This window comes from Maribacter sp. IgM3_T14_3, assembly GCF_049603095.1.
Lineage (GTDB): Bacteria > Bacteroidota > Bacteroidia > Flavobacteriales > Flavobacteriaceae > Maribacter.
Window position 1 is genome coordinate 4,662,745 of sequence record NZ_CP187138.1, and the last position, 115,343, is coordinate 4,778,087.

Annotated in this window: 111 protein-coding genes, 1 pseudogene and 2 riboswitches (2 of these 114 only partly in view); of the genes and pseudogenes, 58 read left to right on the forward strand and 54 right to left on the reverse strand. The window is 33.8% G+C overall.

Translation table 11 applies throughout. The features are described from left to right. The 11 genes from ACPF9A_RS20580 to ACPF9A_RS20630 form a co-directional block, all read left to right on the forward strand. Window positions 1–1,385: the 3' portion of a BCCT family transporter gene (locus ACPF9A_RS20580; protein ID WP_424000009.1), read on the forward strand. The gene continues 118 nt to the left of window position 1, outside the view; the window shows 1,385 of its 1,503 coding nt (coding positions 119–1,503); its start codon lies off the left edge, out of view; its stop codon occupies window positions 1,383–1,385. Window positions 1,386–1,398: 13 nt separating this feature from the next. Beyond that, the gene (locus ACPF9A_RS20585; protein WP_424000011.1) at window positions 1,399–2,028 is read left to right on the forward strand and encodes an alpha-ketoglutarate-dependent dioxygenase AlkB family protein; all 630 of its coding nucleotides are present in this window, start codon (window positions 1,399–1,401) and stop codon (window positions 2,026–2,028) included. A gap of 61 nt (window positions 2,029–2,089) precedes the next feature. Next, on the forward strand, window positions 2,090–2,389 hold the full coding sequence (locus tag ACPF9A_RS20590; RefSeq protein WP_424000013.1) for a putative quinol monooxygenase: 300 nt from the start codon (window positions 2,090–2,092) through the stop codon (window positions 2,387–2,389). A gap of 210 nt (window positions 2,390–2,599) precedes the next feature. Further along, window positions 2,600–3,259, forward strand: coding sequence for an oxygen-insensitive NAD(P)H nitroreductase (gene nfsB, locus ACPF9A_RS20595; protein WP_424000015.1), 660 nt, complete (start codon window positions 2,600–2,602; stop codon window positions 3,257–3,259). A 548-nt stretch (window positions 3,260–3,807) separates the two neighbouring features. After that, window positions 3,808–4,923 (forward strand): esterase-like activity of phytase family protein, encoded by a 1,116-nt coding sequence (locus ACPF9A_RS20600; RefSeq protein ID WP_424000017.1) that lies wholly within the window; start codon window positions 3,808–3,810, stop codon window positions 4,921–4,923. Window positions 4,924–5,127: 204 nt separating this feature from the next. Then, window positions 5,128–5,751 carry a MarC family protein gene (locus ACPF9A_RS20605; RefSeq protein ID WP_424000019.1) on the forward strand — a complete coding sequence of 208 codons (624 nt, stop codon included), beginning with the start codon at window positions 5,128–5,130 and terminating at the stop codon, window positions 5,749–5,751. 203 nt (window positions 5,752–5,954) lie between these two features. Continuing rightward, window positions 5,955–6,305 (forward strand): NAD(P)H-dependent oxidoreductase, encoded by a 351-nt coding sequence (locus ACPF9A_RS20610; RefSeq protein ID WP_424004545.1) that lies wholly within the window; start codon window positions 5,955–5,957, stop codon window positions 6,303–6,305. Window positions 6,306–6,368: 63 nt separating this feature from the next. Next, complete coding sequence (locus ACPF9A_RS20615; protein ID WP_424000021.1) at window positions 6,369–8,273, forward strand: monovalent cation:proton antiporter-2 (CPA2) family protein; 1,905 nt, start codon at window positions 6,369–6,371, stop codon at window positions 8,271–8,273. A gap of 178 nt (window positions 8,274–8,451) precedes the next feature. Continuing rightward, complete coding sequence (locus ACPF9A_RS20620; RefSeq protein WP_424000023.1) at window positions 8,452–9,042, forward strand: DUF6515 family protein; 591 nt, start codon at window positions 8,452–8,454, stop codon at window positions 9,040–9,042. Window positions 9,043–9,290: 248 nt separating this feature from the next. Next, window positions 9,291–9,824, forward strand: coding sequence for a DUF6134 family protein (locus tag ACPF9A_RS20625; RefSeq protein ID WP_424000025.1), 534 nt, complete (start codon window positions 9,291–9,293; stop codon window positions 9,822–9,824). A gap of 30 nt (window positions 9,825–9,854) precedes the next feature. Beyond that, window positions 9,855–10,622, forward strand: coding sequence for a patatin-like phospholipase family protein (locus tag ACPF9A_RS20630; protein WP_424000027.1), 768 nt, complete (start codon window positions 9,855–9,857; stop codon window positions 10,620–10,622). A gap of 11 nt (window positions 10,623–10,633) precedes the next feature. Here ACPF9A_RS20630 and ACPF9A_RS20635 read toward each other — a convergent pair whose 3' ends face one another. The 6 genes from ACPF9A_RS20635 to ACPF9A_RS20660 form a co-directional block, all read right to left on the reverse strand. Then, the gene (locus ACPF9A_RS20635) at window positions 10,634–11,245 is read right to left on the reverse strand and encodes a DEAD/DEAH box helicase (protein ID WP_424000029.1); all 612 of its coding nucleotides are present in this window, start codon (window positions 11,243–11,245) and stop codon (window positions 10,634–10,636) included. A gap of 129 nt (window positions 11,246–11,374) precedes the next feature. Continuing rightward, a complete protein-coding gene (locus tag ACPF9A_RS20640; RefSeq protein WP_424000031.1) occupies window positions 11,375–12,274 on the reverse strand; it encodes an EamA family transporter in 900 nt (299 codons plus the stop codon). A 140-nt stretch (window positions 12,275–12,414) separates the two neighbouring features. After that, entirely contained in the window at window positions 12,415–13,572 is a 1,158-nt protein-coding gene (locus ACPF9A_RS20645) for an iron-containing alcohol dehydrogenase (protein WP_424000033.1), read from the reverse strand. A gap of 47 nt (window positions 13,573–13,619) precedes the next feature. Continuing rightward, on the reverse strand, window positions 13,620–14,252 hold the full coding sequence (locus tag ACPF9A_RS20650) for an NAD(P)H-dependent oxidoreductase (RefSeq protein ID WP_424000035.1): 633 nt from the start codon (window positions 14,250–14,252) through the stop codon (window positions 13,620–13,622). Window positions 14,253–14,268: 16 nt separating this feature from the next. Further along, a complete protein-coding gene (locus ACPF9A_RS20655; protein WP_424000037.1) occupies window positions 14,269–14,934 on the reverse strand; it encodes an NAD(P)H-binding protein in 666 nt (221 codons plus the stop codon). 1 nt (window position 14,935) lies between these two features. After that, window positions 14,936–15,520: a TetR/AcrR family transcriptional regulator gene (locus ACPF9A_RS20660; protein WP_424000039.1), complete on the reverse strand. Its 585-nt coding sequence runs from the start codon at window positions 15,518–15,520 to the stop codon at window positions 14,936–14,938. A gap of 245 nt (window positions 15,521–15,765) precedes the next feature. Between ACPF9A_RS20660 and ACPF9A_RS20665 the strand changes: the two genes are divergently transcribed. From ACPF9A_RS20665 to ACPF9A_RS20685, 5 genes are all read left to right on the forward strand, one after another. Continuing rightward, window positions 15,766–16,980 (forward strand): patatin-like phospholipase family protein, encoded by a 1,215-nt coding sequence (locus ACPF9A_RS20665; protein WP_424000041.1) that lies wholly within the window; start codon window positions 15,766–15,768, stop codon window positions 16,978–16,980. Between the two features lie 121 nt (window positions 16,981–17,101). Then, the gene (locus ACPF9A_RS20670; RefSeq protein WP_424000043.1) at window positions 17,102–17,668 is read left to right on the forward strand and encodes a hypothetical protein; all 567 of its coding nucleotides are present in this window, start codon (window positions 17,102–17,104) and stop codon (window positions 17,666–17,668) included. A 24-nt stretch (window positions 17,669–17,692) separates the two neighbouring features. After that, window positions 17,693–17,896 (forward strand): hypothetical protein, encoded by a 204-nt coding sequence (locus ACPF9A_RS20675; RefSeq protein WP_424000045.1) that lies wholly within the window; start codon window positions 17,693–17,695, stop codon window positions 17,894–17,896. Between the two features lie 519 nt (window positions 17,897–18,415). Next, window positions 18,416–19,360, forward strand: a complete 945-nt coding sequence (locus ACPF9A_RS20680; RefSeq protein WP_424000047.1) for a fatty acid desaturase family protein — start codon at window positions 18,416–18,418, stop codon at window positions 19,358–19,360. Window positions 19,361–19,509: 149 nt separating this feature from the next. Further along, complete coding sequence (locus ACPF9A_RS20685; RefSeq protein ID WP_424000049.1) at window positions 19,510–20,838, forward strand: DEAD/DEAH box helicase; 1,329 nt, start codon at window positions 19,510–19,512, stop codon at window positions 20,836–20,838. A gap of 289 nt (window positions 20,839–21,127) precedes the next feature. Here the strand turns inward: ACPF9A_RS20685 and ACPF9A_RS20690 are convergent, their stop codons facing one another. From ACPF9A_RS20690 to ACPF9A_RS20710, 5 genes are all read right to left on the reverse strand, one after another. Next, window positions 21,128–21,526: a response regulator gene (locus ACPF9A_RS20690; protein ID WP_424000051.1), complete on the reverse strand. Its 399-nt coding sequence runs from the start codon at window positions 21,524–21,526 to the stop codon at window positions 21,128–21,130. A gap of 13 nt (window positions 21,527–21,539) precedes the next feature. Then, a complete protein-coding gene (locus ACPF9A_RS20695) occupies window positions 21,540–24,173 on the reverse strand; it encodes a PAS domain-containing sensor histidine kinase (RefSeq protein ID WP_424000053.1) in 2,634 nt (877 codons plus the stop codon). Window positions 24,174–24,671: 498 nt separating this feature from the next. Then, window positions 24,672–25,868 (reverse strand): IS256 family transposase, encoded by a 1,197-nt coding sequence (locus ACPF9A_RS20700; protein ID WP_423997793.1) that lies wholly within the window; start codon window positions 25,866–25,868, stop codon window positions 24,672–24,674. Between the two features lie 69 nt (window positions 25,869–25,937). After that, window positions 25,938–26,795 (reverse strand): sigma-70 family RNA polymerase sigma factor, encoded by an 858-nt coding sequence (locus tag ACPF9A_RS20705; protein WP_424000055.1) that lies wholly within the window; start codon window positions 26,793–26,795, stop codon window positions 25,938–25,940. A gap of 566 nt (window positions 26,796–27,361) precedes the next feature. Beyond that, window positions 27,362–28,054: a nitroreductase family protein gene (locus tag ACPF9A_RS20710; protein ID WP_424000057.1), complete on the reverse strand. Its 693-nt coding sequence runs from the start codon at window positions 28,052–28,054 to the stop codon at window positions 27,362–27,364. Window positions 28,055–28,332: 278 nt separating this feature from the next. Between ACPF9A_RS20710 and ACPF9A_RS20715 the strand changes: the two genes are divergently transcribed. The 7 genes from ACPF9A_RS20715 to ACPF9A_RS20745 all read left to right on the forward strand — a co-directional run bounded on the left by ACPF9A_RS20715 (window position 28,333) and on the right by ACPF9A_RS20745 (window position 34,612). Continuing rightward, the gene (locus tag ACPF9A_RS20715) at window positions 28,333–29,610 is read left to right on the forward strand and encodes an arylsulfotransferase family protein (protein ID WP_424000059.1); all 1,278 of its coding nucleotides are present in this window, start codon (window positions 28,333–28,335) and stop codon (window positions 29,608–29,610) included. Between the two features lie 249 nt (window positions 29,611–29,859). Next, window positions 29,860–30,603 carry a hypothetical protein gene (locus ACPF9A_RS20720; protein ID WP_424000061.1) on the forward strand — a complete coding sequence of 248 codons (744 nt, stop codon included), beginning with the start codon at window positions 29,860–29,862 and terminating at the stop codon, window positions 30,601–30,603. A gap of 153 nt (window positions 30,604–30,756) precedes the next feature. Next, window positions 30,757–32,061, forward strand: a complete 1,305-nt coding sequence (locus ACPF9A_RS20725; protein WP_424000063.1) for an NCS2 family permease — start codon at window positions 30,757–30,759, stop codon at window positions 32,059–32,061. 20 nt (window positions 32,062–32,081) lie between these two features. Further along, window positions 32,082–32,846, forward strand: a complete 765-nt coding sequence (locus tag ACPF9A_RS20730; protein WP_424000065.1) for a 5'-methylthioadenosine/adenosylhomocysteine nucleosidase — start codon at window positions 32,082–32,084, stop codon at window positions 32,844–32,846. 124 nt (window positions 32,847–32,970) lie between these two features. Beyond that, complete coding sequence (locus tag ACPF9A_RS20735) at window positions 32,971–33,270, forward strand: hypothetical protein (RefSeq protein WP_424000067.1); 300 nt, start codon at window positions 32,971–32,973, stop codon at window positions 33,268–33,270. Between the two features lie 49 nt (window positions 33,271–33,319). Next, entirely contained in the window at window positions 33,320–33,616 is a 297-nt protein-coding gene (locus ACPF9A_RS20740) for a putative glycoside hydrolase (RefSeq protein WP_424000069.1), read from the forward strand. Between the two features lie 201 nt (window positions 33,617–33,817). Beyond that, complete coding sequence (locus ACPF9A_RS20745) at window positions 33,818–34,612, forward strand: hypothetical protein (protein ID WP_424000071.1); 795 nt, start codon at window positions 33,818–33,820, stop codon at window positions 34,610–34,612. A 38-nt stretch (window positions 34,613–34,650) separates the two neighbouring features. Here ACPF9A_RS20745 and ACPF9A_RS20750 read toward each other — a convergent pair whose 3' ends face one another. From ACPF9A_RS20750 to ACPF9A_RS20795, 10 genes are all read right to left on the reverse strand, one after another. Next, entirely contained in the window at window positions 34,651–36,678 is a 2,028-nt protein-coding gene (locus tag ACPF9A_RS20750) for an FAD-dependent oxidoreductase (protein WP_424000073.1), read from the reverse strand. Window positions 36,679–36,931: 253 nt separating this feature from the next. Continuing rightward, window positions 36,932–37,498, reverse strand: a complete 567-nt coding sequence (locus ACPF9A_RS20755) for a hypothetical protein (protein WP_424000075.1) — start codon at window positions 37,496–37,498, stop codon at window positions 36,932–36,934. Continuing rightward, window positions 37,446–37,793 carry a hypothetical protein gene (locus ACPF9A_RS20760; protein WP_424000078.1) on the reverse strand — a complete coding sequence of 116 codons (348 nt, stop codon included), beginning with the start codon at window positions 37,791–37,793 and terminating at the stop codon, window positions 37,446–37,448. Before ACPF9A_RS20760 ends, ACPF9A_RS20755 begins: the two co-directional genes overlap by 53 nt. A gap of 401 nt (window positions 37,794–38,194) precedes the next feature. Continuing rightward, window positions 38,195–39,397: a cytochrome-c peroxidase gene (locus tag ACPF9A_RS20765; protein ID WP_424000080.1), complete on the reverse strand. Its 1,203-nt coding sequence runs from the start codon at window positions 39,395–39,397 to the stop codon at window positions 38,195–38,197. 150 nt (window positions 39,398–39,547) lie between these two features. Then, window positions 39,548–41,002: a vanadium-dependent haloperoxidase gene (locus ACPF9A_RS20770; RefSeq protein ID WP_424000082.1), complete on the reverse strand. Its 1,455-nt coding sequence runs from the start codon at window positions 41,000–41,002 to the stop codon at window positions 39,548–39,550. 172 nt (window positions 41,003–41,174) lie between these two features. After that, window positions 41,175–43,670, reverse strand: a complete 2,496-nt coding sequence (locus ACPF9A_RS20775; protein ID WP_424000084.1) for a TonB-dependent receptor plug domain-containing protein — start codon at window positions 43,668–43,670, stop codon at window positions 41,175–41,177. A gap of 23 nt (window positions 43,671–43,693) precedes the next feature. After that, window positions 43,694–44,605, reverse strand: coding sequence for a FecR family protein (locus tag ACPF9A_RS20780; protein ID WP_424000086.1), 912 nt, complete (start codon window positions 44,603–44,605; stop codon window positions 43,694–43,696). 37 nt (window positions 44,606–44,642) lie between these two features. Next, window positions 44,643–45,164, reverse strand: coding sequence for an RNA polymerase sigma factor (locus ACPF9A_RS20785; RefSeq protein ID WP_424000088.1), 522 nt, complete (start codon window positions 45,162–45,164; stop codon window positions 44,643–44,645). Window positions 45,165–45,315: 151 nt separating this feature from the next. Then, window positions 45,316–45,978 carry a hypothetical protein gene (locus tag ACPF9A_RS20790; RefSeq protein WP_424000090.1) on the reverse strand — a complete coding sequence of 221 codons (663 nt, stop codon included), beginning with the start codon at window positions 45,976–45,978 and terminating at the stop codon, window positions 45,316–45,318. A gap of 154 nt (window positions 45,979–46,132) precedes the next feature. Beyond that, window positions 46,133–47,434 carry a Na+/H+ antiporter NhaC family protein gene (locus tag ACPF9A_RS20795; protein WP_424000092.1) on the reverse strand — a complete coding sequence of 434 codons (1,302 nt, stop codon included), beginning with the start codon at window positions 47,432–47,434 and terminating at the stop codon, window positions 46,133–46,135. A gap of 52 nt (window positions 47,435–47,486) precedes the next feature. Then, a riboswitch (SAM-I-IV-variant riboswitch) is annotated at window positions 47,487–47,583 on the reverse strand. Between the two features lie 196 nt (window positions 47,584–47,779). Between ACPF9A_RS20795 and ACPF9A_RS20800 the strand changes: the two genes are divergently transcribed. Further along, the gene (locus ACPF9A_RS20800) at window positions 47,780–48,862 is read left to right on the forward strand and encodes a serine hydrolase domain-containing protein (protein WP_424000094.1); all 1,083 of its coding nucleotides are present in this window, start codon (window positions 47,780–47,782) and stop codon (window positions 48,860–48,862) included. A 50-nt stretch (window positions 48,863–48,912) separates the two neighbouring features. Here ACPF9A_RS20800 and ACPF9A_RS20805 read toward each other — a convergent pair whose 3' ends face one another. Continuing rightward, a complete protein-coding gene (locus tag ACPF9A_RS20805; RefSeq protein WP_424000096.1) occupies window positions 48,913–49,290 on the reverse strand; it encodes a response regulator in 378 nt (125 codons plus the stop codon). 165 nt (window positions 49,291–49,455) lie between these two features. After that, on the reverse strand, window positions 49,456–50,682 hold the full coding sequence (locus tag ACPF9A_RS20810) for a hypothetical protein (protein ID WP_424000098.1): 1,227 nt from the start codon (window positions 50,680–50,682) through the stop codon (window positions 49,456–49,458). 110 nt (window positions 50,683–50,792) lie between these two features. Between ACPF9A_RS20810 and ACPF9A_RS20815 the strand changes: the two genes are divergently transcribed. The 7 genes from ACPF9A_RS20815 to ACPF9A_RS20845 all read left to right on the forward strand — a co-directional run bounded on the left by ACPF9A_RS20815 (window position 50,793) and on the right by ACPF9A_RS20845 (window position 61,243). Then, complete coding sequence (locus tag ACPF9A_RS20815; protein ID WP_424000100.1) at window positions 50,793–53,147, forward strand: TonB-dependent receptor; 2,355 nt, start codon at window positions 50,793–50,795, stop codon at window positions 53,145–53,147. A 90-nt stretch (window positions 53,148–53,237) separates the two neighbouring features. Further along, entirely contained in the window at window positions 53,238–54,272 is a 1,035-nt protein-coding gene (locus tag ACPF9A_RS20820; RefSeq protein WP_424000102.1) for a hypothetical protein, read from the forward strand. Next, window positions 54,265–55,533, forward strand: a complete 1,269-nt coding sequence (locus ACPF9A_RS20825; protein ID WP_424000104.1) for a purine-cytosine permease family protein — start codon at window positions 54,265–54,267, stop codon at window positions 55,531–55,533. The genes ACPF9A_RS20820 and ACPF9A_RS20825 overlap by 8 nt, the downstream gene beginning before the upstream one ends. A 185-nt stretch (window positions 55,534–55,718) precedes the next feature. Continuing rightward, a complete protein-coding gene (locus ACPF9A_RS20830) occupies window positions 55,719–56,456 on the forward strand; it encodes a DUF5995 family protein (RefSeq protein ID WP_424004547.1) in 738 nt (245 codons plus the stop codon). 327 nt (window positions 56,457–56,783) lie between these two features. Next, complete coding sequence (locus ACPF9A_RS20835) at window positions 56,784–60,281, forward strand: prolyl oligopeptidase family serine peptidase (RefSeq protein WP_424000106.1); 3,498 nt, start codon at window positions 56,784–56,786, stop codon at window positions 60,279–60,281. Between the two features lie 397 nt (window positions 60,282–60,678). Next, window positions 60,679–60,843 carry a Lacal_2735 family protein gene (locus ACPF9A_RS20840; RefSeq protein WP_424000108.1) on the forward strand — a complete coding sequence of 55 codons (165 nt, stop codon included), beginning with the start codon at window positions 60,679–60,681 and terminating at the stop codon, window positions 60,841–60,843. 43 nt (window positions 60,844–60,886) lie between these two features. Continuing rightward, complete coding sequence (locus tag ACPF9A_RS20845; protein WP_424000110.1) at window positions 60,887–61,243, forward strand: DoxX family protein; 357 nt, start codon at window positions 60,887–60,889, stop codon at window positions 61,241–61,243. A gap of 3 nt (window positions 61,244–61,246) precedes the next feature. On the opposite strand, the gene ACPF9A_RS20850 is transcribed toward ACPF9A_RS20845, so the two are convergent. After that, window positions 61,247–61,609: a DoxX family protein gene (locus ACPF9A_RS20850; RefSeq protein WP_424000112.1), complete on the reverse strand. Its 363-nt coding sequence runs from the start codon at window positions 61,607–61,609 to the stop codon at window positions 61,247–61,249. Window positions 61,610–61,708: 99 nt separating this feature from the next. Between ACPF9A_RS20850 and ACPF9A_RS20855 the strand changes: the two genes are divergently transcribed. Both ACPF9A_RS20855 and ACPF9A_RS20860 read left to right on the forward strand, forming a co-directional pair. Beyond that, window positions 61,709–62,962: an NAD(P)/FAD-dependent oxidoreductase gene (locus ACPF9A_RS20855; RefSeq protein WP_424000114.1), complete on the forward strand. Its 1,254-nt coding sequence runs from the start codon at window positions 61,709–61,711 to the stop codon at window positions 62,960–62,962. 239 nt (window positions 62,963–63,201) lie between these two features. Then, window positions 63,202–63,813, forward strand: coding sequence for a hypothetical protein (locus tag ACPF9A_RS20860; RefSeq protein WP_424000116.1), 612 nt, complete (start codon window positions 63,202–63,204; stop codon window positions 63,811–63,813). Window positions 63,814–63,999: 186 nt separating this feature from the next. On the opposite strand, the gene ACPF9A_RS20865 is transcribed toward ACPF9A_RS20860, so the two are convergent. From ACPF9A_RS20865 to ACPF9A_RS20880, 4 genes are all read right to left on the reverse strand, one after another. Beyond that, complete coding sequence (locus tag ACPF9A_RS20865; RefSeq protein ID WP_424000118.1) at window positions 64,000–65,031, reverse strand: AI-2E family transporter; 1,032 nt, start codon at window positions 65,029–65,031, stop codon at window positions 64,000–64,002. 759 nt (window positions 65,032–65,790) lie between these two features. After that, the gene (locus ACPF9A_RS20870; RefSeq protein ID WP_424000120.1) at window positions 65,791–66,642 is read right to left on the reverse strand and encodes a formate/nitrite transporter family protein; all 852 of its coding nucleotides are present in this window, start codon (window positions 66,640–66,642) and stop codon (window positions 65,791–65,793) included. Between the two features lie 459 nt (window positions 66,643–67,101). Next, entirely contained in the window at window positions 67,102–67,746 is a 645-nt protein-coding gene (locus tag ACPF9A_RS20875) for a thiamine phosphate synthase (protein WP_424004549.1), read from the reverse strand. A gap of 113 nt (window positions 67,747–67,859) precedes the next feature. Further along, the gene (locus ACPF9A_RS20880; RefSeq protein ID WP_424000122.1) at window positions 67,860–68,477 is read right to left on the reverse strand and encodes a hypothetical protein; all 618 of its coding nucleotides are present in this window, start codon (window positions 68,475–68,477) and stop codon (window positions 67,860–67,862) included. 254 nt (window positions 68,478–68,731) lie between these two features. Between ACPF9A_RS20880 and ACPF9A_RS20885 the strand changes: the two genes are divergently transcribed. The 4 genes from ACPF9A_RS20885 to ACPF9A_RS20900 all read left to right on the forward strand — a co-directional run bounded on the left by ACPF9A_RS20885 (window position 68,732) and on the right by ACPF9A_RS20900 (window position 72,216). Further along, window positions 68,732–68,872, forward strand: coding sequence for a hypothetical protein (locus ACPF9A_RS20885; protein ID WP_424000123.1), 141 nt, complete (start codon window positions 68,732–68,734; stop codon window positions 68,870–68,872). A 144-nt stretch (window positions 68,873–69,016) separates the two neighbouring features. After that, window positions 69,017–70,234: a DNA cytosine methyltransferase gene (locus ACPF9A_RS20890; RefSeq protein ID WP_424000125.1), complete on the forward strand. Its 1,218-nt coding sequence runs from the start codon at window positions 69,017–69,019 to the stop codon at window positions 70,232–70,234. After that, window positions 70,234–70,497 (forward strand): ATP-binding protein, encoded by a 264-nt coding sequence (locus ACPF9A_RS20895; protein ID WP_424000127.1) that lies wholly within the window; start codon window positions 70,234–70,236, stop codon window positions 70,495–70,497. The genes ACPF9A_RS20890 and ACPF9A_RS20895 overlap by 1 nt, the downstream gene beginning before the upstream one ends. 696 nt (window positions 70,498–71,193) lie before the next feature. Then, window positions 71,194–72,216: a hypothetical protein gene (locus ACPF9A_RS20900; protein WP_424000129.1), complete on the forward strand. Its 1,023-nt coding sequence runs from the start codon at window positions 71,194–71,196 to the stop codon at window positions 72,214–72,216. Here the strand turns inward: ACPF9A_RS20900 and ACPF9A_RS20905 are convergent. Continuing rightward, window positions 72,126–73,049 carry an IS1595 family transposase gene (locus tag ACPF9A_RS20905; protein ID WP_424000131.1) on the reverse strand — a complete coding sequence of 308 codons (924 nt, stop codon included), beginning with the start codon at window positions 73,047–73,049 and terminating at the stop codon, window positions 72,126–72,128. The genes ACPF9A_RS20900 and ACPF9A_RS20905 overlap by 91 nt on opposite strands. A 54-nt stretch (window positions 73,050–73,103) precedes the next feature. On the opposite strand from ACPF9A_RS20905, the gene ACPF9A_RS20910 reads away from it, so the two are divergent. Together ACPF9A_RS20910 and ACPF9A_RS20915 are read left to right on the forward strand one after the other, a co-directional pair. Then, window positions 73,104–73,403, forward strand: coding sequence for an ATP-binding protein (locus ACPF9A_RS20910; RefSeq protein WP_424000133.1), 300 nt, complete (start codon window positions 73,104–73,106; stop codon window positions 73,401–73,403). Window position 73,404: 1 nt separating this feature from the next. Next, window positions 73,405–74,511, forward strand: coding sequence for a hypothetical protein (locus tag ACPF9A_RS20915; RefSeq protein WP_424000135.1), 1,107 nt, complete (start codon window positions 73,405–73,407; stop codon window positions 74,509–74,511). A gap of 367 nt (window positions 74,512–74,878) precedes the next feature. Here the strand turns inward: ACPF9A_RS20915 and thiH are convergent, their stop codons facing one another. The 5 genes from thiH to thiS all read right to left on the reverse strand — a co-directional run bounded on the left by thiH (window position 74,879) and on the right by thiS (window position 78,341). Next, window positions 74,879–75,994, reverse strand: a complete 1,116-nt coding sequence (thiH, locus tag ACPF9A_RS20920; protein WP_424000137.1) for a 2-iminoacetate synthase ThiH — start codon at window positions 75,992–75,994, stop codon at window positions 74,879–74,881. A 6-nt stretch (window positions 75,995–76,000) separates the two neighbouring features. After that, window positions 76,001–76,765 (reverse strand): thiazole synthase, encoded by a 765-nt coding sequence (locus tag ACPF9A_RS20925; protein ID WP_424000139.1) that lies wholly within the window; start codon window positions 76,763–76,765, stop codon window positions 76,001–76,003. A 1-nt stretch (window position 76,766) separates the two neighbouring features. After that, a complete protein-coding gene (thiE, locus tag ACPF9A_RS20930) occupies window positions 76,767–77,420 on the reverse strand; it encodes a thiamine phosphate synthase (RefSeq protein ID WP_424000141.1) in 654 nt (217 codons plus the stop codon). Between the two features lie 8 nt (window positions 77,421–77,428). Beyond that, window positions 77,429–78,064, reverse strand: coding sequence for a thiamine phosphate synthase (locus ACPF9A_RS20935; protein WP_424000143.1), 636 nt, complete (start codon window positions 78,062–78,064; stop codon window positions 77,429–77,431). 73 nt (window positions 78,065–78,137) lie between these two features. Beyond that, window positions 78,138–78,341: a sulfur carrier protein ThiS gene (gene thiS / locus ACPF9A_RS20940; protein WP_424000145.1), complete on the reverse strand. Its 204-nt coding sequence runs from the start codon at window positions 78,339–78,341 to the stop codon at window positions 78,138–78,140. Between the two features lie 102 nt (window positions 78,342–78,443). Continuing rightward, window positions 78,444–78,537: riboswitch (TPP riboswitch) on the reverse strand. A 220-nt stretch (window positions 78,538–78,757) separates the two neighbouring features. Between thiS and ACPF9A_RS20945 the strand changes: the two genes are divergently transcribed. Further along, window positions 78,758–79,357 carry a DUF6642 family protein gene (locus tag ACPF9A_RS20945; protein WP_424000147.1) on the forward strand — a complete coding sequence of 200 codons (600 nt, stop codon included), beginning with the start codon at window positions 78,758–78,760 and terminating at the stop codon, window positions 79,355–79,357. An 18-nt stretch (window positions 79,358–79,375) separates the two neighbouring features. Here ACPF9A_RS20945 and ACPF9A_RS20950 read toward each other — a convergent pair whose 3' ends face one another. Further along, complete coding sequence (locus ACPF9A_RS20950; protein WP_424000149.1) at window positions 79,376–80,674, reverse strand: Kelch repeat-containing protein; 1,299 nt, start codon at window positions 80,672–80,674, stop codon at window positions 79,376–79,378. Between the two features lie 203 nt (window positions 80,675–80,877). Here ACPF9A_RS20950 and ACPF9A_RS20955 point away from each other — a divergent pair, with 203 nt between their 5' ends. The 9 genes from ACPF9A_RS20955 to ACPF9A_RS20995 all read left to right on the forward strand — a co-directional run bounded on the left by ACPF9A_RS20955 (window position 80,878) and on the right by ACPF9A_RS20995 (window position 87,915). Further along, window positions 80,878–81,105, forward strand: a complete 228-nt coding sequence (locus tag ACPF9A_RS20955) for a CDGSH iron-sulfur domain-containing protein (protein ID WP_424000151.1) — start codon at window positions 80,878–80,880, stop codon at window positions 81,103–81,105. A gap of 688 nt (window positions 81,106–81,793) precedes the next feature. Beyond that, window positions 81,794–82,375 (forward strand): RNA polymerase sigma factor, encoded by a 582-nt coding sequence (locus ACPF9A_RS20960; protein WP_424000153.1) that lies wholly within the window; start codon window positions 81,794–81,796, stop codon window positions 82,373–82,375. 53 nt (window positions 82,376–82,428) lie between these two features. Continuing rightward, entirely contained in the window at window positions 82,429–82,758 is a 330-nt protein-coding gene (locus tag ACPF9A_RS20965; protein WP_424000155.1) for a hypothetical protein, read from the forward strand. 5 nt (window positions 82,759–82,763) lie between these two features. After that, window positions 82,764–83,255, forward strand: coding sequence for a Spy/CpxP family protein refolding chaperone (locus ACPF9A_RS20970; RefSeq protein ID WP_424000157.1), 492 nt, complete (start codon window positions 82,764–82,766; stop codon window positions 83,253–83,255). 202 nt (window positions 83,256–83,457) lie between these two features. After that, window positions 83,458–84,126, forward strand: coding sequence for a CotH kinase family protein (locus tag ACPF9A_RS20975; protein WP_424000159.1), 669 nt, complete (start codon window positions 83,458–83,460; stop codon window positions 84,124–84,126). After that, window positions 84,047–85,384 (forward strand): integrin alpha, encoded by a 1,338-nt coding sequence (locus ACPF9A_RS20980; RefSeq protein WP_424000161.1) that lies wholly within the window; start codon window positions 84,047–84,049, stop codon window positions 85,382–85,384. Before ACPF9A_RS20975 ends, ACPF9A_RS20980 begins: the two co-directional genes overlap by 80 nt. Window positions 85,385–85,727: 343 nt before the next feature. Next, window positions 85,728–86,084: a hypothetical protein gene (locus tag ACPF9A_RS20985; protein ID WP_424000163.1), complete on the forward strand. Its 357-nt coding sequence runs from the start codon at window positions 85,728–85,730 to the stop codon at window positions 86,082–86,084. A gap of 254 nt (window positions 86,085–86,338) precedes the next feature. Continuing rightward, window positions 86,339–87,148 carry a YHYH protein gene (locus ACPF9A_RS20990; protein WP_424000165.1) on the forward strand — a complete coding sequence of 270 codons (810 nt, stop codon included), beginning with the start codon at window positions 86,339–86,341 and terminating at the stop codon, window positions 87,146–87,148. Window positions 87,149–87,279: 131 nt separating this feature from the next. Beyond that, window positions 87,280–87,915, forward strand: a complete 636-nt coding sequence (locus ACPF9A_RS20995) for a toxin-antitoxin system YwqK family antitoxin (RefSeq protein ID WP_424000167.1) — start codon at window positions 87,280–87,282, stop codon at window positions 87,913–87,915. Between the two features lie 1,086 nt (window positions 87,916–89,001). Here ACPF9A_RS20995 and ACPF9A_RS21000 read toward each other — a convergent pair. The 6 genes and pseudogenes from ACPF9A_RS21000 to ACPF9A_RS21025 form a co-directional block, all read right to left on the reverse strand. Next, a complete protein-coding gene (locus tag ACPF9A_RS21000; protein ID WP_424000169.1) occupies window positions 89,002–89,427 on the reverse strand; it encodes a hypothetical protein in 426 nt (141 codons plus the stop codon). Window positions 89,428–89,487: 60 nt separating this feature from the next. Further along, window positions 89,488–90,873, reverse strand: a complete 1,386-nt coding sequence (locus ACPF9A_RS21005; protein WP_424000171.1) for a hypothetical protein — start codon at window positions 90,871–90,873, stop codon at window positions 89,488–89,490. Window positions 90,874–91,181: 308 nt separating this feature from the next. Further along, entirely contained in the window at window positions 91,182–91,808 is a 627-nt protein-coding gene (locus ACPF9A_RS21010; protein ID WP_424000173.1) for a hypothetical protein, read from the reverse strand. 8 nt (window positions 91,809–91,816) lie between these two features. Beyond that, the gene (locus ACPF9A_RS21015; RefSeq protein WP_424000175.1) at window positions 91,817–92,002 is read right to left on the reverse strand and encodes a YHYH protein; all 186 of its coding nucleotides are present in this window, start codon (window positions 92,000–92,002) and stop codon (window positions 91,817–91,819) included. Further along, a pseudogene (locus tag ACPF9A_RS21020) lies at window positions 91,980–92,102 on the reverse strand (YHYH protein); the annotation flags it as partial. The pseudogene ACPF9A_RS21020 and the gene ACPF9A_RS21015, both read right to left, overlap by 23 nt. Window positions 92,103–92,139: 37 nt before the next feature. Beyond that, window positions 92,140–92,835, reverse strand: a complete 696-nt coding sequence (locus ACPF9A_RS21025; protein WP_424000177.1) for a hypothetical protein — start codon at window positions 92,833–92,835, stop codon at window positions 92,140–92,142. A gap of 152 nt (window positions 92,836–92,987) precedes the next feature. Between ACPF9A_RS21025 and ACPF9A_RS21030 the strand changes: the two genes are divergently transcribed. Further along, on the forward strand, window positions 92,988–93,737 hold the full coding sequence (locus ACPF9A_RS21030) for a LytR/AlgR family response regulator transcription factor (protein ID WP_424000179.1): 750 nt from the start codon (window positions 92,988–92,990) through the stop codon (window positions 93,735–93,737). Between the two features lie 202 nt (window positions 93,738–93,939). Here the strand turns inward: ACPF9A_RS21030 and ACPF9A_RS21035 are convergent, their stop codons facing one another. Next, a complete protein-coding gene (locus ACPF9A_RS21035; protein ID WP_424000181.1) occupies window positions 93,940–97,989 on the reverse strand; it encodes an immunoglobulin-like domain-containing protein in 4,050 nt (1,349 codons plus the stop codon). 1,164 nt (window positions 97,990–99,153) lie between these two features. Between ACPF9A_RS21035 and ACPF9A_RS21040 the strand changes: the two genes are divergently transcribed. From ACPF9A_RS21040 to ACPF9A_RS21055, 4 genes are all read left to right on the forward strand, one after another. Then, window positions 99,154–100,812 (forward strand): hypothetical protein, encoded by a 1,659-nt coding sequence (locus ACPF9A_RS21040; protein ID WP_424000183.1) that lies wholly within the window; start codon window positions 99,154–99,156, stop codon window positions 100,810–100,812. Between the two features lie 91 nt (window positions 100,813–100,903). Beyond that, window positions 100,904–101,173, forward strand: coding sequence for a hypothetical protein (locus ACPF9A_RS21045; RefSeq protein ID WP_424000185.1), 270 nt, complete (start codon window positions 100,904–100,906; stop codon window positions 101,171–101,173). 225 nt (window positions 101,174–101,398) lie between these two features. Further along, on the forward strand, window positions 101,399–102,649 hold the full coding sequence (locus ACPF9A_RS21050) for a putative phage abortive infection protein (protein ID WP_424000187.1): 1,251 nt from the start codon (window positions 101,399–101,401) through the stop codon (window positions 102,647–102,649). 6 nt (window positions 102,650–102,655) lie between these two features. Continuing rightward, on the forward strand, window positions 102,656–105,013 hold the full coding sequence (locus ACPF9A_RS21055; protein WP_424000189.1) for a DUF262 domain-containing protein: 2,358 nt from the start codon (window positions 102,656–102,658) through the stop codon (window positions 105,011–105,013). A gap of 1,106 nt (window positions 105,014–106,119) precedes the next feature. Here ACPF9A_RS21055 and ACPF9A_RS21060 read toward each other — a convergent pair. The 3 genes from ACPF9A_RS21060 to ACPF9A_RS21070 all read right to left on the reverse strand — a co-directional run bounded on the left by ACPF9A_RS21060 (window position 106,120) and on the right by ACPF9A_RS21070 (window position 107,382). Then, window positions 106,120–106,428 (reverse strand): hypothetical protein, encoded by a 309-nt coding sequence (locus tag ACPF9A_RS21060; protein ID WP_424000191.1) that lies wholly within the window; start codon window positions 106,426–106,428, stop codon window positions 106,120–106,122. A gap of 139 nt (window positions 106,429–106,567) precedes the next feature. Then, complete coding sequence (locus ACPF9A_RS21065) at window positions 106,568–107,005, reverse strand: hypothetical protein (protein ID WP_424000193.1); 438 nt, start codon at window positions 107,003–107,005, stop codon at window positions 106,568–106,570. Window positions 107,006–107,187: 182 nt separating this feature from the next. After that, on the reverse strand, window positions 107,188–107,382 hold the full coding sequence (locus ACPF9A_RS21070; RefSeq protein WP_424000195.1) for a cold-shock protein: 195 nt from the start codon (window positions 107,380–107,382) through the stop codon (window positions 107,188–107,190). A gap of 269 nt (window positions 107,383–107,651) precedes the next feature. On the opposite strand from ACPF9A_RS21070, the gene ACPF9A_RS21075 reads away from it, so the two are divergent. Beyond that, the gene (locus ACPF9A_RS21075; RefSeq protein ID WP_282117950.1) at window positions 107,652–107,849 is read left to right on the forward strand and encodes a hypothetical protein; all 198 of its coding nucleotides are present in this window, start codon (window positions 107,652–107,654) and stop codon (window positions 107,847–107,849) included. 93 nt (window positions 107,850–107,942) lie between these two features. Beyond that, on the forward strand, window positions 107,943–108,410 hold the full coding sequence (locus ACPF9A_RS21080) for an FKBP-type peptidyl-prolyl cis-trans isomerase (protein WP_424000197.1): 468 nt from the start codon (window positions 107,943–107,945) through the stop codon (window positions 108,408–108,410). On the opposite strand, the gene ACPF9A_RS21085 is transcribed toward ACPF9A_RS21080, so the two are convergent. The 6 genes from ACPF9A_RS21085 to ACPF9A_RS21110 all read right to left on the reverse strand — a co-directional run bounded on the left by ACPF9A_RS21085 (window position 108,403) and on the right by ACPF9A_RS21110 (window position 112,190). Next, on the reverse strand, window positions 108,403–109,644 hold the full coding sequence (locus tag ACPF9A_RS21085) for a hypothetical protein (RefSeq protein WP_424000199.1): 1,242 nt from the start codon (window positions 109,642–109,644) through the stop codon (window positions 108,403–108,405). The two genes, ACPF9A_RS21080 and ACPF9A_RS21085, sit on opposite strands and share 8 nt — an antisense overlap. Further along, a complete protein-coding gene (locus ACPF9A_RS21090) occupies window positions 109,644–110,177 on the reverse strand; it encodes a TlpA family protein disulfide reductase (protein ID WP_424000201.1) in 534 nt (177 codons plus the stop codon). The genes ACPF9A_RS21085 and ACPF9A_RS21090 overlap by 1 nt, the downstream gene beginning before the upstream one ends. 79 nt (window positions 110,178–110,256) lie before the next feature. Then, complete coding sequence (locus ACPF9A_RS21095; RefSeq protein ID WP_133687698.1) at window positions 110,257–110,685, reverse strand: FKBP-type peptidyl-prolyl cis-trans isomerase; 429 nt, start codon at window positions 110,683–110,685, stop codon at window positions 110,257–110,259. Between the two features lie 149 nt (window positions 110,686–110,834). After that, window positions 110,835–111,377, reverse strand: coding sequence for a DUF4251 domain-containing protein (locus ACPF9A_RS21100; RefSeq protein ID WP_424000203.1), 543 nt, complete (start codon window positions 111,375–111,377; stop codon window positions 110,835–110,837). 55 nt (window positions 111,378–111,432) lie between these two features. Then, on the reverse strand, window positions 111,433–111,759 hold the full coding sequence (locus tag ACPF9A_RS21105; RefSeq protein ID WP_424000205.1) for a hypothetical protein: 327 nt from the start codon (window positions 111,757–111,759) through the stop codon (window positions 111,433–111,435). Between the two features lie 116 nt (window positions 111,760–111,875). Then, window positions 111,876–112,190, reverse strand: a complete 315-nt coding sequence (locus tag ACPF9A_RS21110; RefSeq protein WP_424000207.1) for a hypothetical protein — start codon at window positions 112,188–112,190, stop codon at window positions 111,876–111,878. A gap of 234 nt (window positions 112,191–112,424) precedes the next feature. Between ACPF9A_RS21110 and hpf the strand changes: the two genes are divergently transcribed. Beyond that, window positions 112,425–112,727: a ribosome hibernation-promoting factor, HPF/YfiA family gene (gene hpf, locus ACPF9A_RS21115; protein WP_133687702.1), complete on the forward strand. Its 303-nt coding sequence runs from the start codon at window positions 112,425–112,427 to the stop codon at window positions 112,725–112,727. Window positions 112,728–112,739: 12 nt separating this feature from the next. On the opposite strand, the gene ACPF9A_RS21120 is transcribed toward hpf, so the two are convergent. Then, window positions 112,740–113,081, reverse strand: coding sequence for a hypothetical protein (locus ACPF9A_RS21120; protein ID WP_424000209.1), 342 nt, complete (start codon window positions 113,079–113,081; stop codon window positions 112,740–112,742). 423 nt (window positions 113,082–113,504) lie between these two features. Between ACPF9A_RS21120 and ACPF9A_RS21125 the strand changes: the two genes are divergently transcribed. Continuing rightward, complete coding sequence (locus ACPF9A_RS21125) at window positions 113,505–114,443, forward strand: TerC family protein (RefSeq protein WP_424000211.1); 939 nt, start codon at window positions 113,505–113,507, stop codon at window positions 114,441–114,443. Between the two features lie 24 nt (window positions 114,444–114,467). Here ACPF9A_RS21125 and ACPF9A_RS21130 read toward each other — a convergent pair whose 3' ends face one another. Then, window positions 114,468–114,722 (reverse strand): acyl carrier protein, encoded by a 255-nt coding sequence (locus tag ACPF9A_RS21130; RefSeq protein WP_424000213.1) that lies wholly within the window; start codon window positions 114,720–114,722, stop codon window positions 114,468–114,470. Between the two features lie 33 nt (window positions 114,723–114,755). Beyond that, a protein-coding gene (locus ACPF9A_RS21135) for a beta-ketoacyl-[acyl-carrier-protein] synthase family protein (protein ID WP_424000215.1) crosses the window boundary here: on the reverse strand, window positions 114,756–115,343 show its final stretch. Its footprint extends 693 nt past the window's final position; the window shows 588 of its 1,281 coding nt (coding positions 694–1,281); its start codon lies off the right edge, out of view — the gene reads right to left on this strand; the stop codon is at window positions 114,756–114,758.

A 115,343-nucleotide genomic window follows, 5' to 3' on the forward strand; every position in this document is an offset into this window, starting at 1 on the left:
CCTCATTATGGGTTCGAAATTATTTTGGATACTTCTATTTATATTTAGGTTTTGGTTGCGTTGTAGCATTATTGCTGATCGCTTTTTCTACCTATGGAAACATAAAATTAGGCAAGGCATCTTCTAAACCAGAATACACCCTTTGGTCTTGGATAGCCATGTTATACAGTGCCGGTATGGGTTCTGGCATTTTATTACGGGCAGTACAAGAACCGATTTACATGCAGCAAAATCCGCCATTTGCATCTGGCTTATCAAATGAAACCGTTGCTTTAGAATTTACGTTTTACCAATGGGGGATTACTGCTTGGGCATTTTACGGACTATTTGCTGTTATCGTTGGCTATGCCTTGCACGTTAAAAAAAAGAAAGTCAGAATTAGCGCTACAATTGAAGATCGTATTAAAAGTAAACCTATTAGAGGCAGTGTAGATATTATCACCATTATCACAACTATTTTCGGATTAATTGCTGCTATTGGCTTGGGTACCACACAAATTAATGGGGGACTAAATCATGTTTTTAATGCAGATTTCGGAATAACGACAACTATTATTCTGTGTGTTTTTATCTCAACAATAGCGTGTTATTCTGCTTGGCAAGGCGTTAATAAAGGAATCAAAATTTTCTCCAAATTAAATATTATTGTTACGCTGGTCATTCTTTTATTCGTCTTTTTTACAAGCGATGTACAAGGCATTATAATTTCGTTTTTTATTGCGTTGTATCAATATATCATAGACTTTATACCGATGAGTTTGGCTATTGGTGATTACAATCCTGGGTTGGAATTCTTGACAGATTGGACTTTTTATTATTGGGCATTTTGGTTAGCTTGGGCTCCTTTTACAGGTATTTTTATTGCTCGTATTTCTAAAGGTCGTACGATTAGGCAATTACTTTTGGGTGTGTTAATTATTCCTAGTTTAGGAACCTTCTTCTGGTTTTCTGTTTTTGGGTCTTCAGCTTTTAATTTAATCGAAACTTGGGGAGCTTACGATAATCAATTCGGTAATGTTTTCTCTTCCATATTTGTGTTTTTTGAGCATTATCCGTTCGCTACACTACTAAATATTACATCGATATTTTTACTAATCAGTTTTTTGATTACATCAGTCGATTCTGCGGTATTCGTATTAAGCATGTTTACCGATAAGGGTTCTAAAAATCCGAATAAGATCCATCGTGTTATATGGTCTATTTTCATCTTATTGGCAACCATTGCTTTGATACTTTTAGGTAATATTAAGGCAAATGTCAATGTTTTAGAAGCGGTACAACGTTTACTAATTATCACCTCGTTACCGTTTTCATTTTTCATCATTATTATGTTTGGCTTTTTTGTAAAAGATCTTAGAAAAAACCGACTGAAAGCCAATAATTAAAAAGAAGACTACAATGGATGTATTCAATCAAACAGATTTGTTTTCTACAGATGAAGTCCGAAAAACGGAATTTGATTTACCTGGTGCTGATGTTACTTTATTTGAAAATTTCTTTTCAAAAGAGGAAAGTGATAGACTATACACCAGTCTTTTAAATAACACTAATTGGGAGCAAGATCAACTTCTTATTTACGGTAAAGAAATAGACTTACCTAGAATAACGGCTTGGTACGGAGATAGCAATGCAGATGAGTCTTATGCAACTACTAAAAGTAAAGCTCTCCCTTGGACCGAAGATTTACTTTTTATAAAAAAACGTATAGAGAAAGAGGTAGATGTCAAATTTACACGTTGTTTGCTCAACTACTATAGAAATGGGGAAGACAGCGTTAATTGGCATCGCGACTATAATGGAGAAGAACGGAAAAATACGGTTATAAGTTCGGTCACTTTTGGCGCAACTAGACCATTTCAACTCAAACATGCGACTAGAAAAGATTTAAAACGAATAGATATCCCTATGGTACATGGTAGCTTACTGATTATGCAAGGAGCAACACAAGAAAACTGGCTACACAAAATACCGAAAACTACAAAGAAAATTCTGCCTAGAATTAATCTCACTTTTAGGTGGGTTAGTTAATTTTTCGTTCATCAATCTTTACCTTTGAGCAATTTATTTTATCAATCATTTAAAACATCTTATGAAAAAATCATATTTAACCTTAGTGGTACATATTCTAGTAAAAGAAGCGTATAGAGAAGAAATAAAAACTGAATTATTGAAACTGGTCGGTCCCACTAGAGGAGAGGAAGGATGTATAGCTTACGACTTACATCAAGACAATGATAACCCAAACTTATTCTTATTTCACGAAAAATGGGTAAATCAAGAATTTCTAGCAAAGCACTCTGAAAGTGATCATATTGCAGCATATAGGCTTGTTTCTAAAGATAAATTAGAAAATGTTGCAGCTTATAAAATGACAGAACTTACCAATTAAGCTTGTATTATTGAAGGTTTTATAATTAGGTTAAGTATCTAGTATCGGTATTTTCACGAACAAATTAAGTTTTTTGAATAGTATTTTAAGATTTTATCACTAAAAAAACCTCTTATTATACATTCTTCACCTTGTTTTGTACTATGTTATAACTTACTGCCGCAATTATCTTTGCCCTTGATTATTTAACCAATTTTAAAATATATAATAATGAATTTACACGAAACATTAGACTGGAGATATACAACGAAAGAATATGACACAACCAAGAAAATTTCTGAATCAGATATGGCTGAAGTCAAAAATTTATTGAGAATGTGTCCGTCTAGTGTAAATCTTCAACCTTGGCATTTTATAGTTGCAGAAACCCCAGAAGGAAAAGCACGTATTGCAAAGGCAACAGAAGGCTTTTTTCATTTTAATGAACCAAAAATAACAAATGCTTCAGCCGTAGTTTTGTTTTGTTCACGAACTAGTGCCGACGACGAATATTTTAAACACCTTTTAGAGATTCAAGATAAAGACGGAAGATTCCCTAATGAGGATATGAAAAACAGATTATACGGAGCTATGAATGCTTTCGCAGACATTCATAAATACGATGTAAAAGATTTTCAACATTGGATGGAAAAACAGGTATACTTAAATATCGGTAGCTTTTTATTAGGTGTGGCAAGTTTACAAATTGACGCAACACCAATTGAAGGTCTACACATGAAAGTTTTAGACGAAGAATTCGGATTAAGAGAGAAAGGTTTTACGGCGATAACTGCTGTCTCAATAGGTTATAGAGCTGAATCTGATTTCAACTCGACCGAGAAAACACCGAAATCTAGATTGCCACAAAGTGAAATTATTACAGTATTGTAATTCATTGCTAATAATAAGCTAAAAACAATGCTATAGTATATAAAGCCAATTTGCCAATAGAACATTTCAATTATTTGCAACACCTAGAAATTACAATTCAGATAAACTATAAATACTAAAATCTTGTCGAGGTGTACACATTCTAATAAACGAGAAAAGAAAAAAGCTCAAATTACCTTTAAAGTTTTCTAGGAGCAACTTGAATATAGGTTACTTCGATTATTTTTATTGGACTAAAATTAAAATATATCAAGAAGCTTCCCTATTTATCATTAACGTCAATATAAATAGAATATGAGCCATAAACTACCCTTTAGTTAATCGCTATTTTATTGTTTTTTGAGTAGATATCATGTCTTTAAGCATTATTTTTATTTTTTTCCAAGTTTTTAGTTTTAAACTCCAAAAATTTTAATTAGTACTAGAACGCCCAGCTTTTGGGGCGTTCCTATTTACCGTAAATTCATTTTTTACATTCGTTTATACCTGCAAAAATGAATTAAGAGTAATTTTGCAATTGTTGATATTGGCTTCTAAAAACTAATCAAATGAGTGATGTAGTAAAGACCTTATTTCTATGTACTGTTCTATTGGTAATTTCATGCGGTACTAATAATGATACCAATAAGATGGATACCAATCTAAAATTACGTTTTGTTGATGAATATATTTTACCAGATGAGACCACATTTGAAAATACTATAGTAGGTGGATTATCTGGTATCGATTATGCTAATGGCACCTGGTATGCCATTAGCGATGATAGTGACGCACCACGTTTTTATAGCGCGAAAATTTCTTATGACTCTAGCGGATTTAATTCGATTACCATAAAATCTGTTACTCATTTTAAAGATTCAATTGGCGAGTTGATTCCAAAAGGAATAGTCGACCCTGAATCGATTCGATTTGATGATGGTTCATTTATTTGGACAAGTGAAGGGAATATCAAGGTTGGGTTGAAACCATTCGTACAAATTGCAGATTCTAGCGGAGTGTTTATAAATGAGTTTAGGCTAGCAAAACGATATCTACCAAATACGGACTCAAATTTTGGTCCACACCACAACGGAGTCTTCGAAGGCATTACATTGAGTTTCGATAAAAAAGGATACTGGATTGCGATGGAATTACCTTTGAAAGAAGATGGAGTTGAACCAACTTTAGAAGAAACAGATTCCCCCGTAAGAATCGCTTTTTTAAATAGAGAAACAGGGCATTTTGAAAAGGAAATAGTGTATGAGTTAGATAAAGTATCAAAGCAAGCTATTAACGGCTATACGTTTAGATTAAATGGTATCGTAGAGATTTTAGAATATGATACAAATAAATTTCTTGTTTTAGAACGTTCGTTTGCTATGGGCTATGTTGACGGTGGTAATACCGTTAAAATTTATGCCGTAGATGCAAGCAAAGCAACCAATGTAAGTAGTATCAATAGTTTAAAAGGTGCTAGCTACACCAAAGTAACAAAGAAGCTTTTGTTTAATTTTGAGGATATTAGAAAAGAACTTACGAACGGTATCGTCGATAACATTGAAGGGGTAACCTTTGGTCCACATTTTAAAAATGGTAATCGCTCTTTACTAGTTGTTTCCGATAATAATTTTAGCCTTTATGGTCCTCAGCTGAATCAATTTATCTTATTTGAAGTAGAGAAATAAAATTTCAAAACATATTTAAAAAAACATTGAAAGCTTCCAATAGCAATTGAACTATAATATGTTGTAAAATTCATTAAAAAGCTGAGATTAATTCAAATTATTCTCAGCTTTTCCTATATTCTAATAAATCCCAAAAGATTTAAATTATTCTTGGAATTTCAGTAAGAAATCAGGTTCTTGCGCGATTAAATTTTGCTTAGAATAATGAATGATTTAACTACCTTTTCTATTGCTGTTTTTACGGGCTTTTTTGCCATTACAAACCCAATATCTAACATGACCGTTTTTCTGTCTTTGACTCAAGGGGCAGATGAAAAAACAAAGGCTGATATCAATAAAAGGGCCAATATTATTGCCTTTATTATTGTAGTGGTATTTGTTCTTTTAGGAAAATATATATTCGAACTATTTAATATTAGTATTCCTGCATTTAAGATTACAGGCGGTATTTTGATATTCTATATCGGTTTTGACATGCTACAATCAAAACAGTCTAATGTTAAGAATATAAAGCACGTAAATATTGATGAGAATATTGCGGTGTCGCCACTTGCGATTCCAATTTTAGCCGGTCCGGGTACGATTGTTACAGCAATGAACTTTGTTTCAAATGCACAACCTATTCATATTACTATAGTAATTGCCATTTTTGCTTTTATGAGTTTACTAACTTATTTTACTTTTAGATTGAGTAATTTAATCGTAAAATTAGTTGGCTATAATGTAATTTCTGTAATTGGTAAAATTATGGGTCTGATCATCGCCATTATCGGCACAGGTATGATAATAGAAGGTATTAAAATATCTTTTAATCTAATTACAAAATAGGTATCATAGCCTATCTGTACGTGTTTTTGCTAATTTGCCTGAATATGAAAAAGTTTTTAGTATTGTTTGCTCATCCGAAGTATAAAAAATCAAGATGAGTACAATGACAAATAAGTGTTACTTTTTATCACTAATACGATTTGTATCCTAATTTTTATATAGACGCACCTTTACAGAAAAGGCTATTTTAAGAACATGATGTTATTATCTGGCATCACCCAAGGTATTGGTATAGTTGTCCGCCGTTATTAAAGCAGTGGATAGATATGGTATTGGAGTTTAATTGGGCGTACGGACCTAATGGAAAAGCATTGACTTCAAAGATTTGTTTAAATGCTATTACCACTGGTGGCAGTAAAGAATTGTATTGCACACAGGGTATAAATAGCTACACCATAACAGAGTTTTTAAGACCATTCGAGCAAACGGCAAACCTTTGCTTAATGAACTATCGCAAGCCATTTACCGTAATGGGAACCTACAAATTATCTGATGCCGAATTAGAAGTTTATGGCTCAAAGTACAGTGATTTAATCGACGAACTTCAGCTGTAATTATTTACCTTCAATTTAATATGAGGTGTCCATGAATATAGTATCGAATTTAAACCAACCCTTATGACCGGCAGTATACTTTTTGATGCAATTGTTTTTTTACTGGGAGCAATCATCTGTGTTTCTATAGCTAAGCGCTTAGGTCTTAGTTCAGTATTAGGGTACCTAATGGCCGGGGTTTTAATTGGACCATACGTATTAGGGTTTATTGGGGAAGAAGGAGAAGATATTCTTCATTTTGCTGAATTCGGAGTTGTGGTAATGCTATTCCTAATCGGACTTGAAATTGAGCCAAAGAATTTCTGGAATATGCGAAAGACTATTGCAGGTTTAGGCGGGCTGCAGGTTGGTGGAACCATGGTACTAACATATCTCTTTTTTATATTATTAGATTTTGATTGGAAAGTAGCTTTGGTTATTTCTATGGCGGTAGCGCTGTCATCTACTGCAATTGCCATGCAGACCATAAAAGAAAAAGGATTAATGGATACTACCTTTGGTAATTCCGCTTTTTCTATACTATTATTCCAAGATATCATCGTCATCTTCATGTTGGGTGCTATTCCGTTACTTTCAAATACAGATGTGGCGGCAACTACCGTTACACATGAGGCAAGTAGCAATCTTTTAGATGGTTTACCAATGGGCTACCAAACACTCGCAATTATATTATCGGTGGCATTGATTATAGGTGCAGGGCAGTATTTAATAGTACCGATGTTAAGAAAGGTAGCACAGACTGGGGTACGAGAACTATTAATTGCTTCTGCGTTATTAATAGTATTCAGTATTTCTTTTTTAATGGAATACGTAGGACTGTCACCTGCTTTAGGAGCATTCTTAGGTGGAGTAGTTCTATCTAATAGCGAATATAAACATGAGCTAGAAAGTACCTTAGAACCTTTTAAAAACTTGCTATTAGGATTGTTTTTTATTGCCGTTGGTGCATCGATAAACTTTGTTGTTATTGCCAAAATGCCATTGACCATCGGCGGAATATTAATTGCCGTCATTTTAATTAAAGCTTTTGTTTTATTTGTTATTGGTACGGTGTTTAAAATGAAACTAGATCAGAAATTATTATTGACCTTCGGCTTGGCGCAAATTGGTGAATTTGCCTTTGTACTGCTTTCATTTGCATTTCAATTGAATATTCTAGAACAAGAGCAAATGGATATCCTATTGGTAATTACTGCATTAACAATGTCCATAACCCCCATTATTAGTATTATTAACGAACGTTTGATCCTCCCAAAAATTGGCACAAAAGAATCTATAAAACGACCTATGGATCATATAGCAAAATCTCAGAATGTTATTCTTGTAGGCTTTGGCCACTTTGGTAGTACAGTAGGTCGTTTTCTAAGATCTCACTGTATTGAGGCCACAATTTTAGATCAAGACTCTGACCGTGTCGACTTTCTTCGTAAAATGGGGTTTGAAGTGTATTACGGTGATGCCACACGTATGGATCTATTAGAATCTGCAGGTATTGCACAAGCTAAAATATTAATATGTGCTCTAGACAACCCCAGCATAACCAAAGAGATTACAAAAATGGTCAAAGAGAAATACCCACATGTTGAACTCATGATTAGAGCGCAAAATAGATATGATGCGTACGAATTATTGAATATGGGTATGGAGAATATTTATAGAGAATCTTTAGATACGTCACTTTCATTAGCTAAAGATGTGTTGAGTAAACTTGGTTTTAGAAAATATACCTTGAACCAACAAGTACAGAATTTCATTAAATATGATGAAACAAGTTTAAGAAGATTAGCAGCTGAACCAAAGGGAGAAGAAAACTATATTTTTAAAGCTCGTAAAGAATTAGAAGAGCAGCAAAGATTATTAGAAGAAGATTTTAAAAGAGGTATCGTCGAATATGATAACCACTGGGATAGCGAATCTATACGAAAAGTATTAGAGAATCAACAAGACAATAATTCGCCTAGAACCTAATTCTCGTTTTAATAGCCAAGGAAAATATTTTTTCTATACAATTTAAAGCTTCGTAGATAAAATTTACCTACTCGTCTATTTGTAATTTTATTATGGGGGTATAGATTAAACTATTATTCCCTTTATAGGTCAAAGTATTGAACATAAAATAAAAGTTTAACCTTTTAAATTTAATACGATGATAACAAATACTAAAACATACGTAGTACTAGGTTTATTTCTGGTGGCATTTGCTTTACCAAGTACTGCGCAAACAAAAAAAAGAACGGCAACAAAAACCACAACTACCAGAACTACTACCGTTACAAAAACGCCAGGAAGAGTTTCTAGTAAAAAAGTTGTGTACCGAACACCAACTAAAAAAGTAGTATCTGTTCGAAATGTACCAAACAGAAGTGTGGTGAAGCATAACGGTCAAAATTACTACTACGCCAATAATAGATACTATACACAATCTCGTGGTCGATATATTGCTATTGCACCTAAAGTTGGATTTAGAATACAAAGCTTACCTCCAAATTATAAAAGGGTACGTTTCAATAACCAATTGTATTTTAATACTGGTGGCACATTTTATATAGAATCAAATTCTGGATATGAAGTGGTAGATCCTGAAATCGGAACTATAGTGTACGAATTACCAGAAGGGTATGAGAAAGTGACCATTGATGGTTTAACTTACTACGAGTATGCTAACATACTTTATGAGAAAGTTCAAGTAGATGGTTCTAGGGCTTACGAAGTTGTAGGTATCATTGATATGGAATAACGTATAATATAATTTTTATAACAAATGGCTTCCGAAGAAATTCGTAAGCCATTGTTTTTTGTAACCTATGAAACATGATATTGGTTAGGTTCCGAAAAAATGGAATACCCTACTTTTGACTCCATAACGAGCATACGAATCTTAATCGTTTTATATAATTAAGGATGTCATCAATAAATCAATTCATTATAATAATTATACTTTTTTCTCTAGGTTCCGCTGGGTCTATATCCGAAGAAATAAGTCCTGTGAAAAACACGCTTTTTTTTGATGTTTTAAATAATGATAAAGTAATTGGCAGTTTAAAAGCAACAAAAACAATTAAAGATTCTAAGGTTCAATACCAAAGCGTAACTACTATAAACACAAGGGTTATCAAAGAAATAGATGTGAATTATTTGTACAACGTTACCTTTGAAAATAATAAGTTAAAAAGGGCAAACGTACGTATAGATGTTAATGATAAACCCTACGCAGACATTCTCAGGAATTGGGAAATGGACTGTTACCAAATATCAAAGAATAATATAAACGAATTGGTGGTAGAAGAGGATATTAACTACGCCACCATATTGCTCTATTTTGATGAGCCTATACATATTGAACGATGCTATTCTGAACAAGATGGAAGTTTCAATACCATTATTCCTTTAGAAAATCACTCCTACAAAAAAATAAATGCCAAAAATCATGAGAACAAATACTACTATAAAAACGGTTTTTTACTGAAAGCTGAAATTGATGGGGGATTAGTAAAATTCGACATTGTTGCCCAAAAATGATTATTTTAAGAAATATAACATAAAACAGTTATGACAAATACCGGATTAGTACTTTCAGGTGGAGGCATTAGGGGAGTAGCTCATATCGGAGTGATAAAGGCCTTAGAAGAACATGCTATTTATCCTACTCATATATCTGGCACGAGTGCTGGTGCTATTGTTGGGGCATTATATGCCGGTGGTATAAATTGGGCAGATATACTTGAATTTTTTAAAGTAATCCCTATTTTCCATGCCAATAGATTTGCCCGAAATAAACCAGGATTTTTAGATACTGAGAAGTTTTATGATGAGTTTAAAAAGTTCTTTCCAAAAGACACATTTGAATCATTACCTAAAGAACTTTTTATTACTGCTACCGATATTATTAAAGGAGAACTAAAGATTTTTGATACAGGAGAATTAATTAAACCAGTGCTTGCATCTGCAACTTTTCCTGGTGTTTTTTCGCCTATTAATATTAATGGATCTTTTTATGTGGATGGTGGTGTATTAAACAATTTTCCTATCGAGCCCCTAAAACCTTCCTGCGACAAAATTATCGGCAGTTACGTAAACGCACTAAAGGCTATTAAAATAAAGGACTTAAAGCATTCCTATAATGTATTGGACAGAGCCTACAAAATAAAATCTGCTTCTGATTCTATTGCGAAATTTGCAGATTGTGAATTCGTAATTTCACCCGAAGAACTTAGCGAATATGCGACATTTGATATGCGATCTATAGATGCCATTTTTGATATTGGCTATAATAGTACTATTGATGCCTTACAAAAACAGGGGTATTCAAAGCAATGAGAAAGCTTATGTTATAACTTCACATGACTAGCACGTTCCATGAAATAATCTTCAAATCGTTCTAATTTAGGATGCATTTTTTCTGAATATATCACGTACTGACATTTCATAATACTCTGGGCAACAGTAATCATCGCCGTGTAGTCAGATTTCTGAATCAAGAAATCACCATCATCAATACTACAAATCTTTAATTGTGAGGTACTTACTCCATTTAATAAAAACAATTTATGCAGGGTAGTAGGTGTTGTAATCAATATATCTATACCTTCAAATATTTCTGATTTTTGAATGTCTATATGCAGCTCTTTATAACTTGCATAAACTCTCAATGAACAGTATTTGGTATACCTTAAAAATTCATCAAAGAGTTCAAGTACTTTTTCTTTGTTCTCAACCACTACGACCGCTCTAGGCGCATTGCCCTCTGCCTTACATTTTAATTTCTGTAAGGTTGTCAATATCAAGGTCGTCGTTTTACCACTGTCTTTTGGTGCCGTACAATATACATTTGTACCACTTTTTATAATAGGAATACTTTTCTTCTGAAATGCTGTTGGCTCTTCGATAGAAAATTCTTCTAAAGTTTCAAGTATGTATGGATTCAGTTTTTTAAAAGACATAAGATGGTTTATAAAATTCTACGTTATTAAGAATATATAATTCTGCAAAGATACAGCCTACTAGCGGGCGAACCTTATTATCGTACTCGAATTTCTTATGAATATAGTATAAGTAAGTAACCTGATGTTTTATGAATAAAGTATAAGAAAGACACCAAGCATTATGCCGGCTAGTGGTACAAGCTTTTTACGCTTGTTCTGTTCTTTAAAGATAAAACCGCCAACGACCACTGCTATCAATATTTGGCTTCGTTTTATTGCCGATAGTAACATAATCAATGCATCTGGGTCTTGTAGTGCTTTAAAGTAGAAATAGTCTGCCGTTTGCAATAATAAACCCACCATTGGTATCGTCCATCGCCATTTGAAAGTGCCTTTTAAATTGGGGTTAGTTGCGCGAGTTATAAGAACCACAACGCCTATAATCAACATGGTATAGGTACAAAACCAAAATTGTAGGGTAGGGGGATTCAACGCTAAACTTTGTATTAAGAACTTATCGTACAAGCCACTTGAAGCACCCAAAAAGGTGGCACCTATAATGGCGTATATCCATTTATTGTTCTTAAAGTTTATACCCTCTTTTTTTCCAATTTTAGAATATAGAAAAACAGAAAATATGATTAGAAAGAAGCCAATCCACTGCAAAAAATTGGGGCGTTCTTGATAAATTAAAATCGCACCAATAAAAGTGAAAAACGGACCAGCAGAACGTATTGGTGTTACAATAGTAATTGGCAAGTGTTTCAAAGCTTGATATGCCAATACCCACGACGAAGCCATAATCATAGATTTGATGAAAATGAAGCCGTGTGTCTTCAATGAAATATCTGACACAAATAAACCAATTGCTTCTAATTCTTCAGGATAATATTTTGAACCCAAAAACAAAGGTAAAAACAGTAAAAAACCTGTTATCAAAGTACCCAGTAATACAGAAAAAGCATCATTGCCTTGTACGGCGTGTTTCTTACATAAGTTGTGTAATCCTAAAAAGAGTGCTGCTAAAAGTCCGAGGTACATCCACATAATGCGCGCGAAGATATTGGTTTTTGACTATTCTGCCTTCGAGATAAGACATTCATATGTGATTTTTAATTGGCACAACCAGAAATAAAAAAAGGACTGTCTAAATTAGACAGCCCTTTTTAAAAAATACTTTGCTTAACCTAATAAGCCATTTTCACAATCTTCTGTGCATCTTCTGGCATTAAAGCTTGACGTTCACCTAATTTCCAACCGCGATCTGTAAATCGCTCAGAAATTTCTTCAGCAGTGCCTTCATAGTCTTTAGTGTAATCAGACAACTTGGTATCTATACCTAAATGATGAAAAAATTCTTCGGTTTTCTCTATTGCAGCATATGCCTTGTCATCAATACTACCTTCGGTAATATTCCAAACACGTTCGCCGTACTGTGCTAATTTCTCTTTTTTAGCTTCGAAATTATACTTGTAGTGACTTGGTGCGATTACCGCTAATGTACGTGCATGATCAATACCGTATAATGCCGTTAGCTCATGCCCCATCATATGAACTGCCCAATCACCAGGAACTCCCTTTTGAATTAATCCGTTCAATGCCATTGTACAGCTCCACATAAAATCTGCGCCGGGTGTATAATCGGTCGGGTCTTTCAAAACTTTTGGTGCTACTTCAACTAATGTCTGCAATATACTTTCTGCAAATCTATCTTGTAACGATGCACCTATCGGGTAGGTCATGTATTGTTCAAGAACATGCGTAAAAGCATCTGTAATTCCGTTCGCCAATTGACGCTCTGGTATAGATGAAATCACTTGTGGGTCTAGAATTGAAAACTCAGGAAACAATCCTGGTCCGCCCATGGCTAGTTTCTCTTTGGTTTCCGCTCTTGTAATTACCGCACCTGAATTCATTTCTGAACCCGTTGCAGGTAAAGTTAAAACGGTACCAAAAGGCATCCCTTTTTGTGTTCTAATGGTTTTGGTTAAAATATCCCAAGGAGTATCTCCCTCATAAACCGCTGCGGCTGACAAGAATTTTGTTCCGTCTATTACAGATCCACCACCAACAGCTAGTAAATACGTAATATTCTCATCTTTAATAATCTGCAATGCATTCATTAAAACAGCATATTCAGGGTTCGCCGGTATACCACCGAACTCAATAACATCAACATTTGCCAAGGCCATTGTTACCTGCTCATAAATACCGTTCTTTTTAATACTACCGCCACCGTATAATAATAATACTTTAGCATCTGCGGGGATTTCACTTTCTAATTTCGCTATAGTATCTTTTCCAAAAATAATTTTAGTCGGATTCTTAAATTCAAAATTGTTCATTTTCTTTCTTCTTTTTTATTTCTTATTGCAATTTTTTGACTGAGTACTTACTCAATTACAGTCACCATATCTTTCATTGGTTTTCTAACCTTTACCAAGTTTACCAACCAGTCTTCACTTTCATTCCTATACCCTAATGGTAAAAGAACCGCACTACGTAATCCTTTTTCACGTAAACCTAATATCTTGTCTACGGCATCTGGATCAAAACCTTCTATAGGTGTAGCATCTACTTCTTCAAATGCCGCCGCAGCAATCGATTGAGAAAATGCGATATAAGCTTGCTTTGCAGCATGATTAAAGTTTTCTTCAGCATCTTTCTTCGGGTAGGTATCTAACAACATTTTGCGATAATTTTCCCATCCTTCGTTTTTAAAACCACGTATCTCATTGGTTAAATCGAACATGTAGTTGATTCTATCTTCAGTATAATTATCCCAAGCAGCGAAAACTAATAAATGAGAACAATCTGTAATCATAGACTGGTTCCAAGCTACTGGTCTAATCTTTTCTTTAATATCTTGATTCTTGACCACAATAATTTCAAAAGGCTGTAAACCACTAGAAGTAGGTGCCAAACGTGCAGCTTCTAAAATACGTTCTACTTTATCTTCTGCTACTTTTTTACCATTCATCGCCTTAGCGGCATATCTCCAATTTAATCTATCTAATAATTCCATTTTAATCTATCTATATTTAGTTACGTTTTGTTAATTGTTCTATATCGTTTGATTTTATGATAACATCGGTATTACTCGTTGTATTTGCTAAATTCAACATTGCCTGAGCAATGCTTTCTGCATTAATAATTTTATACTTTTTAAGCGGACCAATAAATAGCGGTTGTATGGCTTTAAAAACTGACAATCCTATTTTTTCTAACACCCTTTGTTCTTCCCTATCACCTCCAATTAATGAGGGTCTTAGTATTGAAGTATTCGGTATGGCTTGGTCGACTACTGCCTGCTCCATTTCGCCTTTAGTTCTATTATAGAATACACTACTTTTTTTATTAGCTCCCACTGCAGAAACTACCAAATATGTTGCGATACCATTTTCCTTGGCTAATTTTGCTGCTGCTACAGGTATGCCATAATCAATCTTCTTATACATTGCTTTATCTGGAGTCTTTTTGGCTGTGGTGCCTAAACAACAATACACTTCGTCTGCCGTAAATTCATTCTTGAATTGTTCTAACTCCAAAAGATTACCAATGTACTGTTGCGCTTTGCTTGGTAGCCCTTCTATTCTCGATCTAGAGAATAATTTAATCGTTTCGTACCTGTCATCGATAAGTAGTTTTTCTAATAATAACCCACCTGTTAAACCCGATGCCCCTAATATAATTGCCGTCTTTTTCATCTTATTCACATACCTTAATACTGCTCCAAGCTGCTTGATATGCTTGTTCTAATTCATCTTTATCCATTTTTACCGAACCACGAATTTGAGTAATCATTAGAAAAGAAAGCGGGTTAATTGAATACGCATACAGCATATAATCTGATAAAGGTTTTATAATACCTTCTTTTTTACCACGCGCCCACAAATCGAGTAGGGGCTGTAGATGCTTAATGCCCTCTTGTCTGCTCTTTTCATCTATCATTGGGGTATTATCGCATTGGGCAAGAAACATGGCATTAGCACTTTCTTTAAGTTTAAAATCCGCAATACGTTTCCAAATCACTTCAAAACCTTCTTCAACAGACATAGTCTCATTATAAGTAGCAAAAGCATAAGCCGTGTAGCTAGTCTTAACTTCTATATAGGTTTTGTTCACTAGATCTTGCTTATTTTCAAAATAGAGATATATAGTCGCCGGAGAGACACACGCCATTTTTGCAATCTTGCTCATGGGTGTGGCATGAAAACCATCATTGTTTACCAATTCTATAGTGGCATTTATCAATGCGTTTCGTTTGTCTATACTTTTTTGAAGTGCTGCCATTTTTATAATTTCAGAGTACAAAGATATAGAAAATGAACGTTCATTCTTTTTTATTAACAGAACTTTAATTTGAAAGGAAGAAATGGTAGTTAAAAAAGAATACTATCCTTATAAAATCTAAGAACATTCTGCAAACATGGTATTTCTTATTTCTATAACTTTAAGAGCTAGTATATAGGTAGTTCCCCGTCCTTTTCAATTTTATATTGAATCTCTTAACTTGTTGTTCAAAATAACTATACTCAATGTATAAAATTCTATCATTAGATGGCGGCGGAAGCTGGGCTATTATTCAACTACTTACCCTAAAAGATAGATATGGTAATATTGAAGGTCGCGAAATATTAAAAAAGTTTGACCTTGTTATTGCTAATTCTGGCGGAAGTATAGTGTTAGCTGCACTTGCCGAAAATTATACTTTAGATAAGGCAATCTCCCTTTTTAAAGAAAAGCAAAATAGAGAGCAAATTTTTCATAAGAACTCTTTCAAAGATCGTTATTTTCCTGTGGATTATTTGGGACTTTTTAATGCAGGATTTGGACCAAAATATAGTGCTACCAAAAAAAAGGAAGCTTTTGAAAATCTGTTTCCAGAGATTGATAAAATTCAGATGGATGAACTGCCAACTCTTATTGGCAAAGAATCACTGAAAATTGTGGTTGCTACGTATGATGCATTAAATAACAGAGCTAAATTCTTTAAATCGTTTTCAACAAATCCTGAAGGATATGATTCTGTTAGATTAACTCAAGCTATAAACGGCTCATCTAACGCTCCTGTTCAATATTTCGATTTTCCGACGCGTTTTAAAGCGAAGCAAAGTGAAATATATTATGAGTTATGGGATGGTGCCCTAGGCGGATTCAATAACCCTATTTTAGCCGGAATCATAGAAGCCTATAAACTAGGTGTAGACTTACAAACGGTTCAGATTATATCTCTAGGCACCAGTAATTCATTAATGTCGTCTGAAGCGAAACAAAATTTTTGGGATTGGAAACAGATTGCACAAATCTTTAGAAGAAAGAAATTTGCTTTTTCTAAATGGAAACCGCAATTCAATTTCTTTAAAGAAACCGTATTGCACCAAGCTAAAACTATTTTATACCAACCACCAGATACGGCCAACTATATTGCTATGATGCTTTTACAGGTAGCTACAGATAAATTACTTAACGAGCAAATTATACGCTTATCGCCCTTAATTCATTATGATGAACAAACTGAAACATCAATAATTCCTTTAGTTCAAGATTTATATAAATTAGATATGGACCTAACCAAAGATGAAGAAATTGAAACGTTGATTAATTGTTTTAATGCCTGGAAAGGTGGAAAATTATATAATCAACCCATAGAATTTAAAGTAGAGCGCAATAACGATTTATCTTTTATTAAAGGCGATAAATGGTATCAAGAGGGGATGGATAGGTGGAGGAGTTGGGAAGCTACTGAATAAACTTCCAACTTAGAATTTCCTAGTTTTAACTGAAATTCTTTATAAAAAAGTCAGCTTTGCTATCGTAGTATGGTTTATAAATGCTTTTACCTATTTTTGAGAAATTAGATAACCCTGCACCATGACACTAAAACAACAACTTTACATCATTACTTTTTTATTTGCAGTACCACTTATAGCTCAAGAAATTAGCCCTTCTGAAGTATTTTGGAACAACTTAAAATCTCATTGCGGTAAGGCATATGAAGGTAGTTTAGCATTACCTGAAGAAGATGAAAGTTTTGGTGGCAAAAAACTTGTTATGCATGTTAGAGCATGTAGCGATAACGAAATTAAGATTCCGTTTTATGTTGGTGACGATAAATCTAGAACATGGGTTTTAACAAAGAACCAAGATATCATCAGTTTAAAACATGATCATCGCCACGAGGATGGTACAGAAGATGATGTTAATTTTTATGGTGGTACCGCAAGCAATGCTGGTAAAGAAGATATTCAGTTTTTCCCTGCGGATGTTGACACTCAAAAAATGATACCGGGTGCCGCTACAAATGTCTGGTGGATTACCGTTAACGATTCTACTTTTACCTATAATTTAAGAAGATTAGGAACCGATCGTGTCTTTAAAGTTGTAATGGACCTAACTAAACCAATTGCAGAACCTTCTGCACCTTTGGGGCTGGGTTGATTAATTTCCTTTGGACAGGTTTTTATGGCATATCTAGCAATGTTCTTTGATGTTGCAGATTTAGATTTCCTTGAAGAAACTATTTTATTAGAAAAAGTAATTAGTCATGTTTTTGGAATAGGTACATTATGGAATATTGTTCCATTTGGCTTTGATAGAACCCTTAGAACTGGTCCAGATAGTAATCCATATTTTACAGAAAAAAACAAATATATTTTGGAATATTGAAGGTGTAGACATTAATAATCTTGGTGATTTTGGCACTGCTAAAAATCAAGGTTTAAATATTGCTAAAATGGAGGTTCTTCTTGGAGTTAGAGGTTTTGTAAATGCTAAAAAATAGTTTAGAAAAACTAATTAAATATTATAAAAAATTAAAGCTTGTATTGGAAAATATCCCAATACAAGCTTTTTTATATTCTCAACGATTTTCATATTTAAAATTGAGTGTCATCTTCCTTTTAATTAATATTTTAACTCCCTATTTTAATTTAGCTTATCTTCCCACCAATTGATTAATAGAATTATAAACACATATAAAGTAAACCAGCGTTTCTTTAGTTTAAAAACTATGCTGTTTTTAAGTTTTAAATTCCCCCTAAAAAAAATAGCATCGCAAATCCGAAATTCTCAAGAGACATCAACCCAGATTTTTCAAAGACATTAAGAAAAAGGGTCAACACCTATTTTAAAGCAGCTAAAAAAAGTAGAAATGCCAATGCAACTATGGTCATTAAAACCATAATTATGCTTGCGCTCTTTTTTGTACCGTTAATAATTCTTTCGTGCGGTATAGTAACCCAAGTACCCGTTCTATTTTTACTGTATATCTTAAGTGGTTTAGGAATGGCAGGTATTGGCATGGGCGTTATGCACGATGCCATTCATGGATCATATTCCAAAAACAAAAAAATAAATACACTTTTAGGATATTCATTTAATCTAATAGGAGCTAATGCAACTATATGGAAAATACAGCACAATGTTCTGCACCATACTTTTACCAATATAGATCATGCAGACGATGATCTAAATGCTCCATTTTTCTTAAGATTCTCACCGCATGCAAAACATTATTGGGTACACCAATATCAACATATTTATATCTGGTTCTTTTATGGTATTTCAACACTTTCTTGGATTACAACAAAAGATTTTGTTCGCCTAAAACGCTTTCGAGATATGGGCTTTTTTGATAAGAAACATGAATATGAAAAAACATTGGTGAGTATGGCTGCTTGGAAGCTTTTATACTATTCCTATGCGCTTATACTTCCTATGATAATGCTGCCGTTTGCATGGTGGGTAATTTTATTGGCATTTCTATCTATGCATTTTGTTACTGGTATGTTGGTAAGTATCGTTTTTCAGATTGCACATATTATGCCCGTAAATGAGTTTCCGTTGCCCAATGAAAAAGGAATGATGAAAGATGATTGGTATGGACATCAATTTGCAACAACTAGTAATTTTTCTCCTAACAGTAACATTTTATTCTGGTTAATAGGCGGGCTAAATTATCAGGTAGAGCATCATGTATTGCCTGATGTTTGCCATGTGCATTATAAAGATCTTACCAAAATTGTATCGGAAACCGCACTAGAATTTGGTATGCCGTATAATGTGAAAAAATCTATTGGACATGCCATTTGGGACCATACCAAAATGCTACGCATGTTAGGCGAAAAATAAATACCGCTTAAATTTAAATAACAAGCATTAATTCCAGTCTTTTAGTAATTCTTTATAATTGGAGACATTGAACATTTTAAATACCTCTTATAATAAGAATAGATGGTATTACCGATAAAAGTGTCATTATCTTTGCACAAAATTATTTTATGTCAAGCCAATTTTCGGATTTAGGAATTAATATTGAATTTCAACAGAGTTTAAAAGAATTACAAATTTCTGTACCTACAGATATTCAAAAAAAATGTATTCCTGTTGTCCTAAATAAAAAAGATGACCTTGTTGCATTGGCAAAAACAGGAACTGGTAAAACTGCTTCTTTCGGCTTACCATTACTGCAATTAATCAATACAGAAAATACAGCAGTACAAGCTGTTATTTTAGCGCCAACAAGAGAATTGGCACAACAAATACACGCCAACCTAATTTCATATGCCAAACATAGTCCTGCGATATCAATTGCTTCAGTATGCGGTGGTATACCTATAAAACCTCAAATAGAACGCTTAAAAGAAGATACTCATATTGTAGTAGCTACGCCAGGTCGTTTAGTTGATTTGGTAAAGCGGAAGGCTATTGATATAAAAAATTTAAAGTACTTGGTTTTAGATGAAGCCGATGAAATGGTAACTGCTTTGAAAGAAGATTTGGATACTATAATTGAAGGCATTCCAAAATCTCGCCGTACACTTTTGTTTACGGCTACCATGTCTGGCGCAATTAAACAGCTGGTTCAAAATTACATGTCTAAACATGTAGTTCATGTTGAGGCAGATATGTCTACACTTGGCCACCAAGGTATTGATCACAAATATGTGGTGGTAGAGCCTATTGAAAAGTTAGATGTGCTTATGCACTTCTTAAACACAAAAGAAGGGCAGCGTGGCATCATTTTCTGTAAAACGAAAGCGGCAGTAAATAAGCTAGCGAAAAATTTAGCTATCAATAAATTTTCATCAGGTGCCTTGCACGGTAGTTTATCTCAAGGTATTCGTGATCGTATAATGGGTCAGTTTAGAGATGGGCATATCGATATATTGGTAGCAACCGATTTAGCTGCGCGTGGTATTGATGTAAAAGAACTGGGTTACGTAGTTAATTATCATTTACCTGATACTTTTGATGCATATGTTCACAGAAGTGGACGTACTGCAAGAGCAGGGGCGAAGGGACTTTCTTTGACGATACTTCAAAAAGAAGAAGTATCTGAAATAGCAGATTTTGAAAAGGAATTAAGTATTTCTTTCTCGAAATACCAAAAGGCAGATACACAGAGTATAGAAGAAAATAATACGCTACTTTGGGCCAAAAAAATCTTTAAGACCAAACCTAATCGCGAAGTAGCTGAAGAATTCAAAACTAAGGTAAGAACCATTTTTCATCACTTGACCAAAGAAGAATTAGTGGAGAAAATATTAGCGAATTACCTAGCTCAAAATGCGACCACGAATTCAAAATCTGAAGATTCTAAACAATAACGATTTATTGGTTATGGAGATCCTGATAGTGCTGCAATCTATTTAACCTGGTATGTTTATTTTGGTGGTCAACCTTTAGATGCTTAGTTAATTATTAGGTTTTGACGATGAATAGGATTATTTAAATAGCTTAGATAGCGGCTAGATTACCTGTAAATATTCCTTTATAGATTTTTTTTAGCGGTATGAATTTGGTGTTTTTTTACCTGATTTTCTTACTAGAAGTCTGTGAAAATTATACTGCGGATAGCTTTTCGAAAAGCGGAAAATATCAAAAAATTTTTTAATATTATTTCTTTTGAATTAGTATATCCAACACTTTAGCTAACTTATCTTTATTGAGAGGTTTTGACAAATAATCTATAACATGTTGGTCATTACTAGCTGCTTCCATATCTGCATTACTTATAGAGGAACTTAGCATTACAATAGCTGAATTTGCTTTTTTATCGACTGTAAATTTTGAAAATTCAAGCAAAAATTCAAACCCATCCATAATGGGCATTTTAATGTCTAAAAATATAAGTTCAGGAAAATTATCGGCTTTAGTTTTCAAATAATCTAAAGCCTCTATTGCTGAAGACTTTACAGTGATAGTCTCTGCAATATTTTCTTTTTCAGTCACAATTTTTGAAACGTAATTATCTATAGAATTATCATCGACTAGCATTATCTCCTTTAACTTCATAGCAATTTTTATATTATAAGGAATTGGGTAATTTGATACTGAATTTAGTTCCTATTTCCAATTCAGATGTTACATGTATAGAGCCTTTTAGTTTCTCTATTGTTTCTTTTACGATATATAGTCCCATTCCTGAGCCTGTAGATAACGTAGTAGCTCTATGAAACATATCAAATATTTTATCAATATACTCTTCTTTGATTCCTATACCGTTGTCTTCAATATCAATTTTAACATTTTTATCATCGACTGCAATGAAGATATTTAGAAAATGATTTTTTTTATTCTTGTCATGATATTTAAAAGCATTTGATATTAAGTTATTTAATATTATTGATATGCGTTTTGGGTCAGAAAGAAAATCTACAGTTTGGTTTATATCCAAAGTAAGTTTTGGTTTATAATTAAGGTCCATGTATTTTAAATCTTCCCAACTAGAATTTATGAGCGATTCAAAATTAATTCTCTCATGCGCTAACCCCGTTCTAGTATTTAATGAATAATCTAAAATATCAGCTATGAACTTATCCATTTTATCTATGGTTTGGGTCATTAACTTAATAGGTTCTTTATCAACTTTACCAGAAGTGTCGATTTGCATTTCAAGAACTTGAATTAAGCCTTGTAATGAAGTTAATGGAGATCTTAAATCATGAGACGCACTATACACAAAACGATCTAGTTCAGTATTAATTTTAAGTAATTCTTCGTTGCTTTGAGTTAATTCATCACTTATCAATTTATCTTTAGTAATATCTTGTATAGTGCCTTTTAATATCACATTACTATTTTCATCTTTTACTATTTCACCAACCTCCTGAATATATTTTTGGCTAATTTCATCTGAATTTATAAAGTACCCAATAGTATATCCGGTTTCATTTTTAATTGCATTCGATACCAATTCATCAATAGCATTTTGATTTTCGAGAATACATTTTGATTTATACCTTTCATATAAATCTTGAGATGAATTTTTGTCCAATTCAAAAATTTGATAAATTTCATCTGAGAAAAAGATTTCCTTGGTTACAGGGTTAAATTCCCAATTACCAAGTTTGGCCATTCTTTGGGCTTCCTTTAATTTCAAATTTGTACGTTCTAACTTTTCTTCAGTAATTTTAAGTTGGGTTATGTTGTTATGTGATATAACCAGTTTATCCAATTCAGTACCAAAGGGCTCTACATGCATTGTAAACCAACGCTTTTCATCGTTATAATGAGATGGATATTCTATTTCAAAATGTCGTGTCTTTTGGTTGAGAACAGACATTAATCCATCCAATATATTTTGCGACAATTCATCTCCTTCAGATATCCCATGTTTACATACTTCTATATAATTGCTTCCTACAGAGGTACTTTCATAATTGTATCCACCGTTGTTTATAGAATAATCATTCCAAGCTTTATTCACTGCCAAAACCTCGCCAGTTTTATCAATTACAGCAATATGAGCCGTTAACGATGATAGAATACCTTTATTAAATGCTTCACTTTCAACCAAGGCTTTTTCTATTACTTTTTTCTCTGTAATATCTGTAAAATAAATAGTCAACCCATCTTGGGTAGGGTAAATTCTATTTTCAAACCATTTGCCATAAAAAGAAAAGGATTCTACTGAAATATGCGCTTTTTGAGATTTAAAAGCATTTAAACAGGCATTATAAAAAGGAAGGCGAACTACCTCAGGAAATTCGGTCCATATATGTTTGCCCATCAAACTTTCAGGGGTTCTACCCACAAATTTCCCTGCTTGTTTATTGACGTACGTATAACACCAATTAGTATCTAAAGTTGTAATACCATCAGAGATACTGGTTAAGGTTTTCTCATACTGAGCACTGATTTTTTTCTCACTGATTTTCTTTTCAGCTTTAAGGTCGAGGTATTTCCTTTTATAATTTAAAATAGAAAGAACTTCTCGGTTTTGATTGGCTATAAATGAAGTGGTTTCGAATACTTTGTCTATGTACTTTAAATACATAAACAGTATTAAGGAAAAGATTACTGCAGATAATGTTTTTGCAATAAAATTACCTATTAAAGAAGCCGTGTATTTCGAAGTACCATAGAAAAGTACTGTATGAAATGTAAACGCATCAAAAATGAGAACTGACCAAAGTGATAAAAGAAGTATTAAAAAGTAATGTTTTTTATGAATCTTAGAAATCAAAAATTGATAAATACTAGTAAGTAAGATAAAGTCAAAAAATAACAGAAATGTTCCAATGAAAAATATTTTAAAATTTAAATTGGGAAATAAAGTGAAATTTACATCGCCAGTTCTATTAGTAATTCTTATAAAATAATCTTGAATAGCTGCGATTTCAAATAAACCAATAATGAAAGCACTTGAAATAAGAACTGCAATAATTAATATTCTAGCACTTTCGACACCCTCTTTTACATAAATTAATAATACCGCAAATAACATAGCGCTAAACAATACAATAGATTGTGGAAATACTGGAAATTCTCCTAAAATCTTATATGGTTCTATGTAATCAATATTAATTTGAAAATATTGTATGCCTCCTAGTAAAATATATAGTGGAGCTAAACCTAATCTATTTCTTAAATTGAATAAAAGAAGAATACAAGTAGACACTATCAACAATAGTATTAGAGTAGAGAGAACAACATACATAATAACTATTTTAACATGAATTTAAGAAATATTTTAACCAATTGAAAATTTTTGTTAGGTGAAAAAAAGCTAAATAATGTTACTTAAACGCTAAATATTGCCCAAATAGTATTATAAGAAAAATATTACTATTTTCAAGATTGAATTACCATAGATACAGCAGATGTTGTTTCTTAGATTTAAAGCACGTTTAATTTTTTAATACATAATAGCAAAAAAGAAAAAAACGCGATAAGAGAATATCCCAAAGATCTTTATTCTGTTCAAGAATAATTTCAGAAACAACAAGAAATACTATCTAGGTGTATTTTGAAATTATTTAGTAGCCGCCAAACAATCTAGAAGAAAAATTTCGCTCATATTATATTAGAGAATAGTAATAAATTGAATCACTATTTGATATAAATAATGTTACGAGTCTACAAATATGCTTTCAACATTTCGTGACACTATCCCATTAACTGTGTAAGTTAAAAATAACAGGGGTTGGACTTTTATCTAAAGTCTGACCCTTTTTTCATAGATCGTCAGGAACTGATTTAGGATTATGCCCCAGTTCCTTACAGGCATCGACCACTTTTTGGTGGCCTCCCTTACCGCCAAATATACGGATTTCATCACGGCATCGTCCGTCGGGAAGGACAGCTTGTTCTTGGTGTACTTCCTGATCTTGCCGTTCAGGTTCTCGATAAGGTTGGTGGTATAGATTATTTTCCTGATCTCGATGGGGAACTCGAAGAACACGGTAAGCTCGTCCCAGTTGTCCCTCCAGCTTTTGACGGCATAGGAGTACTTCCCTTCCCATTTGTCCGCAAAGTCCTTTAGGGCGGCCTTCGCCGCAGCTTGTGTAGGTGCGTTGTAGATAAGTTTCATATCTGTTGTAAAGGCTTTTTTGTCCTTCCAGACAACGTACCTACAGGCATTCCTTATTTGATGCACCACACATATCTGGGTCTTGGATTCGGGGAACACGTTCTTGATGGTCTGGGTGAACCCGTTCAGATTATCGGTTGCGGTTATCAGGATGTCCTCGGTGCCACGGGCGCGTATATCGGTCAGTACGCTCATCCAAAAAGCGGCGGACTCGTTCTTGCCCAACCAAAGCCCAAGGACCTCTTTCTTACCGTCCCTGCGCAATCCTACCGCGATATAGACCGTTTTGTTGATGACCTTCGAGTTCTCGCGTACCTTGAACACGATCCCGTCCATCCAGACGATAAGGTATATCGGTTCCAATGGCCTGTTCTGCCAAGCGACGATGTCCCCGGAGATCTTGTCGGTTATCCTCGATATGGTGGATGTGGAGATATCGAAGTTGTAGACCTCCCGTATCTGCTCTTCGATATCGCTGTTGCTCATTCCCTTGGCATAGAGCGATACGATCACGTTCTCGATACCGTCGACCATATTACCGCGCTTGGGCACGATCATGGGGTTGAAACTGGCATCCCTGTCCCTTGGCACCGCGATCCTTGATTCCCCGAAGGAGGTACGGACTTTTTTGGTCGAATGGCCGTTACGTGTGTTCCCGTTCCTGGCCTTTCCATGTTTGTCATAATCGAGGTGGCCGTCAAGCTCGCCTTCCAGCATCTTCTCGATACCACGTTTTTGGAGTTCTTTCAGAAAACCGTTCAGCTCGTCACCGGTCTTGAACTGTTTTAAGAACTCATCGTTGAATAATTCCTCTTTCTTCATAATGGTGTGAAAATTTAAAGTTAAAAAAATAGCGGGGGCATGCCCCCGCTATTTTTTTATTTACACACTTTATGAGATAGTCCTCATTTCGTTTTGAGACTTGTTACGCAATTTACGTACAGCCTTTTCTCTAAGTTGTCTAACGCGTTCTCTGGTTAAGTCAAAAAGTTCTCCAATTTCGCTTAAACTTTTAGGGTGACTTTCACCAATGCCATAATACAGCTTAATTATTTCACTTTCTCTACTAGGCAATGTATTTAATGCTTGATTAAGATCAGTTTTAAGTGAATCCATCATCATACCTGCATCTGGTCTGTTTGCATCTTTAGAACTTACTACATCATACAAATTCGATGATTCTCCTTCTTGAAAAGGTGCATCCATTGATAAATGTTTGCCCGAGTTTTTTAATGCAAGCTTTACTTGCGTACTACTCATATCCAACTCTCTAGCTATTTCAGTAGTACTTGGTGGTCTTTGTAAAGATTGTTCTAAAGTAGAGTATACCTTTTTGATTTTACTGATTTCGCCGATTTTATTCAATGGAATACGTACCATTCTTGATTGCTCAGAAATCGATGATAATATAGATTGTCTAATCCACCAAACAGCATATGATATAAACTTGAAACCTCTGGTTTCGTCAAAACGTTTTGCCGCTTTTACCAAACCAATATTTCCTTCGTTAATTAAATCTGAAAGTCGTAATCCGCTACCTTGATATTGTTTTGCTGTAGAAACTACAAAACGTAGGTTGGCGTTTACTAAGGTATTTAGGGCATTTTGATCTCCTTCACGTATTTTTCTAGTCAGCTCTACTTCTTCATCTGCGGTAATCAAATCAATTTTTGATATTTCTTGAAAGTACTTTTCTAATGATTTAGTGTCTCTGTTTGTAATTTGCTTAGTGATCTTCAGTTGCCTCATATATTTTCTTTGTTTTTATCGTTGCTATAATGTAAGCTATTTTTTGATGAAATCCTAATGAAATCAAGTATTTGCTGTAATTATTTTAATGATTTTTTAAAATCGTTTAATTAAATCTAATATTATACAGTTATTTGATGTTATTTTATTAAATCTCTAATACTTAGACAATAGTTATCCCAATTACTGCAATCGTACCGGCGTGCAGACCTCTTTAACGACTTAACGCCTGATATTTGTGCCGAACATTTAGAATCTAGTTCTAAATTTCCGAGCATTTTATCAAAAATGCACTTGTACGGAATTAATATGTGTAGTTGATGGAGTAGGAGTCAAAGAAACACCCTAGGCATATACATATGCGAAATATAGCGGTGTTAAATCGGGGTCTTTCCTGACCAAAAAAGAGCTACAGTATTCACAGGAAGGTGTATCGAAGAATTTATTCCGAGTAAATCAGAATGTAAAACCGACTACTTAATTCAACAATCTGATTTATAATGTGAATAAAAAAATCCTATCTAAAATATTATTAGATAGGATTTAAAGTATCATTACTTAAAGTATTACTCATAGAACTCTGAAATAGCTTCTATTGGTTTTCTTTCAATATCTGGCACATATGTTGGTGTCATTGGGTAGCCTACCGGTAGTAATAAAAAGGCCCTTTCATTACTTGGTCGCTCCAGTAGCTTTGCTAGAAAGTTCATAGGACTCGGAGTATGTGTTAATGTAACCAAACCCGCATTGTGTATAGCAGTTATTAACACACCTGCGGCAATACCTACAGATTCATTAACGTAGTAATTATTTACTTTTTTACCATCACTATCTAAATCATGTACTTTCTTAAAAACGATAATAAGCCAAGGTGCATCTTCTAAAAAGGGCTTATACATATTTGTACCCATAGGCTCAAGATCCTTTAACCAACGGTCGCTCATTCTACTTTCATAACTTTCCTTTTCTTCTGCTTCGGCAGCCTCTCTGATCTTTGCCTTTAATGTAGCATTAGAAACAGCACAGAAGGTCCAAGGTTGTTTATGTGCACCTGACGGGGCCGTAGAAGCCGTTTTTATTAAAGTTTCAATTACTTCTTTAGGTACAGGTGTATCTGCATACTCTCTAACGGATCTTCTTTCATCTAAATGTTTATAAAAGGCCTCACTTTTGACAATGAGTTCTTCTTTAGATAATGCATTTTCTTTATAAAGCACATGCGTGTGTCCGTTTACTACTATATGAGATTTAGATGTCATTGCTTTTAACGAGTTTTAATTGCTGATTTCACTTTCAAAGATATTGTTTTTTTTACTGTATTAATTAAGGCAAATTACTGATGAAATAGGTGTTCAGATGATTTTTTTAAACAAATCGTAATTCGTTTACCGAGTAAAACCATCCTTTTACTTAACGATACTCCTTTTACACTGAATGGGGAAATACTGTATGAATGGTAATTCTATATTTATCATGTTGCTTAACTAGGGACAAAAGTAAAATACCCAAAAATTACCTAATCTTAAATATAAGAAGTATGAGAAAATCAGTTTTAAAAGTAGGTTTTACTTCTGTTTGCGTATCAATGCTATTATTAACCTCTTGTAGCGATGATAACGACGATTTAACCCTTTCGGAAGATACTACAACAACAGCCGACAGCGATGAAATAGAAGAAGCTAGTAGTACCGTAGATTCCAATTCCTATATACTAGCAGTTGCGCCAGATGATGGTGTATTTTTAATTGACCACGATGGTAATACATTGTACGACTGGGACTTTAATGGAGATCAACTGGGTAATGATGCCGAGTTACTTAGCGATGGTAGTTTATTAGCTACAATTAAGGTAGATAATCCACAAATAACCTATGGTGGTTATGGTGGTAGTTTTAGAAAAATCAACGCAGATCAAACCATTGCTTGGAATGTTGATTATTCTAGCGACACCTATATATCGCACCATGATGTAAATTACCTTTCTAACGGAAATATCATTTTCCCTATTTGGGAACAGGTTAGTCAAGATGATGCTGCCGAAATGGGATTTTCTGGAAATTTTGATATATATCCGGATGCTATTATAGAAATGAACCCTTTAACTCAAGAAGTGGTTTGGGAATGGCATGTTACAGATCATATTGTACAAGATTTTGATGAAAGTAAAGAGAACTTTGGGGTAGTGGCAGATGTTCCAAACCTGATTGATATCAACTACAATAATGACCAATCTGATGGTGATATCACCCATGTAAACGGTATTACATTAGACGAAGAAAATGATTTGCTTTATATGACCGTTAACTTTTACAGTGAGGTATGGGTAATTGATCATAGTACCTCAACAGAAGAAGCTGCGTCTAGTGCTGGTGGTAATTATAACCTTGGTGGAGATTTAGTATACCGTTTTGGAAATCCGTTAACGTACGATAATATTGGTGAGGTCACCTTAAATAGAGTACACTATCCAAACTTATTCGATGACAATAAAATGTTGCTATTCGTAAACAACAAATATGATAATCAGTCTGCAGTAGCTGAATATCAATTGAGCCCCCCTTATGAATTAATAGCTGGTCAAGATAATGAGCCTGAACTTATTTGGGAGTTCACAGATTCGGATCTATATAGTAACGGACTAGGTAGTGGTGTGCGAATGAGTAATGGAAATACCTTAATTGCAGAAGGTACAGGCGCCATATGGGAAGTGAACAGTGATGGTGACTTATTATGGAGATTTACAAATTACAGTAGACCTTGGCGAGCATATGCATTTACTAAAGATGATGAAGCAATAACTGCTCTAGGTCTATAAAAATATAGTTTTTTTGGTTTGATTGATTGGTAAGAAAGAGCTCCTTTAGAAATATAGGGGCTCTTTTTGTTGTACTCATGATTGTGTTCATTCATTTTTTAAACTGTTACAAAATTGGGTCCACGTTTAGGTATTATTGAATACAAGAGTACTTTCGCTAAAAAATAGCAGCCATTCGCTTAAATTAAAATTATGGTTTCTTTATAAGCCTTAGGTTTGAGAACTATAACAGCAAATAGCACTTAAATTATGAGATTATATATTCAACTAGTATTGCTCTTAGTATTAGCAACAAGCCAGGCGCAAAATACAGAAGACAACATCACTTACAGCAGTTTTATTGCTGACGAAAATGTTCACGTACAATTAAGCACTGTAGACCAAGCAACAATGCTTACTATGCTACATAAAGGGTTTTATGTGTATTTTGATGTTAAGGGCAAGCGAAAAAAGAATGTCTCGATACAATATCCAATTAACATTGCACCTCCTGAACGCCCAAATAGAAACGATAGAGAAAATGTTAATAGAGAGGAGCTAGACCAAGATGAAAGAAGAGGACCTGATTTAGTTAAGTTGGTCTCCGAAATGCCAAAAAAGGCTGAATTCACTAACCTAGATTTGGTACAAGAGTTTCATTTAGACTTAAACAAACTAGGGGTTTCCATTACTTATAATTATAATGAAGATAGCAAAGAACTTCAGTACGAACTAATCATTCCTAAAAAGGAAATTAGCGACGCTAACTTCTCTAAACTATCCATTGGTATCGTAACACCTAAAAGGGAAAAAGAATCTAAAGATAAAGATTCAAACATCAGTTTTGGCGGTGGTGGTCAAGGCGGTGGAGGTGGTGGTAGAGGAGGCCAGGGCGGTCCCGGTGGAGGTCAAGGCGGCGGTGGTCGCGGCGGATCTCAAGGTGGACCATCACAGCAAAATGATAGACCAGCAGAAACATCTCTTGATATTTGGTTTAAGGCTGACATAGGTTAAATAGACTGTTGTACGTTTTAAAATCAATAATTATTGACTCCCTAATAGCTTTAATCCCTAAAATATATAGTTATAAATGATGATTCGAAAAATGTTCTAAGATTCCGTCAACGATACGTGTAAAATGCTTCTTTTCTTACTATTTTAATTTTCATGGAAGATAGAAGTACGTTTATACGAACTGAAATACTGGCAGGTATTAGTTCATTTTTAGCAACATTTTATATCATTATTGTAAATCCATCAATTCTTTCTGCTTCCGGTATGCCCTTTTCTGCAGCGGTAACATCAACGGTTCTTGTTTGTGCCTTTGGGAGTATTATGATGGGGTTATATGCAAAGAATCCCTTTATTATCGCACCAGGTATGGGTTTAAATGCTTTTTTTACCTATACCGCCGTATTAGGCTTAGGTTTAAGTTATCAAGCTGCCTTAGGTGCCGTTTTCTGGGCAGGTATTTTATTTCTAATATTAAGTGTTCTTAAAGTCAGGGATAAAATTGTACTTGCCATACCACACTCCCTAAGATTTGCTATTGCCGCCGGTATTGGACTTTTTATTTCTTTTATAGGTTTCCAAAATGCAGGTTTTATTATTGATGACAAAGCTACCTTAGTTGGTCTGGGTTCACTTAAAGATCCTATGTGTCTTACTTTTTTAGTGGGACTACTCATTACTGCCATACTAATAGCTAAAAGGGTTACGGGAGCTATGATTATAGGTATACTATTAACTACTATTCTTTCCTGGCCAATTGGTAGATGGTGGGGAGACGCCTCTCTTGTAAATTATGGTATTCCTACTATTGTTAATTACTCAGGAGTTTTCTCAATGCCAGACTTCAGCTTATTATTTAAAGCTGACTTATTAGGATCTATCAAATATGCATTTTTACCAGTAATCTTTGTATTTGCCTTTACAGATTTATTCGATAGTCTTTCTACATTCGTAGGTTTATCAGAAGCATCTGGCTATAAAGATGAAGACGGAAACCCAAAAAATCTAAAAAAATCTTTAATGGTAGACGCGGTTACCACCATATTTTCAGGTTTGGTAGGCACGAGCTCAGGTACTGCATATATAGAATCTGCTGTTGGTATTCGAGAAGGTGGTAAAACGGGACTTACAGCAATTACTGCTGGCATTCTTTTCTTACCGTTTCTATTCTTCTCTCCATTGTTATCCATAGTTCCAAGTATAGCCAGTTCTATTGCATTGGTTTTAGTAGGTTCTTTTATGATGAAACCGTTAACTAAAATTGATTGGAATACGGCAGATGAAGCTATTCCGGTTTTCTTTACCATGATACTAATGCCATTAACGTACAGCATAACCACAGGAATCATTTTTGGTTTTCTAACATATACCTTACTCAAGCTCTTTGTTGGCAAGAAATCGGAAATAAACCCAGTGTTATTAATTATAAATGCATTATCAATTCTTTACCTATGGCTATAAGACACTATTTAATTTTTCTAATGCTATTTACTTTATGCGGAGTAAAAGCCCAACGTATTGCAATTATGGGTGCAATGGACGAGGAAATAGAACTTCTAAAGGAGCAATTAGAAAACAAAGAAGAAATAGAGAAAAACGGAATTATATTCTATACCGGTAAACTTAAAAATAAGGAAGTTGTTCTATTAAAGGCTGGTATTGGAAAGGTAAATGCAGCATACAGTACTGCAATACTTACTACACACTTTAAACTTAATGCGCTAATTTTTACTGGTGTCGCAGGCGGATTGCACCCAGATATACAACCAGGTGATATTGTTATTGCCGATAGTTTGGTTCAATATGATTTTGGTCAATTACAGGATGATAAATTTATAACGTGGCCAACACGAAATCTTATTAAGAATACTAAAAATCCTTTATTTCTCTCTGTAAATAGCACATTGCTTCATAAAAGTAAAATAGTCTCTAATACCATTCAACTAAAAGCATTTAAAGGCAGAATGCCTAAATTCTTTGTAGGGACTATTGCTACTGGTGATACTTTTGTAAGCGATGCTATGAAGGCTAAAGCTTTATATTCAAATTTTAATGCACTTGCCACTGAAATGGAAGGAGCCGCAGTAGCTCAGATTTGCACAATGTTGGATCTACCCTATATCGTATTACGTAGTTGTAGCGATAATGCAAATACCGACGCTCATACAGATTATTTTAAATTTGTTGAAATCGCTGCCGTTAATTCAGCCCAAATGGTTTTGGCTTTACTTGAAAATACGCTCTAAATTTATCTCATGCTTTCATCTATAGATAAAGGCGGTTAATAGGTTTATATAGCTTATTTGTATATAATCTTTTTAATAACACATCGTTAAGATTACTTTTGCTCTTAAATTAAAACACATAACCATGAAAAAAGTAATTGCAACATTCATTCTAGTAGCTACGTTAACTAGCTGTAATAGCGTAAAAAATATGGATACCTCTAAGGTTTCTGATGCAGCATCATTATTAGGTTCTTTAAGCTCAAACTCTACTGTTCAACAAGTAGCAAGTCTATTTAGTCTTTTAGATACTAACAATGACAAAGCTATTAGCTCAACTGAAGCTATTGGTGAAGTTTCTGAAAATTTTGATGTTTTAGATACTGATAACAGTTCTAATCTAAACCTTACTGAATTGCAAGGCATCTTAGCGTTGTTGAAGTAATAAATTAAATGATATTAAAAAAGGCGTATTCATTAGAATACGCCTTTTTTTGTTTCTATTCTATAATAAACAGGCACCTTACCGTGTATCTAATATCTACGGATTAAAAGAAGGCAGCTCTACCACATATGACATTACCTTAGTGCAACCACATACCTCCATAACCGATAATCAGGGTTTTTATTATGCCTTTGCTAGCTATTGGTTAGTAAACAACGGTAATACTTATTTTTCTGAACAAGAAATTACCGATGACTATAATGACCCATCACCTTGGCGAGAAGAATACTCATGGAATTTTGGTAAAGCCACTGGCAACTATACGCAACTAGAAAACGGACTCTAACAAAGAGAATTTTCTCGTGCCTTGGTTTTCGTCAACGTTAGTGAATCTGGCAGCATACAAGTAGATTTAGACACACCTTATTTAAATGAAGTAGGGGAAGAGGTAAGTTCTATTGTAGTGAATGCCTTAAGCGGAACAGTATTGAGAAAGTTAAGTGAAAAATAATTGATAGATATCGCAGCACACAAAGCAAATTCTAAAATGAATAAGAAAATTTTCTTTCTATCATTTATAATATTCATAGGATATAATAATGTACTCATATCTCAGAATTCCATTGATTCAATTACTATAGATAATCATCTGACTTCCATCTATAAAAAGTTTAAGGATAATAAGCATGATTACGGCGGTACTTATGGGGAAGCTAGAGATAGCATTTTAATACGGTTTCAAAACACATTGGCTAAAACACTTAGAAAGGAATCTTTTTTGAATGTTAAATACGATTCGTTAGCTGAATACATGAGAATCATATCTTCAAAAGATGATAAACTAAAAATCTTTTCTTGGGATGAATTCAATGGTGGTATCTGGCACATCTATAACTCTATGTATCAGTACAAAGTAAATAACAAATTGGCTGTTGGGTTTTTAACAACTAAAACCGAGAATCATTATATCACAGATAACACAGAAGTTTACCACTATCAAGTACAGTTAATCGATAACGACAAATACCTAGCGAAGGCGTACGGCACACACGGTAGCGGCAAAGAGTTTTACATGTTTAGACTCTTAAGCTTTAATGATGGTGTTTTAAAAGACAGCGATGGCTGCTTTAATGGGGATGATAAATTCATGTACGAAATAAGTAGAGGTCATGATGAATTGATACCACAATACAACCCCGTAACAAAAGAGATTTCGTACTATGAGTTGGTAGAGAATTATATCGATGGAGACTTAAATTCCCCATCGGGCTTTATGGATTCTACCGGTAAAATTCTAAAACTGAGGTATAAAAACGGAGTGTTTATACCTCTAGAAAATTAGATCATTTTAAAATAGCGCCTTAACCTGTTTTAGCTGTATTAAATTTCAGCGGCTAATCTACAAGCCTGATTTATGGCTCGTTTAGCATCTAATTCAGCGGCAACATCTGCACCACCAATGACATGTACTTTTATGCCTTTTGCTTGCAATGGTTCTAACAGTTCTTTAAATGGTACTTGACCTGCACAAATTATAACAGTATCTACTTCTAGTATTTTTTGCTCATCATTTTGGGTATAATGCAAACCTTCATCATCTATCTTAGTATACTGCACTTCATTAATAAATTGAACATTTTTCTTTTTCAACGTAGAACGATGAATCCAACCAGTGGTTTTACCAAGGTTTGCACCGAACTTACCTTTGCTACGTTTAAACATAAAAATTTCTCTTGGCGACGGGTGTATTTCTGACTGAATGTTCTCAATACCACTACGAGCTTCTAAAGTCTTATCAATTCCCCATTCTTTAAGCCAAGCATCAATATTTAACGCTGTACTTTCTCCTTCATGGGCTAAATATTCAGAGACGTCAAAACCGATTCCGCCAGCGCCGATAACCGCAACGCGTTTGCCCACAGGTTTTTTCAATTTTAAGACATCTATATAATTTAGGACTTTTGGGTGGTCAACACCCTCAATTTTCGGAGTTCTTGGTTTAATACCGGTCGCTACAATAACTTCATCAAAATTGCCATTTTGTAAGTCTTCTGCAGTTACTCTTGTATTCAACTTTACCGTTACATTATGCAGCTCTAATTGTTTATTAAAATAGCGAATGGTTTCGTAGAATTCTTCTTTACCAGGTATTTGCTTTGCTAGGTTAAATTGTCCGCCTGTTTCTTTCTCTCCATCAAAAAGTGTAACATCGTGACCACGCTGTGCTGCTATTGTTGATGCAGCCATACCTGCTGGACCAGCACCCACAACGGCTATTCTTTTCTTAGTCTTTGTTGGGTTATAATTTAGTTCCGTTTCATGACATGCCCTCGGATTCACCAAGCAACTAGCAACTTTACGTTCAAAAACATGGTCTAAACAAGCTTGATTGCAACCAATACAAGTGTTTATCTCATCTGCCTTATTTGCCTTAGCCTTATTTACCCACTCTGGATCTGCTAAAAATGGTCGTGCCATTGAAATCATATCTGCATGACCTTCTGCTAAAACTTGCTCAGCAGTTTCGGGCATATTTATTCTGTTAGAGGTAACTAACGGAATCGTTAGTTCTTCTTTCATCTTTTTGGTCACCCAAGTAAATGCCGCTCTAGGTACCGATGTTGCAATTGTTGGTATACGTGCTTCATGCCAACCAATTCCTGTATTTATAATAGTGGCACCAGCTTTTTCTATTTCTTTACCTAAGGCAACCACTTCTTGCCATGAGCTTCCTTTTTCTACCAAATCTAACATTGATAAGCGATAGATAATAATAAACTCCTCACCAACGGCTTCACGTGTTTGCCTTACTAATTCAATCGGTAAACGCATTCGATTTTCATAGCTACCACCATAGATATCGGTACGTTTATTTGTTCTTTCTGCAATGAATTGATTAATTAAATAACCTTCAGAACCCATGATTTCTACGCCATCATAACCAGCTAGTTTTGAAAGATTAGCAGAGTTTACAAAATCACGAATGGTACGATTAATACCAGATTTATTGAGCTTAAATGGCTTGAAAGGGGAGATGGGAGATTTTATAGCAGATGGTGCCACTGCAAAAGGATGATATCCATACCTGCCAGCATGTAATATTTGCATACAAATTTTACCACCTTCTTTATGTACGGCATCAGTAATGACCTTATGATGTTCTGCATGTTTTTTAGTACTCATACGTGCTGAAAAAGGACCTGTCCAACCTTGTACGTTGGGCGCTATTCCGCCAGTTACTATTAATCCGACTCCACCTTTTGCGCGTTCGGCATAATAGGCGGCTATTTTATCTATGCCATTTTTTTCTTCTTCTAATCCGGTATGCATCGAACCCATTAAAATTCGATTCTTAAGGGTGGTAAATCCTAAATCTAAAGGCTCAAAAATATGGGTGTACTTGGTCATTACATGTTACTTTTTAGTTGATTTTTTATTATGCATGCATAATAGTTAACAAGATACGTTTTTAATATTTGAAAACTAACTAAACCTTTTTTGAGTATAAACTGCTTATTTTCAATTATACAGTTAGATTTTGACTATCCGAAGTTCTTCAATCGATAGTTTAAAACCTTTGTAACCAGAATAAAATAATCCCTATAAAACCAAAAGTTTCATAGGGATTTTCTTTATTAGTAAACGGACTAAACCTTTAAAATTATTCTTTTATAACACGTGCAAATTTGTACGTAATACCAAAATTAATACCGAAAGATGAATAAGGCACTTTTTGAGATAACTCTTTAGAAGTATCTGTATTTGTATTCGATAATTCATCTACATACGTGGTTTTCTTATTTATGCCCTCTGGTAAATTATCGATAGTATACAATCCGCTAACCGCAACCGTACCATCAGGTAGTTTTACATCGGTATTAAACTCTGCTATTTCAGAATCTTTACGCTTTAAACTGATACCGTAATACTCTACTTCTGCAAAAAGACTAAAATTAGAATCTAGGTCATATTTATAACCAAGTGCACCTACAAAACCTAAAGGAAAATGTCCGTGAAAATCTTCTTTATAATTTGTCTCGGAATACGACCCTTCTGGTACTCCAAAAGCTTCTGCCTCAGCTTCAGAGAAAACAGATTTTTGATAAATTACTCCCTCGGTTTTTCCACCTAATTTTAATAAGGCTCCAAAACGACCATAAATATTATTAGTAAACTTATATACTACAGATGCAGAAAGCTCCAAAAGCACGTGCTCTTGCAACCGCATTTACCTCTGTACTTGGTAAGTCGACAATAGATACATCTTGATCTGTTCCATGTAAATAACCTACACTTAAATCGACCCCAAAAGAGTCATCAAAGAAATATGTACCTCTTAATTGAACATTGGTACCTTCTCCATAGCTACCATAAGAATTTTCAGTTTCAGAGGTGCTAATACGTTCTCCTAATTTCATGGTTGCACTACCTATTGCGTAACCAGAACTAGCAGACACTTGCCATTGCCCATAAGATACCGAGCTAATTAAAACAGCTGCACAAACAGCTACTAAGTGTTTCATAATAAATGATTTATACATTGAAAATTGAGTTTAACTACTTTTTAAAGTAAAAATTTAATCCGCTTTAAAGATTGATTAACAGCGTTATGAACAATAATCTTAAGAGTATCGTTAAGATTTGAATTGCATCTTTCAAATTAGTTAATCAAAGTTACTTTTTTAGGGAAAGTTCTTACATCTAAAGGCATGGTTTAACACTCTATTTAAAATTAATACTCGATTTTCTCCTCTGTATTATTAATTAAGCAATACAAGACCGGTATAGCACACTTTATTGCAATTTATTGGGAATCGATGATTCGGTTTTTGTTTAACCTCAAGCATTTTTTTGGGACCTTAACCCAATAAACAGTAACGTATAAATGAACAAAAGCAGTGATAAACCATTCGATACGACTAAATTATTCTAAAAACGGACTGGAATATTTTTCGTCAGTTATAAACTCATTATCTGTTAAGGTGTTTAAAAAATCTACCAAAGCTTGTTTATCTGCTTCTGACAAATTAAGGCGGCGTACATTATTGCCTTGGGTTAATCTATTATCTAGATTCGGGTTGTTTTGTACCCCACTATTATAATGTTCTATAACTTCTTCTAAGGTTTCAAATCTGCCATCATGCATATACGGAAAGGTTAAGGCAATATTTCTTAATGATGGCACTTTAAATTCACCTAACTCATTGTTGTTTCCGGTTATACCACCTACACCCGAATCTGTTATGGTAGCATCTAAACCATTGTTTCTTGCATCATCTCCTACAAATACATTAGTAGCATGACAATCAAAACATCTTGTTTGATTACTCATGAACAATTGCTTACCTCTATTTTCAGATGTCGTAAAATTGGGAAAATTGTCATCTATATCTTGGGTCTGACTTAGCCCTTCATCAAATTTAGATTCGTAAGAAACCATAGACCTAATAAATTGAGATAATGCTAAGGCAACTCGATTACTTGTTACCGTTTCATCACCAAAAGCATTTGTAAATAAAGTTGCATAATAGGTATGCTGCGATAACTTGGCTTCTAATTCAGGTAATGTTAACCCCATTTCTACAAGGTCTTGTATGGGAAATAATGTTTGGGCTTCTAAGGTAGCCGCTCTTTCGTCCCAAAAAAATCTACCATTCGCATAAAATCTAGCATTTGCCAGCCCCATCGAATTTCTTGAGGTTAATTCACCGTCAAATCCTATACTTAATGCATTCGGGTCAGAGAACCCGTTTTCTTGTATATGGCATGAAGCACATGAAATGGTATTATTCATAGACAAATTTTTATCGTAAAATAGCACCCTACCTAATGTTGCACCATCATCGGTAGTCGTGTTATTATTAGGCGTATTATCCTCATCTCTTAGCTCATTATTCAAGAAAAAATTTGGCAAAAGTATGTTGGCATAATTAAATGGTGAATCTGGTAGATTTAGAATAGAAGCATCTACTACTAAATTATCTGTCGTTACTTCGTCAACCCCATCATTTTCACCTTGAGACAAATTTATTTCATCTTCAGCTTCAGGAATTTCGATATACTCATCTTTACTACAAGAAATAAAAATAAACAGTAAAAGGAATAAGGGCAAAACATACTTTTTCATGCGTAATTGATTTTAATGGGATTAATACTAATTAAAAAGTAGTTTTTTGTCATACAAGTCTTTAAATTTTAAAAATGGGTAAGAGAGGTATTTATAAATTGTAAAGGCTTCGCTATTTATGGCGAAACCTCTACAACTAATAGGTTCGTATTAAAAATTTGGAGAAAGATTGAAACTGTTGACTGCAGCTGAAATTTCATACCCTAAACGTGCTCCTTCATCACTGTCTGCTTGAATATGCACGCCTAAAGGAATTCTGGAATATCCGTTTTCTGCTGCCATTTCAGAAAAAGAACTAAAATTTCTTGGCCTACTTCTAAACTCTGAACGCCCAACATGCGTTCTATCTGTGAAGTTTATACCATCACCTTGAAATATATCAATGAATACGCCAGATGCTGCAGCGGCAAAAGTAGCATGCCCTGAAGGATACGCAGGAAACGCAGGATTTGGCGAAGAGATAAATCGGGCAAGATTGGTAATAAAATCGTCATCGATATACTCTAGAATGTATCTACTAGGTCGCTCGGTATTGTAAGTGTATTTATCATCCCAAGCTGAAACTGCCGCATCGTTCATCGCGAAACCCAATTTCAATAATAGCTCTAAGGTTTCTTCAAAATCTAAATCTTCTTGCTCAATTAACTGATTGGCTATAGAAAATTGTCTTCCCGGTGGGCTCATCATTAATCCTTCAACATCATCCGACCAAAACTCCGATATCCATAAATCTTCATTATCTTCTAATCGTGCCGTGGTTGCCGAAATATTAACCACCTCCATTTGTTGGTAATAACCACTATTTGTATTCTCATTATGATCAAAAGGTGGGGGCGTACTAGAGGTTTGTTCAGGAGAAATTACAAAAGTTCTTACTTGGTTCCAATAAGGGAACCAAGCACTCTCTCCTTCAGATGCCGCCCATAAACCAACACCGACCGGAGCAACATATGAAGTAGGGTTCGGGTTTCGTTGTTGTGTTTCTGCATCATTGTCAGTTCGACTATAAGCGATAACACTTTCTGCAACCAACGTGCCCCATGCTATTGAATTGTCTATCTCTTCTTGAGATAAATTTTCAGACAATTCATCTTCCTTTTCGTTTTCTAATGTACTAATACCAGATTTTGCATTATTAGACACGCTGAACATAAAATGATCAAGAACCAAGGCATAACATGTATTAAGTGCTAGGTCTCTATTCACGTTATCAGCCCTATCATCTTGATCTAGATTAAAACCTTGTAATTGATTTCTAGTAGATCCATAACCATCCATATCTGCTACAGCTGTTTCATAACCAGCTAAATGAATGTAGGCAAGTGCTCTTGCCGTTGTATTAGGTCTTAAACCATCGGTATACCTATCTAAAACCAACCAAAGGTCGTTCCAATCTATAATTAACTGTACGGTCTCTTCTGAAGGATTAAGACCGTTGTTACCGTTGTTTTGCCTTCTAGCGGCTAGGGAATCTTCTTCAACCGTATTAAAATCTTCTGATTCAGTTTCACTAAGTTCAAGTACATCTAATTCATCTTTGGCACATGCTTGTACCAATATTACTGAAAGGATTATAATTACCCATCTCATACTATAATTTCGCATATCTTTTTTTGTATTAAGGTTAATGTTTATTGAAGGCTTTTTTTATGCCTTTCCCTTAATACGTTTTAGAGATACTTTTACCCAACCCCCAAATTGAAAAAAATAAAAATTATAATAAATTGGCTTGATTATTCATCCAGCGGAGTGTACTATTAAAAAAATATGTGGTAATTTAAAATTGAAAACTTAGCTGTAGGTTAGGGGCGAAGTCAATGCCCTTTCTATATGGATTTATAAGCGATGGTTCGTTCTGAAAAAAGTTTACAATATTGTCTTGATCGTAAAGATTTACAAATGATAGCCCAACAATACCTCTCCATGTTTTTTTACTATTATTAAAAGAATAAGTTGCCGATACATCTAATTGATGTTGACCGGGAAAACGATCTTCATACGGAATTTCAATATCGCTATCTGTGTTTTCACTTATTCCGAAATCTGGTATTACTACTGGCATACCCGAAATGTAGCTCCATGTTGCAGCGACATCAAAAGAATTTAAATGCCACAAGCCGGTGATATTCAATATATGGCGTTGATCAAAAAATACAGGTTTTGTTTCTCCAAAATCGGTATTCACTTTACTTAATGAATAACTAAACATAGTTTCTAAATTATTCCACCTTTTCTTCACAAAAAGGTCTGCACCTATACTTTTTAACTTTCCCGTATCAAGTGTTTCGGTGTTCGTCTGTAATGTTATATTATTTGAATTTCTAAAGTAGAATTCTAAATCTATCAACCAACCCGATTTATTGTATAAAGCCCCGAACATACCTTGATATCCTTCGAGTACAGAAGTTGTTAAGTCTGGTAGATACCAAAATTGACTTTTGTTATTGAAATCATCAAAATCATCACGTAATTTCTTTTGAATGAATTGATGAGAACGCCCCATAGATGTTTTAAAATATAACGCCTCATTAGCCTTTAAGTTCAATGATATTCGTGGGTCGGCATAAAAAACACCTGTGGGGCTATAGTAATCGGTATGCATACCGAATTCAGCGGTCAGTTTGTCATTCCAAACTTTATTGACATTTAAGAAAGCACTATGTGTTATCGCATTTTGATCTCTTCTATTATCAATACTATTTTCGTCATTACGTTCATCGAAACTTAGTCCATAGTCCGTTAGGGTATAACCTGTTTCAATTGTGGTATTGGTATTCACTTTATATTTGAATTCGGTTATAAATCTAGAATCTTCAATAGTATTGGCATATTTCTCAAAACTAGATCGCTCAGATGCTGTAAACCCCTCGCTTACATTATCGATATACAATGTAGACCTACTAAATCTTGCTTGCGCTCTTAATTTTTCTGATAGTTTACCATCCCATTTAAACGTTACCCCCCAATTATCAAGATTCAAATTTCTAAAATCTTTATTATTCTCATCATCTGTATCCTTTAAGGTAGCAGATAAATCATTCTGAATATTTATAAAACTAAGCGATGCTTTATGATTTTCATTAATGTCGTAAATCAATTTAGAATTAATATCATAAAAACCTACCTTGAAATTTTCACTGTTTACCTCTTCAGCAACTGTTTCTAGACGACTACCTTGAAAATTAAGAATCGAATATGCCCGCATTTTTGGAGAGTTGATATTAGGGTAGTTTGACCTTGCCGCCAAATAAAGGGCAAGTTTATTTTTCACCAGAGGTGCCTTTATAGTTGCACCACCATATACCGAATTTGCATGTACCTCATAAGTAGTGGAATCTGGTATTTTATTACCTGTGGTCATATCTATTAATCCGCCAACACGACCTCCCCATTTTGCAGATAAGGTATTTCTTTGAATCGCTATCTCATCTACCATAGTAGGATTATATGGCGCAAGTGCCCCATAAAAATGTCCGTTATGATATATAGGAATATCATCTATTTGAATTAGGGATTGGTCAAATGTACTCCCCCTAAAATTAAGACTGCCGGGCTTACCGCTAGGGGTATGTACACCGGGTATATTTTTTATAACATTAAAAATATCACCATCTGTATCGCCTGCAAGTAAACCCAAAGAACTCATATCTATTTCGATGGTATTGTTACTTATTTTGGCATTAATACCTTTTGCGAGATAATCTGTTATCATAACTTCATTTAATAGAATCATAGAATGTTCCATTTTTAATGAACCATTTAAATCTTGAAGCTCAACCCCTTTAACACCTATCGTTTTATAGAAGGGGGCATTGATGAAAATTGAATCTAAAGAAAAAATGTTTGCTAAGGTATAGATTGATTTTCTGGGCAATAGAAAGCGTTCTTCCCCATTATTCACTTGTACACCAATATCGGTAACGGGCTCGTTGGTTTCGTGGTCAGTTACCGTAAAAGAAATATCATTTCTAATAGGTACAATCATATAAGAGTTACTGGTATCTGGCAAAAATTCTATAGGTGCTTCTTGTTGAATAACCTGTAAACAATCTTGGAGTGTTTCGCATTTAAAGGCAGAAAGTACTACCTGATCTAGTAGCGTGTGATTATAAATAAAATCTACACCGTAGGTATTTTTTAGATTATTTAAAACATCAACCAACTTTATTTCTGATTGATTTTGTGAGAAAGAGATAAAATTAAAAAAGAAACAAAACACGATAAGAGCAAGATACATGGGTAATGTTCTCTTTTTCTTATTGCTGATTTTCATTTTTAATTTTTAAGTATTCAATACTATTCAAAAATAACCTTTTCTCCATCTTGAATATGGTATTTTATTTCCATCGTAGTAAAAATAGTATTTAAAGTCTGCTGTAATTCTTTATGTTCTATTGTACCGGTAAACTGAAGAGTTTCATATTTTACAGGAAGACTGATGTCTACTTTATAATATCGTTTTACATCAGAAATAACTGTCTTTAACGGAGTTCTCTCATAAGAGCTTAAACCCTTCATCCAATCAGGACTTGTATATTTATGATTTGATTTTTGAAGTTTGCCGTTTTGTAAAAGTACACTTTGCCCTTGAGTAATAATTTCTGAAGTGCCTTGGTACGATACTTCTATTTTACCTTCATAACAATAAACTGAAAACTGCTCATTTTGTGTATTTATATTAAACTGTGTTCCTAGTACAGAAACTTTTGCAGTTGGGGTACTTACAACAAATGGGGCTCCTTTAGCAACTTTAAAATATGCCTGCCCAGAAAGGGTGATAGCCCTATTTTTGTTCCAATCATTATTGTTGTAGGTAATATTCGAAGCTGCATCTAATTCAACGAAAGAGCCTGTTGGTAATTCAATAGTTTTATTTTCTGCTATTTCTGTTGCTATAGTCGTATTACCGGTTGATGAAAAATACCAAACCAAACTGCATGAAAATAAAATAGCTATACTTGCCGCTATACGCAACCAACTATTATTTTTAGTTTTCTTTAATGGTACAACAGTATAATTTTCTTTTTTTAACTTAGCTAAACCCGCTTCAACATCAAATGGCTTTACCTTCCACGTATCAATATCATCGATCACACTTTTGAGCGCATCTAACTCACCAGATTTCTTTAGCCCTTCTTTTTCCTCGTCACTTAAAGTATTATCCATCCAACGGGCAATTAAATTATTATATTCTAAATGCTTGCTCATACTAGTAATACGTTTAAAAAGCTATTTAACCAACCTGCTAAATAGAAAAATCTTTAATTTCAGTAATAGTATTTAATTTTATCAATGCCTTAGAAATACGTTTTTCTATAGCGGTCTCACTAACTTCTAGTCTTACAGCAATTTCTTTATACGTAAGCTTGTCTATTCTATTCATTAAAAAAGCCTCTCGTTGTTTCTCTGGTAAATCTGAGATTACAGTCTCTAACTTTATTCTAAATTCTTTTGTTCTTAATTTAAAATAAGGGTCTTCATTATCTTGCTCTATAACCAGACTTTTTTCAAATTTTAAAGCAACTTTCTTAGTACGTAGCGTGTCTATCATTAGATTGCGCGATATGCTATATAAAAAACCCGCCACTTTATCATATACGACCGTACTACATTTAGACCATAATTTCATGAAAGAATCATGAACGATATCTTCTGCACGCTCCATATCACCAAATTTGTAATAAAGGTAATTGCGCAAACTTTCAGCATGGGTTCTATAAATAGAATTGTAAACGCTCTCTTCGCAAACAGATGGTTCTTTCCCCATTCTTAGATATTAGATTCTTACAGCCTTTGTGTGTACTGGCTATTAACCCCAATATTAGTTATTGGCGCCATTATATGCAAGATACTGCAAAATAAAAAACCTATAGTTTCCTATAGGTTTTTTGATATTTAATGGTGGCTGATATGCTAATTTATTTACTACAATTTTCATTGTAATACAGTACAACAGCCGCTAATTCTGCACCTTTACCATATTCATCATCTTTGAAGTCACCATCATTCATTTTTTGAATAAGTGCTGTACAATCTCCTAATTGTTTTTTTACTTTTTTCTTGTATCCTATCCAATCTACATCACCAACAATTAGACGGTATACTTGTTCAATATTGTTAGTGCCTGGCTTTTTAATAAAATACTTAATAATCGTGCCTCTACTACTAGGTCCTCGTACAACCCTTCTTGAAACTTGCGTGCTTTGACTTGCTGTTAGTTTACCACTTTGAGCATAAGAAGTCTCATTTTCAACCTTCATACTACCGTAGTTCGTTTGAATGTTACGTGCCACTAACATTGTTTCTCCAGAAATAATAACCTGAAACTCTTCTAATTTCTTAGAATTTGGTGAGCTTCTAAAATATTCAATATCACCTGTTTTTATATGTTCTATATCTTCATGATCAATTTTCTTAGGTTCTGAAGTTTCAATTTCAGTAAAAAGAATTTTACTTCCTTTATTTTCAATAATTCCTTCTTTGATATCTCCGTTTTTAAAAGTTACTACACCTTTGTTTTGAGCAAATACATTTGAAATAAAAAGAAACAATACGGCAAATGGTAACATCTTGAAATTCATAGGTAATGGTTTTAAAATTTATAGGATGTTAGAACGTGTATTTAACAGAAAAATTATTCGCTAAAATGACCTATGCTAAATCATTTGAAAGACTTGCTTAGTTGAATTTTCAATAATAAAATTAAACCATATAAAAACTACGCATCAGGTATTCTTATTTAAATCTCAAAGGTCTTAACCCAATAAATAGTAACGTATAAATAAACAAAAGCAGCAAATACCACGTATTACTGACCAATTCTAAGTAATCGATTTTTCCTTTTGAGAAGCTTAAAATCATTAAAACCTGAGCACCGTAAGGTAATAGTCCCTGAATAATACAGGCAAATATGTCTAAAATGGAAGCTGTCTTTTTATTATCTAAATGGTACTCGTCATTTATCGTTTTTGCAATAGGACCAGCAATTATAATCGATACCGTATTATTTGCAATCGCCAAATTAACGGTACTTACCAAGGTGGCAATACCAAACTGAGCAGACTTCTTATTTTTAATGAGTTTTTTAATATTGATCAATATGAATTCGATACCTCCATTTCTCTCTACCAAGGCAGCTAAGCCACCTGTCAATAATGACAAAAGAAATATTTCGGTCATATTGGTAAATCCGGTATAGGCGATTTTTGTGGATTCTATTAAGGTGAAATCTCCGTAAGCGATTCCTAATGCACCTGCCGAAATTGTACCTAATAACAAAGTTACAAACACATTGACTCCCACAATCGAAAGAATGATCACCAGTATATATGGCATAATTTTAATGATGGAATAATTGTAAACTGTGGTTTCAGTTACGACGGACTCCAATCCTAATCCCTGAAATACTAAAATAGCTATGGTGAATAAAGCTGCAGGTACCGCTATTTTAATATTCTGCTTAAACTTATCGCTCATTTTACAACCTAACGATTGTGTGGCTGCAATGGTGGTATCTGAGATGACAGATAAATTATCACCAAACATACTACCACCTAACAAGGCGCCACATAATATTGCCAAATCTGCACTGCTTTTATCTGCAAAACCAACTACAATTGGCGCCAATGCTACAATTGCACCTACTGATGTTCCTGTAGAAACCGATAAAAATCCTGCAATAATAAAGATGCCAACGTATATATATTGAATTGCTATGACATCTAAACCAAGGTTTACAATGGCATCTACACTTCCCGTTTCGTTTGTAATGGCAGCAAAAGCACCTGCTAACAAATAAATAAGGCACATGGTCAATATCTTATCATCGCCACAACCTCTCAAAAGGGTATCGATTTTAGCTGAAATAGTTTGTCTAAATAAAATAAATGCCACAATTATACCTACAATTACTGCTATAGGAGCGGGTAGTGCATAGAAATCGTTTTGATAGATACCTACGCCTAAAAACGTAAATACAAATACGAATAAGGGCATTAAAGCTGAAAATTTTGGGATAATCTTTTTAGTACTTTCCATTTCTCTTTCTTCATTTTCAAAAAAAGGAAATAGCTATAAATTAGAAGAATCATGTGTTAACATTTGTTCCAATTAATGGCTTATCTATTTAGCACCTTGCTTGTTATTGCAGGTTGCTATCTCCTTTTTTGAGATTCTTGATAATAATTTTAAGGCGGCAAATGTAGTCTATAATTCTTTGTACTAAATCTTAAAAAAGGTTAATTTCTGTAAATAATATTCCTACAGAATTCCTCCTACATAATTACCTTAAATTTAACTTTCATTATTGTTTCATTAACAACCTTGTGTATTTTAATGGTCGAAGTTTGACATCATAACATAAACTAATTCAATTAATTACACATGAAAAATCATTACTTAAAAGTTATTGCTGTAACATTTTTATTATTGACAGCCTTTTCTTGTACGACAGAAGTTGACGAATTTGGAGAAGATTTTGACAGAGATAAAATGGACTTATTTTTTTCTAAAATTGAAGAGAAAAATTTAGGAATGGGTAATATTTCTATTTTCAAAGATGGTGAAGAAGATTATCAAACTTCTTTTGGCTTTATTGATGTTGAAAATTCGATTTCAGCCAATTCAGCTTCTAAATACAGAATAGCTTCTATTACAAAAGCATTTACAGCTACAATGATTATGCAGCTTGTTGAAGAAGGTAAGTTGACTTTAGAAACTAAATTAGAAAATCACTTTCCTGAAATACCTAATGCAGAGCTTATTACTATTGAACAATTAATGAATCATAGAAGCGGACTCTTCAATTTTACGGAAGGTGAATACGAACCTGAAGACCGAATACAACCTGCCTCTAGACAGAAACTTTTAGATATATTCATTGCAAACGGCACTAATTTTAGTCCTAATGAGAAATTTGAATATTCCAATACCAATTACCTCTTACTATCTTTCATTATTGAAGATATTGATGAGAAAACATATGCGACTTCATTTAATGATAGAATAGTAACACCTTTAAAACTCACAAATACTTATAATGGCACCGAAATTAATGCTACAAACAATGAAGCCTATTCTTATCAATTAGAAAATGATGATTGGGTCGGTTTGGTTGAGACTCATTATACTATTCTACAAGGTACTGGCTCTGTGGTATCTACAGCTAAAGGCGTAAATTTATTTTATAACGCTCTTTTTGATGGGAGGTTGGTCTCTGAAAGCTCACTCGATAAAATGATAACGATGAATGATGGTTATGGTTTCGGACTTTTTACTATTCCGTTTTACAATAAAAGTGGATTTGGACATGATGGTAGAGTAGACGGGTATCAATCTTTAGGTATATATTTTCCATCAGATAAAGTTACACTTACATACTTGTCTAACGGCGTTAACATGATACCAAATGATATTGTTATAGGCGCTTTGAGTATTTACTCTGGTCTAGATTACGATCTGCCATAACGAGGTCTAGGTAAATTTCTTATAAATTATCAGGAAGTTAGAATGCGGAGTTATGCACTTGCTTTTTTTCCATAAATCTTGTTATAAACTAAATCTATAGCATTATGAAGTTCACTTTTGGTGAATGGTTTGCTAACAAAATCAACACACCCAAGTTCTCTGGCAACTTCTTCAAATTCATGCTTGGTAGAACTTGATATAAATGGCAAACGGTCTGCAAACATCTCTAGAAAAGAGAGTCCGTTCATACCTGGCATTTCAATATCTGACATGACCACTTGTGGTTTTGCAATCTGTATATGTACCCAAGCATCATAAGAATCTTCAAACGTAAGTACACTACGTACTAACGGATGAGTTTTGGCAAGCTTTTCGGCTAATGACAACCATAAAGGGGAGTCATCTACTATTATTAATTCGAGTATCATTAATCTTATTTCGGGGGTTAATGACCGCAAAGTATCTCATTATCTAATTATGAAAAATTAATTCAGATAAACGGCTTGAAAGTATCTTTATATGTTAATAGTACACTTTAAAAATGACATTTAAGTTGCGTATAACTGTCCTTATAACAATTACTTTTCTACCGATTATGCTTCAATAAAATCAACATTCAATGACCCGTTCACCAATCTATTTTCATTATCTATACCACTAAAAACACCTTCTTGGTTTCTACTGTTGTTTTTCAAATAGTAGCTTTTAAAATAAATATTAACTCTTTCTAGTGCTATTATTCCTGAAAAATTGAACCTGAAATTAATTACAGATCCTTTATTTAATAGCTCTATTCGGTCCTTTTCTATATAAACATTATCGGTTAGTGTTACTATTTCAAAATTCGACTTCAATATTTTAAATTTCAATTTCTCTTTAAAACCGTCGGTAAAATCAAATGTAACATTATAGGTGCCGGGGAGTTTACCATAAAGAGATGCATAAGGACTATTACTTGACAATTCTAACGCGTGCCTAGGGACAACACTTGGATTTACAATACGCTTATTTCTAATTTCCATGGCAATATAAGCTGGTATACTAGGATCTTTAGATTTTTGCTCCATCTCTTGCTTGCTCGCACATTTCTCTAAAATTGATCGACCTGCAACCGTATTAGTAAACAAATCAAAAGTGCAATATGTGCCTATTAGGTAATTTATGTTAGAGGGTGCTCGATGACCTAAATAATAAATTTCACTGGCTCCGTCAATATATTTATCTCCAGAAAGCGTATTGGTTTTTATGGTAAGGGTATCGCCTTGTCGTTTTATATTCCCATGGCTATAATACTCTCTCAATGTGCCATCTTCTAAAGGATACATGAAGATATGTTGAATTTTCTTCCAGTTTTTAGATATGATACTTTGCCCTTTTAATATGGTATTATCTTCTCCAAAATAATAATTGATATAATAATAGGTAATATCATCATCATTAGTTCTAAGTAAGGTAAGCTGCTTATCATATTCATCATTTGATGTTTTATTTTCTAATAAGAATGCTTCATAATCTTGGTACCCTAAAAATAGCAGGATAATAGTCTTATAATAATGGTTCAGTTTTATCAAAGGTTTCCCTTTTTCAAACTCACGAAATTTATCATACAAGTATTTACCGTTTATAAACTCTGAACCTAAGGCTTCAAAATCACTTTTTAAACTTGGCTTATTTTCATTAAAAGCACCATAACCGTATAACTGAAATGTCTTAGGCAATTGCTTTAGCCTATGCCTTTTTAAAAATTCTTCGTGTATCTTATCTATAAGAATTTTAAAATATTCAGATGTTAATAGTAATGAACCTGAGCCTGTTATCATAAATTCCTATTTTAACAATAAAATTATTAAAAATATTTTTAGTATTAAGAATTAATCATAATTAATACATGTATTTCTACATTTAGCAAACAAACTAAACTAAACAGGACATGAAAAAATTAATTTTACTTATTTGTTTTCTGGTTTCATCTTTAGGGTTTTCACAGACTTTGGTGACCGGTAAAGTAACAGATCAAAAAGGTGAACCACTGCCAGGAGCTAGTATCGTAGAAAAAGGAACTACTACTGGTGTAATTACCGATTACAACGGTAATTTCGAAATAACAGTATCTAGTGACGATGCTACATTACTGGTTTCTTTCATTGGTTTTGAAGAAATGGAAATTAGCATTTCTGGGCAATCGAACATTGATGTTGAACTAACTGAAATGGCAGTTTCGCTAACCGGTGTTACGGTACAAGGCTTCTCAGGGGTTATGGGAAAATCAAGAAAGCGAACAGAATCTATACAGACTACGCCTGAATCGGTTACAGCATTAAATGCAGAAGGTATTGAAAGCGCCGGTATTACTGACGTAAGCTCATTTTCTACATTAGTACCAAACTTAAAATTCAACTCATCTCAGACTATTGGTCTAAATTTTATTACAGTAAGGGGTATACCTCAAGTAAGGGGCGGCGATGCTCCTTTGGCTTTTGTAATTGATGGAGTTACCATACCTGATCCAAGTTTATTAAGTCAAGACTTATATGACTTGGCATTAGTTGAAGTTGTTAAAGGTCCGCAAGGCGCCTTATACGGTAAAAACGCTATTGGTGGTGCGATAAATATTTACACGAAAGACCCAACCAATAAAATGAGCAACCAAATTAAACTTGGTCTTGGTAATGGCGGTTTTAAACAAGCACAGTTCGTATCATCTGGTGCAATAGCAAAAGATAAATTATTTTATCGCTTTTCAACACAGTATAAAGATTTTGATGGTTTGTTAACCAACGAATTTCTTAATGAAAAGGTAGATTTTAGAGAAGACATTAATATAAGAGGTCAGTTAAAAGCTAAATTGACAAATAATTTTTCTATCACAGGTTCTTACCAATATTTTAATATTGACGGTGGGGCAACCTATTATTCGGTAAACCCAACAGGCACCGATGGTGAGTTTACCGGTGGTATTCTTGACCCTAATCCTTCAGACGGTAATAATGTTATTTTTTCTGATGTTTTAGGCACCTCTAAATTGACCAACAACTACGGTACAATTAAAATGGATTATAACTTAAGTAACGTAAAATTACAGAGTATTACTTCTATAAATAGAGTAGAGCGTTCTACTTATGGCGATTTAGATTTTCTTGAACTAGATGGTTTAACGCAAGGTGAAGAGATTACTACTAAAACCTTCAACCAAGAAGTTAGAATAAGTAATGCTAAAACCAATACTAAATTCGACTGGAGTGCTGGTGGATTTTATCAGAAAATTAAAAAAGATTTCTATCAAAATGGAACTACCGGTGTAGATTTTGGTGGTCCGTTTGAATATGATACCGCAGATTATATCAACGAAACACAAACTGTCGCTTTATTTGGTTTTGGAGATTACAAACTAACCGATAAGTTAACATTATCTGCAGGTTTTCGTTTAGATATGGATAAGTTTACGCAAGATGATGTGCTTTTTGTTACCAACTCAGAAAGAGATAACAACGAATTTCAGCCTAAAGTTTCTTTATCATATCAAGCAAATAAAAGTGTTTTGGTATACGCTAATTATGGTCGTGGTTATAGAAATGGTGGTTTTAATGCGCAACCTACTGATCTTTTTAATAGGGAATTCGACGACGAAACTTCAGATAATTATGAACTAGGATTTAAAACAAGTGCTTGGAACAACCGCTTTATACTTAATGGATCTGTATTCTATTCTACGTTAAATAACCAGCAACAATACATTTTAGATTTGACTACTTTCATTGCTGGTGTATACAATTATGACAAAAGTGATGTGTTCGGTTTTGAGCTGGAATCTCGTGCAAGACTTTCGAACTTCTTAGATGTCTTTGCCAATGTTGGGGTAACCGATGCAAAAATCGTAGAAGGTGGAACCACAGGTGGTGACGATGGAACTTTTACAAACAATTCTGCTTACGATGGTCAAAAAACACCGTTTGTACCTTTAAGTACTTTTGCTGTTGGTTTAGAATCTTCATTCAATATTACCGATGCTTTAAAATTCAACGGTTTCTTAAACTTAGATACTACAGGTAAAACCTACTGGCATGAGAGTAATAGAGATGCATTTACTACAGATGCTTATTCTTTGTTAGATGCACGATTAGGACTTTCTTATAAAAATTGGAAGCTTGAATTATGGGGTAAAAACTTGACGGATAAAGAATATTACCAAGAATTCTCACCAGGAGAGTTTGTAGGTAGTCCTGATGATGTGGCTTGGAGAGGACAACCCTTAACAGTCGGTACTGCTATTTCTCTAAAGTTTTAAGTAATTACCAATCGTAATTAAAATAAATACAAATCTCAATTATGGGCATCTAATTCGTGATGCCCTTATAATCCATTTTCAAATTCACATATGGAAACTAAAAGAGCTCGTTTTTCAAGAATATTAATGGAAGATATGTTTCAGGTACAACCTGGAGAAACCATTGCCATTACCGCGGATTTAGGTACAGATAGAAATACTATAGATGCTATGGCAAATGCAGCAATAAACGCAGGTGCATTACCATTGGTCATGTATATTCCACAGGCAAAAAAAGATGGTCAGGCTGGTATGGTAGACTGGCCTTCAGAAGCGTTAACGGCAGCATTGCTTAAAGCTGATGTTTGGATCGAGGCTAATTCTGTTGTAATTCTATATTCTGATATTTGGGAAACCACTATGCGCGATAATAAAAAACTACGTTATTTAATCATTGCCGAAAGTACGATAGATTCTCTTGACCGTGTATTTACAGGCTATGAAATTGCCGATCTAAAAAAATTATTGGAACCATTGACTAACATGGCAAAAAAATGTAATACAGTACGTATTACAAGTAAAAACGGAACTAATGTTTCTTACGATATCGATACGAATTATACGTTTGATTATGACGACGGGGATTTCTCAAAACCAAAATTTGGTACAGCGCCAGGTTTTGTGAATATTGTACCTAAATTAAATAGTATGAACGGCCGTATCGTATTCGATTATTTACAACATGCTGTACTTAGCGATAAGGTTGAATTTATTATGAATGATGGTGTCATAAGTGAAGTAAAAGGGGAGGGCGCTGCCCAATTTAAAGAATACCTAGCTTCGTTCGATGATGAAAATATGTATAAAATCTCTCATAACATGCTAGGCTTAAATCCGAAAGTTCATGCCATTACGGGCGAATTGGTAGAAGACGAACGTATTTGGGGCGGTGTAGATTTTGGATTTGGACATACTAGCGCTATGGATATGCCGCCAATGGGCCAAATGGCAAAATCGCATTTTGACGGTGTAATTGCCAAAACCAGTATTTATTTTGACGATATACAAATTACAGATGATGGCGAAGTTTGTCATGAAGAATTAAGACCTTTAGCAGAAAGCTTACTAAACGCTATAAATGTCTAACCAAGCAGATCAATACGCAACAACCAAAGTACAACCAAAAGATTTTGTATCAGGCTGGGTTGTTGCGCTAATTATTGCAAGTACCGGACTCTCGGTTTCTACGCTGTTTTTAGGTTCAGAAATTGCATTGGGTCTCGGTTTTGAAAAAGCGCTGATTGCCTTTGGTATTTCTACCTTGGTTTTGACACTTATGTGCATGGCAACAACGCTAATTGGTAATCGCTCAAGGTTGTCTACCTATATGATTCTTCATTTTAGTTTTGGAGAATATGGTGCAAAAATCGTTAATTTCATTTTTGGGGTTACTCTGGTTGGTTGGTTTGCTGTAGCATTAGAACTATTGGCTATTGCCATATTCGATACCACGACAAGTGCCTTCAGCTTTACCATATCCAAAGAGATTATAATTATCGTAACCAGCTTAATTACTACGATTACTGCGGTTTATGGTATTCGAAGTATTGAAAAAGTGGCCAATATATCCATTCCCATTTTAACCGCTTTTTTAGGTTACGTATTTTACTTGACAATAAACAAATTAGAAAGCTGGTCTGTTCTTTTTGACTATGTACCCGAAGAAAACTCGATGACACTTTTTAAAGCAACATCTATATTGATAGGTGCCGCAGTATTGTTCCCCGTATTAATGGCAGATTTTTCAAGGTTCGTAAAAACAGATAAGCAAAGTTTAGCCTCTGTGCTAGGTTTAACTATTGGTACTCCATTAGCTTATATTCTAAGTGCCGTGCCATCTATAGAAACAGGCGAAGTCGATATTATTAAAATAATGGGAGAGTATAATTTGGTGATTCCTGCTTTTTTATTGTTGTTTATTTCTACATGGAGTACCAACGCCACCAATCTTTATTCGGCAAGTTTAACTTTTACCACCATTAATAAAAAATGGACTTTTAAAAGTGTTGTTATGATTTCAAGTTTATTTGGAACATTACTCGCATTGTTAGGCTTTGCCACCTATCTTTTTGAATTTTTAGAATTTTTAGGCATTTTGGCACCATCAATTTCTTCTATTTATTTTATTCATTTCTTTTGGATTAAAAGACAGCGATATAATTTAGATGAAATAGCCAAATGGGAACCAGCTGCTTTAATTAGCTGGATACTGAGTTCTTTTATCAGTGTGCTTACTTATTTAGAAATTTTTCAAATTACAGGCGCTTATTTTCTTGATTCTTTTCTACTTGGTGCTGTCATTTATTGCGCTTTTAAATGGAAAGCAATTTTAAATTCTACGATATAACTCTACGATTACAAAATCAAGTTTAATCTATAGCTTTCAATAGCTGAAAACTTATTTGTACCGTTGGTAATTTATCTAATACCTTATAATTTAATTCAGTACTTGAAATTCTATCAGTACATTTAGCATCGAACAAGCATTTTTGATATTTAATAAATTAGCATAGCATCAGCCGACCAACCACCATACAGGAAGTTCTAAATCAATTAGACAGTATCATTGATAATGCTACAATAAACAATGACCGTATCGGGTATTTTGCCTTTCTATATAGAAGGGTTACTGCTGAAATACTGAATGAGGTGCAATTAGGTAATTTTGAAGATAATGACCGAATGGAAACTTTTGATGTTGCCTTTGCCAATTACTACTTAGATGCCTATGATGGTTATATTAACAATCAACCCATTAGTGCATCATGGCAATTTGCCTTTGACACCAAGAATGATTCTTTAACGATTCTGCAGCATATCATGCTGGGCATCAATACCCATATTAATCTAGATTTGGGTTTAGCCGCAAGTACTGCTATGAACGGGGCAGAAATATCTGATATCGAAAAGGACTTCAACACCGTAAATACCATACTTGGTAATATTGTTAATGAAATGCAAGACCGACTGAGCAGAGTTTCGCCTTTGTTATTTCTTTTAGACCTTGCCGGTAAAAATACAGATGAGGAAATCATCAACTTCAGTTTAAAGAAAGCTAGGGAACTCTCGTGGTATAATGCCAATCTGCTTTGGGGATTAGGCGCCAATCAGCAAGATGCAGCTATACAGCAAATGGATAACATCGTGTTAAGACTTGGAGAATTTATAAAAGCGCCTAAATCTAAAATTGTGACGTACGCTCTTAAGTTTATGGGCAAGTTTGAAGAAAAAAATGTGGATAGAGTGATTTCTAAGTTAAGGGAGGAGTAAACTACTGTTTTTTCTGTGCCAGTAATTTATTTTAATATAACACTCTTTAAATCAAACTATTACTACATTTAATTAAACCATTTCCGCTTCAAAAAAAGCATATTTATCATTTTCTTCACCATCAAACTTTACCAGAAGTTTATGAAAATAAGATTGCATTTACTTTAATCGTTATTTTTATTTGTAAATTTAAACATTTAAAGTAGTAAGAAAAATACGCTTAATTAATCTGATTTATTTATAATGTCTTTAGTGCGGTCAATGGCACTTTGTACATGAAGAAAAGATGTATTACTTGTGAAACTTACTACGATTCAATTAAAAAAAATGATAGCCAACCTTTACAGAAACTTTCTTCTTATTGTATTTCTATTTATAACTATTACATCTTTTTCGCAAACAACCGTAATTGGTACCGTTGTAGATAAAAAAGATGCTACAGCGTTACCATATGCCTATTTAAAAATTGATGATATTGCTTTAGGTACCGTGACTGATGGAGATGGCAGATTCAGAATAATTATTCCTGAGAAGTATACGAACTACAATATCACTTTGGGTTATGTTGGTTATAAAGATCTACACCTTACAATCAAAGATTTTATAGCTAAAGACGGAGGTGTTTTTGCAATGGAATCTACTAACCTTGAGTTAATGGAAGTTGTTGTAACTCCGAAAAAAATGCCTAACGCCAAGGCTTTATTAAAAAAGGTAATTAAGAACATACCTGCCAATTATGCAGAATCTCCTATTAAAATAACTGGTTATTATCGAGAAACATTGAAAGAAAACGGAGTGTACATTAAATATTCAGATGCCGTTTGCGATTATTACGCAGAGCCATACAGTAACAAAAATTATAAATGGAAAGAGTACCAAAACCCTAGTGATTATTCATTCAGTAATGGTTCTTTTAGTTTTTATTCCAATTCATTACATCGTGTTCATTTTCACCATAGAACCTTAAAAAATGAACAAGTAGCTATTATCAATTCACGCTCAAGTAGTAATTTAAGTAAAAGAGATTTTGAAGCTAATATTGAAGGCGGACCATTAGGTCTTTTCGCCAGAGATAGAGTTAAATACCAGCAAAGTTTTTTAGGGAATAAAGCTAATCGCGATTTTACATACAAAATTTCTGAAGTGGAGAATACATCTGGTGGCTGGCTATATGTACTTGACTTTGAAACTAAAATTACAAAAGAGGAATTAGATGCCATTGCATCTCCTAATAATAGAAAACAGTGGAATAAAGCTAATAAATACAAATTACTAAAAGGAAAAATTTATATTGACCAAGATGATTTAGCGGTAATACGATATGAATGTTCAGTACCTAATAAGCTTAAAGAATATTTCTGTGGATATGGTGATATGGAAGTGAAGCATTTTGATTTTAAGTTAGATGTTACTTACAAGAAAAAAGGGAATCAATATTATATTGATAAAATGCGGCATGAAGATGAGTTCATATACAAGGATACAACCGATATTACCACCACATATTATTCTGCCATTTCAGAATTCAACACCACTAATATTGACCTAAACAATCAAACTAAAATATCCGAAGAAGAAAACTTCGCAAATACGACTTCTAATCAATTATATGAACTTCCTTTAGAATACGATGATGATTTCTGGCAAGAATACACCTCTAAAAACCCTATATCTACTATAAAATCGACGATTAGAGAAGATATGGAGTTAGACAAAAGTCTTGAAAGGCAATTTCATGACAAGCATGTTAGAAACGATTCTATGCCTGAGCCAATTGCTAAAATTGAGCCCTCTACATTCAAAATACACGGCGAAAATTATACTGACAATTATGCCTGGTTAAAAGATACTAAAGCTCCTATAAGCAATAAACCTGTTATGGATTATTTGCGTAAAGAGAATAAATACACCGAAAATTATAACATTCCGCTTAAAAAATCGCAACGTAGTATTTACCTGGATTTAGTTAAAAGTATTGAAGAAAATAGTACATCTCTAAGAACTAAAAAAAATGGTTATTTCTATTACAGTAAGTATAGCGAAGATGATGAGTACCCAGTATACTATAGAAAGTCAGTTGAAAATGATTCAGTAGAAGAAGAATTATTAAATGTAAACGAATTAGCCAAAGACAAAGGGTATTACAATGCAGGTGTTGGTTCTGCGAGCCCCAATAACAAACTAATTGCGGTGTATGAAAACACCACTGGCAAAGATGAATACGTACTGAAGGTGAAAGATTTAAATAATCAAACTTTTTTAGCAGATTCTATTAACCGAGTAGGTAATATGGTCTGGTTAGATAATGCCAGTTTTTTATATGCAAATATTGAAGATGGTACTTATCGTTCCTCAAAAATACTTCGTCATTTTTTAGGTACTGATTCAACAAACGATTTAATAGTTTACGAAGAAAGTGACCCTAGCTTTAACGTTAGTATTGAAAAATCTAAGTCTAAAGAATATATTTTCTTAAATACAGGTAGTAGTACTACTTCAGAAAATTGGTATCTAAAAACCGATAATCCAAATGGTCAATTCAAGGTCATTCAACCACGTGAAAAGAATCATGTTTACCACACTACCGATTATAATAACAAATTCTATATTCTTACTAATGAAAACGCTTTGAATTATAAAGTGGTAACAACAGAAGTAGATGATGCCTCAAAAAATAAATGGAAAGTTTTAATTCCGCATCAAGCTGGTGTTCTTATTCAGAATTTGGAACTATTTGATGATTACATAGTAATCAGCGAAAAAGAGAATGCACAATCACGTATAAAAATTATTGACCGAAATACTCAAGAAAATCATGTCATAAAATTTGATGAAGAATTTTATAATATTGGTATTGGTTATAATCCTAATGTCAAGACCGATAGCTTGCAATTCAGTTATAGCTCTTTTGAAACGCCTTACACCACCTATAATTATAATATGAAGACCAAAGAGAAAAGTTTGGTCAAGCAACATAGTAAACCCATAACACATCCTTTCTTTAAATATAAAATTGAGCGAAAATGGGTAACTGCCAAAGACGGTAAAAAAATTCCCTTAACGCTAATCAGTAATAACTGGCGAACTAGACGTAATAATGCTAAACATAAAGTCTATTTAACCTCGTACGGGGCTTACGGTATGGGACAAGAACTCGTTGGGGGTCCAACGGCACATCATATGGTCAATAATGATTATCTATATGCCATAGCACACGTTAGAGGCGGAGATGATTTAGGTAGAGAATGGTATGAAGATGGTAAACTATTTAATAAAAAGAATTCATTTTCAGATTTTATCGCCTGTGCAGAATACTTAATTGAGGAAGACTATGCTCAAGAAGGTCATATTGTCGCTGATGGTGCTAGCGCAGGCGGCTTATTAATGGGTGGCGTAGTCAATGAGCGACCAGAATTATTTAATACCGTTATTTTGAATGTGCCTTTCGTAGATGTTATCAATACGATGTTAGATGAGAATTTGCCATTAACCGTTGGGGAGTTTGATGAATGGGGCAATCCTAAAAATAAGAAGGAGTACGAATACATTAAATCTTACAGTCCTTATGATAATGTCAAAGCTCAAAATTATCCGAATATGCTGTTCTTTACAGGTTTAAATGATACAAGAGTCGGGTATTGGGAACCTGCTAAAATGGTTGCAAAACTAAGGGCTACCAAAACCGATGACAATGTACTGTTATTAAAAACAGATTTTTCTAACGGACATAGTGGTGGGTCTGGTCGCTTTGCCGGTTTTAGAGATAGTGCCTATAAATTAGCTTTGATTTATGATTTAAATACCATACCAAAAGATACTCCTTAAAGTTTTTTGCCAATAAAAATTAGTTGGTATCAAACGACTTTCACCCTACTCAAACGTATACCGCTGTTCAGCCGTAGAAGATGAAATAAGTAATAGATTAAATACTTTAATAACATCAAAATTTTAGGTTATTTTATATGACATTGCAAAACTTGAAACTCCCGATTTGCAGTTTTAAACATACAAAACTAGTTAGTACATCTCGATTAATGCTTAACAACTAAAAACGATAGAAAATATAATCTCCATTTATCATAACTCTATTTAGAAGCTACAATCTTCATTTACAGAATACACTATCTAATTTTGTTTAATTATATCTAAAAATAATTAAACATTACGTATCTTTATAGGCTAATAAATCACTAGATACATACATCAAAAATCTATAAAAATTATGTTCGGATTATTTAAAAAGAAATCAGAAAAAGAATTATTACAAAGTGAGTATGAAAAGCTATTGAAAGAAGCCTATACCTTATCTACAACAAATAGAAAATTGAGTGATCAAAAGACTTTTGAAGCCGATGAGATAATGAAGAAAATAGAACAGTTATCTTAATTCTCTCGACCCGTACAACTACCTACGAGTATAAAAAAACAAAATGAAGATTTTAAACATTGCCATACTTTTATCAAGTAGCGCCTTTTTATACTACGGTGTAGAATGTCTTTTCTCTCAAAAAATGAAAGATGAGTTCGAAAGATTTGGTCTAAAGAATCAGAGAGTTCTTACTGCAATCTTACAGCTAGCCGGTGGCTTGGGATTAATTATTGGTTACTTCTTTTCGCCCGTTCTTGTATTGGTGGCTTCAGCAGGTCTAGCACTTCTTATGTTTTTAGGTTTCGCGGTTAGAATAAAAATTAAGGACAGCGCAGCAGAATCACTACCATCTTTGGTATTGGCTCTTATAAATTTATTTATAGCAGTAAGCTATTTCCAACAACTTACTGCATCGTAAATTTTATGCAAAAGTTATAATCAAACAAAGTACTAGAAATATAGCTGCAGGAAAAGATTTTAGTAATGGGTCTTTTATTTTAATATGCATCGCTATTGAACCTAATAGTAAGGCTGCCAAACCTAAAGCTGCAGGTTGTTTTACTACAGGAAACCATATTGCAACAAGTAGTAAAATAGCAAGAGTTACTTTTAAAAATCCAATTACATAGCACATTTGCTTTGATAAGCCATAGACCTCAAATTCTTCTATGATAGTTGTCGCATTTCCACCACGCCATTTTGTTGGTTTTTTATTCTGTATTAGCCATACATTTAATATGCTTAAGGCGACTATAATTTGAAAGGCGATGATTAAATAATTCATGATTAAGATAGTTTTATAGACCAATTACATATATTAGTCTATATCAAAAATACTAATTTTGTTCATATAGATACTAAATTTGTTAAACAAAAATTTAAAATGAGTAATCAAGATACTAAGATTCATATTATAGGTGCCGGAATTAGCGGCTTAGTCGCAGCAATTGTACTTGAACAAAACGGATTTTCTCCTGTATTAATCGAAGCTACAGATAGGGTAGGCGGTAGGGTGAAAACAGATATTGTAAATGGGTATCAACTAGACCACGGATTTCAAGTATTGTTAACCGCATACCCGGCAGCTCGAAAATTTCTTGATTATAACGCTTTAGAACTACAAAATTTCTTACCTGGCGCTTCCATTTTTAAAAATAATAAACAAGAAGTAATTGGTGATCCGCTAAGAGATGCATCTTTATTATTTTCTACACTATTTGCCAATGTTGGCACTGTTACAGATAAATTGAAAATTTTACAACTCAATACGAAACTGAAGAAAAAATCGATTGCCGATATATTTTCAGATAAACCTCAAATGACATTTTCGTACTTGACAGATTTAGGGTTCTCTTCTGAAATAATAAATGATTTCTTCAAACCTTTTTTCAGCGGAATTTTCCTTGAAAACAAACTAGAAACTTCTAGCAGAATGTTCGAATTTGTCTATAAAATGTTTGGTGAAGGCAATGCTGCATTACCTAAAGGGGGAATCGAAGAAATTCCAAAGCAACTATTAAAACAGCTAAAAAGCACTACTATAAAATACAAAACTACTGTATCTTCAATTAGAGAAAACAAAATTCTACTTGCTGACGGACAAGAATTAGAGAGGGATTATATAATTATAGCAACAGAAGCGAGCAACTTAATTCAAAATTTAAAGAATCAGGCTATTGAATGGCAAAGTTGTGATACCTTGTATTTTGAGACGGAAAACAGAACGATTAAAAAACCCCTCATCGGATTAATTCCTGATCAAAACTCCCTAATCAATAACATCTTCTACCATACAAGTCTTAAAACCACATTAAATGCTGGTAAAGAATTGCTTTCTGTTTCTATTGTCGATAATCATGGGTTAACTGGTATAAAGCTTATAAGTCAAGTTCAAAAGGAGTTAAAAGAACTTTGTGGTATTACATCTACTACATTTATAAAACACTTCAGCATACCAAAGTCGCTACCAAAGTTGAGCGAACTACACTACGAGATTTCCCCTTCTGAAACACGCTTAACAGAGACTATTTATTTAGCTGGAGATATTCAATTAAACGGCTCTTTAAATGCCGCTATGATTGCCGGTGAAAAAGCTGCGCTGGGTGTTTTAGAAAATTTACAGGGCTTGTTTAAATAATTCGGTTTTAAATGCGACTTTTATAGTCTTACATTAAAAGGAATTTCATGATGTAGTGCTGCTAAATGAAAAATTACAAAGGATAAATACCTAAATTAAAACTCAATCTAAACAGCTATTATATTTAATTATCAATAAATTATTCATTATTATAAATATCGATTGTTATCGAATTTATTAAAGAAACAGGCTTTTAATAACTATGAATGCTTTAAACTTACGATCAAACTAAAATTTTAATGAAGAGTATTTTTACAATATTAATTTTATTTACAAGCTTTAATATTCAAGCTCACGAATTTTATACGGCAAAAGTACTACTAGCTAATGGTACTGTTATTGATTGTAAAGCAACTTTACCTGAAAATGAATTGGGGGAGACCTCAATAAAAATTAAGGAAAATGAAAATAAACCTGCTACCTTAATTATGAGCGATGACATATACCAAATTTTGTATGTTATCAATAATAATAACTACATTTTTGAAAGGCATAACATGGGTTTAATCAAAGAGGCTTATCAAAAACATCGAACCAACAATTCTTCTGGGAAAGAATGGTATTTAATAATTTCTAGCGATAATTTTATTAAAGTATATATCAGTGCGCAAAACTATTATTTAGACAAAGGTAAGGGTGTAATTTCTACCTATAGTTTTGAAGGTAGAAATATAAATTTCGGAACTAGTTACTTACTTAAACGTAAAAATGAAAATGCGCCTACTGTTATTTCTATGTCTAACATAAGTTATTCTCAATTTAGAAATTGGGCATCAGAATATTTTAAAGAAATACCTGAATTAGTTGAACGAATTAATAATAAAGAATTTAAAAAGTCAGAAGTAGGTTGACTCGCTTCAGCTTATTCTTCTTATCAAACAAAGTAATATTTGAAATTCGTTCTATCCACGTACTAATTGTTTATGCTAAAGGTCAATAAATAAAACACTATAATATTGCTTTTATAAATATGTGTTCTGAAGCTGCAAGTACATTAGAACAATCTATTTCTTTATATCATAAAGATGTACCCTATTTTATAGGTCTACTTCATTCTTAGAAGACATACTACCATATTCCTTGGTATATACCCTAACCATCATAAAAAATAGGCTAATAAGCAACGGACCGAAAATTAAGCCTATAAAACCAAAAATGGGTACTCCTATAATTACTCCTATCAACGTAATCAAAGGGTGTACATCATCTAACTTGTTCAACACGTAAACACGTATTACATTGTCTGTGGTACCTACAATGATAATACCATACAATAAGATACCCCAAGCCTGAAAATTGTTGTCATTGGACAATGCAATTAAAAAAACAGGAATAATACCAATAATAGCTCCTATAACGGGCACCATAGATCCAACAGTTACTATTACCGCCCAAAAGAAAGGTTGTTCAACACCAAAGATTAAAAAGCCAATTAAAGCAACTATACCCTGGGCAATCGCCACTACTGGTATCCCTATCGCATTAGAGCGTACCTTTTGGCTTATTTCATCAGATATTAATCCACTATACTTCTTTTTAAATGGTGAATACGTATCAAAAGCTGCATTTAAGGCCTCATTTTTAGTCAACATAAAATAGAGCAAAAAGTACATCATTGCAATAGCTATGATCATATTGACCGAGCCACCCAAAACACTCTGCAGTCCTTCAGATAATGTAGACGATATTTTCGAGGTGTCCATACTAGATGTTAAATCGATACCGAAGTGTTCTTCCCAAACAGCTATTTTTTGTTTGATCAAGTCTATATAACGTTCAAAATTATTGAGTCCCTTTCCCACCTTTTTACCTAGCATTAAACCCACACCGGCAAAAGGGAGTAAAATGCAAAAAAAAGAGATCACCAATAAAAATAATGCCGCTAAACCAGGGCGCCATTTCCTAAGAATTAATTTCTTCATAGGATTCAATAGCAAGATGTATAAGGTCAACGCTCCAAGAAAACCAGAGAGATAAGGAACTAATGATTTGAATAATACGCCTCCCATTAAAACAATGAACAATATCATAAATAGTTGGCGAATAATATCTGCAGGTATATTTTTCATAGTAATAGCATTTTTAAACATTTATAAGGTGTTGTTTATAAACCTTAAATGCATCAAATTAAGTTCGGTAAACATATGGATTCCCAATCATATTTATTATTATATTTTTACGTGTTATAATTAATATTTCTTCCGACCACATTTTCAAAGTCTAACAACATATGATCAGATTATTTTGCGTCTCAAGAAAAATAGTGGTATAAAATTTATAGCCTATTCGTAAGTATAGGTGCCTGAACTTTATGTATTTGGATATTCAAATGAAACATTAAAAATAATACGGAGCATTTTGTTATAAGCAGCTTCGGATTCAATATTTGAGTGGTTTCAAATGAAAAATGATAAGATTATTAAGAGGTGTATATAGTAAGCTATTTTTGGGTAAAGCGATATACTTTAATAAGAAATGGTTAATTTGAATATTAAAGTAACTCAAGGCGAGTATTAGGGCAATTTAATTATGGTTTCGACGGACTTAAAATCCATAGACCATATCTACTGTACTTATAGCTATAAAGATATTGATAAGGATTTGGTAACGCAGTTTAAGTTAGAAGGATTGTAATTTCTAAAGAATACTAAAATGAAAAATAGCGCTTTACTGCGCTATTTTTTTGTGCCAAATTTCAACTTAAAACTGATATGATAATGCGGATTACATAGCTTTTGTCAAGAGAAAATTCAAAGAACTAATTTTGTTTTTTGCTACAACCAACACAAAGAAAAATACAATACTAAATATCTCATAATCAGATAGTATCACACCTTCTCCTCATAGTTAGATTCAAAAATTCGGTATTTAAATAATCCAACAACTACTGCGCCACCAATACTGTTACCCAACAATGCTAAAAACAAAAACCAGAGGTAATCTAGAAAGCTAATATCAGCGGAATGTAGAAAGGCACCGAACACCTCTATATTACCGACAATACTATGGTGAAATCCTCCAAAACCTATAACACCGGTAATCATAATTATAAGTACCACACGGGTAAGCGAATTCATGGTACTGTTCAATAACCAAGTCAAAAGCCCCATAAGCCATCCGGCAACTACGGCACTAGTTAATAGTACCCAAGAATCTTCTTTTGCGACATGGGTACCAATTTCTACCATGGTTTCCGCTGTAAACAGATGAAGATGGGGCGCAAGAAATCCGATAAAGACTGCAAAAATAATTCCGCCTATAATATTACCTAGAATAACCAATCCCCATACACGTAATAACTCCCAAATGCTGCGCTGACCATTTAACATGGGCAAAGCCAATACCGATGTTTGTTCGGTAAATAGAGCAGATTTTCCGAGAATAACCAAAATAAATCCGACAGGGTATACCAGTGCAAAAAGTTTAAAAATGAACGTTGTTTCAATAGTACCGTTCAATAGATAATACAGCGCACAGATCATAAAATAACTAAACCCAATTTCTAGTCCGGCAATTAGCGCACTTAAGAACATGGCTTTATTTTTTACCTTGAAAATTTCTTCTCCTTCATGAATTACCCTACTAAGAATAACACTGTACTCATTGCCGCCCTTAATTTCTTTAGATTTTTTCTCCAGTTCTTTCTGATGGTCTTGTTGTTCTTCTTTTTCGGTTTCCATAATTTGGTGGTACGTTTTAAAATTGGCCGCTGTAATTAATACTTCACTATTTCTCTGTAATATATTAATAAATAGCTAATTACATAAATTAATTCAACGGATGATACTGCTATAAGATTTACGCTTTCTTTGAAAGTTTGTTTTGAAATTAAGTACAGAGCATAAATTTATACCTAGCATTTTTATTTTAAAAATACATAACGGACCGGACTATAGTTGCTCCTAATACACTTTTAGATAGCTTTAAAAAACAACAAGGTGCGTCTAAAGTATAGTTGTACATAACCAATGCGCAGTTTAATTATGGTTTCCAAGAGCTAAAAGAGTTTATTGCCCATCGCTTTTGCCCCAATAGCTATAAAGTTATTGAAGATGATTTTGAAACGCAATTCAAGTTAGAAGAATGTTAATATGCTACATAATAGCAAAATCAAAAATAGCGCAGTATTGCGCTATTTTTTATTCGAAAGTATGTCGTTGTTCTGCTGTTGAAGATGCTTGCAGTAACTGGTGAAATGTTTTTATACTATCAAAATTGCTCGTAATCTCTTCTGATACCGCAATGCCAGATACGCCTGCTTCTAATAACCCTTTAACATCTGCTGTGGTGATACCTCCAAAAGCAATAATTGGAGTTTCAGTTTTTAAAGCTTCTAAGAGTAACGTATACCCATTTAAACCTAAAACCGGACTCGAATCTTCTTCGTTGACAGTAGCTTTAAACGGACCTAAATTGATATAATCAACTTCTTTGGTCAATAGTGTTTCTGCGTCTTGCAAGGTGTTTGCCGTACCACCGATCATTTGCCATGTGTATAGCAGTTTTCGAACCTCGGTAGGGGATTTACCTGTTTTATCTAATAGAACTCCATCTGCTTTAATGGTATGTGCAATCTTAAACTGATTCTCAATAATCAACCGGGTCTGAAAATGAGAAGTGATTTCCCTAGCTTCCTCAGCTATTTTTAAAAACTTCTTTTCTGATACATCATCTAAACCTAACTGTACCAATTCTATACCCGAAGTACACGCCTTTTGTATATTTTCCAAAACCTCTTTTGGTGAATTTCCTTTTGGTATGTAATGTAGCTTAGGGATTATCATGTCCATAATTATAGATGTAAACGTTGGGTTATTTAATTGACAAAGTTACGTATGTATTGTGGTAAATGACCCATTGTGATATGATATAGCCCTATTTTAATAACTTAAATACGTTATCTCCATTTGCCGTATAAATTGACCCCAATACGCCAAGAAGCTCCATCTCTATTAAAAAGTAATTCTGTTTGCTCACTACCTCCAGGAATTACGCTACCAGAAACAGGAGGGTTAATAGTTGCATTTGGTTCGGCAAGTTTAGTGCCATAATCTGGGTAAACTCTTGCGGAAACACCTATTATATCATCATCATCGCGCCACCTCCTATCATTTAGTTTTGGTTCATTTCCAGCGACCCATATTGTATTAACATCTGGTAAATTCCCCAGTGTAACACTAGCCTGTGCCGCTTCCTCTATACTATTTACAAAATGTGATAGATCTTCTTCCCTTTTATTTGAATTGTCGCATTCTATAGCCCTAATTACGTATGCGAAATATGGACTACCTGCACTAATAGTTGCAATACTTACAGGGTTTCTAAACGTACCGTAATGATCAGGCCAACTGCCAAGAAAATCAATAGGTCGTTGCTGTTTTAAATCAATACTAATAGGGTTAACATTAACTTCATTTCCAACTATTGTAATGCCCACTATTTGTAATACACCCTCGTCAGATGATTCCTGTTGCCTTTCTAAAGATCTTGTAAAAGTCATTTCAAGCTCAAACATAATTTTATAATTTAAATGATTATCCTTTTAAATTATAAAATTAAATATCTGATTATTAGAGTTTTGTGTCACATGCAAATTGAATATGATGTATTGAATAAATAACGGTATGTATGGAAATTAAGATTAGAAGAAATCTTTAATCTTCAAGTCAATAATGTTTTATTTCATTATTTACGTTGATTACGGAAACCCGTAACAAATAACCATGGTAACGTTTTATTTTTAACGCATAGATTTTAGAACCAACAACAATGATAAAAGTTGAAGCTATTAAACCTGGTCCAAAACCAAAGAAAGAAGATGGTACTCCTGATAAAAGGAGGAGAGTAACGCCGGATAATAAACCGAAACATCCAAAACTAAAACCTCATAAACATAAACCAAATGATTAATGAATAATAGTGTTCAATTTTAATTCGAATACATTTATACTAAACTTAATTAAGAGTGTAATTGTACGACTGATATCATTAATAATATGATAAAATTTTACATTAAGTGAATATGCAATTTTTAATTATTAGTATATTCACGTTATGAATTTTATTGACTTATTTTCCGGTGCTGGTGGTCTTTCAGAAGGCTTTATTAAAGCAGGGTTCAATCCTATAGCACATGTTGAAATAGATTCACATGCTTGTAATACATTAGAGACAAGATTAGTTTATCACAAACTGAAACATGAAAATAATCTGGAGCATTATTATGACTATTTAAATGATAAAATCTCTCGTGAAAATTTCATATCAAAATATGGAGATAAATCCTTATCAGATTCTGTTTTAAATATAGGTATCGGCGGTAAAAACAATGATTTTATTTTTACTGAGATAGATAAATTAGCAGGAAATAACGAAATTGATTTAGTTATTGGTGGACCGCCTTGTCAAGCTTATTCTTTAGTTGGTAGAGGAAGGGATAAAAAAGGTATGAAAGATGACCCTCGCAATTTTCTTTATAAAGAATATGCAAAATTTTTAAAAAATTACAGACCTAAAGTTTTTGTTTTTGAAAATGTATTAGGTCTTATTTCTGCTGAAAAAGGTCTGTATTTTAAAAATATGCAAAAATATTTTCGGTCAATTGGATATAATTTAGACTATAAAATTCAACATTCTGAAGATTTTGGAGTACTTCAAAAAAGAAGAAGAGTTATTTTAATAGGTTGGAGAAAAGATATAGATTTTAAGTATCCAGATTTTGATAAAATTTTACACAATTTTAAAGTTAGAGATATTCTAACAGATTTAAAAAAACTTAAACCTGGAGAGCAAAAAAACATCACTAAATATAAATCAAATACAAATGAATATTTAAATCAATTTGAAATGCATAATGGTGTAGATTTTGTTACTCAACATATAGCTAGACCTCATAATGATCGAGATTTGGAAATCTATAAAATAGCTATTAAAAAATGGCAAAAAGAAGAACGATTAAAATACCCTGATTTACCCGATGATCTAAAAACTCATAAAAATGAGAAATCCTTTTTAGATAGATATAAAGTTGTTGATGCTAACGGATTTTCTCACACAATGGTAGCACATATAGCTAAAGATGGGCATCATTATATATATCCAGATAGCAAACAAGTTCGTTCATTATCTGTACGTGAAGCTGCTAGAATACAATCATTTTCAGATGATTATTTTTTTGAAGGAGGAAGAAGTGCTGCCTTCAGACAAATTGGAAATGCTGTACCCCCATTAATGGCAAGAGAAATTGCAAATGAATTGATTAAAATAGTATAATGAGTAGTAAAGATAATTTTTATCATATAAGACCAGCAGCAAGGCTAATAACTACAATTGGAGAAGATTTAATTGGTGATTCTTACGCTGCAATTATTGAGCTTGTTAAGAATTCATTCGACGCGGATGCAAACTATGTTGATATTACTTTTGATTACAAAGATAATTCATTTCTATATATTGAAATATTAGATGATGGACATGGTATGTCCAGAGAAACTATTTTGACCAAATGGCTTGTACCTGCTACAGATAATAAGTAAAGAGAAAAGTCAAGTCCTAAAGGAAGAAATTTCCAAGGGAGAAAAGGAATTGGTAGATATGCCGCTGCAATATTAGGGCAAAAACTTAATTTAACCTCAATAGATAAATTAGGCGAAGAAACACTTGTTGAGATAAATTGGGGAATATTTGACGAGAAAGAGTTCTTAGAAGAAGTTTTAATTGAAGTTAAATCAGCCATCACAAATAATAAGTCAGGAACAAAATTAATAATTGAGGCTAAAGGTGAAAAACTCAATGAATGGGGAAGACCAGAATTATTAAAACTAACTAGAGAACTAAGAAAGTTAAAATCTCCAATTCTAAAAAATAATATTGACAAAGAAATTTTTAATATTAATCTTGCTTTCATCAATTGTCCGTTTGAAGAATACAATAATCAGGTTTTTGAAATTGAAGCTTTACCTATTAGCGATTTTTTTGATTATAAAATTAGTGGAGAAGTAGATTCCGATGGGAATCTTAAGGCTATTTATGAGAATAGCTATGATAAAAGCACTACACATGATAATATTTCTTTTCCTATAAAATTAAAAAATGAAAACAACTATTGTGGACCTATAAAGTTTGATTTCCGTGTTTTTGATAGAGACCCAGAAGCTATATCAAACTTAATTGATAAAGGTTTAATAGATCCTATTACAAAATTAGCTATAGGTAAAAGGGAAGCAAAATTAATGCTTGACGATGCTTATGGCGTTAATCTATATAGGGAAAAATTCAGAGTTAGACCTTATGGCAATGGAGGAATAGATTGGCTTGATTTAGATAAAAGAAGAATTCAAAACCCTTCATTTCGAATTAGTAATAATCAAGTTATTGGTTTTATCGAAATTATGCCTGAAGAGATATCAGGTTTGAGAGAAAAAAGTGCTAGAGATGGATTAAAAGAGGATTCAAATTATTTTGGGTTAATTGAAATTCTACAAGTTGTAATTAATGAACTTGAATCAAGAAGATATAATTACAGAAAAAAAACAGGAAAAGGGAGAAAGTCTGACACAACTAAAAAAGAACTTGAAGAGTTATTTGACTTTGAAAGTCTGTCAAAAGATATTAGCAAAAAACTAGACTCTTTAAAAGCTGATGATAATACGATAAAAGAAATAAAATCTTTAATAAAAAAAGAAGCAGAAAAAAAATCATTAATTCTTAATAATATTCAAAAGACGATTGCAATATATCAAGGTCAAGCAACTTTAGGTAAAGTAGTTACAGTATTGTTGCACGAAGGTAGAAAACCTGTTAGTTATTTTAAGCAACAATCTCCAAACCTGTCTAGATGGTTAAAACATTATAAAGCCAAAGGTGATTGGTCAGATGAAATATATGATGACATTTTAGATAGGCTAGAAAATTATAAAGAGCAAAGTATTTTTCTTTCTGATTTATTTAAAAGATTAGACCCATTGGCAAAACAAAATAAAGGAGATAAAAAAGATTTTTCAGTTATAAAAGCTATTGAAAAATCTGCTGCAATTTTTAAAACAGTTTTTGATGAAAATTCCATTAAATTCAGTTTAAAAGGAGAAGAAAATATTTTATTCAAAGGATGGGAAGAAGATTTGATAATCATATTTACCAATTTAATTGAAAATAGTATTTTTGATTACTCGTTTATATACCAGTACGGGGTTATGATCGCGATTGTGAGTCTATCGAAAAGCCTTTCCCCAAAGTATCTTCTATTGAGTTTATAGCAGAATTCGTCAAGGTAGTTCTGCAAGTATTTCCCTTTTATCTTATGGTATATGCCCAATAAGGTCCTTTTGGCATTGGCAATGGCGATATGTACCCATTTTAGTGTCGTTGCCGTGGTTTCCTTACCGGATTTTTCCATTATGTGCATCTCGACATAATCGGATATGTTCACATAACTCGTGCTTTTGTCGCTGAAAACGATGCTCGTTTCCTCAAAGTTGCCCTTTACGGTTTCATCTATTTCCTCTGCCTTATGGGATGTAAGTACCTTCATCTTGAAATATCGGCAATGGCTACTCTTCTTTCCGGTAGCGGGGTCTTCCAAAGGCGTCGATTCGGCCATTACCGCTACATTGGACTGTTTTTGGCTACCGCGCCCCCTTTTAAGGTTCTTCTTTACGATCTCCTTGGTAGCAATCTCAAAATAGCCCTCGTCGAACTCGATTTCCCCCTTTAGTCCGTAAAGCGCGTCCCGTTTACCCATTGCTTCCCTTATTCTGTGCATGAGCGACCAGACCGTATCGTACCGCTTGTGGCCTAGCTGACGCTGGAGTTCCACGGCGGAGACACCCTTTTTGCTATAGGTCATGAATGCCATGGCGATATACCATGTCCTTAAAGGCAATTTGCTGTTCTCCATCATGGTGCCGCTGCGAAGGGTCGTCCTGAAACCGCAGTCTGCGCATTGCCATTGTCCCTTGGCCTTGAGCCAATACTGCTTTTTACCCTTACACTTCTTGCATATCACGACCTGCTTTTCCCTAACATTTCGCATATCGGTGCGACAGGATTCCTCATCGGGGAACTGCTCCATAAATCTTAATAGGTTCATATCTTACTATATTTGTCCTAAAGTTAATAAACAAAAGGATACTGGTAAAGTACCGTGGAATCAAATAGTATTTATTGGTTAAATGAATTAGAAAATGAAAATGACAAGAAAATTTCAATTTACCTTGAAGACGGCAAAAAAGATATAATTATACATTATAAAGATAATGGACCTGGAATTAGTAAAAATGATATTGAAAGTGCTGCTATATTTAACCCTGGATTTTCAAAGAAAGTAAATGGAACAGGATTAGGATTGCCTATTGCTGGCGAATCGGCAGATAGACTTAATGGAGTTATTTTAGCTCATGATATTGATAATGGAGCTTACTTTACAATAGAAATTAAAAAATAATATGGCGATAATTGATATTCTAATAGTAGAAAACGATCCAAACGATATTCAAGCCTATCAAGATACCATAAGAACATTAAATATGGAATATGATGGAAATCATGTTATTAAACCTGTTGTAAAGACTACTGAAAAAGAAGGTTTAAAAGAATTAGAGGAAAATGAGTGGTCGGCTGCATTTATAGATTTAAAATTATCAACAGAAGATATATTAAGTGCTGAAGAAGGAAATAATTTAGTAAATCAAATTTATACTAAAAGACGATTTCCTGTTTATATTATAACAAATACTCCAGGAGATGTAAGTCCTGATTTTATTCAATCAGATTTTTTAAAAATTAAAACGAAAGACGGTATTGACTATAATGAAGTCTTTAGCGATATTATCAATATTCAAGAAACGGGAATTCTTAAAATCATAGGAAAACAAGGTCAAATCGAAAAATATTTGGATAAAATATTCTGGAATAATCTATCTACATCAATTGATTTATGGTCAAAGGACAATTCTAGAAATTCAGAGCAAAAGGAAAAATCTTTATTGCGCTATACACTACTTCATATGTTAGAGTATCTTGATGAAGCAAAATATCATCCAAGTGAATTTTATATTACTAAACCTATTAAAGAAAATATTTTCACTGGTGATATCGTTCAGTATTCAGGTGAGCGTTATATTGTTTTAACTCCTTCATGTGATATTGTAGTTCGTATAAATGGTACTAGGAATACAAAAAGAATTTTATTTTGTAAAATAAAAAATTTAGCTTCGGAAATAAAAAATTACAGTTCACTAAGTGGTGCCACCGGAAAAAATAATGATACACGTAAGCGACTAAGTAAATATATACAGAATAATTCCTCAGCCAATTTTCATTTCATTCCTAAGCATAATAATATTGATGCCGGATTAATTGATTTTCAAGACAAAACAACTGTAAGTGTAAGAGCCGTTGATCGTAAAATAAAAAAAGGAGAATGCAAAAGAATTGCAACAGTTTCTATGCCTTTTTTAAAAGATATCATTTCTAGATATTCCAATTATTATAGTAGACAAGGCTCCCCTGATTTTAATATTGATGAAGTGTATAGTTCTATATTTAAATAGCAAATGATTGCTAATATTAAATTTTAATATTACTTTTTTTTTTGGTACGAAGTTATAATGCCTATAAGAATTGATATTTTAATAACTAGTATAACATTCAATTGTAAATAAAATTAAGTTATCTAAATAATTTTTATACTTTAATCATAGAGAATTTTTAGTAGTATTTTATTACAGACTTATTTTTCATCATAAGGAAGAAATTGGGAAAATAAGTTTACTTCTTACAGAGAGTCTCTGTATACCTTAATTAGTTCATAGCTAATTTGGTATGCAGAGACTTTTTTTTGCGTAAAAGTTTACATGGCGTAATACACTCTAAAAACAGCAAACTAAGTTGATTTCTTCGTATTGCTAAAAACAGCTTTTAGTCTTGCCAATTATTAGCCCAATCTTTCCAAACCACATCTAGACCTTGACTTTTTAACATGGCGGTGATGTCTTCTGTTGGTCTTTCATCTGATATTTCAAATTGCTCTAAAGATTCTGGTGCTACGGCATACCCACCAGGGTTGGTTTTAGACTCTGCGCTTATGGAGGTAATGCCCAAATTCACAATATTATTCCTAAACACTTCACTTTCACGCGTAGACATGGAAAGTTCTACATCTTCATCTAATAACCTGAAAGCGCATATTAGTTGCACCAAATCTGGGTCGGTCATTTCAACCTTTGGTTCCAATCCGTCTGAATGGGGTCGTAATCTAGGAAACGATATTGAATATTTTGTCTTCCAATACGTCTTCTGTAAATACTTTAAATGCAATGCCGTAAAAAAGCTATCTGCACGCCAATCTTCTAAGCCGAACAATGCGCCCAAACCAATTTTGTGAATTCCGGCTTTGCCCAATCGGTCTGGTGTATCTAGCCTAAAATCGAAATTAGATTTCTTACCTTTTGGGTGGTGCTTTTTATACTCCTCTCTATGGTAAGTTTCTTGATATACCAAAACGGCATACAGTCCATTTTCAATTAACAGCTCATATTCATCTTGCAGCAAGGGTTGTACCTCTATGGTGATATTTGAAAATTGAGAACGGATTAACTGCAAGGCATTATTGAAGTAATCTACACCAACGGTTTTATTGGCTTCTCCTGTAACCAATAAAATATGGTCATAGCCTTTAGATTTTATATATGCTACTTCTTTTAAAATTTCAGCGTCGGTCAAGGTCCTACGCGGAATTTTATTGGTCATGCTAAAACCGCAGTAGGTACAAATGTTCTGGCATTCGTTACTTAAATACATGGGCGAATACATTTGTATGGTATTCCCAAAGCGTTTCTTGGTCAAATTGCGACTCAATTGCGCCATTTGCTCTAAATAGGGTTTTGCTGCAGGCGATAGTAATGCTTTAAAATCTTCTAAATCTCGTTTTGTGTTACTCAATGCGCGTAACACATCGTCCTCTGTTTTAGAAAAAATACTGGCTAAGGTATCATCCCAATTGTAAGTATCGAATAGGGTTTTGAAACTGCTCATAATCTTCTAATTCAAAAAACTGGTTAAGGGACTACTTGCTTCGGCTTTTTTATGCACTATGGGTGCCAGTTTCGCTTCAAAAGCCATTCTGCCCGCTGTAACCGCCATTTTAAATGCTATGCCCATTGCTACAGGGTTTTGAGAAACGGCTATGGCAGTATTCACCAACACGGCATCTGCACCTAGCTCCATTGCAAAGGCTGCATGTGAAGGAGCGCCAATACCGGCATCTACAATAACAGGGACATTGCTTTGGTCAATGATGATCTCTAAAAATTCTTGTGTCTTTAATCCTTTATTACTTCCTATGGGTGCACCTAAAGGCATTACACACTGCACACCAACTTCCTCTAAACGTTTACACAGAACGGGATCAGCATGTATATAAGGCATAACCACAAAACCTAGTTTAACTAGTTCTTCGGCAGCCTTCAGAGTTTCTATGGGATCTGGAAGCAGATATTTTGGATCGGGATGTATTTCTAATTTCACCCAATTGGTCTCTAAGGCTTCACGAGATAATTGAGCGGCAAAAACAGCTTCTTTAGCAGTACGAACTCCCGATGTATTGGGTAATAAATTAATGCGATTATGATTTAAATGGCTTAATATATCATCTTGAGCATCACCAACATCTACCCGTTTTAATGCCACGGTCACCAATTCACTTTCTGAAGCCAGTATGGCTTCTTTCATTACTTGCGACGAGCTAAATTTTCCCGTTCCCGTAAACAATCTTGAGCTAAACTTCTTATCTGCTATCTGTAACATCTTATTTTCTTTTTTCTTCGGATATCCAACGTTCTTCTACTATTTCGCCACCATTGATGCGTTTCTTAAAATCTGGAATGCTATTAAAATTACGCGTTATTTCACCGGAAACAGCGATACCATGAATACCTGTTTTCATTAGTTCTGAAACATCATCTATAACAATACCGCCTATGGCAATTACAGGCAATTCTGTTTTGAGTTCTTCGAGTATGGTCAAATAACCGTTGATGCCCAATACGGGACTCAAATTCTCTTTGGTCTTCGTAAACCTGAAAGGTCCCAAACCTATATAATCTACTTTTTTATGAATCAGAGTTTTACAATCCTCCAATGTATTGGCGGTGCCACCAATGAGTTGCCAAGAAGCCAGCTCTTTTCTTGCTTTAGTAGGGCAGGAGTCTAATTTACCTAAATGCACACCATCTGCTTTTATCGAAGCGGCAATTTTATAGTGATCGTTAATGATTAATAGTGCCTGAAACTTCGCAGTAATTCCTCGTGCTTGTTGTGCGGTTTCAAGTACTACTTTTTCTGGCTGGTTTTTTAAACGCAATTGCACCAATTCCGCCCCAGAAGAACACGCTTTCTGAATGTTTTCTAAGTGTTCTTGCGGTGTACTGCCTTGTGATATATAATGTAATGTTGGTATCATATAAATACTTAATTCATGCTATTTTTACTCGCTGTTTTCTTCTGTTCAATCCATGCTGCTTCATATTGCTTTTTCAAGGCTATAAAGCTTTCAACAGGGTTTTCCATATTCCAAACTCCGCCTAAGACACCAATACCTTTAAAACCGAGCTTTAGTGTTTGTTGTACTGTTTTATCAGTTATTCCGCCCATGCCCACGATTAACTTATCACTTTGGTTGACGTCAAAACCTTTTCCTTCATATCCTTCTTTAGAGATGGAAGAAAACACGGGACTCAGTAAATGATAATCAAATTCAAATTCACAATCTTCTAATACCTCTGGATCGTGAAAAGAAGAACTTATGGTCTTACCGTACATATCTAAACTTTTAAAATACTGACCCGGATTATCAATATGGTCTATTCTTTTTTGCTCTTGAAAATGCACGCCTTTTAAATCATATGCATTGATTAACTCATGAAAAAGGTGTACTACAATTCTATTGTGATATTTAGTATCTATTAGATTTAAATAATTGCAATGTTCTTGATAGTCTTTAAATGGTTTTCTCAAATGATAATATGCCAAACCTTGTTGAAATAACTGATGAAGTATTTCAATTTCGTTAGGGATATCATTTTCTGGTGCTATTAATACGATCATTTTTGTGATTTAAGTATTGTAAGGGAAATCCTTTTACTTCATGTGGGTAATACGGGAATAGAAAGCCTGATTTTCAACCCCCTTGGGTAGCTCTAATGACCAGTACTTCATCGCTCTGGTTCAGTGTTTTGGTATGCCACTCTGTTTTGGTAATTATGTTCTCATTTACCGCCACGGCTATTCCGTTGACAGAAATATCCAATCCTTTAATGATTTCATCTAATGTAGTGTTCGGTTTGAATAGGTGAGTGGTGTTGTTAACTTTAATGTGTATCATCTTTTCCATTAGGTTATCAATGCGTAAAACGCAACAATGATTTTAATTTTGATGTAAACAGAAAGAGTAAATAATGAAATGAAAAAAGGAAAGTACAGGTTGTTGATCCTGATAACTTTTCCCTACGTTGATATTAATCAAATCAGGTTCTAAGGATATTTCTCAAACTATGAAATAGTTACTCCTAAAGTTTACTTCGCTAATGTAAGAATTTGAAGGAGAACACGTGCTTTTAAACTTCAGAATGTTGATTAATTTATAGCTACAAGCGTTTTATGAAATAATCGGCAATTATACCATACTTATCATATAAGACTTATCATCAACCCTAGTAGTTTCATTGCTAATTTTATCTAAAAACGCTAAAAAGTATAAATGAGTTACAGTAATTTTGTAGTTCATATAATTACAGCATATTGCTAGAGAAAAGAAATCAATTACCCCAAGAGCAATTTATAGATGAAGAAAACTTCATTTATTGTTTAGAAGGCGTTCAAGACATAGAAACGGATAAGGTTACCGAAGCTCAAGAAAGCTTGGAGCAACTGGCTATAAAATACGGCATAGCAAGTATCTACAAAACATGTGATACCATTGAAGGATTAGAAGACAGCTTAAACGCACTGGTCTTAGATGATCACAATTTTAAGGACTATGAAATCATCTATTTGGTGATGCATGGTGAAGCCAATAGTATTTGCTTAAACGATTACTATTATACCTTACAGGAAATTGCAGAGCTATTTGAAGGACGATTGAAAGGAAAGATTTTACACTTCTCCAACGCAAAAATTCTGGATCTGGACGAAGAGGAAGCGCAATACTTTTTAGACATTACCAATGCAAAAGCTGTGTCTGGTTATGGCAATGCATACAACGGAGTAAGTAGCGCCAACCTTGACAAGGCTTTTTTCAACTTATTTAAAGAAGATGATGATATGTTCGAAGTTGTAGAAGAGCTACACCAAAGACATTACAATGTCTGTAAGTTGCTTGATTTCAGATTGTATTATTAAACCGCTACCTAAAACAAATCACTTACTCTTCAAATTGATCTCAAGCACTTGATTTCCGTTGTAGACAATTTTCAAACCTGCTTGTTGATTCGCTGAATTACCTATATGTTTAATAACAATAGCCATTTCTTCTCCTGTTGGCACTAAAATATGTTCAACTTTTGACTCAATTTGATACTGATTTCTAGCATCACCTGTAAGTGCTATAGTACTGATAAAGCAGCCCGTATTACCTCCCGTATTTTTTAGATATATAGTCGTATCGGTACCAATTGGTATTTCAACTTCTGACTTAGCACTTAGCTTTGAACCTACAAGTGCTTTCCCTTTTGGGTTGTCTTCGCCATACACCTCCATGTTCCTTTGATTTCCACCGGCACGTACCGGTGATCCCGCTGCTATATGAATTCCATTTCCCGAAAGTATTGCCTGAGTACCATGCCTAGCATAGTTCATATCCTTCTTTTTAGACCACAAACCTGATTTAGGATTATAGGCTTCAACAAGTTTATAAGCAGGTCCTGCTTCTTCACCTTCACCGCCCATTACAAAAAGGTCCCCGTTATAAACTACAATACCAGGAGCGGCTCTTGGGGTCGGTAAATTTTCAGATAATACAGACCAGCGCTTTAATTCAAAATCATAAGTGTCAACTATTGCAGGTAAAGGGGCAAACACTCCGCCTTCGCCACCAGATTGTCTTCCGCCAGCGGCATATAATTTATTTTCGATCACAGCAGCACTAAAATGATCCCTTTGTTGAGACGCATTTTCTAATACAGTCCAGGTATTGGCTTTAGGATCGTATTCATCAAACCAGTTGACATAACCGCCATCATGACCAATAGTATTACCACCAACGACATAGAACTTATCTTTATACATAACCAAACCTGCACCACCTCTTCTTCTGTTTTCAGGAATCTCAGGACCTTGAATCCAATTGTCTGTAGGTGGGTGATATAACCATACATGTTCTTCAGGAATTTCTCTCGGAAAATTATTGGTCTTAAACGCTGCTATTACCCAAATAAAACCCTCATAGGCCGTTGCCTGAAAATGATTAAACTCTTTGGGCGCCATTCTACCGGTACTCCAAGTGTTATTTTTATAATCGTAGATATCTAATTTTTGAGCAGATTCGCGACCTCCAAACAATACAAATTTATCACCAATTTGCACAAATGAACATTCGTGTCGCGCCGTATAATCTTCGCTTTCATTCTTATCTATCCATTTATCCGTATGCTTTTTATTCATTTGACATAATCCTAGAAAAGGTATTAGAATCAATAAATAGCTAAATAAATTTTTCATACTTGATATGTTTTTCTGACGTATTGACATTGTCATCTATACTATAATAGTACACTATTTAATTGGTTTGAGAACAACTGGGGGGAGTACTTTAGATGTGTCAAATTGTAGCTGTTTTAAAATTAATAACTCTTAATTATTCACGATAAAAATTAAATCTATATTCCTATTTTTACCAAAATCAAATAAAAGAATTTAATAGTATGAGCAAAACAAAACTAACCATAAATAGTAATGGGTCTGTAAAAGTAGAAGGAGATTTTGAAGTTGTAGATAGCCAAGGTAATTCATATAACTTACAAGGTAGAACAGTGTTAGGTATATGTCGTTGCGGACTTTCTAATAACAAACCTTTTTGCGATGGTTCTCACAGAAATCATTTTGAACACGAAGCAACAGCTTTCGATTTACCTCCAATGAAAAATCGTTAAAACATATTAATTATTGCTTTTTAATGGACTTTTCTCATAAAAAAGCAATAATCAGTTTTTGTACTATAATGTTATTGCGTTATGTAACTTTAGCTTTGGTTACGGTATAACAACATAAGGTCTTGGAGACTTTATATTATTTGAGCGGGTTGCAGCGCCGGCATAATTAGTACTTCACTTTATTTAAATTTTTCTTCTAAAGTTCTCTCTGAAAAGGTAATGAAACCGAGGTACGAGGTTCATGAATACCTATTCAAATAAATAACTAGCAATGAATAAACACTTATTAACTGACCGACGATAGGAGGGAGGGCAATGTGTGTGGGATGGATTCAATAATTTAATTTTAACAAAACCCATAATAGATTTTGAAAACATAAGTTTGGCAATAATGTTTTTCATTATATAAATACGAATGCCGCCCAATAGTATAGATTTGGATAATTACTTTTAATGAATATTGGAATATGCTGTGTTGATATTTAGATATGTATTGATTATACTATCATAGAAATAGACCATATATTCTTTGGTAACTACATCGTCAACTATCCAAAGGGACACCAAGGGGAAGCCTTCAAAAACAGGGAAGCTTTTAAAATTAGAAAAGCATGTAAAGATTACAATAACAAATAATGCTAGGCAATAGTCACTATTTTGTACGTAATTTGTGTTTCAAATCCTATTATTGAAAGAACAAGACTTCATAGAAGCGTTACGGAAGGGAATCAATGATGCCTACGGTCAGTTACTGGATGAATACCAACAAAAGGTTTTTGGCACCTGTATTTCTTTTGTGCCCAATCAAGAGGACGCGGAAGATATTGCGCAGGAAGTTTTTATAGAGGTTTTTAATTCTATTTCTAAATTTAAGGGTGATTCAAAACTCTCGACATGGATTTATCGAATTGCTACCAATAAATGTTTGGAGTTCATTCGAAAGAAAAACACCAAAAAACGCTTTGGTTTTATGCAGTCCCTTTGGGGGAATGACTTATCGATTGACCGGAGTTCCTATTTCACGGAGTTCAACCACCCAGGAATTCAATTGGAGAACAAAGAGAAGAGTGAAATCTTGTTCGCGGCCATAAACAAGTTACCGGAAGATCAAAGAATTGTGTACACCTTAAATAAAATTGATGACCTGAGTTATAAGGAAGTAAGTGAAATTACCAATAAGAGCGTTTCCTCAATCGAGTCCCTATTGTTCAGGGCAAAAAAGAATTTGAGGGCACTATTGCAGGACTATTATAAAAAAGAAGAAAACTGACGCAAGTTTTTGAAGTATTGCGCATCCAAATAAAAGAGCAAAGTCCAATTTGTATGAAAAATAAAAGTAAAATAGATCACTTGGTGGAAGACACTTTAGAAAGTACCTCAAGTATTGACTCCGTAAAAATACCACCGTTCTTTAAGGAAAAAGTGCTGCAAAGAATGGCGCAAAATGATGATAAAAAAGCAACAAGCGTCCGTTATTTGGATTGGTTTACCCCAAGATATCAAGCCGCCGCCCTAGTCTGCTTACTGATTTTAAATACATTTGCCTTGTTATCGTACAAAGGCGATAACTCATATAGCGAGAAGGTCGAGGATTTTGCAGAGCTATACGGACTTTCGGAAACAAGTGCCGCTTCATATCTATATCAAAATTAGTGATAATGAAGAAAAATGTATTCTTATATATCTTGTTGGGTTTTCTAGTGCTTATGAACGGTTTTTTCTTGTACAAGCATTTTAGCAAATTCAGGCAGTACGATACCCAGCAGCGACCTGGTTCCTCAATGTTTATCTCGAAGCAACTGGATTTTGATGTGGCACAAATGCAACAATTCGAAGATGCGGAGGTGGCGAACCGTGAAAAAATGAGGTCAATACTTGATAATCTTCGAGAATCAAAAGACGCACTTTTCACAAAGCTTTCGGATGAAAAAGTTGACTTTACTGAAATTGATTCTTTGGCAACCTTGATTGCGGAAAAACAAAAAGAAAAAGAAATGGAAACATTTCGTTTTTTTCGGGAGGTTACGGAACTATGTAATGATGCACAAAAAGAACGATTTATATCTATTATAAGAGAGGCTATGCGTAATCAAGGGCCCCAGGACCGCAAGGGACCGCCGCCTAGAGGAGGCCCTGATGACAAAGGTTGACCACCTCCGCAAAGGCACTGAAACGAATAAACCCAAGTAAAAGACTCTAGCGGATGTTGATTTTGCTGAGGAATATCCCATTTTTGTACCTGCCGAAGTTTTTTATGAAGACAAGGAATGGTACCGAGTAGGTGTTCGTTTTAAGGGGAATTCTAGTTTGGCCTCCAGTTGGCAATCGGGTATTTTAAAACTGTCTTAGGAATTGGATTTCGATGAGTTTGAAGATCAATATCCTCAAATCGATAATCAGCGTTTCTATGGTTTTAAAAAACTTAGCCTAAAGAACAACTTTAACGACAAGTCCATGCTGCGCGAAAAAGTAGCAACCGATGTTTTTCGCAATGCCGGTCTTGCCGCTTCGCATGCCGCCTTTTATGCGGTCTATTTAGACCATGGCGACGGCCCGCAATATTTTGGCGTGTACACCATGGTTGAGGAAATCGACGATACGCTTTTAGAGGACCAGTTTTCAAATGAAGATGGCAATTTGTACAAACCCGATGGCGATGCCGCTAGTTTTGCAGCAGGTACTTTTGATGAAGACGAGTATGTAAAGAAAAACAATGAAGACGAGGGCGATTTCTCTGATGTGGAAAGCCTACTGACAATCTTAAATGACGAGAACAGAACAACCGATGCCGCAACATGGAGGTCCAATTTGGAAGGTGTCTTTGATACCGACGTGTTCTTGAAGTACTTGGCGGTCAATACGGTAATCCAAAATTGGGATACCTATGGAAGAATGACGCACAACTATATACCTAACCAATACCTAATAAATCATTTTAATTATGAAGTACAAAAATTTGATTTTGACAATTTTAGCAACCTTTCTTTTAAGTTGCAGCAGCGATTCGAACGAGCAGTTTAATGATGTCAGCGATACTATAGAAGAGAACAATGATGAGGATGATTTTGAAACTGTTGAATCATATTATCAGGCTGAAGGCTTTGTGACAATAGAAAACGGTTCGGGTGGTTTGGTTGCTAATTTAGATCCAGGAGACAGGTTTGCAAGAGATCATGATGTTATTGGGGATGTCAATGGAGACGGCGTAATAGATTACATTATTGGAGCTCGGTCTGATGATGATGGTGCGGTTGATGCTGGTGCCGTTTATATTTTATTTATGAACAATGACGGTACCGTTTTGTCAAATCAAAAAATATCCATGTTGGAAGGAGGCTTCAATGAAACTTTAAATGCAGGAAATTTCTTTGGCTACGGTGTTGCCGGGATTGGGGATTATAATAATGATGATATTCCTGATATTGCAGTATCGTCTCCCGTAACTCCTAATAATTCTTTATATGTTATTCATCTCAATTTAGATGGAACTGTAAAAGGTTTTGTGAAGAATGAAAATATAATGGCTCAAGGTTTAACTGCCATTGGAGATATTAATGGAGATGGCAGAATAGATTTGGTAGCTTGCAATCCTGGTTCTGATGATGGTGGTAATAACCGGGGCGCAATAGCTATTTTATTTTTGAATGAAGCATCCCAAGTAATGAATGCCAATACAGTGACCATAAGTTCAACGCAAGGAGGTTTTGGTGAAGGTCTCGAAAATGGTGATGAATTTGGTGGTCGAGAAGCAGCTATGCTTGGTGATATTGACGATGATGAAACCAAAGAATTAGCCGTAGGTGCTTTTATGTCCAATGGTGGAAAGGGGGCAATCTGGATACTCTCGCTCAATCCAACCACGTTCAACGTAACCTCCAAAATTAAAATAACCGATGGCTTAAATGGATTTACGGAATCACTTGATTTAGAAACTAATCCTAATGGAAGCATTGGCGCACAGTTTGGTCATGCCATGTGTGCGGCAGGTGATATTGATGGTGATGGTATAACGGACCTGATTACTGGAGCAAATCAACAAAATGAGGGTAACGGTTATATATTGTATTTAAATTCTGATAAGACGGTCAGGACATTTGATAAAATTAGTGCCACCGAAGGAGGTTTTGGTTTGACCTTAGGTCCACAAGACAGATTCGCCCGTTCTATTTCCTATGTTGGGGATTTAAAAGGAGATGGTTCAATCGCAATAAATTTTGGTGGTGGGGTTGGTCTTGGTGGCACGGGTTCACTATATACCCTTTTCTTTAGGCCAAATTAACATTGTTGGTGGATTCAATTGTCAGATAACCTTAAGAACTCAGTTTTTTGGTTAAAAGAGATAACTATGATAACAAAAAATAAAGATCAAATAGAAGAACGATATTTTTTTTTAGGAACACTGGAATCTTTGTTAATCCTAAGTATTCTGCTTTTTTTTTAGCTGTGGCACCGTTGAAGATGAGGATACAGCGTCAGAAAATGAACTCCAAAATATTGAATTAAATTCCCAGGTTGTTCAAACTCCGGCACCACTGATCCATCTTGCTGATAATCTTGACGAACCAGATAAACTAGGGTGGTGTATTGATACATAGGGCATAGGTTTCAATGAAGCCTTGCATATGCATTCCTGTAAACCCGATGGTGGTGATGTTCAATTTTATTACAATGTAGAAACAGAACAGATCTGTTCTACACAATATATTAGTTTCTGTTTGGAAATGTCTGGAGGTCCTATGGTAGGCATGAGTTTAAGCCTTATGGAAGACAAAACCGATTCATTTGAACAAAAGTTCATTTATGATATGGAAAGTGGTGAATTTAGGCCGGAGGGGTATAGTAGTTTATGTCTAGCAGCCGGAGCCACAAGTACCAATGCCGGTATCTATATGTCCCGAACTTTAACTTTAGAGCTTTCATCTGAAACAGACAAAAGCTTAAAACAGTGGGTAATTGTAGGCAAGGGAACGACCGATTAGTTGTCTTCCAAATGAATATTCAAATTTTGATAATTCTGTTCATAAATAGGGCTCAATTTTAAATATACTCTGGCTAACTACTTGATTATGATTGTTATTCGACCCTTATATTTTAATCATAGAATGCTTACTATCAAATATATATGAGCTAAAAGAAAAAGATAGCAAAAAAAATCGCCGTTAGACCGCAAGAAATAGAGTGAAAAATCATCTAAATTATTCATAATGGTTTTATTAATTAAAAAATTACAAAAATGAAGAACTTAAAATTCACACTTTATCTCCTTTTAGGGGCTTTTGCTTTTATTCTGTCCTGTAGCAGTGATTCGGAAAATACGGATGATGCGGATGATATAGATGTAATCTCTGATAATACAGATGATATAACCCAAGCCGTGAGCACGCCATTATCGGCTTTTGATGAATTTAATCCCGATGCGGTGACCGTTTCTTTTGATGGAGATGAAATTACCATTGAATCCAATGGTTTGCCCAACCATACTTCCCCTTACTGGGATGAATCGGACGACCTGTACATTGATCAAGAGTATGGTGATCATTTAACCCCTGGTAGGATTAACAGTGGCAACTTTATCGTTACCGTTTCCTCTGCACCGGAATTGGCGGCTTCCAGTTCTGCTACAGGATTAGGGCCAATTGGTATATCCGTAACCGGTGCTCCTATTTTCAATGACCAGGAAAGGGAAAATCTACCGTTAGACCTAGAAACTACGACAGGGTTTGATTATGCGGGAGGACACGTTGGTCCTGGTGGGTACCATTATCATATCGAGTCGGCGGATGTACCTGAAAACACCGTGCTTTCCCATGATGATGAGCAATTGGTAGGCATCATGGCAGATGGGTTTTTACTATATGGAAGAAGGGAAATGGATGGTTCTTATCCTACTGACTTAGATGAATCGGGAGGACATGTCTCATCAACACAACACAGTGAAAGTGAAGCGTTTTATCACTATCATATCATCAATGAACTATATATAAATTCTCTTTTTCTTTTATTTGGTGAAAATTTAAAAGGTACTCCTAACAGTATTCTGTAGGTATATATTGAATTTTGGATTATAAAGAGGAAACCGCCCTAACTATTTTATTCTGGCAGAAGGTGGTTTCTTTTTACTATTTAGCTTTAGGCGTTGAGTAAATTAAATAATGTCATAAAAATTATTGATAAATGAGCGTACAATTCAGGTCTTTTTTGTTTTTAAGCTTGTTATGGATAGGTTGTTCTGAACAAAAAGGAAAAATATCTCAATACGGTAGCGAAGATAATGTGGAATTGCCGGAAACCATAGTTACAAAATCAGAGATTACCTATAATCACAAAATCTCGCTCTGGACTTTGAACGATAGACCCTATTCCGGATTCGCTGTCAGTTATTATCCGGATAGTACCTTGATGGAAAAGTTTGCAATCTTGCGCGGCAAAAAGCAGAACAAGTCTATACAATGGTACCCTGACGGGCATTTGAAAAACGTCACTAACTATCATAATGGGAAATTAAATGGAGAAAAAAAGATATGGTCTGCTGATTCGCTACATGTCTTAATTGCACAATATAATTTCGTTATGGGCAAAGCTCATGGCGAGCAAAAAAAATGGTATCCAGATGGTAAGCTTTTTAAAAAGATGAACCTAAATAAGGGTAGAGAAGAAGGCATTCAACAGGCATTTAGAAAAAATGGGGTTTTATATGCCAATTATGAAGCCCGAGAAGGTAGAATTTTTGGAATGAAAAAATCGGTACTATGTTATGGACTAGAAGACGAAAATATTAAATATACAAAAATAGATAGCATTAACTTTTAATAGACGATTTTTTGGTTTTGTTCGAAAAATTTTAAAACACATCATTTAGCTTTTAGACATGAAATGAGATTTGACACTATCCAGATAAGCGGAAAAGTTAAAAACAACGTGGGTTTGCCTTTTTTGAGAATATTGTTAGTAGGCACACATACTTATTAAATTAGGAAATAAAGGTCTTTACAAATGGTATGGAGAAGTTAGATGAGTATATACTCTACAATCAAATAGAAAACTACAGATAACTCTCATATCTCTACATTATGTCAAATAGCGTTTTAAAAGTGTTTATTTGAAACCCAGAGGGTAGCAAGTGCTAAGAAATTATCTCACAGAGTAATTTTTAGCTGTTGCGGCAAGCTGACGAAATGGTTCTGAAAAATTTATTGACGAGCGGTTCTTAGTAAATCGTGTATTTGAAAATGTCTAAAAGGTTTGCTTTTGTTGGCGTGGGCCAAGCCGCTGGAGATTGTGTATAAAATAAATTGTGATAACAATTTATTTTTATTAAAACAATAAGCGTTGGCGCGAGACAATTTTACATAACGACTAATTATAGCTAACAAACGAGAATTCTCCTATAAGTTACAATGCACTGCTTTTGTTCTATAATGTTCCGCGTTATGTAACTTTGCTTTGGTAAACGGCATTAAATATGAAGGTCTGTGAGATCTTTATATTTTTGAGCTGGTTTGTGCGCGGGGAAATTTGTTACAATCTTCTTTTATTTTTTTCTTTCTAAAAACTTTCTTCAAAAAGGTAATGGAACACTCTTTGCCCGAAACGACTAGCAGTAGAGTAGGGGAATGTGTGTGGAATGGGATTGTCAGAATTAATTTGTAATAATATAATTTGAACTTACATTTAAAATTAAGGCAATTAAAACCGGACCTAAAACTAAAAAGAAAGATGGTAACTTGATAAAAGAAGAAGAGACAACACGAATACACCAGGTAACAAACCTTCGTTAAAACTAAGGAAGTCAACTAATGATAATTAGTTAATCTACAATGAAATGTTAATTAGAAGTTGACCATATGGCAATTTGACATAATATATCATTGTTCCGTGTTATTTTACTTTGCTTTTTTAACCTCCTCCAGTTATACCATTCAATAACAGCGCAAAAATGGTTTGATGATGTCCGTTTTGAGCAAATGCATCAATTTTTAAATCCATCTTATCAAACGCCTCTGGTAGTTTTGAGCTAATGAATTTAAAATCGGTCTGATGACTTCCTAGCTTTATACCGCCATCTAAAATCGCAATAGCGGTAGTATTGATATTCAATTCGAAATGCTTTTTAATGTAATCAACCGCTAATTTTTTATAGTCTTCCTTAGATATTTTTTCCAAATCTTGTTTTGAATAAAACGCTACCATAGCATGGTGCAAACCAGCTTGACTAAGGCTAACGTTCAAAATAGCAAAGTCGGTTTTAACATCCATATTGTTCATTACTGATAATGGATTATGAGCAATAGTAATTTTAAAGGTTAAAAAATAAAGGGTCATTCAAAACTATTGCTTATGAATGACCCTTTATTTATCGTATTTATAAATTATTAGTGCAGATTAGTCGCAATCTTGCTCCAAGCCTATAAAAGAATTGCCTTTTTGCAATAAAAGTGCTTCTGCGCCACATTCAGCAACTTCCCACTCGCCAATATAATTAGCCAATGTTGCGCTTAAGTTATTGAAGGTAACTAACCCATTAGCCACTTCCCAATATCCTTCGTCAACAACAACACCGTTATCGTTATAGACGTGAATGTTCTGGTTAGAAAAATCAATGGTTAAGTTCTGCACAGTTTCATCAGACACATCGGTCGTGTTCCACTTACAAGTTGAAAGGTAATCTACAATCTGCTCATCAGTACAAGCGGTTTCTGCAACTACGGTACAATCTTGCTCCAAGCCTATAAAAGAATTGCCTTTTTGCAATAAAAGTGCTTCTGCGCCACATTCAGCAACTTCCCACTCGCCAATATAATTAGCCAATGTTGCGCTTAAGTTATTGAAGGTAACTAACCCATTAGCCACTTCCCAATATCCTTCGTCAACAACAACACCGTTATCGTTATAGACGTGAATGTTCTGGTTAGAAAAATCAATGGTTAAGTTCTGCACAGTTTCATCAGACACATCGGTCGTGTTCCACTTACAAGTTGAAAGGTAATCTACAATCTGCTCATCAGTACAAGCGGTTTCTGCAACTACGGTACAATCTTGCTCCAAGCCTATAAAAGAATTGCCTTTTTGCAATAAAAGTGCTTCTGCGCCACATTCAGCAACTTCCCACTCGCCAATATAATTAGCCAATGTTGCGCTTAAGTTATTGAAGGTAACTAACCCATTAGCCACTTCCCAATATCCTTCGTCAACAACAACACCGTTATCGTTATAGACGTGAATGTTCTGGTTAGAAAAATCAATGGTTAAGTTCTGCACAGTTTCATCAGACACATCGGTCGTGTTCCACTTACAAGTTGAAAGGTAATCTACAATCTGCTCATCAGTACAAGCGGTTTCTGCAACTACGGTACAATCTTGCTCCAAGCCTATAAAAGAATTGCCTTTTTGCAATAAAAGTGCTTCTGCGCCACATTCAGCAACTTCCCACTCGCCAATATAATTAGCCAATGTTGCGCTTAAGTTATTGAAGGTAACTAACCCATTAGCCACTTCCCAATATCCTTCGTCAACAACAACACCGTTATCGTTATAGACGTGAATGTTCTGGTTAGAAAAATCAATGGTTAAGTTCTGCACAGTTTCATCAGACACATCGGTCGTGTTCCACTTACAAGTTGAAAGGTAATCTACAATCTGCTCATCAGTACAAGCGGTTTCTACCGCGAGTTCTAAGTCATTATCAATTTCTGTAACGTTATCTAATTCACAAGAAATATTACTCAAACAAAATAACAAAAAAAGAATTGGGGAAATAAAATGTTTCATAATAATTAAATTTAATTAAGGTTTTTTTATTCATAACATATAGCAACGTAAATAACCTACCAATTATTCTAAAAACTCGATTAATGGTATAAAATTTTAGGTGATTTACTAGATAAACGATTATATAGGTCCTTAGCTATTGTTTACTAAACACCAATAAATATTTATGATATTTTAGCCTTAAAATGTTTTATTGGTAGGGTAAAATATCAAAACAAAAAAACTGAACACTAAATTATTTTAGTGCTCAGTTAGCTTTTAAAACCTTTAATAATACTAAAGTTTACTATTACAAAACAAGATAAACCTCAATTCGATAATTGTATTTTGGTATTTGGTTTAAGAATTTTCCAAGCTTTTCTGAAAAGTATGAGCACAGGAATAATCAATAAAAACCAGAGATAATTTTTATTAAAATTTTCATTTTGGGTAATCATGCTATCATTATTAATCGCTATTGTAGCTGAATATTCATTATTTTTCCTTAAAACCACTTTGCTCGTTATACCATTCAATAAAAGCGCAAAAATGGTTTGATGATGTCCGTTTTGAGCAAATGCATCAATTTTTAAATCCATCTTATCAAACGCCTCTGGTAGTTTTGAGCTAATGAATTTAAAATCGGTCTGATGACTTCCTAGCTTTATGCCGCCATCTAAAATCGCAATAGCGGTAGTATTGATATTCAATTCGAAATGCTTTTTAATGTAATCAACCGCTAATTTTTTATAGTCTTCCTTAGATATTTTTTCCAAATCTTGTTTTGAATAAAACGCTACCATAGCATGGTGCAAACCAGCTTGACTAAGGCTAACGTTCAAAATAGCAAAGTCGGTTTTAACATCCATATAGTACATTGCTGATAATGGATTATGAGCAAAAGCCATTTTGGAGATTAAAAAATAGAGGACAAAGAGAAAGCGTATCTTTTTCATAACCAATTTTAATTAGATACGAAATAATCGGTAACGGCAACTCCTTTAAGACAATCTGGAGCGTTTGGAGCAAGACTATTGCTGGCAACGTAATGGTAAGTTCCATCAGGAAACTCCGTAGTAGCTGCTATTGTTCCTCTACAATCATCCAAATCTGTAGGTTCAACATCATTATGCATATATAGGGTATCCATCTATGGCAAATCCTATTAATTGGGTGCCAGACGCTTGTTGTGGAACCGATGTGCAGGACACTTCGGTTATACCATATGTATCTAAAACTTTATTCATGGTTTCAGGAAAGAAATGTAAGTGGTACCATCCTGCTGGATCAGGATGACCACCACAGGGGTCTTAATGCCGGAATGTTTCCTCCTTCAATACCGCGTCCAGGGCCGTCATATATAGATGGCGGATCTCCTGCAATTGGAATGCCATCTAAAGACAACCCTACCAAATCAAAATCAGTGGTACTTATTACATTATTAGAAGAGGCCATTTTTGGAGAAGCTGGGATAATGTAAGTTACATTTACTTCTACATCTGCAACACCATTTCCACCTAAACAATATTTCCAATCATCCCTTTGCTCAGAATCAGCATCATGAACTTCACCTGTTTCATTATCAATAATATCAAACCCATCGACCTCCATAGCTTCAAACAATGCTCTAGTTACCACCTGAAAACCGGTACTGCTGGTTCCATCGTAAATAGTAAGACTTACAGTGTCATCTGCATATTCGGGACAATAAGGTCCCTGAGTAACGTTAGCAGGGTTCGCAGAAAAAGTAATCTGATAACATTCTGTCACAGTTCCGTCTTCCAAGGTACAATCAATTTTCTCGAAAGAGGTTAACGGTGTTGCGTTAAAAAAAGATTCTTGAATCAATTCATCCCCGGTAACAACTTCTTCCTCCTCTTCTCCATTATCGCTGGTACTGCATCCATTACACGCAATGAAAGTTAACACACAAAAGGCCAACCCAATCGTGGTAAATAGTATTCTTATTTGTTCAAATTTCATATTTATTAGTATTTAAATTATTAAAACTAAAAAAGCTACACCGACTAGCTACATCTATTCATAAAATTAAGGGTTTAAGGCTTAGATAAAATTATTATCGGCATTATTCAACCAAACTCACTTAGATATCAATTAAAATTAGTTTTACAACAATGAAATTAAAGTTTGCAAGAAATTTGAAATGTTTGGTAGTAGATGATGAGTCTTTGGCAAGGGTACTTTTGAAGGAGTATATCAGCCATTTTTCATTTTTAGAATTGATTGGGGAATGCAAGAACCCCTTTCAGGCGATTGAAATCATCAATAGACAACATATTGATCTTATCTTTCTAGATATTCAGATGCCAGAAATCTCTGGGTTGGATTTTCTAAGGTCCAATAGTCACAAGACCCATGTGATTATTACAACGGCCTATCCGGAACATGCTTTGGAAGGGTATAATCTAAATGTGATAGACTATCTGGTAAAACCCTTCGGTTTAGAACGTTTTATGCAGGCCATCACCAAATTTCAAAATTATTTTCAACTTTCCACTACAGATTCGACTGGCACTATAACGACCGCTGGTAAGGACCAAAGATTAGAATACATTAAAGTATATTCCGATCATAAGACCTATAGATTGAACACGAAAGATATCCAATATATACAAGGTATGAGGGAGTATGTTGCTTTTCACATGTCTAATCAAAAGAGAATCCTCTCGCTCATGTCGCTAAAAAAATTGGAGGACCAACTCCCAAATCAATCGTTTGTAAGAATTCACAAATCGTACATTATATCTATCCAAAAGGCTACCATTTTAGAAGGGAAAAATCTTTATATCAACGACACAAAAATCCCCATAGGTCCATCTTACTATGATGCTGTCGTCAATGTTTTTATGGGTGAATCAAAGTAATACTGCTTTGAGATTATGTGGTTGAAAAATGAAACAATAAAAATTATAATACCAGCGCGCCATCTAATACTTAATCAGTTCTTAACTATATTTGGAAAACGGGTTTAACGATATAAAGTCGGACTTGTTGAAATTTTTTTACACAAAATTTTGGATACTTTATTTAAAAATACCATAGATGATGGATACAGTTATTTGTATTCTATTTTTTTATGATTTTCTTGTTCAAAATAACCTTGTTATTCTTATCTAATAATATGACATAATAAACACCATCACTAAGAAAATTAAGATCTAAATTCATATGGCTTTTATTTACAGTACTATTCTTAGTTACTATAATTTTACCAAGAATATCAACAATTTTAACCAAAAAAACATCATCCGTATCTTCCGCTAGCAAGATGTTAATAGATTCTATAAATGGATTTGGGTATAATAGTATTGCTTTTTCTTTAGCAGCTTCTTGAATTATTGATATCGTTTTTGTTATTCCTCCTCCTGTAATTCTAATTTCTCCTAAACGCTGTTCTGGAATTGTATTTTCAGTAACAAGTATATTAATCTCCCCATCGTTATCTCCTCTTTCTTGGTTTATAAATATCCATTCAGAATCTGTTGTGATTTGCCAATAAATATTGGAAGTAATAGACAGCGTCTGTGTGCTTTTTATCGCTTCAAAAATATTAAGCTCTGCTAATTCAAGTATGACCTCAAAAGGTTTTTCCACTACATTTACGGTTCTGGTTACCTCCGTAGCCCTATTTCCTGTAGCATCAGTTGTGTTATAGGTAATTGTATATGTCCCAACAGCATCCGTAAAATCTGTTGCATCAATTACTACGGCAGAACCATCATCGGTTGTGGCTCCCAATTCTGTATAGCCATCACCCAATTCAACTGTTTGCGGATTGTCTCCTGTAAGTGTGATTACTGGGGCGGTAATATCGGTTTCTATAACATTTACGGTTCTGGTCACCTCGACTGCCTTATTTCCTGCAGCATCAGTTGTGTTATAGGTAATTGTATATGTCCCAACAGCATCCGTAAAATCTGTTGCATCAATTACTACGGCAGAACCATCATCGGTTGTGGCTCCCAATTCTGTATAGCCATCACCCAATTCAACTGTTTGCGGATTGTCTCCTGTAAGTGTGATTACTGGGGCGGTAATATCGGTTTCTATGACATTTACGGTTCTGGTTACCTCGACTGCCTTATTTCCTGCAGCATCAGTTGTGTTATAGGTAATTGTATATGTCCCAACAGCATCCGTAAAATCTGTTGCATCAATTACTACGGCAGAACCATCATCGGTTGTGGCTCCCAATTCTGTATAGCCATCACCCAATTCAACTGTTTGCGGATTGTCTCCTGTAAGTGTGATTACTGGGGCGGTAATATCGGTTTCTATGACATTTACGGTTCTGGTCACCTCGACTGCCTTATTTCCTGCAGCATCAGTTGTGTTATAGGTAATTGTATATGTCCCAACAGCATCCGTAAAATCTGTTGCATCAATTACTACGGCAGAACCATCATCGGTTGTGGCTCCCAATTCTGTATAGCCATCACCCAATTCAACTGTTTGCGGATTGTCTCCTGTAAGTGTGATTACTGGGGCGGTAATATCGGTTTCTATAACATTTACGGTTCTGGTCACCTCGACTGCCTTATTTCCTGCAGCATCAGTTGTGTTATAGGTAATTGTATATGTCCCAACAGCATCCGTAAAATCTGTTGCATCAATTACTACGGCAGAACCATCATCGGTTGTGGCTCCCAATTCTGTATAGCCATCACCCAATTCAACTGTTTGCGGATTGTCTCCTGTAAGTGTGATTACTGGGGCGGTAATATCGGTTTCTATGACATTTACGGTTCTGGTTACCTCGACTGCCTTATTTCCTGCAGCATCAGTTGTGTTATAGGTAATTGTATATGTCCCAACAGCATCCGTAAAATCTGTTGCATCAATTACTACGGCAGAACCATCATCGGTTGTGGCTCCCAATTCTGTATAGCCATCACCCAATTCAACTGTTTGCGGATTGTCTCCTGTAAGTGTGATTACTGGGGCGGTAATATCCACAAGATAGGTTTTCGTTGCTGTTGTTAGCACGTTTATGCTGGCATTAATAGTTTGGTCAGCATCGTTTAACAAATCGGCTGCTACGATATCTATGGAGAATAATCCGCTAGCAGCAACCGCTACTTTATAACTTACATCATTAATAATAAGATATACAAAATCTCCATCTGTAAAATCTCCTGACACGGTGCCTGTTAAGGTAATAGTATTTAAAACTTCTGTACTATTTAAAATATTATCATCCGTAATATCATTTAAGGTTATAACTGTATTGCAACTATTTATGCTAGTTTGAAATCCGTATAACACCCTTTCTCGCATGGCATACTTTCGATTGTTTAGTTGCTCAAAACTTTCTGCTAGTTCAGTATACCACTGATAATCAATATTTAAAAGTCCATAGTTTACTTGTTCTGTTACATTAGTTCCATCAGCACCAGTATCATAACCATCATTAAATTTGAACCAATGGTGGCCAATACAATTAGGGTCTTTCATAATGTTATAGACCCAGTTTTCAAAAAATGTAGCTCGGTCATCTTGAGTTTCTACAACCCACCCTGCACCATTACTATTGGTAAACCCTGTGTCTTCTGCTTTTGTATAATACTCTGTGGTCATCCAAGGAATATCCGTTAGGTCTGCCCATAATTCGGTCAACTCCTCTATTGGCTCCCAGTACCTGTAATAGTTAATAGACAAAACATCAACATATTTAGCGGCTGCTTTAATTACGGGTTCTCTAAAACGTACGTTACCGTTTATACGCGTTCCTAAATTTAAATGATTAGGATCTGCACTCTTTAAAGCAGCTGATATTACTGAAAAGTACTGCTCAGCAACTAAGCCAACATACTCTAAATTATCGTCTTCTGTAGCTTGACTGTTTGCATACCCCACACCGTATTTGTCTACCATAAATTGGTCTGCTTTTTGAAACTGAGGGTTTGTAGAAGGTAGGTCTAGAGCATCATCTAATTGTGTGCTAGAAAACTTAAGTTCGTTATCTAAAAAATAGCCAATTACGTAAGGATCGTTTAGAAACTCAGTAACATACCCATTAATTTCGTCTTGTATGCGTTCTTCGAAATCATCTTCCCACACTGGTAAAACATCGGCATCATAGGCCTCTTCTGCAGTAACACTGCCGTTTTTGTATAGTCTCAAGACATTTAACCTAGGGGTATAGGCGATATCATCATAAACATAATCGGAAAAGGATCCAATGGTATTTATACCCAAATCTTTTAAATCATTAGGTAGGTCTAGATTATTATAACCGGTAACATTTTCATACTGACTTATTCTTGCTTCTCGCACGCTATTGATACCTGCACTATAAAACAAGTTTCCGTCTGGATCTACAAAGTGCCAGACACCATCAATTTTTTGTGTTCTAAAATAGCCAGTAGATCCATAATTACTGTTACAGGTAATTAAACCGCCGTATTTATCTACTTCATCTTCATAAGTATTATTGCGATTCATTACTTGGGCATCCCAAGTAGTTTCATCTTCGGGTTCTTCGCCTTCTAATACTACAGCTGTTGTTTCTGTAAAATTAAAGATAGCCATGTCTATTGCTATATGATCATAGCCCAACAATTGAGGTCGTAATGTAATATTGGTATTTTCTTTGGAGGCAAAAGTTTGACTGGGGCTGGTAATGAAATCAGAATAAAGTAAAAACACAGCATTATCACCGTTATTTTTCATTTCATTAACGTATGCTGTAACATCGTAATACAAAATATCGCCATCCTTTAAACCTCCATGATAAATGCTATTCGTATTGCTTGGTTGGGAATTCCAAGTTAAAGTATTTTCGTCAATATCCGTGTTAAGAGATTTTAATGATATGGCTATATTGGAACTGTTGGTAGAACTTAGTTTAAGTAATACTTGAGGATAATTTTCAGTAAAATCCTCAACATCAAAAGAAAGGTAACCATTTCGGTCTCCATTCCCTGTGCTGGATTTTTTAATTTTGAGTTCCGATTCTCCTCCGTAATTACTGGTAGGATTTTGGAATTCTGTATAAGCATCGTTTGAAGGATAAACTATATCTTGAGCCCGTGTCAAAAGACTAAGAGAGAAGAAAAATAAAAAAGTGGTGTACTTCTTATTTTTCAAAAATGTTTTAATGGATTTGTAATTCATAACAATTTTAAATAAAGTAGGTACGCTTAATGCTTTTTTAAAATATGTAACTCTTTAACTTTAGTTCAAAATAAATATTGCATTTTAAACATGACCCAGACAATTCTTTTTTCAAGATTTGGGAACCTTAGAATCGCTAACAAATTTCAACTACAATATTTTATTCAACAACAAAAGTAATTGCTCATTTTCATATTCTGGTTTGCTTTTCGATGAAAAGCATTAGTTATTAGGCAATTGACAACAATTGTATCTAAAATTAGGAGAGCACGAGATAACAAGGATACACCAGGGAACACACCATCATTAAAGCCACCTAAACGTAAGAAAAAGTAAGTCAATTTCTATTTGACATAATGTTACGAGTACTTAAAGAAAAGCTTTAATTAGGACGAGAGGTTAGCAAGGGCTAAGAATTTTGCTCGCAGAGAAAATTTTAGCTGTTGCGGCAAGCTGCCGAGAATGCTCTAGAAAAAAATTAGACGTACAATTTATCGAATACGAGAATTTTGAAAGAATCTAAAAGGTTAGCTTTTTTTGGCGCTGGCCAAGCGTTGGCAAATTGTGTTTTAAAATGAACGCCATTTAGCGTTTATTTTAAAAAAGCAATCCAGCGGTTGGCTGTGCGGCAATTTTACATAACGGCTAATTATGGAACAAATGAAAATATGCGTCGCAGACACCGCTTAAAAAAAGTTTATGACCCTGTTGTAGGTTTTAATCAATTCTCAGAGTTTCAGGGATATTTTACATAATATCATTATAGCTAACAAACGGGATGTTCCTTAAAAACTACAATGCGCTATTTTTGTTCTATAATGTCTTGCGTTATGACACTTTGCTTGGGCAAAGCAAAGTAGTTGGTACTATATTTTCTTTAAATTTTTATTCTAAATAGTTCTTCTTGAAAGGTAATGGAACACTTATTATGCGAACCGACTGTAGGAGGAGAGTGTAATGTGTGTGAAATGGTATTTTACTACATTTTTTAATCAATTACAGAAAATTGTAATTGTATTCTTGTTAATATTTTTTATATTTAGATTCCTCAAAAATTCAACACCTACATTATTCTTCCCCCTTTAGATTTTTAAAAATACCTAACAATGGGTATTTCATTACCAAAATTAGTTTGAGATTTTTACCAAACCATAAAATCGACCAATGAAAAAATCAACCGTATTTCTAGTATTTTTTTTCTTTTTATCAACTATTACTTTTTCACAAGAATTCCAAACTGCTCTCGTCAATACAGAACTTAAACTAGATAGTGGTGAAATTCCTGATAACCTCATAATGAAGGCATCACAAGATGAAAATGGATTCACAAAAATTATAGTAACCGAAAATGAAGAGGAAAAAGCTAAAATATTACTTAAACCATTTGGATATCAATTATTTAAAACAAAATTAGTCCATAATTTATTTCCGACTCTTGGGTTAAATTTAAGCGCTCAAAATGATGAGTATCTCACAAAATTATACGCAGATATTTCTTCATATTTTTTTACTGTTAATGAACGACCTCAAGCAGCTACAATCTCTTTATTGGATAAAGTGCCTGTCTATATTTACGGGAAATATATTTCTGATTCAAATGAAAATGAGAAGCCTAAATTTTTAAGAACAAAAATAGGAGATTTAAAAAATCCTAAAATAAACATATCTTTTTATTCAGGGTTCGTTGAGAAAATTGAAGTTACCGGAAAAATAAACAACGTTGATATTACCTTGGCTAATGAATATTCTATAGGTGTCTCATCAAAAAAGAATATTGAAGATTTTAGTACTGTTAGACTATTTAGTTATTATAGTTATGAAATAGGGACCAAGAAAAATGGACCCAAAACACCATCTAATCTTACCGATTATCAGTCAGATGAAATTATAGACGGTCAAGAATATACCGTTACTGTACAAAAACAGAATAAATCAGAAGAAATAAAAAACAATTTTAAACTTGATGAGAATATTAAATCAAAGTTCTTTGTTTATCTAGATGATTTAATAAAGTATGAAAGAATAATTGACGTTAACGCAAATGATATAAGCCCTGATAAGCAAAAAATAACCCTTGATAAACAGCAGCGTTCGTCAAAACTTTACAGGGAAGAATCTACAAAAATAATTGAAGCTGTTATTTATTCAGATTTAATGGGAGCGCTAGATGATGATAATCCAAATGGAACCATTCAAACTGAAGTAAATAAAAAATTTAATATAAAAACTAAGCGCAGAGATTTATTTGGTGGTGGTGGCGGTATGCTTGAATATTTAGATGCTAGTGTTCTTTTATCCAAGATTGAAGAAGATGACAAGTATTTGTTGCCGACAGACAATCAATTTGGATTACTTGATTTGTTTAGGCAAAGAAATTTTTCAGCAGGAGGACTTTTAAACGTAGGTACACATGAAAACCAAAACTTGAAATTGAATATATTTTATGAAAGTGGCGTAAAATTTTCTCGAAGTGGATATAAGTTGACTGAAGAAGGAGAAGAAAAAAATGCAAATTCCATTGAATGGGTTCATCAGTTAAAAATACATTTGTTTCCAGAAAAGAGATACGGATTGATTTTTCGAAATAAGCTATTTTATTATGAAATCTTAGATAATAATTCTGATTTTATTTCTCTCTTAGACAAGAAAAAAGATTGGCTCAATATAATGGAGTTATCCGCTTATCTAGATATTGGAACGTCTGCTAAAGTATTCGTTAGATATGCTTTAGTTCATGAATTAAGTGATTTCAATAACAATTTCTCAAGATTTCAAATAGGAACTTCTTTCTTTTTCTTGCAAAAAAATAGAAAAGACAAATAGTACAATGTTTAACAATCTCATTGATAGGAGGGAAGGCAATGTATGTGGAAGGGTATTTTACTACACATTTTTAATTTTTTGCTAAAAAAACATGAGCCTTCTAAATAAAATATTGTGTGCTACTCTTGGGATTACCGGTATTTTTGCTGGCTGGCTGTGCACCTCTTTTCTGTTTGTATTGAATGATGCACTAGGCCATTTTAGCTCGTTTTTCTTTCCATTCCTTTTTCTTTTTCTAGGATTCATTGCGAAAGAATATGGTACTCAGATTTCGATAGGTATTAAGAATAAATTCTTTTTTGGCGGTATGTTAATCGGAATTACTGCCTATGCATTTACCGAATTCATTTGGAATCTATAACTTTTCAACTGTTTAATTGCCTTTCGCTGAGTCTACTGGACAAAAGAAGCAAGGTTTTAAGCAAGGGTTATTTAGTTATTTTTTTAATTGTCCGAAAAACAGGGATGCCTTCAGGAGTGTAATGTGTGTGGAATGGTATTTTACTACAAATTTTTATTTTCCTAACGGTTTTCCGTAATTGATTACTTGTTAATTTTATCTATATTTAAATTTATATATTTTATAATGGAAACATCAGAATTGCAGGATAAGACTAAAACAATAAGAATAATTATAATACCCAGTATTATAGCTTTAGTCCTAGCAGTAATCCTATTTCTATGGCAACGTAACTTCTTTGATTTTAATGCTACTGTAGATGCTTCGATGTTGGGAACTTTAGGGGATTTTGTAGGTGGTGTAATTGGTTCAATTTGGGCCTTAGTAGGAGTTATTTTGTTTTATCTAGCACTAAAAGAACAAAGAAGAGATATTGCTACTAATCAAAGAGCTCTTGCTAAACAAATTGAAGCATTAGAAATACAAACCAAAGAGTTTAGTCTACAGAAAGATGAACTAATTGAATCAAGAAAAGTATTTATTGAACAATCGAAAACATTAAAAAAACAGCAATTCGAATCTACATTTTTTTCCATGTTAAAAATGTACACCGATAACATTAGAATCTTGAATTCAAGATATTCTAATGGAGAAGATTATTTTATTGAATTTGTGAAGAATTTATCAGCAAAAGTTAATATAACTAGTATACCACTAGATAATCATAAGGAATCTGTAGAAGCTTACAATGAGTTGTTTTTTGATTGTAAAGATGATATTTCCCATTATTTTAGAATAGTATATAGACTGGTGAAATTTATAGATAATAGCCCTATGGCTGAAGATGATAAAACGTTGTACTCCAAAATATTACGCTCCCAGTTTTCTGAAAAAGAATTACTCGTTCTTTACTACAATTCTTATACAGTTTTTGGAACTAAATTTTATCCTTTAATATTGAAATATAATTTATTAAAGCACTTACCTAATGATTCTAAAATTGAGTTTAAAAAGTTAATCTGCAATAAGGTTAAAATGGATTTCAATAGAGTTTTATTAGTTCAGGAAATATCAAATTATATCAAGTTATATTTTAAAGAGTATAAACAATTGATGAAACAGGAGGAAATAAACGAAGAAGATTTTCCTCTTGAGAGGTCCTTAAAGATTAAGGATTCTTCAATGATAATTCAAATAATAGCCGATGAATTAACAGAAATGAAAATTTCATTCATTAACATAAAGGAAGATTTGATAAAGACTAAATATAATTTAGATTTAAATGAATTTTTAGAGTATATATTACATCATTTATACCATAAATTTGTTTTTTCTACTTATAATGATATTGAAGAACTAGACTTTAAAATCACAGAAAACCTAGATTCAAACAACGTCACATATTTAATTACAAGTAATAAAGGAGTTTCACTATAAATAGTTATGGATAAGAATTTAATAACACCTCAATTATCTCAAAAAGAGTTTGAAAGTATTTTCAAAAACAATATGAAAATAACTTCATATTCTATGTCGATAAAGACTCTTTTTAGTAATAGGATGCAAAAAAAGATTAACTACAATCCCTATTATCAACGAAATTATGTTTGGGATAGAGCGAAAGCTTCTTTTTTTATTGAGAGCATCTTACTTGGGACGGATATACCTCCATTAATCTTCTTTAATTCTGGAGGTAAAATAGAGGTAATTGATGGTAGGCAAAGATTTGAGACTATTAAAAAGTTTAAGGAAGGTGATTTATCCTTAAATATTAAAGGTCTTTTGGAATTACCACAATTAAAAAACAAGTCTTTTAACAAACTTGATAATGATATAAAAAGTATTTTCGAAGACGTTAAAATAAGAATTTTCGAGTTTGAAGTAATTAATGAACCTAAATTATCTGAATACATTGAAGATAAAATTAAAAAAGAAATATTCAGAAGATACAATTCCGGAATAACAGCTTTAAACACCTCTGAAATTGACAACGCTGTTTATGATGACGATAAAATAACTAATGAGTTTAAAAAAATCCTTAAAACTAATAAAGAATTAACCTCTAGAATTACTGAGACTTTCCTTGGCAAGAAATTTAAAGATAAGAGTATTGACTTTTCAAAAATTTTGCAGTTATTGAGAAAGCATTTTGTTTTGACTAGTTTTCCTATTTCTCATTATGCAAGGACAACAAATAGACAAACCACGCTTAAGCTCCTATATGATTTTGTTCAAGAAAATAAAATCGTAGATTCTTCTTTAATTATAGATTTTTTTGAAAATCTGAAATTAGTACTTTCTTTAAAAGACTATTTTCAAAAAAATGGTCTTGAGGGTAATAAAACTTTATACGAATGTATTCTATGGGCTATTTGCATATTGAAAATAGAAGTTAAACCAGAGATAAAAAAGTTTACTGAAGAGGATAAAAAGAAACTACTCAATCATTATATAAATAATAAAGAGACGTATAATACAGATTTTTATCATTATTACAGAGAAATAATTAATCGATTTACAGATACTGCTAATATTTTTGAAAGTATATTTTCTTTCGATTATAGTGACTATATAAGAGATGAAAATTTTACTGAAAAAGTAAAATCTTTGAAGCAGAGTGAAAATCAAGCCAAATTAAAATTGGATGAACTTTCATCATTAAGAGTTAATAAGCCAGACCCTTCATTCATTCCTGTTGAAGAGTTAATCAATGATTTAGAAACAAAAAGGTATTTAATTAGGCCAACTTATCAAAGGCAAGAAAGAATTAATGAATACAAAGCTTCTGCAATAATAGAAAGTATCATTTTAGGGATATATCTACCACCAATATTTATTTATAAGAACAAGAACGGTATTAAAGAAGTCATTGATGGTCAACAAAGAATATTGTCAATTTTAGGCTATTTAGGCAAGCAATATCTCAATGAAAATAATAAACTGGTTTTTTCAAAAAACAATAATTATAAACTACGTGGGTTAAAAGTTATAAAAGAAATTAACGGTTTAAGATATACTGATTTAGATGAAGATGAATACCAAGAAAAGATTTTAGACTTTAAATTACAATTAATTGAAATTGATAGCTCCATAAATGAAAATTTTCAACCAGTAGACTTATTTATTAGATTAAATAATAAGCCATATCCGATTAAAGAAAACTCATTTGAAATGTGGAATTCTTTTGCGGATAAAGAAACAATTAAGTTAATAAGAGAAATAACTCAAAAATATGTTTCATGGTTCTACATTAAGAGTACAGATAAAAAGTATTACGTCGATAGAATGGAGAATGATGAGTTATTGACAATACTAGCTTACATAAATTACAATAATAAGTATAGAAAAGATTACAATACTATAGGTTATTACAATAGAAAGGATAAAATAACTGGAAGAATAGGTGACAAGAAAGATGTGTCCAGTATTATTGAAAGACTATCTGTTGATGCAATTATGAAAGATAATTTCATTGAATGTATAAATGAGATTGAAATCTTTATACAATTGTTATCGAAAATTTTAGGAGAGGTAAATTTGAAGGAAAAATTGAATTCTCTTTTTAAATTGGGTAAGGCAAAAAGGTCATTAATTTATTTCTATTTACTTTATGACTTATTGCAAAATATTCCAGTAGAAAAGGCTCAGCTAATACAATTTACGGATTTAGACAATGACATTTCACTTTTATCTTCGATTTTAAAAAATACCGAACAAGATATTATCGATGATGATTACAGAAGGAATTTCTTACTTGTAAAAGAAAAATTGATTTTAAAATATCAAAGCTTAGCTAGTTGATTATTTTTTTTGGCCTAAGAGAATTTTGGCAAAGCAATAGGCGAGGGGAGCGGCCATATTCTAGACTTCTAGTTTTATGGTTTCTTGAACAGTACAATGTTTCTAGCGGTTCAAAGCAGTCTTAATGGTTAGAATGCTTTCTAGAATATAGCGATTGAGCCACGTGATAAAAAGTGATTACCCTGTGGGTGATTACTTTTTTCGGCGAGATGCAGCGCTGGCGTTTCCAAAATTATCTGTAAGCCTTGATTTTTTTGTTTCGCAGCCGCATCATCTCGCTCAAAGCATGCTTAGTCGTATCAAGAAAAAAAGATAAAAGAAACGCTTACTGGTTAAGATGCTGAAAGTCTATTTTACATAATGTTAGAGACACCTAAAGTAATTGTTGAAACAAAGGCGAGAAGTAGCAAGGGCTAAGAATTTTGCTCGCAGAGAAAATTTTAGCTGTTGCGACAAGCTGACGAGAATTCTCTGAAAAATTTATTGACTAAGAGTTTCTTATAAATTGTAAATTTCAAAAGAATCTAAAAGTTTTGCTTTTTTTGGCGTTGGCAAGCGATGGCAAATTGAGTTTAAATTTAAAATGCGTTTTTCAGCATTTTAGAATTTAAAAAGCAATCGAGCGTTTGCTAGCGGCAATTTGACATAATGACAAATTATAGATACAGCTATAAGGTTTCTCGCTGGTTTCTGAGAATTTGAAATTTTCTACAAAATATTTTCTGTGCACGAATATTGAAGCTTCGTAAATTAAACAGGTTGATGACCCTGTTAGTAATTCGCTTAAAAGCTACAAATGCGAGGGATATTTTACATAATAGAATTATAGATTACAGCTAAGTTATTGACTAACAAATACTTAACTATCAATCTGTTCTATAATTTATATTATGTAAAATAGACTTTTTAAGACCCCACTATTACTTACCTATTTCCATCCCATTAAAAACTTTCCAAAAAGAATATTTAGACAACCTATTAGAACTTAATTAAACATAATTATCCTCTCGCCGGCTTTCTAAAAACACCCTACTACTTTCAGTAATAATAGACACAAAAAAAACCGCTCATTACCGAGCGGTTTGTATTATTATATAAAATTAAATTTATCTGTTTAACATATACGATGCTACTTCTAGTTCTAATTCGTAGCACTCTTCCATTTGTCGCTCTACATCGTTCATACTATCCATAATAGAAATATCGTTCATTTTTAGAATAGACATCAAAGAATTGGTGCTACTTGCAGTACGATTAATAGTTGATTTCAAGCTTTCTTTTTTCTCAAAGCCACTATGCGTTTGAGGTTCATATAAATAAGATTCCAACTTCAATAATAATTGCTCGACCGATTTTCGTTTTCTTTCTAATTCGGTCAACACAGCTATTTTTTGAGAACTCATTGAAATTTTCATAAACCAATTTATTTTTTATTAGAACGGAGCATAATTAAATTGATTGTGTTCATAATTGCTAAATTTATCATAAGATGCTGAAAACAAAATTACCGCTCATTGCTGAGCGGTTATAATTCTAAATTTCTAAGTAAAATTCTTAGAAAAGACCTTTTGCTTTGTTAAGCAAGCTGCCGGCATCACCACCAACTAATCCGCTAAGACTTTCTAAGCTGAAAGCGGAATCTGAAGCTTCGTTCGATACGAACTTTTCTTTAAGGCTATCTACTAAACTTGGTGCAACATTACTAGCTTCTACCTGGGCGTCTGCAGCATTCATACCTTTGCTCTCTAATATTTCTGCTAGTTTGCTTTTTAAATTTTGAACGATACCACTGTCTTCAGTTGCATTGCCATCATTTGAAAATAAGCTTGTTATCGCACTTAAATCTCCTGCGCTTACTTTCTCCATAAGACTGCTGATAAGTGATGATGCACCTTCTTCTGCAGCTCCGGTAGTTGCTTCAGAATTTAAAGAATTTGCGCTCATTGTTTCTTGCAATTTTTCAATTGCCATTTGCTTTAATTGATCTAACATTTGTGTTTAAAATTTATAGTTAATAATGGTATAATTCCTTTTAAGCAAAGTCTTACAAGATTGTAAAGACCTTGAATACGCTAAGTTGGTAACAGACATTTTATAGGCTCGTCTGTCTACACACCGTATTTGAATAATATTCCAAAAAAAAAGTCCGTCATTGCTGACGGACTTTTCAAAGGTTATTCTATAACTCTAACGTTAACTGCGTTTAATCCTTTTTTTCCTTGGGTTAGTTCGAATTCGACTTCATCGCCTTCGCGAATCTCATCAACTAATCCTGAAATGTGAACGAAATGTTCTTTGTTTGAACCTTCTTCTGTTATAAATCCGAAGCCTTTAGCGTCGTTGAAGAATTTTACTGTTCCTGTACTCATAAATGTAATATAATTTGATATTAATAATTACTAGATGAATTGCAACTATAATGCCAAAAATTAAAAACTGGTATAATTGTACTCATTCCTCTATTTATCTAAACCCTCACCTTTTTATGAATGTCGGTTAATTCTTCCACGAATTAAGCTCTTATTTATCATCAGTAGCAGTAATAATACTCACCTGAACCACTATTTAATAACGAAAACCAAAAAAATTAGGATCACATAAATAAATGCTTTATTTTAGTATCGTTAAAATAACTAGCGTGACCACAAAACCTAATTTTGTTCTTCTTTCTGAAAACAACACCTACTACGTAGAATACCTTATTGGGCATCTTGTTTTAGCGAATAGCATTACAGAAGCCGTTGTTTTTGAATCGCAATCGCATGCCATAAAATTTCAAAAATACCTGTACCAAAATTGTAGCGTCCGCTTTTCGGTGAATACCTTTATTGCATAATTGGTATACCTTACTATTCTTTATAATGGTTAAATACATCTTAAATTGGTGTATGTTTATGGAGCAAAAACTATCTTTCCAAAAAAAAATATAATGAAATACATTACCATACTTCTTCTTGTAACTACTATGATTTCTTGTGGATCTAACGATGACAAGCAAACACCTCTTGAGGCTATCGATTTTACCGCAATCAATGAAGAAGAGATTAATGCATATTTAATTGCTAACGAGCTGGAGTCACAAACCACTGCATCTGGCTTACACTATATTATTGAAAACCAAGGTGATGGATCAAAACCATCTGCTTCTTCTAATGTAACTGTAGCTTATAGAGGTTATTTTCTTGATGGTGAAGTTTTTGACCAAAGTGCAGAAGGACTATCTATAGGTCTTAATCAAGTAATTGCAGGGTGGACAGAAGGTATTCCCTTATTTAACGAAGGTGGAAACGGCGTATTGTTTGTGCCATCTCACTTAGCCTACGGTAGTTTTGATTATAATGGTATACCTGGTGGTTCTGTATTGGTATTTGATATTGAATTGATTTCGGTTAATTAAACGAAAACCCTTCTACCGGCATTTTAGCAGTGCGCACTTGAGTGACTGCACCAGCTTGCTCGGTCCATGCAAAATATAGGATTTCTTCAACAATTTCCATTTGAGGAAATCCGGATTTTCGAGAATCTACCATTTCGGTAATCACTTTCTTTTTAGAAATTGTTCCGTCTTTATTCACAACCATTGCCTTAAACAATGCCGTTTTATCATTAGCTTCCATCCAGCTTACAATAGCGTTATCTTCATCCATCCATAAAACATCAACACGACCCATTATAGCACCTTCGGCAACTAAAACCGGCTCAGAAAATTCAGCTCCTCCATCTGAAGAAAAAGTAATTTGTACCTTTTGCTTATTTGATACACCTGTAAACCAAGCGACGACCAAATTATTACCCAAGGCATCAACTTTTGGTCCGTTTACAGGACACCCTTTTATTTGCCAATCATCTTCATGTATTACTTTAGGTGCCGTCCACTCCCCTTTCACCTGGCGAACAATACTGATGTCACGAATTTCATCTTCTGATCGATTACGATAGATCACTACCGGACCATTATCTGTTATCGCTGAAGTCGTCTGGCAACATTCGCATGTGCTATCATCCAATTCATATTCTTCTAATAATTTTCCTGTAGCAGATACCACTCCGCCACGTAAAGTCATTGCTCCGCGTTCCCCAGCCTTATTTTCTTCGGTATTTCTACCATCGAGCCAATTGACAAAGAAGTTGTTATTGTACGGCATTATACTTACAAAACCATGTTCGGTCGGCGTACCATCGGTATGCAGTTCTAAACCGGTTATCCAATTGGTTGCTCCCTTTGGTTTCACGTTCATTTTTACATCGTAAGAATACGTACCTGCTGTAGATTTCTTTAAAACGTGAGACCATAAATTACCATTATTCTCGGTAATCATAGGGTAATCTGCCCAGTTCACAAACCAATCTGTACCACTCCATATATTTTGCGCTTCTTGCCAATTACCATCGATCAATTGAGAATAGCGTAAAGTCGCCATTGTATCGTTAGATGTTTCTACCCATGAAAGCATGGCAACATCTTTATTGGACATTAAGTGTGGCAAAGCACTAGATTCACCTGCCGGTGATATCATGTCTTCTATCATGCTTACTGGTGCTTCCGGCAATATAATCTTAGGTTCTTCTTTGCAACCTAAGAATATACTGGTTACCGAGAAAAGAAAAAAAGTCTTCGTTAGTATGTGCATTACTTTACCGCTCTAAGTTTTTCGATCATTTCGGGACTATCCCACTTCAATCCGCCATCAAAACGCAATACCTGCTCCCCTACTTCATTATAAATAAATGTTGCCGGTAAGGCACTCACATTTTCTTTGGCATATACACCGTTGTATCTTATAAAAGATAATTGAAATTTGCGTGCTTCTTTAAACTTTATAATTTTATCTATAGATTGATCAGATGCAAATAGAAATACGTAGTTGTCCTGTTCTAGAATGGTCTGCGCCTTCTCCATATCGGGCATTTCTTCGATGCATGGCCTGCACCACGTTGCCCAATAGTTCACCAACACACGTTTACCTTTGTAATCACTTAATTCAATAGGGTTACCCTCTAGATCTTCATAAGTTGAGACGGAAACCTTTTCTACTATAACTTCGGGTATAACTTCTGTATTTACCTCTGTTTTTACTTCTGTTTTAACCTCTTTACAACTTGTGATGAAAATACTTAAAATGAAGAAAAATAATGTTCTTAAAATCATATTCAAAGATACCATTTCGATGGATTAATAATGCACACTACAAACCAAAAAAAACCGCCTATTAGGCGGTTTTTTATATACTAATTACTAGGTATTATTTAACTTCAACCAATTCTAATTCGAAGGTTAAATCTTGACCAGCCAAAGGGTGGTTTGCATCTACAACGATATCATTTTCGTTTACTTCTGCAACACGTAACTGTCTTTCACTACCATCTGCATTGGTTGCCATAAGTGCCATATCTACTTTTGGCTCCATATCTTGCGGCAAATCTGATTTTGGAACAGTTTGAAAAAGCTCTTTTTGCTTTTCACCGTATGCATCTTCTTTAGCAATTACGATTGTTTTTTTATCATTTGCTTGCATATCCAACAATCCCTTTTCAAAACCAGGTATTAAACTACCTTGTCCTAATTTTACCTCTAAAGGTTCTCTATCTACCGAACTATCAAATATTTGACCATTACTCAATTTACCTGTGTAATGTACTTTTACTTGACTATCTGCTTTTACTTTACTCATACTATTTAATTTCTACTATTTCACTTAATTGAGGCGCAAAGGTATTATTCTCAATAGGGAATAACGAAGATTATGGCAAAACCTTCCCTTTTTAGCCTCTTCTTAACATAAAATCGAAAATTAGGGTCAATTAACTCGTGCTGAATACGTTATTCATCTTCTTTAATAGCATTTACGTTACCATTATATTGAATGGCATTTCTATTAGCCATGTTTACAGAAACTACACTTGATTTATTCGGATAGATGTCAATGTAGACTGTATACCGATCAGATTTATCGGATACTTGAAAGCTTATAGCATACTTTTGCTTGTCACTATTAAACGCTTGCGTATAATTCTGTGGTAATCCGTTAAACTCAATTCCCGGCGTAGAACCATAACCGCCACCAAATTGGCGTTCTCCATAGTAAGGTAAGTTAGCCGATACACTATCGCCAAAAATATTTAGGTAATTACCTGTACCTGTTAAATCGATACGCGAAATAGTACTACCTGGCGGAATGAGTCCGCTATTTGCTATCGCAGTTAGACTTTGAGTAACGGTTGGGTTGGCAGATGTTGCTATAAGCTCTATTTGTTTTGATGCCACCAAATCGTGAATAGCATGCGTATCGCTAATTACATTTTTTGAAGATGAACAACTTAACAAAACGCTATAGGCGAATATAAATAGAAGTATAGTTCTCATAGATGATAATTTTAATCATCTAATAAGCTACGAAATCTATGCCAAAAAATGAATTTTAATCTTCGAACTCTTCTTCTTCAAATTCAGTATTTACTAAAACTGATTTCTTGAAATTAAGGGCACGAGATTCTTTGTACAATGCTTTGATTAAGCGTTGACGCTTTCGGTCAGTAATATTTAAGGTATCGAGACTTCTGATTTTTTGTTTCAAAGCGGCTCTTTGTAGCATTACTGCCGTTTCGTAATTTGGCTCAAATTGAAACATTACAGGACCTTCATCTTCTTCGTTCGGGTTGATTTTTGTAGAATCGTTCGTTTGTGAATACGACAAACCGGTAAAAAATATAGAGCAGCAAATAGTTAGCCGCATTAAAGTTTTCATATTAAATAAGTAAGTGTTCTAGGTCTAAATTAAGAACATTTATTTTAAAATTGATTTAATAAAATAACATTATGATAAATAATGGGCTTTTTACCAATTGGCTAAGATATAGGTCGTTAAACGGGTTGTCTAAATTTTAATGTATACTCCATAAAATCAAATTCAAGTTCGAAGGTTTCGCGAATATGATAGTTGACCATTTTATATTGTTCAGGCAACAGATCTTTTGAAGATTTCATAAATTCTAACAGCTTCTTATTGGCATCTGAAAGATGAGCAATTTTATTCATTAGATACACCTTCGTTTCGAATAATGCCATGGTAGTAGGCTCATATAAATAAGAATCTACCCTAATTTTAAAAAGCTGAATAGTGTTGTAGCACCGTTCTAATTTACCTAAACACATCGATACATCCTGTCCATTCTCCATAGCTGTCTTATTAAAAAAATGAATTTGTGGGAAATTTACTTCAAAGTAAATGAAGAAAGTGTTATTTCAACTATGTTTTTGTAAGTTTAACTAAACTTTAAAATAGCATCGTAATTGCTAACTTTTTAGAAACAAAAGGATTAGAAAACCTTAACATTCGACTTGGCAATCTTTAAGAATTTTTTAATTGGTATGCTCTACTATAATGAGTACCTTAAACTAAACTTTTAACCTATGAATATCAATTTTGAATACGACGATGTAAAAGCCAGCAATCGATTAGAGATTATGGCAGCGCAAAAACTTGAAAAATTATTGGACAAATTCGATTTTATAGTAAGGTCTGATGTTTTCTTTAAAAAAGAGAATACCTCTTCACCCGATTCAGGTATGGTATGTAATATTCGCTTGAGTGCACCGGGTCCACGACTGTTCGCACAATCGTCTTGTGGTAGTTTTGAAGCTGCGATTGCTTCATCTATAGAAGATTTACAACGACAATTGGAAAAAAGAAAAGCAAAAATGCAGTCTCATTAGACTGCATTTTTTTTATTGTTCGATAATTTCATCAGACTTCGTGTGATTGGCAATCACAGCCTGTACTTTTTCAGAAAAAGGATTCCGCTTTAGTTCTTGAATCAATCTCTTTCTTCTTCCATCAGAAATATCCATAGAATCTAAAATCTCTTTCATACGATATTGATAGGCTATACGACTCTGTTTTAATGCCACACGTTCAGATGCCGTAAGCACATAATCAGATTCAAACCGATTTAAAAGCATACGTTGTTTTACTCGAGCATCAGACTGCAAAGAATCTTGAGCAAAGGCAGTGTTCATACATAATATCATGTACAACAAAACACCCCCAAAAATGGTTAGTTTTTTCATTTCAATAGCTTGTTCTACTTTAAAATTAATACTTAAAATTTGATTTACTCTTGATTACGAAATATTATTGCAGTTAATCGAGTAAAGATGCTCGTTTATCGTTCAATTACAATAGGTACTAATTACTCCAAAAAGTCATTTGATTAAGCGAATTTTACAAGAATAAAGTATTACTTCTCATTAATTTTAAATTTAAAATAAACTTGCCAATCGCTATTTTATAATAGGAATACGCATAAATATCCTGTTCTGCCTTTTTAAGATTAATAAATTGAGTTAAAACATTCATCTATTAGTAGAGGATGACGCAAATTTGCCATAAAATTAAATTGGTAGTAAATTGATTTTCAATTCATCAACATTTAAAAGAATTGAAATAGATGAAGTCAATTTTTAATACATTTGCATCTTCAAAAATTCAATATGATAGTCTGGATTATTTTTGTTGCCGTAGTACTTGTTTTTCTTGCGTTAGATTTAGGTGTCTTTCATAAGAACGAACATGTAATAAAATCTAAAGAAGCAGGTATCTGGACTGCCATTTTCGTAACTGTTGCTTTTGCCTTTAGTGGTGTTATTTATTGGTTATTCAGTGCCGAGTTAATTGACAACCCAACGGGACTAACCCCTAATGACGCTGTTCTAAAATATATTACCGGGTATCTTATCGAATTATCTTTAAGTGTTGATAACGTATTCGTTATTGCGGTTATCTTCTCTTCTTTTAAAATACCTGCATTGTACCAGCACCGTGTTTTGTTTTGGGGTATTTTGGGTGCGATTGTATTTAGAGCATTAATGATATTTTTCGGAGTTGCGCTAATTACCAAGTTTGAATGGATTATTTATGTCTTCGGTGTATTCCTTTTATATACTGCATTTAACATGCTGAAAGGTGAAGACGATGATTTTGACCCTCAAAATTCTTTTGTTTTTAAACAAATCAAAAAAATATACCCCGTTACATCGACAATGCACGGTCATGATTTTTTCGTAAAACGAATGGGAATTAATGCTGCTACCCCCCTATTTGTTGCCCTTATTGTTATTGAACTTACCGATATTCTTTTCGCTTTAGATAGTATACCTGCAATTTTAGCAATTACGGCAGATCCATTTATTGTATTTACCTCGAATATCTTAGCTATTTTAGGATTGCGTTCAATGTATTTCTTGATTTCAAGAATGCTTGAGAAGTTTAGATATATCAACTATAGCCTTGTGGTTATTCTTGCCTTTGTAGGTTTGAAGATGTTATTCTCTCATTATATACATTTACCTGAATGGGTATCTTTGACTGTAATCTCAGTAGCATTGGTATCGGGCATATTGGCCTCGACTTTCATTAAGAATAAAGAATAACTCTTAAGATAACTTCTTATAATTTCACTTTTCAGCTAGCTTGGCATCGATAATTGCCATGGCATCGTTGACCGTTTGCATTTGATCCATATCATCATTTTCTAATCGAATGTCGAATGCATCTTCTACATCTAATACAATATCAACAAGATTTGCAGAATTGATATTTAGGTCGTTCATGAAGTGGCTGTCTTGCTCAATGTCTGTAACTGCTACGTCTTCGGGAAGATAGATTTTTATAATATCTTTTAATTTCTGATATTTTTCTTCGTTATGCATATTTATTCTTATAAGATACCTTACGGTATTATTTTAATTATCTTTTGAAAAAGCTTTAAATATAACACAAGCATTTACATCTCCGAATCCGAAGCTTGCTTTGGCTATATATTTAGGTGAATAATTCATAGTTTCCCTTGGGATGCAAGAATCAGAAATCACTCTAGAAATCTCTGGATGTATATCGTCACAGTTCACATTTTTAAACACTACATGTTCTTTAAACTGCAAAACGGATGCAACACATTCAATACTACCTGCTGCTGCCAAACAATGACCAACAGCACCTTTAAACGAATTTATATAAGGAAAATCAGTATTCTTTCTACCTAAAGCCGCACTCCAATTTTCAATTTCTAAACCATCTTTAGTTGTTGCCGTTAAATGTCCGTTTATAACATCAATATCAGCTGCTTCAACACCTGCATTGCTTATCGCATTTCGTATGCAACGCTGAACCGCTATACTATTTGGTGCGGTCATTGTACCTTCTCCTACTTGTCCGCCACTATTAACTTCACCTCCTAGCACTTCTGCATATATATACGCTCCTCGTTTTTGAGCACTTTCTAAGGACTCCAACACCAATGCTCCTGCCCCACTACCAGGAATGAAACCTGC

Coding starts and splice junctions, on each gene's coding strand:
- ACPF9A_RS21070 (WP_424000195.1), bottom strand. CDS start 107,382: ATGAGTACAGGAACAGTAAAATTCTTCAACGACGCTAAAGGCTTCGGA.
- ACPF9A_RS20690 (WP_424000051.1), bottom strand. CDS start 21,526: ATGAAGTTAAAGGAGATAATGCTAGTCGATGATAATTCTATAGATAAT.
- ACPF9A_RS21130 (WP_424000213.1), bottom strand. CDS start 114,722: ATGCATAACGAAGAAAAATATCAGAAATTAAAAGATATTATAAAAATC.
- ACPF9A_RS20990 (WP_424000165.1), top strand. CDS start 86,339: ATGAAGAACTTAAAATTCACACTTTATCTCCTTTTAGGGGCTTTTGCT.
- ACPF9A_RS20765 (WP_424000080.1), bottom strand. CDS start 39,397: ATGAAAAAGTATGTTTTGCCCTTATTCCTTTTACTGTTTATTTTTATT.
- ACPF9A_RS20880 (WP_424000122.1), bottom strand. CDS start 68,477: ATGTTTGAGCTTGAAATGACTTTTACAAGATCTTTAGAAAGGCAACAG.
- ACPF9A_RS20750 (WP_424000073.1), bottom strand. CDS start 36,678: ATGACCAAGTACACCCATATTTTTGAGCCTTTAGATTTAGGATTTACC.
- ACPF9A_RS20935 (WP_424000143.1), bottom strand. CDS start 78,064: ATGATCGTATTAATAGCACCAGAAAATGATATCCCTAACGAAATTGAA.
- ACPF9A_RS21120 (WP_424000209.1), bottom strand. CDS start 113,081: ATGAAAAAACTAACCATTTTTGGGGGTGTTTTGTTGTACATGATATTA.
- ACPF9A_RS20715 (WP_424000059.1), top strand. CDS start 28,333: ATGAGAAAATCAGTTTTAAAAGTAGGTTTTACTTCTGTTTGCGTATCA.
- ACPF9A_RS20850 (WP_424000112.1), bottom strand. CDS start 61,609: ATGAATTATTTAATCATCGCCTTTCAAATTATAGTCGCCTTAAGCATA.
- thiH (WP_424000137.1), bottom strand. CDS start 75,994: ATGAGCAGTTTCAAAACCCTATTCGATACTTACAATTGGGATGATACC.
- ACPF9A_RS20695 (WP_424000053.1), bottom strand. CDS start 24,173: ATGTATGTTGTTCTCTCTACTCTAATACTATTGTTGATAGTGTCTACT.
- ACPF9A_RS20890 (WP_424000125.1), top strand. CDS start 69,017: ATGAATTTTATTGACTTATTTTCCGGTGCTGGTGGTCTTTCAGAAGGC.
- ACPF9A_RS20745 (WP_424000071.1), top strand. CDS start 33,818: ATGAATAAGAAAATTTTCTTTCTATCATTTATAATATTCATAGGATAT.
- ACPF9A_RS20895 (WP_424000127.1), top strand. CDS start 70,234: ATGAGTAGTAAAGATAATTTTTATCATATAAGACCAGCAGCAAGGCTA.
- ACPF9A_RS20725 (WP_424000063.1), top strand. CDS start 30,757: ATGGAAGATAGAAGTACGTTTATACGAACTGAAATACTGGCAGGTATT.
- ACPF9A_RS20820 (WP_424000102.1), top strand. CDS start 53,238: ATGGAAACTAAAAGAGCTCGTTTTTCAAGAATATTAATGGAAGATATG.
- ACPF9A_RS20985 (WP_424000163.1), top strand. CDS start 85,728: ATGCATTCCTGTAAACCCGATGGTGGTGATGTTCAATTTTATTACAAT.
- ACPF9A_RS21065 (WP_424000193.1), bottom strand. CDS start 107,005: ATGTTAGATCAATTAAAGCAAATGGCAATTGAAAAATTGCAAGAAACA.
- ACPF9A_RS20675 (WP_424000045.1), top strand. CDS start 17,693: ATGGCATATCTAGCAATGTTCTTTGATGTTGCAGATTTAGATTTCCTT.
- ACPF9A_RS21010 (WP_424000173.1), bottom strand. CDS start 91,808: ATGAAAAAGATACGCTTTCTCTTTGTCCTCTATTTTTTAATCTCCAAA.
- ACPF9A_RS20640 (WP_424000031.1), bottom strand. CDS start 12,274: ATGTGGATGTACCTCGGACTTTTAGCAGCACTCTTTTTAGGATTACAC.
- ACPF9A_RS20685 (WP_424000049.1), top strand. CDS start 19,510: ATGTCAAGCCAATTTTCGGATTTAGGAATTAATATTGAATTTCAACAG.
- ACPF9A_RS20905 (WP_424000131.1), bottom strand. CDS start 73,049: ATGAACCTATTAAGATTTATGGAGCAGTTCCCCGATGAGGAATCCTGT.
- ACPF9A_RS20645 (WP_424000033.1), bottom strand. CDS start 13,572: ATGAACAATTTTGAATTTAAGAATCCGACTAAAATTATTTTTGGAAAA.
- ACPF9A_RS20650 (WP_424000035.1), bottom strand. CDS start 14,252: ATGGAATTATTAGATAGATTAAATTGGAGATATGCCGCTAAGGCGATG.
- ACPF9A_RS20680 (WP_424000047.1), top strand. CDS start 18,416: ATGCTTGCGCTCTTTTTTGTACCGTTAATAATTCTTTCGTGCGGTATA.
- ACPF9A_RS21025 (WP_424000177.1), bottom strand. CDS start 92,835: ATGAAATTTGAACAAATAAGAATACTATTTACCACGATTGGGTTGGCC.
- ACPF9A_RS20800 (WP_424000094.1), top strand. CDS start 47,780: ATGAAAAATCATTACTTAAAAGTTATTGCTGTAACATTTTTATTATTG.
- thiE (WP_424000141.1), bottom strand. CDS start 77,420: ATGATACCAACATTACATTATATATCACAAGGCAGTACACCGCAAGAA.
- ACPF9A_RS21095 (WP_133687698.1), bottom strand. CDS start 110,685: ATGAGTAAAGTAAAAGCAGATAGTCAAGTAAAAGTACATTACACAGGT.
- ACPF9A_RS20760 (WP_424000078.1), bottom strand. CDS start 37,793: ATGAAACACTTAGTAGCTGTTTGTGCAGCTGTTTTAATTAGCTCGGTA.
- ACPF9A_RS21050 (WP_424000187.1), top strand. CDS start 101,399: ATGGAAACATCAGAATTGCAGGATAAGACTAAAACAATAAGAATAATT.
- ACPF9A_RS20785 (WP_424000088.1), bottom strand. CDS start 45,164: ATGGGGAAAGAACCATCTGTTTGCGAAGAGAGCGTTTACAATTCTATT.
- thiS (WP_424000145.1), bottom strand. CDS start 78,341: ATGATACACATTAAAGTTAACAACACCACTCACCTATTCAAACCGAAC.
- ACPF9A_RS21040 (WP_424000183.1), top strand. CDS start 99,154: ATGAAAAAATCAACCGTATTTCTAGTATTTTTTTTCTTTTTATCAACT.
- ACPF9A_RS20630 (WP_424000027.1), top strand. CDS start 9,855: ATGACAAATACCGGATTAGTACTTTCAGGTGGAGGCATTAGGGGAGTA.
- ACPF9A_RS20775 (WP_424000084.1), bottom strand. CDS start 43,670: ATGAAAATCAGCAATAAGAAAAAGAGAACATTACCCATGTATCTTGCT.
- ACPF9A_RS21125 (WP_424000211.1), top strand. CDS start 113,505: ATGATAGTCTGGATTATTTTTGTTGCCGTAGTACTTGTTTTTCTTGCG.
- hpf (WP_133687702.1), top strand. CDS start 112,425: ATGAATATCAATTTTGAATACGACGATGTAAAAGCCAGCAATCGATTA.
- ACPF9A_RS20615 (WP_424000021.1), top strand. CDS start 6,369: ATGACCGGCAGTATACTTTTTGATGCAATTGTTTTTTTACTGGGAGCA.
- ACPF9A_RS21105 (WP_424000205.1), bottom strand. CDS start 111,759: ATGAAAACTTTAATGCGGCTAACTATTTGCTGCTCTATATTTTTTACC.
- ACPF9A_RS20705 (WP_424000055.1), bottom strand. CDS start 26,795: ATGAGGCAACTGAAGATCACTAAGCAAATTACAAACAGAGACACTAAA.
- ACPF9A_RS21110 (WP_424000207.1), bottom strand. CDS start 112,190: ATGGAGAATGGACAGGATGTATCGATGTGTTTAGGTAAATTAGAACGG.
- ACPF9A_RS21090 (WP_424000201.1), bottom strand. CDS start 110,177: ATGGTATCTTTGAATATGATTTTAAGAACATTATTTTTCTTCATTTTA.
- ACPF9A_RS20845 (WP_424000110.1), top strand. CDS start 60,887: ATGAAGATTTTAAACATTGCCATACTTTTATCAAGTAGCGCCTTTTTA.
- ACPF9A_RS21060 (WP_424000191.1), bottom strand. CDS start 106,428: ATGAAAATTTCAATGAGTTCTCAAAAAATAGCTGTGTTGACCGAATTA.
- ACPF9A_RS20950 (WP_424000149.1), bottom strand. CDS start 80,674: ATGAAAAATTTATTTAGCTATTTATTGATTCTAATACCTTTTCTAGGA.
- ACPF9A_RS21030 (WP_424000179.1), top strand. CDS start 92,988: ATGAAATTAAAGTTTGCAAGAAATTTGAAATGTTTGGTAGTAGATGAT.
- ACPF9A_RS20965 (WP_424000155.1), top strand. CDS start 82,429: ATGAAAAATAAAAGTAAAATAGATCACTTGGTGGAAGACACTTTAGAA.
- ACPF9A_RS20700 (WP_423997793.1), bottom strand. CDS start 25,868: ATGAAGAAAGAGGAATTATTCAACGATGAGTTCTTAAAACAGTTCAAG.
- ACPF9A_RS20885 (WP_424000123.1), top strand. CDS start 68,732: ATGATAAAAGTTGAAGCTATTAAACCTGGTCCAAAACCAAAGAAAGAA.
- ACPF9A_RS21055 (WP_424000189.1), top strand. CDS start 102,656: ATGGATAAGAATTTAATAACACCTCAATTATCTCAAAAAGAGTTTGAA.
- ACPF9A_RS20915 (WP_424000135.1), top strand. CDS start 73,405: ATGGCGATAATTGATATTCTAATAGTAGAAAACGATCCAAACGATATT.
- ACPF9A_RS20870 (WP_424000120.1), bottom strand. CDS start 66,642: ATGGAAACCGAAAAAGAAGAACAACAAGACCATCAGAAAGAACTGGAG.
- ACPF9A_RS20780 (WP_424000086.1), bottom strand. CDS start 44,605: ATGAGCAAGCATTTAGAATATAATAATTTAATTGCCCGTTGGATGGAT.
- ACPF9A_RS20810 (WP_424000098.1), bottom strand. CDS start 50,682: ATGATAACAGGCTCAGGTTCATTACTATTAACATCTGAATATTTTAAA.
- ACPF9A_RS20875 (WP_424004549.1), bottom strand. CDS start 67,746: ATGATAATCCCTAAGCTACATTACATACCAAAAGGAAATTCACCAAAA.
- ACPF9A_RS20710 (WP_424000057.1), bottom strand. CDS start 28,054: ATGACATCTAAATCTCATATAGTAGTAAACGGACACACGCATGTGCTT.
- ACPF9A_RS20720 (WP_424000061.1), top strand. CDS start 29,860: ATGAGATTATATATTCAACTAGTATTGCTCTTAGTATTAGCAACAAGC.
- ACPF9A_RS20955 (WP_424000151.1), top strand. CDS start 80,878: ATGAGCAAAACAAAACTAACCATAAATAGTAATGGGTCTGTAAAAGTA.
- ACPF9A_RS20835 (WP_424000106.1), top strand. CDS start 56,784: ATGATAGCCAACCTTTACAGAAACTTTCTTCTTATTGTATTTCTATTT.
- ACPF9A_RS20635 (WP_424000029.1), bottom strand. CDS start 11,245: ATGTCTTTTAAAAAACTGAATCCATACATACTTGAAACTTTAGAAGAA.
- ACPF9A_RS20865 (WP_424000118.1), bottom strand. CDS start 65,031: ATGAAAAATATACCTGCAGATATTATTCGCCAACTATTTATGATATTG.
- nfsB (WP_424000015.1), top strand. CDS start 2,600: ATGAATTTACACGAAACATTAGACTGGAGATATACAACGAAAGAATAT.
- ACPF9A_RS20840 (WP_424000108.1), top strand. CDS start 60,679: ATGTTCGGATTATTTAAAAAGAAATCAGAAAAAGAATTATTACAAAGT.
- ACPF9A_RS20620 (WP_424000023.1), top strand. CDS start 8,452: ATGATAACAAATACTAAAACATACGTAGTACTAGGTTTATTTCTGGTG.
- ACPF9A_RS20860 (WP_424000116.1), top strand. CDS start 63,202: ATGAAGAGTATTTTTACAATATTAATTTTATTTACAAGCTTTAATATT.
- ACPF9A_RS20655 (WP_424000037.1), bottom strand. CDS start 14,934: ATGAAAAAGACGGCAATTATATTAGGGGCATCGGGTTTAACAGGTGGG.
- ACPF9A_RS20590 (WP_424000013.1), top strand. CDS start 2,090: ATGAAAAAATCATATTTAACCTTAGTGGTACATATTCTAGTAAAAGAA.
- ACPF9A_RS20825 (WP_424000104.1), top strand. CDS start 54,265: ATGTCTAACCAAGCAGATCAATACGCAACAACCAAAGTACAACCAAAA.
- ACPF9A_RS20805 (WP_424000096.1), bottom strand. CDS start 49,290: ATGATACTCGAATTAATAATAGTAGATGACTCCCCTTTATGGTTGTCA.
- ACPF9A_RS21045 (WP_424000185.1), top strand. CDS start 100,904: ATGAGCCTTCTAAATAAAATATTGTGTGCTACTCTTGGGATTACCGGT.
- ACPF9A_RS20670 (WP_424000043.1), top strand. CDS start 17,102: ATGACACTAAAACAACAACTTTACATCATTACTTTTTTATTTGCAGTA.
- ACPF9A_RS21100 (WP_424000203.1), bottom strand. CDS start 111,377: ATGAGAACTATACTTCTATTTATATTCGCCTATAGCGTTTTGTTAAGT.
- ACPF9A_RS21080 (WP_424000197.1), top strand. CDS start 107,943: ATGAAATACATTACCATACTTCTTCTTGTAACTACTATGATTTCTTGT.
- ACPF9A_RS20735 (WP_424000067.1), top strand. CDS start 32,971: ATGAAAAAAGTAATTGCAACATTCATTCTAGTAGCTACGTTAACTAGC.
- ACPF9A_RS20790 (WP_424000090.1), bottom strand. CDS start 45,978: ATGAATTTCAAGATGTTACCATTTGCCGTATTGTTTCTTTTTATTTCA.
- ACPF9A_RS20980 (WP_424000161.1), top strand. CDS start 84,047: ATGAAGTACAAAAATTTGATTTTGACAATTTTAGCAACCTTTCTTTTA.
- ACPF9A_RS20900 (WP_424000129.1), top strand. CDS start 71,194: ATGCTTGACGATGCTTATGGCGTTAATCTATATAGGGAAAAATTCAGA.
- ACPF9A_RS20660 (WP_424000039.1), bottom strand. CDS start 15,520: ATGGCAGCACTTCAAAAAAGTATAGACAAACGAAACGCATTGATAAAT.
- ACPF9A_RS21035 (WP_424000181.1), bottom strand. CDS start 97,989: ATGAATTACAAATCCATTAAAACATTTTTGAAAAATAAGAAGTACACC.
- ACPF9A_RS21015 (WP_424000175.1), bottom strand. CDS start 92,002: ATGGATACCCTATATATGCATAATGATGTTGAACCTACAGATTTGGAT.
- ACPF9A_RS20600 (WP_424000017.1), top strand. CDS start 3,808: ATGAGTGATGTAGTAAAGACCTTATTTCTATGTACTGTTCTATTGGTA.
- ACPF9A_RS20970 (WP_424000157.1), top strand. CDS start 82,764: ATGAAGAAAAATGTATTCTTATATATCTTGTTGGGTTTTCTAGTGCTT.
- ACPF9A_RS20585 (WP_424000011.1), top strand. CDS start 1,399: ATGGATGTATTCAATCAAACAGATTTGTTTTCTACAGATGAAGTCCGA.
- ACPF9A_RS20665 (WP_424000041.1), top strand. CDS start 15,766: ATGTATAAAATTCTATCATTAGATGGCGGCGGAAGCTGGGCTATTATT.
- ACPF9A_RS20855 (WP_424000114.1), top strand. CDS start 61,709: ATGAGTAATCAAGATACTAAGATTCATATTATAGGTGCCGGAATTAGC.
- ACPF9A_RS20925 (WP_424000139.1), bottom strand. CDS start 76,765: ATGTTACAGATAGCAGATAAGAAGTTTAGCTCAAGATTGTTTACGGGA.
- ACPF9A_RS20995 (WP_424000167.1), top strand. CDS start 87,280: ATGAGCGTACAATTCAGGTCTTTTTTGTTTTTAAGCTTGTTATGGATA.
- ACPF9A_RS20795 (WP_424000092.1), bottom strand. CDS start 47,434: ATGGAAAGTACTAAAAAGATTATCCCAAAATTTTCAGCTTTAATGCCC.
- ACPF9A_RS20605 (WP_424000019.1), top strand. CDS start 5,128: ATGAATGATTTAACTACCTTTTCTATTGCTGTTTTTACGGGCTTTTTT.
- ACPF9A_RS20755 (WP_424000075.1), bottom strand. CDS start 37,498: ATGCGGTTGCAAGAGCACGTGCTTTTGGAGCTTTCTGCATCTGTAGTA.
- ACPF9A_RS20815 (WP_424000100.1), top strand. CDS start 50,793: ATGAAAAAATTAATTTTACTTATTTGTTTTCTGGTTTCATCTTTAGGG.
- ACPF9A_RS21085 (WP_424000199.1), bottom strand. CDS start 109,644: ATGCACATACTAACGAAGACTTTTTTTCTTTTCTCGGTAACCAGTATA.
- ACPF9A_RS20770 (WP_424000082.1), bottom strand. CDS start 41,002: ATGCGAAATTATAGTATGAGATGGGTAATTATAATCCTTTCAGTAATA.
- ACPF9A_RS21005 (WP_424000171.1), bottom strand. CDS start 90,873: ATGAAACATTTTATTTCCCCAATTCTTTTTTTGTTATTTTGTTTGAGT.
- ACPF9A_RS21000 (WP_424000169.1), bottom strand. CDS start 89,427: ATGACCCTTTATTTTTTAACCTTTAAAATTACTATTGCTCATAATCCA.
- ACPF9A_RS20730 (WP_424000065.1), top strand. CDS start 32,082: ATGCTATTTACTTTATGCGGAGTAAAAGCCCAACGTATTGCAATTATG.